Genomic DNA, 112,756 nt, shown 5'->3' on the forward strand with positions numbered 1-112,756 from the left:
ATCTGGACCTGGGTCTGATCGAGGAGGTCCGGCACCAGTGGGCCTTCTACCGCGACCGCCGCCCCGACGCCTACGGACCCCTCGCCGAAGCCTGACCGAGTTCGACCGACGTCCTGACGGGGCAAGCGGAAGGAGTGCTGCAGGTGACTCGAACGGTGATCCGGGGCGGGTTGGTGATCACGGCGGCGGAGGAGGTGGCCGCCGACGTCCTGATCGAGGGGGAGCAGGTGGTGGCCCTGGCGGCCACCGGCAGCTGGGTGGCGGAGGGGTGGTCGGCGGAGCGCGTGATCGACGCGTCCGGGAAGTACGTCATTCCGGGCGGAGTGGACGCGCACACCCACATGGAGCTGCCCTTCGGCGGCACTGCGGCCTCGGACACTTTCGAGACCGGAACCAGGGCGGCGGCCTGGGGCGGCACGACGACCATCGTGGACTTCGCGGTGCAGTCCGTGGGCCGCTCGCTGCGCGAGGGCCTGGACGCCTGGCAGGCCAAGGCCGAGGGCAACTGCGCCATCGACTACGCCTTCCACATGATCATGTCGGATGTGACCGAGAACAGCCTCAAGGAGATGGATCTCCTGGTGGACGAGGGCGTGACCTCGTTCAAGCTGTTCATGGCCTACCCCGGGGTGTTCTACAGCGACGACGGGAAGATCCTCCGGGCGATGCAGCAGGGCGCCGACAACGGCGGGTTGGTGATGATGCACGCCGAGAACGGCATCGCCATCGACGTGCTGGTGGAGCAGGCGCTGGCCGCCGGGCGCACCGACCCGCGCTACCACGGCGAGGTGCGCCACGAGCTGCTGGAGGCGGAGGCGACGCACCGGGCGATCCGGCTGGCGGAGGTCGCGGGGTCGCCGCTGTACGTGGTGCACGTGTCGTCCGAGTCGGCGCTGGCCGAGCTGGCCGCCGCGCGGGACCGGGGGCTCAACGTCTTCGGCGAGACCTGCCCGCAGTACCTCTTCCTCTCCACCGACAACCTCGCCGAGCCGGCCTTCGAGGGCGCCAAGTACGTGTGCTCGACGCCGTTGCGGCCCGAGGAGCACCAGGTGGCGCTGTGGCGGGGGCTGCGGACGAACGACCTTCAGGTCGTGTCGACGGATCACTGCCCGTTCTGCTTCTCCGGGCAGAAGGAACTGGGCCGGGGCGACTTCTCCAAGATCCCGAACGGCCTGCCCGGCGTGGAGAACCGGATGGACCTGCTGCACCAGGCGGTGGTGGAGGGGCGCATCTCGCGGCGCCGGTGGGTGGAGATCGCCGCGGCGACGCCGGCGCGGATGTTCGGGCTGTATCCCCGAAAGGGGACGATCGCGCCGGGTTCGGACGCGGACATCGTGGTGTACGACCCGAACGCGACGCAGACGATGTCGGCGGCCACCCACCACATGAACGTGGACTACTCGGCCTACGAGGGCCTGGTGGTGCGGGGCAAGGCGGCGACGGTGCTGTCCCGGGGCACGGTCGTCGTCGAGGGTGACACCTACCTGGGCCGGGCCGGTCACGGCCGCTACCAGGCCCGCGCCACCTGCCAGTACCTCATCTGACCAGTACCTCATCTGACCACTACCTCATCTGGCCAGTACCTCATCCCAGACTGAACCGTTCTGACGCCCAATCACCCTACCTTTCTCGGACCACCGGAGGTTCCCCGTGGACATCGGCCTCGTACTGCAGACCGACCCGCCCGCTTCGTTGCTGGTCGAGCGGATGAAGCGGGCCGAGGCGGCCGGCTTCAGCCATGGCTGGACCTTCGACTCGGTCGTGCTCTGGCAGGAGCCCTTCGTTGTCTACAGCCGCATCCTGGCGGAGACCGAGCGCATGGTCGTCGGCCCGATGGTCACCAACCCGTCGACCCGTACCTGGGAGGTGACGGCGTCGCTGTTCGCGACGCTGAACGACATGTACGGCAACCGCACGGTGTGCGGGATCGGGCGCGGCGACTCGGCGATGCGCGTGGCCGGGCGCAAACCCGCCACCCTCGCCCGCCTCAGCGAGGCGATGCACGCCGTCAAGGAGCTCGCGGAGGGCAGGGCGACCGTCGTCGACGGGACGGAGATGCGGATCCCGTGGGTGAGGGAGGGCGCGTCACTGCCGGTGTGGATGGGCGCGTACGGGCCCAGGGCACTGGAGCTGACCGGCCGTCAGGCGGACGGCTTCATCCTCCAGCTGGCCGACCCCTACCTGACCGAGTGGATGGTCAAGGCGGTACGGGACGCCGCCGCCGAGGCAGGGCGCGATCCGAGCGAGGTGAAGATCTGCGTGGCCGCGCCGGCCTACGTGACCGAGGACGACTCGCCGGAGGCGCTGGCCCACGCCCGGGAGCAGTGCCGCTGGTTCGGCGGCATGGTCGGCAACCATGTCGCCGACCTGGTCAGCCACTACGGCGAGGGCTCCGACCTCGTCCCGGAGGCCCTGACCGCGTACATCAAGGAACGTCAGGGGTACGACTACCGCCACCACGGCCGCTCCGGGAACCCGGACACCGCGTTCGTACCCGACGAGATCGTGGACCGGTTCTGCGTGATAGGTCCGCCCGAGGCGCAGGTCGCGAAGCTGGAGCAGCTGCGCGAGCTGGGCGTGGACCAGTTCGCGGTCTACGCCATGCACGACGCCGTGGAGTCGACCATCGACGCCTACGGCGCCAGCGTCATCCCCGCAGTGAGCTGAGCCCCAGTGCCAGCCCCGGCGCTGACCCCCACTCAGCCACCGCGGGCTCTCAGCAGCGCTACGTGAGTTCGTCCGGCCGGCCCGACGCCGTGCCCGCCGGCTCCTGTCCCGTTCCCCACGCGAGACCCGCGAACCGAGGTGGCCGTCCATGTCCATAGTCACACCTCCGCCCACGGAGGCACAGATCTCCCATTCCGACGGAAGAGTCGAACTCGCCGAGGGAGTCGATCTCACCGACCCGCGCTTCACCAACGAGGACCTCCTGCCGGTCCCGGTGGAGCGCAGACGCTGGACCACCTACAACTTCCTGGCGCTCTGGGTCGGCATGGCCCACAACATCCCCTCCTGGACCCTTGCCTCGGGCCTGGTCGCGCTCGGCATGGACTGGCGGCAGGCGGTGCTCACCATCGCCCTGGCCAACGTCATCGTGCTGGTCCCGATGCTGCTCACCGGCCACGCCGGTACCAAGTACGGCATCCCCTTCCCGGTCTTCGCCCGTGCCTCCTTCGGCCTGCGCGGCGCCAACCTTCCGGCGCTCGTCCGCGCCGCGGTCGCCTGCGCCTGGTTCGGCATCCAGAGCTGGATCGGCGGCGAGGGAATCTTCCTGCTCGCCGGCAAGCTCTTCGGCCACAGCTGGCAGACCGCCTCGGCGATCGGCGGCTTCCCCTGGACCCAGTGGCTCTCCTTCCTGCTCTTCTGGGTGCTGGAGATCGCCATCATCTACCGCGGCATGGACACCCTGCGCCGCTTCGAGAACTGGGCCGCACCCTTCGTCATCGTGGGCGCACTCGGCCTGCTCGCCTGGATCACCGTCAAGGCCGGCGGATTCGGTCCGCTGCTCAACCAGCCCTCCAAGCTGGGCTGGGGGAGCGGCTTCTGGAAGGTCTTCTTCCCGTCGCTGATGGGCATGATCGGCTTCTGGTCGACGCTGTCGCTCAACATCCCCGACTTCACCCGCTTCGGCGGCAGCCAGAAGGCCCAGATCCGCGGCCAGGCGCTCGGGCTGCCCACCACGATGACACTGTTCGCGCTGCTCTCGGTCCTGGTCACCTCGGGTTCGCAGGCCGTCTACGGCACGCCGATCTGGGACCCGATCGCGCTCGCCGCCAAGATGAACAGCGTCGCAGGCACCCTCTTCGCGCTGCTGGTGGTGCTGATCGCGACCCTCTCGGTGAACATCGCCGCCAACGTCGTCAGCCCCGCGTACGACTTCTCCAACCTGCTGCCGAAGATCATCAGCTTCCGTACCGGCGCCCTGATCGCCTGCGTGGTCGGCATCGTCATCTTCCCGTGGAAGCTGGTCGCCGACCCGCACGTCTACATCTTCACCTGGCTCGGCGTCGTCGGCGGCCTGCTCGGCACCGTGGCCGGCATCCTCATCGCCGACTACTGGATCATCCGCCGCACCCACCTGGAACTGGACCAGCTCTACACCCCCGGCGGCCGCTACTGGTACGCCGCGGGTTGGAACTGGCGGGCGGTGGTGGCCTTCGTCGTCGGCGGACTGCTGGCCGTCGGCGGCTCCTACGGCGGGCCGTTCCCGACCGGCGGTGTGATCCCCTTCCTCCAGCCGCTCGCCGACTACGGCTGGGCCGTCGGCGTGGCCTCCTCGCTGGTGCTCTACGTCGGTTTGACCCGGCTCGCCCCGCCGGGCGCGCCGGCCGAACCGGCACCCGTGGAGCCCGCCCCCGCCGCTGCCTGAGGCCCGTCACGGCGGCCCGCCACAGCCCCCAGGCCGCCCGGTCGTCACCGGGCGGCCTCGGGGCCCGCGGCCTGCTGCGCCTCGTGCGCGAGCAGCGCGACGTACAGCGAGGTCAGCTGCTCCCAGTCGTCCAGGTCGACGTCCAGCAGCGCCTCGATACTCTCCAGCCGCCGGTACAGCGCGGGCCGGCTGACGTGGTGCATCTGGGCGGCGAGTGACTTGTTGCGGCCGGTCTCCAGGTAGGTCCGCAGTACGTCGAGCAGCGGCGCGTTCTCCAGCAGCGGCCCGAGCTCCCGCTCGATGAACGCCTGCAGTTCCGGCTCGTCCCGCAGCAGCCGCACCAGCCCGCGCAGCCGTACGTCGCGCAGCCGCGCGACTGGCGCCGCCGGGGGACCGGCCACCGCCGCGTCCGCGACGTGCACCGCCTCGACGAAGGACCGGCGCACCTCGTCGAGCACCGCGCACCCGAAGCCCGCGCCGACCACGGCCCTGCGGCCGCGGGTCGCCAGCCGTTCGTGGGTCTGCACCGCGACGCGCCGGACGGCGGCGTCGGCGTCCTGGTCGTGCGGGATGCTGAGCAGCACGGCGGTGCCGTCCGCGCCGATCCGCCCGACCAGGCCCGCCACCGACTCCTCGGCGAGGATCCGGTCGAGCAGCTGCGGCAGGCCCTCCTGGTCGGCCGCAGCGCGGGTGAGCTCCCGGACCACCACGGGCACAAAAGTGCGCCGGTTCACCGGCAGCCCTGCGGCCCGGACCCGGGTGAGCAACTGCTCCGGTCGGGCCGCGCCCGAGGCCAGGTCGGTGAGCAGCGACTCCGCGGCATGGTCCTCCCAGCCCCGGTCCCGGTCGCCGAGCAGGCGGTGCATGGCCAGTGCCTCGGCGGCGCGCTGCCCCAGCACCTGGCCGAACTCCTCGGAGCCCGGGTAGCCGAACAGCACCAGCCGCCCCCACTGGCGGCCCCGGGCCTCCAGCGCTGCGACGATCCAGCCGTCCGGGCCGACGGTCACCGGGTCGTTCCGAACCAGCTCGGCGACCTGCCGGGAGACCCGGTCCCAGTCGCGCAGCAGCTCGCTCAGCGAGTTCTTGTCCCCGGCGGTGGCCAGCACCCGGTGCGCCAGGTTGACCAGGACTGCCGGGCAGCCGCTGAACGAGGCGATCTCGTCGAGCAGTTGCTGCAGCGGGGCGCCGGAGAGGTTGAGCGTGGTCAGCGAGGAGCGGATGCGGTCGGAGAGGTTGAGCGCGGCGAACCTGCCGTGCACCAGGCGGGCGTGCACCTCCTCGGTGAGCTGCGCGAAGGGCGCCGGACGGTGCAGCACGATCAGCGGCACCCCGCAGCGCTCCGCGGCCCGGCGCATTGCCGGCGGGGTGGTCCGGAAGGCCCGGCCGAGACCCAGCAGGACGGCCGCGACGTCGGCGCGCTGCATCGACTCGATGTACGCGGTCTGGGCCTGCTCGTCCCCGGCCAGCAGCAGGCCCGTGGTGAGCACGATCTCACCGCCAGTCAGCATCACCCCGACGTCGGCCGCCTCGGCCACGTGCAGCCAGCGCACCCTCCGGTCCAGATGCGCGGCCCCGGCTACCACCTCGGGACCCCAGGTGGCCATCAGGTCCAGCTCCAGCACGTCGCGCACGGTGAGCCGTCCGGCCGGGTCCCGGTTGTGTGTCTCGTCGTCGCTCACGGGCACCGACCTCGCTGAGTCCGCTGGAGCCGAGGCCGGAACCCGGTCCGGCTTCCGGCGCTGCCGATTCCGCGGAGTGTACGCCTAGGAGGGTACTGAAGATCTAGGCCGGGCTCGCGGCGTCCTGCGCTCGCGACGACAGCGGCTCCGCCGCGCGCGCTTGCCGCGTTGTCGTCGGTCTCCAACCAACCACGGTTGGCTCCCTCCTCCGCCTTGCAATCGAAGCCACAGGACGCCGCTCCCTGATCCGGCCTAGATCTGCAGCACCCTCCTAGGAGCGTGCCCGCAGATGTCGTCGGCGCACTTCGTGGCCCCGGCGGCGGTCAGCCCACCCGGCCCGTACTCGCGCCCGGTGCCACGATCGCGGCCGGCTGCCGGCGCAGTCGCCGTGCCAACGCGGTGGCGCGGGAGGTGCTGCCCCGGCGGCCGCGGAGCACCGTGACCGAGTCGCGCCGCGCGTCCCGGCCGCACTCGTCCCGCCAGCGGCGCGCCAGATCGGCCACGACCTGGACGGCTTCCCGGTCCGCGGGCAGCGACGGCAGGTGCACCCGGCCGCGTGCCGCCTGCTCCGCCAGTGCCTCGGACAGCCGGGCGGGGTCGCGCGGCCACGGGGCCAGACCTGCTGCGGCCAGGGTGGCCGCGTTCGCGCGTCCGTGGCCGGAGAGCACCTCGTAGCTCACCGCAGGCAGCCCGGCGACCATCGCCTCGGTCAGCGAGAGCCCTCCGGCGTTGTGCACCAGTACGTCGGCGGCGGCCATCAGCGCGGGCACGTCCGTACGCCAGCCCAGCGCGACCACGCCCGGCAGCGTGGCGATCCGTCGCCGCAGCCGCTCGTTCCTGCCGCAGAGCACGACGGGCACGGTGTTGTCCGCCACCTGCAGCGCCCGGGCGCTGGCCATCACGTCACCCAGTCCCATCGAGCCGGTCATCAGCAGTGCCATCCGCCGGCCCACGGGGATGCCGAGCTCGGCGCGCAGGGCCGACCGCTCTCCGGCGTCGGCCGGTTCGGCGAAGGCGGAGGGGGCGAGGGGCCCGGCCGCCGCCATCGGCACGCCGTAGCGGTCGCTGCCCTCGGTGGCGGTGGCCTGAGTGACGGTCAGGTGCACGTCGATGCTCGGGTGCACCCAGAGCCGGTGCGGCGCGGGGTCGGTGAGATAGCAGACGGTCGGCGCGGTCAGCCGGCCGTCCTCCTTCAGCATGCCGAGGCTCTGCGCGGCGAACGGGAAGGTGGTGACCACGACGTCGTAACCCTCGCCGACCCACTCCGCCATGTCCCGGCCGGCCAGCCGGCACAGGTACATCGTGAGCGAGTGCACCACCGAGTCGCGCTCCTCGCAGCGGAACAGCCAGTCGAACACCCGCGGCGTGCGCCCGGCGCTGAACTCGTAACCGTCCTGCAGCAGTCGCTGGTACGGGCGGGGGAGTGCGTCGAGGAAGTCGCGGTAGGTGGTCTCGACGCCGCGCGCCTCAAGCCGCCGTACGAGCTCGGAGGCGGCCCCGTTGTGGCCGGCGCCGACACTGCCCGTGATCACGAGCGCGCGCAGCGGCCGCTCCAGCGCGTCAGCGGCGCGCTCGGCGTTGCGTTCGGAAGTGTGCTCGACGGAGCGCTCGACGGCGCGGTGCGGGGCGTCTGAGCTCATGGAGACCGTGGGGACCGTGCTCATGCCCCGTACGGTAGGAGGCCCGAACGGGTGGGCGGCCTCACTCGCGTGAGCGGCAGACGGCGCGTCGGTGAACTTCCGACCTGGGGAGCGATAGGGCTCGGGCGCCCACCGCCCGGCACCTCCGCTTGCCGCGTTGCCGCTCTGACATCAGCGGCTGGCGCCGCGGGGCCCAAGTAGCTCCGCTACAAGGGCGTCCCGGCGCCTTGCAATCGAAGGCACCAGGCGGCGTGCGCTGACCCGAGCCCTATCGCTCCCCAGGTCGGTACGAGCCTTCCATCGCGCGGCTACTCACGGGTAGGGTGCGACGACCCCTTACCGTACGGCTTGACCTGCAAGCACTGAGACCACGTGGTGATCGCTTGAACGTCTGGACTCGTCCCGCGCTGTGGTGGCGCGCGGCCGTCGTCGTCTTCGCCGGGCTCGGACTGACCACCGGGACGGGCTCGCTGGTGTACTTCACCGTCCTGAGCAATGTGATCGTCTTCGGCTACTTCGTCGGCGCCGTCTACTGGATGGTCAATCGCCGTACGGTCGACGCCCCGGCGCCACGGCTTCGCGGCGCCGCCACCCTGTACATCCTGATCACCGCGCTGGTCGCGCACTTCGTGCTGAACCACGGCGCCAACCCGCTGCCCGGCCTCGGCCCGGGCCCGGACCGGCTCACCAACTGGTCCGCCTTCTTCCTCCACTACGTGACGCCCGCGCTGGTGGTGCTCGACTGGCTGTTCCTCAAACCGCGCAACGCCTCGCGCTGGCGCGACCTGCCCGTGTGGCTCTCCTTCCCGCTCTCCTACGCCGGCTTCACCCTGCTGCGCGCGGCGCTCCTGCCCGGCTTCCCGAACCGGTACCCCTACTTCTTCCTCGATCCGACGTCCCAGGGGTACGGCTGGGTCGGCCTGCAGATCGTGCAGCTCACCGTCGAGTTCGTCGCGCTCGCGGCGCTCGTCATCGGCCTGGACCGGCTGGGCACGCTCGCGGCGGTCCGGATCAAGGGCGCTCCGGCGCCGGCTGCGGCTCTGGAGAGCGGGAACTGAGAGCGCCCGCGGCAGTTGCCGGCGACATGGCGAGCAGCGTCACCACGACGCTGGACCAGCGCACACCCTGACGGTTCATCATCCCCCCGGCCCAGCGTGCCGCACCGCGTCGCGATGCGACACACCGCAGTCAGCCCCCCAGTTGAGCGGCGGCGTTTCGTGAGGGCCGCTCATATTCTGGCAATCATCACAAATCAGACACGGTATTCCGAAAGTACCCGAATGCATGCTATGAAAGTCCTAAGCCCATTTGTGGTGTAGACCACTTTGCCGGTGATGTTGGCACATCCCGGCTGCGCGAGGGGGGTTGTGGCCTGCAGCGGGCTGCCTGTCGACATCGACCCCGACAAGGAGCGTTATGGGATTCGCCCGAGGCGATCGCGTCGTCGACCTGCGCTGGTCGGTGGAGATCCCCACCCTTTCGGCGCGGGGCGCCAGCGGGGCGCAGACGTTCATCGTCCGCGCCGCCACCTGCGCCGAGGCCATAGACGCAGCGTGGGAGGAAGCGCAGAGCCCCGAGGCCACCCGGCGCCGCAACGGCGCCGCCCTCGGTGTGCAGCGCAGCGATCTGTACGCCTCCGTGATCCGGGGATGTCTCTGCTGAAGCGGGTCGTCCTCGTTTGAAAGATCGCAATTCAGTACATCGTGACTTGACATGCCCGCGTCCTGAGGTCAGGATTCACACACGTCTTTTAGGAAAGCTTCCTAACTAGAGGCGCGTTGCTCCCCACCCCCAGGAGATCCGCTCATGACGCAGTCCACCCACAGGCGCCCGCTCCGCCGCACCCGCCTCGGGCGCAGCACGCTCCTCGCGGCGACGACGCTCGCCGCCGCCGGAGCGCTGACCTTCGCCGGTGTCCAGGCCATGGCTTCGACCACCGGGACCACCACGGGCAGCGCCACGGCGGGGAAGCCGGTGGCCGCGAGTTCGGTGAACCTCACCGACCCGCACAAGAAGGAGATCGCGATGGAGCTGGTCTCCAGCGCCGAGAACTCCTCGTTGGACTGGAAGGCCCAGTACACGTACATCGAGGACATCGGCGACGGCCGCGGCTACACCGCCGGGATCATCGGCTTCTGCTCGGGCACCGGCGACATGCTGGAACTGGTCCAGGCCTACTCCGCCACCGAGCCGGGCAACCCGCTGGCGAAGTACCTGCCCGCGCTGGAGAAGGTCAACGGCAGCGCCTCGCACGCGGGTCTGGGCAGTGCCTTCGTCGCCGCCTGGAAGACCGCCGCCAAGGACCCGGTGTTCCAGTCCGCGCAGAACGGCGAGCGCGACCGGGTGTACTTCGACCCCGCCGTCCAGCAGGCCGAGGCCGACGGGCTGCACGCGCTGGGCCAGTTCATCTACTACGACGCGATCGTGATGCACGGTCCCGGCGAGGACCCGACCAGCTTCGGTGGCATCCGCAAGACAGCCATGAAGAAGGCCAGGACCCCTGCTCAGGGCGGCAACGAGACCACGTATCTCAACGCGTACCTGGACGCCCGCAAGGCCGCGATGCTCACCGAGGCCGCGCACGACGACACCAGCCGCGTCGACACCGAGCAGCGCGTCTTCCTCAGGAACGGCAACCTGGACCTCAACCCGCCGCTGACCTGGAAGACATACGGCGACAGCTACACCATCAAGAGCTGACCTCCGCCAGCACGGTGACCCCCGCCGCCTCATCCGCCCAATGCGCGGACGGCCGCCGTGACCACCACGGCGGTCGCCACGACCAGGAGGAAGGGGGCACGCAGGAGTAGCGCGAGCGCTGCCGCCGCGAGCCCCGCGCCCCTGGCGTCGACCGCCAGATGGTGCCCCTGGCTGAAGGTCTGCTGGGCGGTGAGCGCGGCCAGCAACGCCACCGGCAGCATTGCGGCCAGGCGCTGGACCAGCGGGCGTTGCAGAATGTGGGCGGGCACCAGCAGGCCGAGCAGCTTGGCGAGGTAGCAGCCTACGGCCGTCGCCGCGATCGCGATCCAGGCGCTCAACGTCCGTCCTCCTTCGGGTCGTTCGCAGTGGCATCCTGAGCGGCCGCATCGTTCGCGGCGACACCGTTCACCGCTGCGTCGTTCGCGCCCTCCGGCGCGCGGCGGCGGCCGTGCAGGTACAGGCCGACGGGTGCGGCGAGAGCGGCGACGAGCACGGGCGCTCCGGAGGGCAGCACCGGCAGCGCGCCGAGTTCCAGCACGACGGCCAACGCCGCCACCGTCCGCTGCGTGGTCGTGCGCAGCATGGGCGCGAGCAGGGCGAGGAAGACGGCGGGTCCTGCGGCGTCCAGCCCCCACCTCCGGGTGTCGCCGATGGACTGCGCGCCGAGCGCGCCGAGCGCCGTGGTGAGGTTCCACAACAGGTACAGGCTCAGTCCGGTGACGGCGAAGCCGATGCGGGCACTGCGGCGGGTGGGCTGTGCGAGCGTGACGGCCGTGGTCTCGTCGATGACCCAGTGGGCGGCGAAGAGGCGCACCGCGCGGGGGAGCGAGAGCAGCTGCGACAGCCGCAGCCCGTAGAAGGCGTTGCGTGTGCCGAGGAAGAAGGCGCCCGCGGCGGCCGTCAGCGGGTTGCCGCCGGCGGCGAGCGCGCCGACGAGCGCGAACTGCGAGGCCCCGGTGAAGACCAGCAGGCTGAGCGCACAGGTCTGGAGCAGTGAGAGACCGGAACCTGCCGAGGTCACGCCGAAGGCGAAGCCGGAGAGCCCCACGGCGACTCCGACGCCGAGGGCGTCTCTGACGACGGCCGAGTCGGCCTTGGGCTCGGTCTCGGTGTCCGGCGCGGCGCGCGGGTCCGCGGGGGTGCTCGGGGCGGCGGTCTGTTCTGGCACGTCCCGGACGCTACGCGGGCGGATGGCCCCCAGTCTTGTACGTTCTTGCGCTGCCGCCGCCGAGCCGCTCCCTGCGGTACGCGCCCGGGGGCACGCCGATGATCCGGGCGAAGTGGCGGTTCAAATGGGCCTGGTCGGTGAACCCGACGGCTGCGGCCACCTGCGCGGGCGCCGCGCCCGCGTCCAGGAGCTGCCGCGCCGTGCGCACCCGCGCGTCGGTGAGCCAGGAGTGCGGCGGCATCCCGAACGTCGTGCGGAACGCACGTAGCAGCGCGAAGGGGCTGGTGCCGAGCTCCACGGCGAGACGCTCCAGGGACGGCGGCTCGGCCATCCGCTCCTCCAGCAGGGCACGCGCGCGCACCGCGAGCCGAGCACCCGCGCTGCGCACCGGGCGCTCCGGCAGCGGGCCGCCGGAGTGGTGCAGCAGCCGGGTCACGGCGAGGCGCAGCAGAGTGTCCGCGGCGAGCGCGTTGCCCTCCTCGGCCGCCCTGAGTACCTGGTGCACGAGCCGTGCGGCGTACGGATCGTCGACTACGGGCGTGGTGAAACCGGGGGCGCCGCGCAGCGTCGTGGTCTCAGCGGCGATCGCTGCCACCAGGCCGGGATCCGGGTAGAGGGCCCCGTACCGCCAGCCCTCGGGCACGCCGGCCCTGCCCGTGTGCGGGGATCCGGGGTTCACCAACACGACCGCGCCCGGGCTCGCGTACTGGACCTCGCCGTCGAGGTCGAAGACCTCGACGCCCTGTGCTATCCCGGCGATCACGAACGCTTCGTGGGTGTGCCGGGCGAAGGTCTTGCTGATGTAGCGGGCGCGCAGCAGATCGACACCGGGCAGCCCGTCGTACTGCCAGTGCCGCGCCTGCTCGCCGGTGGCCATGGCCCCATTCTCCGCCGCCGGGGGGGCGGTCACGGTCGAGCATGCGGGTCGGGATACTACCGGCGCCGCACAAGGCGCCTCACCCGTCGCCCCGGCCGGGCTAGAACCGGCGCGTCCCGCCGGACTCTCCGTGCCAACGCGGTTACGGTCGGTGTGCGCCGGGTGGATGCCGTCGGCGCCGCGCGGCGCTTGCGCGCTCCTGGGCGGTTGGGCGGTGAGGATGCATGGCGGTCGGCGACGCGGACGCGGGGGGTAGCGGGCAGGCGGCGCGGCAGGTCGAGGCCGCCGTGGTCGCCCTCGACCGCCGATTGCCGCTGCTGGACGCCGGCAAGGGCGCGCTGCGCAAGGTCTTCCCGGACCACTGGTCCTTCCTGCTCGGTGAACTGGCCCTGTACAGCCTGGTCGTGCTGCTGCTGACCGGGGTCTATCTCACCCTCTTCTTCAACCCCGGTATGACCGAGAGCGTCTACACCGGCTCCTACCTTCCGCTGCGCGGGGTCAGGATGACCGACGCCTACGCCTCGACCCTGCACATCAGCTTCGACATCCGCGGCGGCCTCCTGGTCCGTCAGATCCACCACTGGGCGGCGCTGCTGTTCGTCTCCGCGATCGGCGTGCACATGCTGCGGATCTTCTTCACCGGAGCGTTCCGCCGACCGCGCGAGCTGAACTGGGTATTCGGTATGACCCTGTTCGTGCTCGCCATGCTGGAGGGCTTCTGCGGCTACTCGCTGCCGGACGACCTGCTCTCCGGGACGGGCCTGCGGATCGCCGAGGGGGTCATGCTGTCGATCCCGCTGGTGGGAACGTACGTGACGTTCTTCGCGTTCGGCGGCGAGTTCCCCGGCCACGAGATCATCCCCAGGCTGTATGTGCTGCACATTCTGCTGGTGCCCGGACTGCTGCTGGCCCTGGTCGGGGCCCATCTGACACTGGTGGTCTACCTCAAGCACACCCACTGGGCCGGGCCGGGCAAGTCCAACCGCAACGTGGTGGGCATGCCCGCCTTCCCGCAGTTCGCGGCCCGCACCACCGGCCTGCTGTTCATGCTGACCGGTGTGCTGGCGCTCGCCAGTGCTCTGGGCCAGATCAACCCCATCTGGGCGTTCGGTCCCTACCGCCCCGACGCGGGATCCCAGGGGGCCCAGCCGGACTGGTACATCGGCTGGCTGGAGGGAGCCCTGCGGCTGATGCCAGGGGTCGAGACCCGGGTCCTGGGGCACACGATCTCCTGGAGCGCGCTGGTTCCGGCCCTGGTGGTGCCGGGGGTGCTCTTCGGGACCCTATTTGTCTATCCCTTCCTGGAGCAGTGGGTCACCGCCGACCGGGGTGAGCACCACCTGTGCGACCGGCCGCGCAACCAGCCCACCCGGACCGGGCTCGGGGTGGCCGGGATCGCGTTCTACGCGGTGCTGCTGCTCGCGGGCGCCAACGACCTGCTCGCGCTGACCTTCGACCTCTCCGTGCAGGGGCTGACCTGGGTCCTGCGGGTGGCCCTGTTCGTGCTCCCTCCGGTCTGCTTCGTCCTGGCCAAACGGATCTGTCTGGGACTGCAGGCGCACGACCGGGACCGGCTGCTGGAGGGCGACGAGAGCGACGAGGTTCGGCAGTCGGTCGACGGGGGATTCAGCGCGTCGCACCAACCGCTGTCGGACCGGCAGCGGTACCTCCTGCTCGCACGGGAGGTCCCCGAGCCACCGCCGCCCCCGGGCCCGGTGCCACCGGACGGGGGACGGCGGGAGGTTGCCCTGCGGCGCGTGCAGGACCTGCGGGTGGCGGTGGGCACCTGGTTCTGCCGGGACCGGGTGGAGCTTCCCACCGCGCGGCCCGAGCAGCGCCGGATCGGGGCCGCCGCCTCGTCGGCCGTCCACGAGCAGGAACCCCACGCGCCGGAACCCCACGAGCAGGAACCCCACGCGCCGGAACCCCACGCGCAGAAACCCCACGCGCCGGAACCCCACGCGCAGAAACCCCACGCGCCGGAACCCCACGCGCAGGAACCGCAGTGACCGCTGAGGAGTGCCGATGACCGTCGTAGCAGAGGCGTCTGCCGCCGAAACGGCGCCGGTCCGGCGCGGGCGCAGGGTCCTGCGCTGGGTGACCTCGACCGACCACAAGGTCATCGGAAACCTCTATCTGGTGACCTCGTTCGGGTTCTTCCTGCTCGGCGGCGCGATGGCGATGCTGATGCGCGCCGAACTCGCGCGCCCCGGGCTGCAGTTCGTCACCACCGCGCAGTACAACGAGCTGTTCACCATGCACGGCACCGTCATGCTGCTGCTCTTCGCGACCCCCACCTTCGTCGGCTTCGCCAACGCGATCATGCCGCTGCAGATCGGCGCACCGGACGTCGCCTTCCCCCGGCTGAACGCCTTCACCTACTGGGTCTTCCTCTTCGGCGGGCTGATGGTGGTCAGCGGCTTCCTCACGCCGCAGGGCGCGGCCGCCTTCGGCTGGTTCGCGTACGCGCCGCTCAACGGACCGGTCTTCTCGCCCGGCACCGGCGGAGACCTGTGGATCATGGGCCTGGTGGTGGCCGGTGTGGGCACGATCCTGGGCGCGGTCAACTTCATCACCACCATCACCTGCCTGCGGGCCCCCGGGATGACCATGTTCCGGATGCCGATCTTCACCTGGAACGTGCTGTTCACCTCGATCCTGGTACTGATGGCGTTCCCGGTCCTGGCCGCGGCCCTGCTCGCGTTGGAGGCGGACCGGAAGTTCGGCGCGCATGTCTTCGACGCCGCGAACGGCGGCGCGCTGCTGTGGCAGCACCTGTTCTGGTTTTTTGGCCACCCCGAGGTCTACATCGTGGCGCTGCCGTTCTTCGGCATCATCAGCGAGATCCTTCCCGTCTTCAGCCGCAAACCGGTCTTCGGCTACTACGGCCTGATCGCCGCGACCATCGCGATCACCGGGTTGTCCGTGACGGTCTGGGCGCACCACATGTTCGCCACGGGGCAGGTGCTGCTGCCGTTCTTCTCGCTGCTGTCCTTCCTGATCGCGGTCCCGACCGGGGTGAAGTTCTGCAACTGGGTCGGCACCCTCTGGTACGGGTCGCTGTCCTTCGAGACCCCCATGCTCTGGTCCATCGGCTTCCTGGTCACCTTCCTGTTCGGGGGGCTGACCGGGGTGCTGCTGGCCTCGCCGCCCATCGACTTCCATGTCACCGACAGCTACTTCGTTGTCGCGCACATGCACTATGTCCTCTTCGGCACCGTTGCCTTCGCCACTTTCGCCGGCTTCTACTTCTGGTGGCCCAAGATGACGGGGCGGATGCTGGACGAGCGCCTGGGGAAGATCCACTTCTGGATGCTGTTCGTCGGCTTCCACACCACCTTCCTGGTCCAGCACTGGCTCGGCGCGGAGGGGATGCCCCGCCGGTACGCCGACTACCTTCCGGCGGACGGCTTCACCACGCTGAACAGCATCTCCTCGGCGGGCGCGTTCCTGCTGGGCGCCTCGACCCTGCCGTTCCTCTACAACGTCTGGCGGACCAGCCGCTACGGGGAGCCGGTCACCGAGGAGGACCCCTGGGGGTTCGGAAGGTCTCTGGAGTGGGCCACCTCCTGCCCGCCGCCCAGGCACAACTTCCACTCCCTACCCCGGATCCGCTCCGAGTCCCCGGCATTCGACCTGCACCACCCCGGCTTCGGGGCGTCGGAGCCGGGGGAGGAGGCGCTGTGAAGGCCGAGGGGTGGCTGTTCGCCGGGATGTGCCTGTACTTCGTCGCCACCGCGTCGGTCTACTGGGCGTTCTCGACGGAACCCGCCGGTACCGCGGCGCTGGCAGTCGCGGCGGTGATGTCGGCTCTCGTCGCCCTCTTCTTCTTCGTGCAGTACGTCAAGCGCGGCCCCCGCCCCCAGGACCGGGGCGACGCGGAGATCGCCGAGACCGCAGGGCCGCTGGGCTTCTTCCCCGGGCGAAGCGCCTGGCCGGCCGCGCTCGCGACGGGACTCGCCTTGGCGGCCCTGGGCGTCGTCTATGCTCTGTGGATCTTCCTCCTCGGTTGCGGCCTGCTGTTCGGCGCCGCCGTCGGCTTCGTCTTCCAATACGTCACCGGCGACTCCGGAGCTCCCGGCTGATCCCGCGCTTCACCGGGGCGCCGTCAGCTCACCCGGCGTCCTCAGCTGGTCACTCATCGGCCTCGTAGGGCTCGCCCTCGGCCCGGGACTCGTCCTGGGCGTGGAGGTTCTGCTCGGACGGCTGGCCCTCCTCCGGGACCTCGTCCTCGTCGACGACGCGCTCGTCGGCCCCGTTCGGGGTCTCCACCGTCGGCATGGGTTCCTCCTTCACGGTGAGAGGGGCCGGGCCTGGCCGGAACGGCCACCCGCCACGGCGGTCTCCGGACGGGCCGCTGTCCCCTCCAGCGTCCTCCTCCCCGGGGCCGAAGGCCATCCGGCTCCTCGCCCGTCAGCAGCCCGACCAGGGATCGGCCCGGTGCAGGAACGCCGGGCGCAGCGTCTCGTCGACCGGGTCGTAGGTGCGGTGGAACACCGGGGTGGCTGAGCCGGAAAGCGGCGGCACGATCCAGCTCCAGTCCGTGGGGACAGGACGCCCGTGCCGCTGCTCGCGCTCGATGTGGGTGAGGAACCGGGCCGACTCGGTGTGGTGGTCGGCCATGGTCACCCCCGCCTCCTCGAAGGAGTGCAGTACCGCGAGGTTCAGCTCCACCAGGGCACGGTCCCGCCAGAGGCTGCGGTCGCTGCTGGTGTCCAGCGCGAAGAGCGCCGCGACGGTCGGGAGCAGGTCGTAGCGGTCGGTGTCGCCGAGGTTGCGGGAGCCGATCTCGGTGCCCATGTACCAGCCGTTGAACGGTGCCGCCGGGTAGCTGATGCCGCCGATCTCCAGAGTCATGTCCGAGACGGCGGGAACGGCGTACCAGCGCAGCCCCAGCCTGGCGAAGCCGGGGTGGTGCGGGTGAGTCAGCGGCACCTGCAGCACGGCGTCCTCGGGCAGCTCGTAGTACTCCGGAGAGCGCTCGGGCGCGGCCTGCACCAGCAGCGGCAGCACGTCGAAGTCCTCCTTGCCACCCTTCCAGCCCAACTCGCGTGCCAGCGCCAGCCGCTGCGCGCTGCGCGGGTCGTCGGCATAGCGCACGAGCTGCTCGCCGAGCAGCCGCGCGGCCGGGCGCCCGGGGCGGTCCGGGGCGAAGACGCTGATGACGGGGCGGATCCGCCCGCCGTTGCCGGCCAGGCGGAGGTGCTCGACCGACTGCTCGGCGATGTCGTCCGGGTGCCGCAGATGCCGTAGGTCACGCACCATCAGGCTGCGCCAGTACAGCCGGCCGATGCAGCGGGCGGCGTTGCGCCAAGCCACCCGGGCCCCGAAGGCCAGCTCCTCGGGCGTGTGCTCGTAGGTCCCGTGCGCCTCGACGGCGGCACGGACCTCGCGCAGCCGGCGCTCGGGGTCACCCGACTCCGGGTTCTCGCCGGTGAACTGACGGATGAACGTGTCCGCGGCGTCCAGCCTGGTGGCGAGCGCGGATGCACGATGGCGGCCGGAGACCGCGCGTTGGCGTTGGAACAGCAAGGGTGGAGCTCTCCCGGTTCGTGGGTGACCGCACGCGTGCGAGCAGCGCGCCCCGATCGAGGCGGTGCGGGGCTGCGCGGGATCCCGGAGGACGCGTCTGGCCCGCACTCAGGCGGTGGACATCGCGGGGGCGTCGAGCGGATCGTGGTGGATACGGACGGGCGGGACCCCGTGCTGGGTCAGCACCCGGGCGGCGGTGGTGACCATGGACGGGGGTCCGCTGAGGTACGCCTCGTACCGGTGCCAGGGGCCGTACTTCGCCAGCACCTGCGGCAGCGAGCCGGTGGCGCCGGGAATGTCCTCGTGGGAGACCGCGGCGCGCACGCTGAGCCAGTGGTTGCGCTGCGCCATGCGCATCATGTCGTCGAGTCCGTAGAGCTCGTCCGCGGTCCGCGCTCCGATCAGCAGCGACATCCGGCGCTCCCAGCCGCTCTGGACGGCCTGTTCGACCATCGCGCGGATGGGAGCGAGCCCGGTCCCACCGGCCACGCAGAGGACGTCCCTGCCGTTCTGCGGGTCGAGCGTCATGTCGCCGAGCGGCGGTCCGAGCCGGACGACGTCCCCGACGGCGGCGCGCCGCACCAGGGCGTTGCTGACCCACCCGCCGGGTACGGCGCGGACGTGGAAGGTCAGGGTCGAGTCGGGCCGCGGGGCGTTGGCGGGCGAGTAGTAGCGCCATGCCTTGGGCCACCACGGCGTCTCCATGCTGACGTACTGCCCGGCGGTGTAGTGGTAGGGCGTGTCCGGCCTGACCGTGATCTCGGCGAGCCCGTAACCGTGTTGGACGTGTTCGACGATGCGGGCGGCCCAGGCGGCGGGACGGGTGCGGGCGTCGTCCTCGGCGGCCTGGGACATCACCTGCGCGGCCGCGGTGTAGGCCCGGGTCCAGGCGGTCGCCACCTCGGCGTTCCAGGCGGGGCCGGCGAAGCGCTCCAAAGCGGCCAGAAGGCACTCGCCGACCGGGGCATAGTGCGCAGTCTGCGCGCCGAACTTGCGGTGGTCGCGCCCGAGATGGGAGCAGAAGCGGACCAGGGTGTCCGGGTCGTCGACCAGGTCGACGATGCGCAGCAGCGCGTGCAGCAGTCGCCCGCGCTGCACGTCCATGCCGGGCGGGAACATGTCGCGGACCTGCGGATAGCGGGTGAAGAGGATCGCGTAGAAGTAGACGGCCATGTCGGCGGCCTGCGGCTCGACCACGGCCAGGCTGGTCCGCACCAGGGCGATGTCGCGGTCCGACAGGACGCCGCCGGTGCCGGTGACGGGCCCGGCGGTGGTCCGCGGAGGCTGGGGTGGCTGTGCGGCGTCGGTCGCCGCCGAGGGCGGCGCACTGGGAGCGGTGGGCTGGCGGGAGCGGAACCGCACGGTGAAGGTCTCCTGTCGAGGGCGTTCCCGGCGGCTGGAACCGAGGGGTCAGAATCCGAACGGCCGATCAAACAGCCATGATTCTGCCCACACAACCAAATAGCCCGACAACCAAGGATTTGTGAAAGTTCGGTAGCGGAGCGCGTCAGTCCGCCGTCGCCGATGTGGCGTCCCGCTGCTTCGGTACCGCGGCCTGGAGGCGCCCCGGCGTGTCGCGTTGGTCGGCCAGGGCCTCCTCGATCGAGTCGTGGACCTCGAAGAGCTTCTCGATGCCGAAGGTGGAGAGGACCTTGCGAACATGCGCGTGACGCTCCGGTAGCACCAGGCGCAGTTGCCCACCCCGGGCGACCAGGAGGCGACGGGTGGCCACCAGCACGGCGAAGCCGGTGGAGTCGCAGAACGCGAGCCTGCTGATGTCCATGACGAGCCGGTCGCAGCCCTCGGCGATCAGCTGCTGCAGCCGATCACGCAGGGCCGCGACCCCGGTGATATCCACCTCCCCGGTGACCTGGACCACGGTCCAGCCGTAACGCTCCCCGTAACTCAGGTTCATTGCCACGCTGCTGTCCTCCTCTCAGACCCAGCCCGTCAGGGGGGTGATGCTCCGCACTGTCGTCTCGACGCAGGCGAGAGGGCGCTCCCAGGGGCGCCCGGCGGAACGACCCTATGACCCTCGGAGAGGCGGGGTTCTCGGGAGCGGACGGCAGGAGGGGCGTCCGCCGGCTGGCTGGCGGGCGTGCTTTCCCCATCCGTCGCCGGTAAATCCCCGGCGGTGTGACGATTCTGCGAAGTCTGCGTACAAATCGAGTGAAGAGGAAGGTTTTCACTGCGTTGACCGCATGGATTCGGTGCGATGTTCCGAAGAACTGCCTACATCATCCCCGGCAGACCTTCGCAGTATCCACACGACCCGCTGCGCGCCGGCGCCGCCGGCCAGGGGGAGGCGCGTCAGATGTCCAGGCTGGTCTCCACCTGGTGCAGTTGACGCCTGGCCAGGGCCAGGTTGGCCCGCCTGCGGTCGAGCGCCAGGTAGAGGAACAGTCCCGCACCGCTCTGGGAGGTCAGCGTGCGGACGAGGTGGTACTGGGTGGTGAGCGTGGTCAGGATGTCCTCGATGGTGCCGGCCAGGCCCAGCATCTCCATGGTGCGGAGCTTGGCGCGGACCAGGTCGGTGTTGCCGGCGGCGGCGACGGCCAGGTCGAACTCTCGGTCGCCGCCCAAGGTCCCCAGCGCCATACCGCTGTTGACGTCCACGAGGGCGACGCCGATGGCGCCCTCGATCATCATTGCTTCCTTCAACGCGATGTCTACGTTCGCCATGATGGTGACGCTACGCACTCGATCAACTACGACGCTGATGAATTGCGAAACATTGCAACTCACGCGCCGGCCGGGTGTATGTTGCCCACCGCCTCGCGGTCCGCCTCCCGGTCTGCCTCGCGCAGCTCCGCCAGCAGGTCCTGCTGACCGGAGATCAGCTCGGTCAGGATCCGGCGCGCGGCCCGCATCAGCTCGGCGACGTCCCCGCCGGCCAGGGCGTAGACCACGGTGTCGCCGTCGCGCGTCGCGGTCACGATGCCCGAGCGGCGCAGCACGGCGAGCTGCTGTGACAGATTGGAGCGCTCCACCTCGATCTGCGACAACAGGTCCCGCACCGGCATCGGCCCCTCCTGCAGCAGCTCCAGCACCCGGATCCGCACCGGGTGTCCAAGCATCCGGAAGAACTCCGCCTTGGCCTGGTACAGCGGCACCTGCACCGCCATCAACCCCTCTCCTGCTCTGTTCCGCGTTCCGCGTCAGACCGACCGGCATATGGGGGGGCGACGTCGCCCCCCCATATGCCGGTCGGCCCTACTCCGCTCCGGCCGGGGGAACGTCCACACCGTTCTCGCGCGCCAGGCGCAGCGCTTCCTCCAGCTCGTCGACCGCGCGCGAGATCGCGAACCCGTCGTGCTCGGCCACCGCTTCCTCGATGCCGGCCCGGGCCGCGCGGACGCGTGCGATCAGCGTCTCGATGAACTCGTCCATCCCGGTACCTCCCGTGCCAGGTATCCAGAATGTGCCGAATTGAAGAATGTTTCAACTCTGGTCGCCGTCCCCCATCTGCCGGTCGGTCCAAGGTCAGCCGAGCCGGGCCAGTTCGTCCTGGGAGAGCCGCAGCGCGCCCGCGGCCACGTTGGCGACCAGGTGGTCCGGGTTGCCGGTTCCCGGGATGGCCAGCACATGCGGCCCCTGGTGCAGCGTCCAGGCCAGAAGGATCTGTGCGGCCGTCGCGCCGTGGGCGCGCGCGACGTCGAGTACCTTGTCGTTGTCGGTCGCGCTCGCGCCGGCCTCGCGCCCTTCGCCGGCGATCGCGAAGAACGGCACGAACGCGATGCCCTGCTCGCCGCAGGCCCGCAGCAGGTCGTCATCGTCCGCGCTCCGCGCACCGAGGCCGTACCGGTTCTGCACGCAGACCACCGGCGCGATCGCCTGGGCCTCGGCGAGGAGGCCGGGCGTGACATTGGAGACGCCCAGGTGGCGGATCAGCCCGGCGTCGCGCAGGTCGGCCAGCGCACCGAAGTGTTGCGCGAGCGAGGTGGTCTCCGGGTCTCCCTGGACGCGGTAGTTCACCACGTCGAGGTGGTCCCGGCCGAGTTGCCGCAGGTTCTCCTCGACCTGACCGCGCAACTGCTCCGGCGTGGCTTTGAACCACGCACCCGAGGGATCCCGGCCCGGACCGACCTTGGTGGTGATCACCAGATCCTCCGGGTAGGGGGCCAGTGCCCGGTCGATCAGCTCGTTGGCGGACCGCAACGACGAGAAGTAGAACGCTGCGGTGTCGATGTGGTTCACGCCGAGCTCGACCGCGCGGCGCAGCACGCCGATCACCCGGTCGCGGTCGCTGGGGGTGCCGTGGTCGAAGGCGCCGCTGCCCGTCAGGCGCATGGCGCCGAAACCGATTCGATTGACCGTCAGGTCGCCGAGCGTCCAGGTGCCTGCGGCCGACGCGGTGATCGCCTCTGAAGTCATCGTCGGAGTCTGCCACACGGTCCTCGGCGGCCCCAGAGGGTCGCGCCGATGTCAGCCATCCGCCGTGCCCGCGGTCTCGGCCAGCCGAAGGCGCAGATAGTCGCGCTCGGCTTCGGTGCCCGCGAGCTGCAGCGCCTGCCGGTAGGCCGCGGCCGCCTCGACTCGGCGGTCCAGCCGACGGAGGAGGTCGGCGCGGGTGGCGGGCAGCAGGTGGTAGTCGGGCAGCGCGCCGGTCGCCTCCAGACGGTCGACCAGCCGCAGACCGGCGGCCGGGCCTTCGGCCATGGCCACGGCCACCGCCCGGTTCAGCTCGATCACCGGGAAGGGCAGCATCTCTGCCAGCCGCCCGTACAGCAGCGCGATCTCGGCCCAGTCGGTGTCCGCTGCTCTGGCCGCGGTGGCATGGCAGGCGGCGATGGCGGCCTGGACCTGGTAGGGACCCGGTCTGCCCTGTCGCAGCGCGTCGTCGAGCAGGGCGCACCCCTCGGCGATTCCCGCGCCGTCCCACAGGCTCCGGTCCTGCTCCTCCAGAGGCACGAAGTTCCCGGCGCCGTCCATCCGTCCGCTCCGGCGGGCGTCGTGCAGCAGCATCAGGGCCAGCAGTCCCAGGGCTTCGGGTTCGTCGGGCATCAGCTCGGCCAGCACCCGGGCCAGCCGGACCGCCTCCGTGCACAGATCGCGCCGGACGAGTTCGCTGCCGCCGGTGGCGCTGTAGCCCTCGTTGAACAGCAGGTAGAGAACCCCCAGCACGGCCACGGTGCGCTCGGGCAGGAGATGGCCCGGCGGCACCCGGTAGGGGATCCGGGCGTTTCGGATCTTGTTCTTCGCACGGACGAGCCGCTTGGCCATGGTCTCGTCCGAGACGAGAAAAGCCCGGGCGATCTCGATGGTGGTCAGTCCGGCCAGCGTCCGCAGGGTCAGGGCGACCTGTGCGTCGAGGGACAATGCGGGGTGGCAGCAGGTGAAGATCAGCCGCAGCCGGTCGTCGGCGATGCCGCTCTCGTCGTACTCCTGCGGTTCCTCCGCGAGCGACGCCACCGCGAGCTCCTCGTACTTGGCCGTCTGGGTCCTGGCGCGGCGCAGTCGGTCGAGCGCCCGGTTCCGGGCCGTGACGGTGAGCCACGCGCCGGGGTTGGTGGGGACCCCGTCGCGGGGCCATCGTTCGAGCGCGCGTGCGAAGGCGTCCTGGGCGCACTCCTCGGCCAGGTCCCAGTCGCCGGTGATCCGGATCAGGGTCGCAACCACCCGCCCCCACTCCTGCTGGAAGGCGCGGGCGGCCGCGGCCCCGACGTCGGCCTCTACATGTCCCAGATCGGTCGCACCTCGATCGTTCCAAGGCGAGCGCCGGGGATCTTCGACGCCACCTCGATGGCCTCGTCGAGATCCTTGCACTCCGCGAGGTAGTAGCCGCCGATCTGCTCCTTGGTCTCGGCGAAGGGGCCGTCGGCGGTGAGCACCTTCCCGTCGCGTACCTGCACTGTCGTCGCGTCGGTCGTCGGGTGCAGGCGCTCTCCCCCGAGCAGTACGCCGCGCCGTCCCATCTCCTCGCCGAACCTGCCGTACTCGGCCAGCATCGCCGCCCCCTCCTCGGGGCTCAGCGAACCGACGGCGCTCTCGTCGGTGCAGATCATCAGTAGGTATCGCATGGGCTCTCCTCCATCTCGTTCTCTTACTCGTCCCTACGACGAACGGGAAGGGTCCGGATGGACACCCGGCTCCGGCTCGATCTCCTCGTCCGCCTCGGCGCCCGGGAGCGGCAGGTCCTCGGAAGCCAGTCTCGGGCGGAGCCTCGCGGCGAGCAATGCCACGTCGTCCTCCGCGGCCTGCGGCACCAGCCTGCGGAGGACGGTGTCGAGCAGGGCGTCGAGGTCGCCGGTCACCGGCAGTCTCAACTCCGCGAGCCGGGCCAGCGACACGTCGATGTCCTCGCCCCGCCGCTCCACCAATCCGTCCGTGTAGAGGAGCAGGACCTGGCCGGGCCGGAAGTCGGCGGAGACGGACTCGTATCCGCCGACGCCGGTGCCGAGCGGTGGCCCGGTCGGGACCTCGAGCAGCTCGGTGGCGCTGTCCGCGGCGAACAGCGCGGGTGGCAGGTGCCCGGCACTGGAAAACGTGCAGCGGCCGCGAGCGGGGTCGGCCAGCGCCAGCATGCAGGTGGCGGGGCGGCCCGAGTCGCTCTGCGAGATGAGCGCGTCGAGCTGCCGGAGGATCCGGTGCGGCGGCAGGTCGGTGCTCGCCACATAGCGCAGCATCGAGCGGTAGTTGCTCATGTCCACGGCCGCTTCGACACCGTGGCCCATCACGTCGCCCATGACCAGGAGCGTCCGTCCGTAGGCCAGCCGGACCGTCTCGTACCAGTCGCCGCCGACCACCGCGCTGGTGCCGGAGGGCAGGTATCGCGAGGCGAGTTCGATGTTGGGGTGCGGATTGCCAGGCTCGGCCAGCAGCGCCCGCTGGAGTTCCAGAGCGACGCCCTGCGAGCGGGCGTAGCGGCGGGCGTTGTCGATGCTGATCGCGGCGCGGCCGGCCAGCTCGTGGGCGATGGTGGCCTCGTCGCCGGTGAACCGCGGCGCGTCCCGCGCCCGTGCCAGGGACACCACGCCGATGACCTGTCCCCGCGCGGCCAGCGGCACGACCAGGGTCGAGTGGATCCCCATCGCGCGCAGCGCGGCGTCCTGCACGCTGTCCGGCGCGGACGGGTCCGCCTCGTCGCCGGCCGGCAGCTGCCGCAGGATCGGCTCGCGCGTCTCCAGGCAGCGCGCGACGGTCGACCCCGGCTGGTACCGCACGTACTCGCCGGCCGGTTCCAGCGCCCCCAGACGGCTCCGCAGCTCGGGAACGCAGGCCAGTGCGGTCCGGTGCAGCCGCAGCGGTCCGGCCTTCGTGATCGCCTCCGCCTCGTCGATCGGCAGGACCTCGACGGTCGCCAGATCGCCCAGCGGCGGGACGACGAAGTTCGCCAGTTCGGCGCAGGTGCGCTCGATGTCCAGGGTGGTGCCGATGCGTGAGGCGGCGTCGGCGAGCAGGGCGAGGCGTGCTCGGGCGTGCTCCAGGTCGTGCTGCTGCTGCCGGGAGTCGGTGACCTCCAGCACGATGCCGACGATGCCGACCGCCCTGCCGTCGATCTCCAACCGGTGGTAGGTGCCGTGCCACCAGCGGCGTTCGTCCGGTGCGTCGGCCCGGGTGCGGCCGCTGGTGGTCGCCTCGCGGGGCTTTCCGTCGCGCAGCACCTGGCGGAGCACGTCCGGGCGGTTCTCGATGTCGGGCAGGACCTCGGCGGTGGTGCGGCCCAGGAGGTCGGCGGCCGGCATGTCGATCATCCGGGCGAGAGCGGGATTGACGTACCGGTAGCGCAGTTGCGGGTCCAGGATGGCGACGCCGGCGGCGGTGTCGCCCACCAGGCGTCGCAGCATCAGGCCGGTGTCCGCCGACGCGAGGGCGGCGGCCGCCGCGTCGAAGAGGGCATCGGCGCCGTCCTGGTTCGCCATAGTCAGATCGTGGGCCCGCGCCTGGTGATCCGCACCCCGGCCGCTCAACCGGTCATGTCGTCCTCGCGCAGCACGTCGAGGTTGCGGAAGACCGGCGGTCCGTCGCACAGCTCGGCGAGCCGCTTCGCGAACTCCGCGGTCTCCGGGCGGTCGGAGTTCTGCATCGCCTGCTCGTAGGAGGGGAATTCGACGATGTGCACGTAGACGTCGGCGGCGTCCCGGTCACGCGTCTGCAGCGCCCTGGTCGGGGTGCGATGGCCCTCGGACTTCACCAGCCAGTCGTCGAGGGTGGCGTTGAACTCATCGATGCGACTCGTCCTGAACTCGATGATCTGCACGAATCTCATGGGTCCACTTCCTCAGACGCTCAGCGGGACCGGGTGGATCTCGTCGGCCGGGTGCCCCGTCCGGCTGTGAACCCGCCAGACCGCGTCCGCCGAGGGGGCCTCGGACAGGCAGTACACGGTGCCCGAGGCCGGGTCGGCCCAGGCCTGTTCGAAGTGAACGCCCTCCTCGCCCTCGATCGCGAGGTCCGCCTTGTGCGCCTCCATGAGCTGGTCTGCCGTGATGCCGACCATGCCGTGATGGACGTCCATGAACTTGGTCATCGCCCACACCTCCTGCGGTCGTCCTGGGCTCCGGCACCCGGACGGTGCACGCCAGGGTCTACGACGCGGCGCCGACGGAACCCTCTTCCATGACCATGGTGCGCCTGGCTGAGGACGATGGCGAGGTGGGTGTGTCCCGGTCGCCGGGTGCCCCCTCTGGCCCGCCCGGGAGGTGGACCGGGCGGCTGTCGGGTACGTATGACGTAGACCCTGCCTGCCACCGGAGAAGGACGGCGTTGATGGACATGCGAACGACTCGGAGCGCGAGCGCCGCCGCCGGCGCACTGCTCGTGCTGGGCGCCCTGGCCGGGTGCTCCAGCAGCGGCGGCGGTACCGCGAGCAGTACCGCAGGCAGTGCTGCGAGCAGCGCCCCGAGCAGCGCGGCGAGCAGCGGTGCCTCCGCCACCGCGGCCGGCGGGGGCCAGGCCTCCGGCACGGTCGTGACCGTGAGCGAGACGGAGTTCGCCCTGCACCTCTCGCAGACCTCCTTCTCGCCGGGCACGTACACCTTCATGGCCGACGACCACGGGCAGGTCGCGCACGCGCTGGCCATCTCAGGGCCGGGGGTGCAGACCACGCAGACCAAGGTCCTCTCCCCGGGGGACACCGCGCAGCTGACCGTCACCCTGCAGGCCGGAAGCTACGAACTGTGGTGTCCGGTGGACGGCCACAAGGGCCTGGGCATGGACACCCACATCCAGGTCGGATGAGAGGGCCTCGCCCATGCCGACCCATTCCGCGGGAACAGCAACCCGGTCCGCCGTGCTCTGGCTGCTGCGACTGCTCACCGCCGCGGCACTGGCCATCGACGCCTACATCCACGCGGATCTCGCCCCCGGCTACGACCTGATCAGCGCGCGGATCAGCCAGGGCGACCTCTTTCGGATCGAGGCCGGTGCCGCCTCGCTGGCCGCTCTGCTGATCGTGGTGACGGCGGTCTGGCCGGTGTGGGCCTTCGCCGGTCTGGTCCTCGCCAGTGCTCTGGGGGCTCTGCTGCTGTACCGGTACGTCGACGTGGGCCAGCTCGGCCCGCTGCCGAACATGTACGAGCCCGTGTGGTTCCCCGAGAAGACCGCCGCCGCCTTCGCCGAGGCCGCAGGCGTGGTCACGGCGCTGGTCGGACTCCTGGTGGTGCTCCGCTCCAGGAGCCACCGCCGCCGGAAGCCACTGGTGTGACGCCGGCTCACTGCGCCGAGTAGCTCTCCGGGGTGGTGGATTCCCCTGCCAGCAAGTGCAGTTGGCTGCGGTGCTTGGACAGTGCCCAGCGACCGGTGGGTCCCGTTGCGATGCCGAGTGCCTCCGTTCCGGAGCCGTCCCCGTCCGACGGCTCAACCGGGTCGGGCTCGCCGGGGCCAGGCCGGCCCGGATCAGGAGCGCGCTGGGCGTCCTCGCGCCCGATCGCCGCGCGGCGTTCGTCCTGGGGCCAGACGCCGAGTGCCGCGCACATCGTCGGCAGCAGCGCCATCGCGGCCGTCTGGTAGCCGCGTGCCGAGGGGTGGTAGCGGTCCGAGGCGAACATCTCCCGCTTGTGCACGAACTCCGGTCCGAGCAGGTCGCCCAGGGCGACGCTGTGTCCGCCCGCCCGGACCACGGCGGTGGCCTGCGCAGCGGCGAGGCGGCGACTGGCCTGGCGGGCCAGCGCGCGCAGCGGTGGCCGCACGGGCTCGACGACGCCGAGGTCGGGGCAGGTGCCGACGACGACCTCGGCGCCGACGGCGCGCAGTCGGCGTACGGCGTCGCCGAGCATCCTCGCCGAGTCGGTCTGCCTGATCCGCTTGGCGATGTCGTTGACGCCGACCATGATCAGCGCGATGTCCGGAGTCGGCTCCGCCCGGAGCACCAGGTCGAGTTGCCGCTCCATGTCGTCGGAGGCGGCCCCGTTCGCCGCCGCGACCACGAGCCGGACCGGGCGTTCCGCGATCGAGGCGATGCCCGCGGCGAGCAGGGCCCCGGGCGTCTCGCGGCCCCGGTCCACGCCGAATCCGGCGGCGGTGGAGTCCCCGACGACCACCAGCGCCAGTGGTGGGGCGTCACCGTTGGCAAAGGCCATGCCGTAGAGGCCGTCCGCGCGCGGCGGTTCGCCCTTGAGGGCGTCGAGCTGGATCTCGGCGATCTTCGCCTCGGTGAGCAGCAGACCGGCGAGGCCCACGACGAGAAGACCTATCGCGCTTCCACCGTAGGCCGCGGCCGCGGCGATGCGTCGTGCTGTCGATTCACCTGACATAGCGTGCCTCCGAGTCTGCGTGTACAGCTCCTGGTGCCGACAACACTCTTCTTGTCTTTGACTTCTAGGGCGCTGGGACGATCTTCTCGACCGGCTCCGGGGCGGGCGCGGCACCGGAGCGCAGCGGCACCTCCCGGATCAGCCAGGTGAACAGGAAGGCCACGAACGCGAGGATGGCGCCGCCGAGCAGGACTCCGTGCAGGCCGTCGGTCACGGCGACCTGGAAGGCGTGGCGCACCCCGGCCGGCAGTTGCTTCACCACGGAGGGCGGCAGGTGCGCTCCGCCCGAGGCGAGAGCACGTCCGGAGGTGCCCAGGCTCGCCGTGAGGGAGCCTTCGAGTCGCTGGGTGTAGATGGAGCCGAGCAGGGCGATGCCCAGGGAGCCGCCGACGGTGCGGAACAGGGTGACCGAGCCGCTGGCGGCTCCCATGTTGCGCAGCGGGACGCTGTTCTGGGTGATCAGCATGGTGTTCTGCATCAGGAAGCCCATGCCCAGGCCGAGCACGGTGGTGAGCAGTGAGGCCATGGCGGTGCTGGTGTCGACGCTCAGCGTGAGCAGGACCAGCATGCCCGCCGTCATCACGGCACCTCCGACGATCATGAGGGTGCGGTAGTGGCCGGTGCGCGAGACGGCCTGGCCGGTGCCGATCATCACGCCGAGCATTCCGAACATCAGCGGGAGCAGCAGCAGCCCGCTGCTGGTCGGGGAGGCGCCCTGGACGTACTGCATGTACTGGGGAAGGAAGTTGATGGCACCGAACATGGCGGCGCCGAGCAGGAAGCTGAGCACCTGGGAGGTGGTGAAGTTGCGGTCCCGGAACATCGAGGGCGGCAGGATGGGCTCGGCGACCCGGCCCTGCGAGTAGACGAAGGCGACCAGGGCCACGGCGCCGCCTACCGCCAGCGAGATGATCACCGGCGAGGACCAGGGGTACTGCGTCCCGCCCCAGGCCGCGACCAGGGTCGCCGCCACCACGCCCGCGCCGAGCAGAGCGGCGCCGAGGTAGTCGATCCTGGCCTCGATCCGGCGGCGCGGCAGGCGCATCCACAGACCGGTCACCAGCAGCGCGGCGATGCCCAGCGGGATGTTGATGTAGAACGCCCAGCGCCAGCTGAGGTGTTCGGTGAGCAGTCCGCCGATCAGCGGGCCACCGACGAAGGCGACCGGCATCATCCCGCCGATCATCGCCTGGAACCGGCCGCGCTCACGCGGCGGCACCAGGTCGCCCAGGGTGGCCATCGCGCCGACCATGAGCCCACCGGCGCCCAGTCCTTGGAGCGCGCGGAAGGCGATGAGCTGGTCCATGTTCCGGGAGAGCCCGGTGAGCGCGGAGCCGATCAGGAAGACCACGATGGCGATCATGAACATCGCCTTGCGGCCGTGGAGGTCGCCGAGCTTGCCCCAGATCGGCGTGGTGACGGCCGCGCCCAGCGCGTAGGCGGTGATGACCCAGGAGAGGTGGGCGAGCCCGCCCAGGTCGCCGACGATGGTGGGCAGAGCGGTGCTCACGATCAGATTGTCGAGCATCGCCAGGAGCATGCCGAGCATCAGCCCGATCACGGCCACGTAGACCGATCGGCCGAGGACGGGTGCGTCCTCCGTCGCCTGCGGGGGTAGAGAATCAGTGTCGGCCATCGGCCTCTCCCATCTTACCTGCCGCCCGGCTAGTATAGATCCAGATCAGATGTTAGGCCCGCCCGCGATCGACCGTCCAGAACGCATCGACCAGGCGTCGGCCAGGAGGCCGAGGCCGATGCCGAACATCCAGACGTCCTTGCTGATGGCGACGCCCTGCGGGGTCGGCCAGACGCTTCCGGGTTTGCGGAGTTGGGGTGTACGGGCGTACATGCCCAGCAGCGCGCCGGAGAAGCCGGCCAGCGCGGCGCCGGCGACCGCGGTGGGAACGACGGGCGTGAGCAGCGCACTGCCGACGGCGATCTCACCGGCGGCCAGCAGGCGGAGGAAGTGGCGAGAGGACAGCCTGCCGAGCACCGGGTAGGCGCCGACGGCCAGGGCGTGGATCGCGTCGGCGGTGCCTTCGTCGCCGTGCCACTTGTCGAGCCCGGAGTGCAGGACGAACGCGCCGGTGGCGGCGCGTGGCGGGAGTTCGCGCAGGTTCATGCCGGGTCGCCCAGCGGGTTGCGGAGGGAGGGCATCTCCAGGGTCGTCATCCGGCGCCATCCGCCGAGCCGCTCGTAGAGGTACACCGCGTGGATGCCGAGGGCCAGAACCGCGGCCTTCGGTCTGGGCCAGCGCAGGAGGTGGCCCATGTGCGCCATGACGGCGAGGCTGACGTCGCGATAGGTCCGGATCTCCGCCCGGGCCGTTCGTCGCAGGACGGCGAGGATCTCCGGGCCGTGGCCGAGTGCCGCCAGGCGCAGCAGCTCCTCGTGGCAGTAGGCCAGGTGGTTGTCCTCGTCGGCGGAGATCATCCGGACCGCGCGGCCGACCTCGGGGTGGTCGCCGAAGGTCCTGGTCAGCAGCCGCATCTGCTCGGCCGCGCGCTGCTCGGTGACCCGGCTGTGGGCGAGGTAGACGATCACGTCGTAGGGCGTCAGCGGTTCGTTCCGGCGCAGCCGGCTGTGGGCGAGGCCGATGCCCTGCTGCTCCAGCAGCATGGTGTAGTCGGTCTCGTCCGGTACGTCGACGGGTTCCAGTCCGCGCTTGTGCAGCAGCGCTGTGAAGATGCGGCCGTGCTTGTCCTCGTCGGCGCCGTGCCGGGCGATCTTCGGGGCGAGTTCCCGGTCCGCCACCAAGCCGGCGATACGACCGTTCTCCCAGCCGCCCTGACCCTCGCCTTTCGCGGCGATGCTGCAGAAGAGGCGGAACGAGTCGTCGTTGTCGTGAATCTCCTGGAACAGGCTCCGGGCGGAAAGCACCGAGCACCGCCTCTCCTGGTCGCCGAGTGGTGACGATGTCGAAAATCCAGTCAAGTGCCGCTTGCTGACGTGCTGCAACCGGAGGAGTCCCATCCCTCCCCGTACGGACGAATGCGATGCCGGCCGCCGGGCGGTTTTGTGGGATATCGTGCGGATCCGTCGGCAGTGGAGGTGGGGCGGGGCCCTGCGCCGTTCGCACCGTTTGGCCCGGATCTGCGTTCGATGACCTGCGCCGGTGCCCGGGTCCCACAGGAAACGGGCGCACTTGGGCCGTTTGCGGGCACCTGTCTCGGCCCGGATGCCCGGACGAGTGTCCCAGGGCGGCTCACCGTCCGGATTCGATCCGGGCGAATTCGGGCGAACCATTGCCCGGAACGGGGCGACGTGGGGCCTCACCGCAGCGGTATAAATCTCTCGCGGGCACATTCGGGCCCCAGATGTCCGAACGGGCGCGGATGAACGAGCGCGGAACAGCGGGAGCGGCAGATGCGGGCAGAAGAGCGGCAGCACCGGATCCTCGCTCTGGCGCGCCATGAGGGGCGCGTGGAGGTCGCCATCGCTGCCGCCGACTTCGGGGTCGCGCCGGAGACCGTCCGGCGGGACCTGAGTGAACTGGAGCGCAGGGGGCTGGTCCGCCGTACCCACGGTGGGGCCTATCCCGTCGAGAGCGCGGGCTTCGAGACCAATCTGGCCCAGCGCGTCACGCTCCACGTCGAGAACAAGCGTCGGATCGCGGCGGAGGCGGTCAAGCTCCTCGGCGGGGCGGAAACCGTGTTCGTGGACGAGGGCTACACCCCGCAGCTCCTCGCCGCGCTGCTGCCGACCGACCGGCCGCTGACGATCGTGACGGCCTCGCTGTCGACGGCCGCGGCGATCGCCGACTCGGCCAACACCACCGTCCTGCTCCTCGGCGGCCGGGTCCGCGCGCGGACCCTGGCGACCGTGGGCTCCTGGGCTTGCGCGATGCTCGCGGGCTTCGTCATCGACCTGGCGTTCCTGGGATCCAACGGGATCTCCCGGGAGTTCGGCCTCACCACGCCCGACCCGGTCGTGGCCGACGTCAAGGCCAAGGCACTCGAGGTCTCCCGCCGACGGATCTTCATGGGGGACCACAGCAAGTTCGGGGCGAGCAGCTTCTGCCGGTTCGCGGAGGTCTCCGACTTCGAGGCGATCGTGACCGACATCGGACTCTCCAGCTCGGAAGCGCACCGCTACACACTGTTGGGCCCTCAGGTCATCCGGGTCTGACCTGACCGCGCATCAAGATCACGACGATGGAGGGCTCCTGGCCAGAGATATCTCTGGCATGAGCATGATTAGCACTCCCGTCCGGTCCCACTCGACCGGATCACCCACGAAGGGATCCACCATGACGACAAGATCGAGCATCCTGCGTCGCACCGTTCCTATGGGAGCCGTGGTCCTCTGCGGCGCGCTGCTCGCGGCCTGCGCGGGGGCCGGCGGGGCGGGCGGGGCCGGCGGCGCCCAGGCCCACTCCATCAACGTGCTGATGGTCAACAACCCGCAGATGGCGGATCTGCAGAAGCTCACCGCGGACAACTTCACCAAGTCCACCGGCATCAAGGTCAACTTCACCGTCCTGCCCGAGAACGACGTCCGGGACAAGATCAGCCAGGACTTCTCCAGCCAGGCCGGCCAGTACGACGTGGCCACCATCAGCAACTACGAGACGCCGATCTTCGCGAAGAACGGCTGGCTGTCCTCGCTGAGCTCGGACGCGCAGTCGGACACCTCCTTCGGCCAGAGCGACATCCTGCCCTCCATCCAGCAGTCGCTGACCTACAACAACCAGATCTACGCCGAGCCCTTCTACGGCGAGTCGTCCTTCCTGATGTACCGCAAGGACGTCTTCGCGGCCAAGAACCTGACCATGCCCGCCAACCCGACCTGGACCCAGGTCGCCGACCTCGCGGCCAAGGCCGACGGCGCCCAGCCCGGCATGAAGGGCATCTGCCTGCGCGGACAGCCGGGTTGGGGCGAGGTGATAGCCCCGCTGACCACGGTGGTGAACACCATGGGCGGCACCTGGTTCGACAAGAACTGGACCGCCCAGGTCGACAGCCCGGCGTTCACCAAGGCGACCAACTTCTACGTCAACCTGGTGCGCGCGCACGGCGAGGCCGGAGCACCGCAGGCCGGCTTCACCGAGTGCCTCAACAACATGGAGCAGGGCAAGGTCGCCATGTGGTACGACGCCACCTCCGCCGCCGGATCGCTGGACGGCACCGGATCGCCCGTCGCCGGCAAGATCGGCTACGTGCCCGCCCCCGTCGACCAGACCAAGAGCTCGGGCTGGCTCTACACCTGGGCCTGGGGCCTGCAGAAGGCCAGCAAGCACCAGTCCGACGCCTGGAAGTTCATCTCCTGGGCGTCCAGCGCACAGTACGAGAACCTGGTCGGCAGCACGCTGGGCTGGTCCAAGGTCCCGGCCGGCAAGCGCACCTCGACCTACGCCAACCCGCAGTACCTCGCCGGAGCCTCGGCCTTCGCCGCGGCCACCAAGACCGCGATCACCGACGCCGACCCGCTCAACCCCGGCGTGCAGCCCAGGCCCGCCCCCGGGATCCAGTTCGTCGGCATCCCCGAGTTCGAGGACCTCGGCACCCAGGTCTCGCAGCAGATAAGCTCCGCCATCGCCGGCCAGACCAGCGTCGCAGACGCCCTGAAGAGCAGTCAGGCCCTCGCCGCGACGGTCGCTGCCAAGCACGCGGGCCAGTGACCTCACCCCTCCATCCGCCGCCCCACTCCCGACCCGCTCCGCCGGGTCGGGAGGCCACCCGCGCGAAGCGGAGAGACACCATGACCGTCCCCTTGACCGCACGACGACCACGACTGCTGCGACAGGGCCTGCGGGAGACCTCCCGCTCGGCCGGCAAGCCGCGCGGAGCCTGGGCCCGGCGGGCCCCGCTGCTGCCGGCTCTGGTCTTCCTGATCGTGGTCACCCAGCTGCCCTTCGTCGGCACCCTGGCCATCTCGTTCATGCGCTGGAACGCGCTCGACCCGGGCCACCGCGGCTTCGGCGGCCTGGCCAACTACCGGGCCGCGATCAGCGATCCGACCCTGCGCTCGTCCATCCTGACCACCGTCGTGCTGACCGTCGCGGTGGTGCTGGTGAGCCTGCTGTTCGGACTTGGCCTGGCCCTGCTGCTGGACCGGCGGTTCCGCGGCCGCGGGATCGTCCGCACCATGCTGATCACTCCGTTCCTGGTCGTGCCGGTGGCCTCCGCGCTGCTGTGGAAGCACGCCCTGTACAACGCCTCCTACGGGCTCATCGACGGCACGCTGACCTGGGTCTGGAGCCTGTTCGGCAGCGCCCACGCGCCCCAGCCCGACTGGCTGTCCACGCTTCCGCTGATGTCGGTCGAGGCGTCGCTGGTCTGGCAGTGGACGCCGTTCATGATGCTGATCCTGCTCGCGGGACTGCAGAGCCGACCGTTGGACGTGGTCGAGGCCGCGCGGGTGGACGGGGCGAGCACCTGGCAGGTGTTCCGCTACCTCACCTTCCCGCACCTGCGCCGCTACCTGGAGTTGGCGGCCCTGCTCGGCAGCATCTACGTGGTGCAGAACTTCGACGCGGTCTTCACCCTGACCTCCGGCGGCCTGGGCACGGCCAACCTCCCCTACACCGTCTACGAGACCTTCTACCAGGCCCACGACTACGGCCAGGCCTCCGCCGAGGGCGTCATCGTGGTCATCTGCTCCATCCTCATCGCCACCTTCGCGCTGCGAACCGTGTCGTCCCTGTTCCGAGAGGAGGCGCTGTGACGATCACGGCAACCACCGCCCCGTCCCCGCCCGAGCACACCCGCCGCCGACCGGGCGTGGTGCGGCACAAGGGCAGCATCTGGGGCCTGCTGGCTTGGATCTGCGGCCTGGTCTTCTTCCTCCCGTTCGCGTGGATGCTGCTCACTTCGCTGCACAGCGAGTCGGCCGCGGCGACCAACCCGCCGAGCATCGGCGCCGGGCTGACGCTCCAGGGCTACCGGGACTTCTTCGGCGCGGACACCGGCGTCAGCCCCTGGCCGCCGCTGATCAACTCGCTGACCGCGAGCGTCGCCTCCACGCTGCTGGTACTGGCCCTGGCTATCCCCGCCGCCTACGCCCTGTCCATCAAGCCGGTGCGCAAGTGGACCGACGTGATGTTCTTCTTCCTGTCCACCAAGATGCTGCCGGCCGTGGCCGGGCTGCTGCCCGTCTACCTGATCGCCCAGTACGCCGGCATGCTCGACAGCATCTGGCTGCTGGTCATCCTCTACACCTCGATGAACCTGCCGATCGCGGTGTGGATGATGCGGTCGTTCCTCGCCGAGGTCCCCAAGGAGATCCTGGAAGCGGCCTCCATCGACGGCGCGGGACTGCTGACCACGCTCTACCGGATCGTGGCCCCGGTGGCCGCTCCCGGAATCGCGGCCACCGCGCTGATCTCCTTCATCTTCAGCTGGAACGAACTCCTCTTCGCCCGGGTGCTGACCGGCGTCGTGGCCGGCACCGCGCCGGTCTTCCTCACCGGTTTCGTCACCAGCCAGGGCCTGTTCCTGGCCAAGGTGTGCGCCGCCGCAGTCTGTGTCTCGCTCCCGGTCCTCATCGCCGGATTCGCCGCCCAGGACAAGCTCGTCCAGGGTCTCTCCCTTGGAGCAGTCAAGTGAAAGCAGCCGTCATCAGCGCTCCCGGAGTCGTGGGGATCGAGACCGTCGACGACCCGACGCCCGGCCCGCGGGACGTGGTGGTCCAGGTTTCCGCCTGCGGCCTGTGCGGCACCGATCTGCACATCCTGCAGGGCGAGTTCGCGCCCACCCTGCCGATCGTGCCGGGCCACGAGTTCGCCGGCGAGGTCGTCGCGGTGGGCGCGCAGGTGCGCGAGCTGTCGCCGGGCGACCGGGTGGCGGTCGACCCCTCGCTGTACTGCCACGAGTGCCACTACTGCCGTCTGGGTCGGGGCAACCTCTGCGAACGCTGGGCGGCGATCGGGGTCACCGTCCCCGGTGGGGCGGCCGAGTTCGCCGTAGCGCCGGCCGCCAACTGCGTCAAACTGCCCGACCACGTCCGCACCGAGGACGCGGCCCTGATCGAACCCCTCTCCTGCGCGGTGCGCGGCTACGACGTCCTACGCAGCCAACTCGCCACCAGCGTCCTGATCTACGGCTCCGGCACCATGGGCCTGATGATGATGGAGCTCGCCAAGCGCACCGGGGCGGCCACCGTCGACATCGTCGACATCAACCCCGACCGGCTGGCGACAGCACGCTCGCTGGGCTGCAGCAACGCCGCCACCTCCGCCGACGAGATCGAGCAGGCACGCGGCTGGGACGTCGTCATCGACGCCACCGGCAACGAGAAGGCGATTCAGGACGCCATCGGCCGGGTGGGCAAGGGCGGGACGTACCTGCAGTTCGGCGTGGCGGACTACGCGGCGCGGGCGACCATCGAGCCCTACCGGATCTACAACCAGGAGATCACCATCACCGGCTCGATGGCGGTCCTGCACAGCTACGAGCGCGCGGCGCAGCTCTTCGCCGGGGGCGTCCTCGACCCGCAGGTCTTCATCAGCGACCGGCTGCCGCTGGTCGACTACGCTGCGGCGCTGCAGCAGTTCCAGCAGGGCAAGGGCCGAAAGATCCTCGTCGTCCCCTGACCGGCCCTTTCCTCTGACGGAGTCACACCTCTCCCGGAGTCACACCACATGCCGACACCTGAAGCCCCGACGCTCGTCATCGGCGAGGCACTCACCGACATCCTGGCCGGCCCGTCCGGGCCCCGCCGCTGTCGTCCCGGCGGGAGCCCGGCGAACGTGGCTCTGGGCTTGGCCCGGCTCGACCATCCGGTGCAACTGGCGACCCGGGTCGGCCGCGACGGCTTGGGCCAGGAGCTGCAGTCCCACCTCCGCGGCAGCGGCGTGCTGCTGACGGAAGGGTCGGTGGTCGACGCCCCGACGTCCAGCGCCACCGCCTGTCTGGACCGCCGCGGCGTGGCGACGTACGACTTCGACATCTCCTGGGACCTGCCGCCCGCTGTGGTGGAGGTGGCCCGCAGCGGTGCGACCGGCCACCTCCACACCGGGTCGATCGCGGCGACCCTCGCTCCCGGCGCCGACCAGGTGCTCGCGGCCGTCGACGCCGCACGCGGCAGGTCGACGGTCTCCTACGACCCGAACCTTCGCCCCGCGCTGCTCGGATCCCCCGACGAGGAGCGTCCCCGCATCGAGCATCTCGTCTCCGCCAGCGATGTGGTGAAGGCCAGTCAGGAGGACCTCGAGTGGCTCTACCCCGACCGGGACATCCGCAGGATGGCCTTCCGCTGGGCCCGGAGCGGACCCTCGCTGGTGGTGCTCACCCTCGGCGCCGGCGGTGCGCAGGCGTGGTGGCGGCAGGGCCGGTACGACCTGCCGGCGATGCCCGTCGAGGTCAACGACACCGTGGGAGCCGGTGACGCCTTCATGGCGGGACTGATCAGCGGGCTGCTCCGGGCCGGGATGCTGGGCGGGGGCGCCCGGAGGTCGGACGGGCCCCGCGCGCGAACGAGACTGCGGGCCGCGACTGCCACGGCCAACCCGCGCCCGGAACTCGTCCGGGCGTTGTTCCTCGCCAGCCACGCCGCCGCCCTCACCTGCACCCGCGAGGGCGCCGACCCACCGACCCGGAGCGAGGTCTCGGACTGGGTCGCCGGTCAGTCCTCGGCGCCGGCCCTGTGACGGGAACGGACCACGTCAGGTCGTGGGCCGGCCGGCCCAGCCGGCGGCCGCGCCTGATTGCTGTGCGCCTGAGGACGCCGTCTCAGTTGTCAGGCTTGGCGGGCGCAGGTCGCGAGGCGGTCCGCGAGCGCGATGACGAGGTCGCGCAGCTCGTCGGGGCGCTCGATGACGAACGGCCGGTCGAGGGAGGCGAGCAGCGGAGGCAGCCAGTCGAGCCGTTCCGCCCGTAGTTCGACGAGCAGCCAGCGCTCGGTCGCGGGATCCGCGCCTGCCGCAGTCGCGGGCTCCTGCACGCTCGCGACGCTGGCGGGAAAACGGGCGCGGATCTGCTCGACCGTCCCGTGGATCCGCAAGGTCACCTCGTGCCGGTACGCCGCCGTGGCGAACCCTTCCAGGACACGCTGCGCCGGGTCCAGTCCGGCGAGTGCCTCGAACGACCCGGGCAGGGTCCTCGCGTCTGTGATGCGGTCGAGTCGGAAGGTCCGGTCCTCGCTGATCTCGGGGTCCGTGCCGGTGACGTACCACCGGCCCGAATGGGCGACAACCCCGTACGGGTGCAGCGTGCGTTGGCTGCGCCGACCGTCTCGGTCGGTGTACCTGATCGAGACCGGTCGGCGGTGACGTACCGCATCGGCGATGGTGAGCAGGACCCCGGCGTCAGGGGTGGCGAACTCGCCCGGCGGTTCCGTGAAGGCGAGGGATTCCAGGACCGTGGCGAGCCGGCGGGCGAGGCGCTCGGGCAGCACCCGCCGGATTTTGGCCGCTGCCGTCTCGCTCGCGGTGGCTGTCGTCGTCATCAACCCCGCTCGGCGGCCGGCGACCAGGCCGAGCAGCACGGCGAGTGCCTCGTCGTCGCTGAACATGAGTGGAGGCATGCGGTAGCCGGGGGCGAGGCGGTAGCCGCCGTAGCGGCCGCGGACCGCCTCGACGGGCACGTCGAGGTCGATCAGCTGGTCCACATACCGCCGCACGGTGCGTCCGTCGACGCCGAGCCGGTCGGCGAGTTCGGCCATCGTCCGGGTGCCGCCCGACTGCAGCAGCTCCAGGAGGGTGAGCACACGGCCGGTGGGTCGAGACATGTTCCGAGCCTAACGCGAATACTGGACCGATTCTGTCCACTATCTGTTCTAGCGTGCGAAGGGCAACGACTCCACGAATCTAGGGAGAACACCATGGACTTCGTCTCGATCCGGGTCATCACCGGCGACGTCGCACGACTCGTCGAGTTCTACGAGAAGGCCACCGGGGTGCCAGCGACCTGGTCCACCGAGGACTTCGCCGAACTCAAGACCCCCAGCGCCACCCTCGCCATCGCCAGCACCCGCACCGTCCCGCTGTTCGCGCCGGGCTCCTCCCACCCGGCCGACAACCACAGCGTGATCATTGAGTTCGTCGTCGACGACGTGGACCGCGTGCACGAGAACCTGACCGGCTTCGTCACTGACTTCGTCAAAGAGCCCACCACAATGCCCTGGGGCAACCGGTCGCTGCTGTTCCGCGACCCAGACGGCAACCTCGTCAACTTCTTCACCCCGGTCACCCCGGCGGCGATCGAGAAGTTCGCCCGTTGATACCAGGCGCAGTCGCCGGCACGGGAGCTCTGGGATCCCAGGGCTCCCCATGAATGCGTCTACCGGGGGCCCTGGCTGTCAAACATGCGTCAAGGAGTGCCGTTGCGGCGTACCCGCTGCGTCAATGATCGCTTCCAGGGGTCCCGGCAGGGGATCCAATCAGGGGGAGAACCCCCGGATCCGAGCGGTCGGCTGGAGCCTGACCAGTGGAAGGAAGCGAACTGCCATGATCGACGGCGCCAGAGTCATCGTCGGAGTCGACGGGTCGTACAGCAGCCTCGCGGTCGTGCACCGCGCGGTGCAGGAGGCCCGCAAGCGCGACGCACTGCTCGTCCCTGTGATCGCCTGGATGGCGTCGGACGGCGACAGCCTGCGCCCGCTCTCGGAGTTGGAGTACGCCGCACGTCAGCGCCTGGACACCGCCTTCGAGCTGACCTTCGACGGCTACCCGGAGGGCGTCCGGATCCAGCCGAGGGTGCTGCGGGCCGAGCCGGGGCGCGCTCTGGTGACCACGGCAGACCAACCGGACGACCTGCTGATCGTCGGCAGCGGCCGTCACGCGAGGCTGCAGCACGTCGTGCACGGGACGGTCGCCAGGTACTGCTGGGCCCATGCCGCGTGCGAGGTGCTCATCGTGCCGCCCGCCGAACTTCCGGAGCGCCCGCAGCCCATCGGCGCCGGCGGGCACTGCCACGCCGGGATCGGCTATCTGAACTGACCCGCTTACGGAGATGCCCGGACCGGAGGTTCTCCGGTCCGGGCATCTCGCGCCTGTCGTCGATCGTCAGTCAGGCACCGGGGCGCCCGCCGTGGTTGCCGTTCTTCTTGCGGCGGTCGTGCTTCTTCCGGGCGCGCTTGGACATGGATTCCTCTTCGTGATGTGGCGGTGGAAGGCGGTGTGACGCACAGTCAGGCCGTCTGGGGCACACGCTGGACGAGCCGCTCGCTGAGCTTGAGCAGGCGGTCGACCGAGCGCTTCTCGGCGACCTGGGCGCCGGGGGCGCTCGGGGTCAGCTGGTCGTAGTACGCGCCGTTGACCACCCGGGTCGCGGGCGAGCACAGCGTGACGACGGTCTCGGCGATCTCCGCCGCGGGGCGTCCGGAGGTCCCGTACAGGGGGCGGATCGCGGTCTCGGCAACGCCTGGGTGCACGGTGATCGCGGTGTGCCCTTCCGGGAGCCAGCGGGCGAGCTCGGTGATGAACGTGGTCAGCGCCAGCTTGGACTGCCCGTAGGCGGAGATGCGGGAGTAGCGCTTGGCGCGGGTGAGGTCGGTCCAGTCGATGTTGGCGGTCCGGTGCAGGCTGGAGCTCAGGGCCACGATGCGGCTGTCGGCGCTACGGGCGAGGGGCCGCTCCAGCAGCCGGGTCAGCAGGTACGGGGCGAGGTAGTTGACCTGGAAGCAGAGCTCGTTGCCCTCGCCGGTCAGGGTGCGGCGCTCGGGTGCGATGACGCCGGCGTTGAGCACCAGCAGGTCCAGCTTCTCGTGCTGATTGGCGAGCCGCTCGGCCAACTCGCGTACCTGGTCCAGGTGCGCGAAGTCGGCCACGGCCAGCTCCAGGCCCACGGCCGGCGCTCCGGCCGCGACCAGGCGTTCGACCGCCTTGGCGGAGCTCTCCATGCTGGGGCCGTGCACGATCACTCGGGCGCCGCCCATGGCCAGGCGCAGCGCGGTCTGGTAGCCGATTCCCTCGGTGGCACCGGTGACCAGTGCGGTGCGGTTGGCGAAGGGCAGGTCGTCGGAAGTCACGATGAGTCCATTCGGTACAGGGATCCGGGCACGTCGGTGCATGGCCGGATCCGGAGGTGGAAACCAGGAGGGCACGCCCGGCAACCGCATCAGCGGCGTCGGACGTGCGGTGAAGGGGCGCGGGTCAGCGCATGGTTGCGGGGAGGCGAGGACGAGCGGACCTCGGATGAGGCGGCTGGTCCTCGTGGCGCAGGCCGGAGTGCTCCGGCGGGGCCGGGCAGCACGGCGCCGTCACGGCGCGCTCGGTGCTGCTGACGTCAAGGCCCATGAGAGCCATCCCAGCGCCTGGCGCCGTCCGGAGGCAAGACCGACGCGCGCTTCCTGGCGCGGCCCATACGCCTGCGGCCCGATCCTTGGCGCGTCCTTAGCCAGCCGTTCGAAGACGGCGACGTTCAGGCCCCGGCGACGAAAAGGGTCAGCGCGGTCAGCACCACGCAGGCTCCGAGGCCGAGGAAGGCGTACTCGATGCCGCGTCGTTCGCGGCCGTGGACCAGCACACACCGGGGATCGGCGGGGTCGTAGGTCACCTGCACGTGCTGCTCGTCGACCAGCGGACCGGAGCGGGTGGAGCGGACCGGCGAGAAGACCTCCATCACCAGGCCCTGCTCCGTGGCGAACTGCAGCAGCGGCGCGGAGCGGCCGGTCTGGTCCCCAGGCTGAACCGGGCGCTGCTTGACCAGGGCCCAGGTCTCGATCCCGACCTGGCGCAGGCGGCGGGTCTCGGCCAGCCCGGCAGCCCCGGCCAGGTAGGCGACAGCGCCGCCGACGGCCAGGAACAGGACAGGCACCGCGACTGCGACGAGGCCCATCTCATTCTCTCCCTTCGGCTTCCCGGCGAAGGGGTTGCCTGCATCCAGTGTGCGCGGCAGCAGCGGTGTCGCGCGAGGCTCCGGACTCGTCGTGGCACTTTGGCCGTCTCCAGCCCGCCAAGGATGCGTCAAGATCCACCCCCGCCGCGTCAGGACGGCGTCAGGGCCCATTCTGGGGCGCGGACCCGTCCTGCAGAGTGTCCGTCGGGGGGCCGCACGGGCCACCTGGGATGCGCAGTGGTGGGCAGGCGGTGGGGTACTGCAGCCCACCACACGGCATGACCGTCGGCGTAGCACTGCTTCCCGATCGCAGTTCCGGTTCGTGGGGGACCGGACGGCACGGGCCCATCCGTGACAGGACGGCCCGCGGAAAGGGCAGTGCGGGAAGATGTCGACGGTCGGCGAGCGTAGACCAGGTGTGGCCGGGGCGGATCTCCTGGACCCGGAGGAGGGGCCAGGAGGGTCACGTCCGCGCGGCGGGCAGGGCAGTGGGGGACCTTCTTCTGGGGGAGGTGCCCGGCGCCCGCCGCGCGGCTCCGGCCGACTCGGCTTCGCTGCGGATCGGCTGCCTCGATGGCTGCGACCCAGGGACGTCCCCTCGCGGTTGAGGCTCTTCACCGTCGGGTGCCTGCTGGTCACGACGGTCCTGGGGGCTGTTGTCCTCAACACCGCTCTGCAGGCAAGGAGCACCTGGTCCACGGTGACCGCCCAGCAGGCACCGCAGGTCGTCGACGCCACCGGCCTCTACCAGTCGCTGACCGACCTGGACGCGCAGACCGCCAACCTGCTGATGTTCGGCGACAACCCGCAACTGACCGGCCAGCGTTCCACTGCCCTGTCCCAGTACGCCGCCGACCGCACCAGCGCGGACCGCGACCTGCAGCACGCCACCCTGGCTGCCGCAGGCGATGTGACGGTGCAGCAGGCCCTTGCTGCCGTGCTGGACGGCATGGGCAGCTACCAGGACCTGGCCGCGCGGGCCATGGAACTCAACGACCGGTCCCACGCGGGTGCCGGGCACCCTGATCCGACCGCGCTGGCGCTGTACCGGCAGGCCACCGACCTGATGCGGACCACGCTGCTGCCCGCCGCGGACCGCCTGGTGCAGGCCAACAACGACGCCTTCAACCGCACCTACGCCGGCGAGCGCTCCGCCCTGGGCACGGCCGAGTGGTGGGCGGCTCTGCTCGGCGCGGCCCTGCTGCTGTCCCTGCTAGGCCTGCAGCTCTGGCTGGCGCGCCGGTTCCGCAGGATCATCAACCCTCCGCTGGCGGCGGCGACGCTGCTCGCAATCGTCCTGGTGGCGATGGCCGGAACGCTCATGCCGGACGAACGCGAGCACTTGCGGGTGGCGCGACGCGACGCCTTCGACTCGGTGGTCGCCCTCACCCGCGCCCGGGCCGTGGCCTACGACGCCAACGCGGACGAGAGCCGCTACCTGCTCGACCACGACCGCGCCCCGCAGTACCAGGACGCCTTCGAGGCCGCCTCGGTGCGCATCGCCTCCCTGCCCGGGGTCACCATCAGTACCTACGACGCCGAGCTGGCCTCCGCCGTGACGGCCTACCAGGCCGACCACAAGGACGTGCGCTTCGGCGGCTTCTACGGCGACGAGTTCCGCAACATCACCTTCACCGGTGAACGGGCCGCAGCCGAGCAGACCCTGACGGCGTACCAGGCCTACCAGCGCGACGACCGCAGCATCCGCGCCCTGGTCGAGCAGGGACGGTTGCAGGACGCCATCGCCTACGGCACCAGCCTGGCCCCGGGCGGCTCCAACGCCGACTTCGCCGCCCACGACGCAGCCCTGCAGAAGCTCATCACCATCAACTCCGACGCCTACACCGCCGCCGCCCACGACGGCACCACCGAACTCGACCTCCGCACCCCGGCAATGGCCGGCTGCGCCGCGCTCGTCCTGCTCCTCTGCCTGCTCGGCGTCCGCCCCCGACTCACCGAGTTCCGCCGCTGATCGACCCGGCGACGAGCCCGCACCCGCACCTACCCCCGATCCGCTTGGTTCCGGCGCCGAGTCCTCAACTGCTCGGACCCGGCGCCGGAACAGCATGTGGTGCCGTCAGTGCAGACCGTCGGCCAGCGGGCCGAGGGAGAGAGCGGGCAGGAAGTTGAGCAGGGCCAGAACCAGCGCGGCGCCGCTGGCCAGGGCGACGAAGTTCACGCCGTAGGGGCGCAGCGTGCCCACCGTGACCGCGCCCGGCCGTTGCCTGGCGAGTTGTCCGGCCAGGGCCAGGACGAAGGCCATTGGCAGGTAGCGGCCGATGAACATCGCGGCGGCCATGGTGAGGTTGTAGAACGGGTGTTGCCGCTCAGGCCGCCCATGGAACTGCCGTTGCTCTGCACGTTGCTGGTGAAGGCGTAGATGATCTCGGTGAGGCCGTGTGCGCCCGGGTTGCCCATCGCGGAGCGGCCCTGCGGCAGTGCGATCGCCAGCGCGCTGAACACCAGGATCAGCGTCGGGGCCACCAGCGCGTAGCAGACCACGTAGCGCATCTCGGTGAAGCCGATGCGCTTGCGGAGGTACTCCGGGGTGCGGCCGACCATGAGCCCGCCGACGAAGACCGCCAGCAGCACAGCGATCAGCAGCCCGTAGAGCCCACTGCCGGTGCCGCCGGGGCTGACCTCGCCGAGCATCATCGCGGCCAGCAGTACCCCGCCGCCCATGCTGGAGAAGCTGTCGTACGAGGCCGCGCCCGCGCCGTCGGCGGAGCCGGTGGCGGAGACGCCGAACAGGGTGCTGCCGTTGATGCCGATGCGGGTGTCGGTGCCTTCGTACTGGCCGCCGACGGCGGCGGTGACGGTGCCGGTGTGGGCGCTCTGCGCGATCGTGCCCGCCGCGAGCAGCAGGCCGAAGAGGATGCCGACGACGGTGAGCAGGGTCCAGCTCTGCTTGAGGCTGCCGACCATGCGGCCGAAGGTGCGGATGAAGGCTGTGGGCACCAGCAGCATCAGCAGGATCTCCAGGGCGGTGCTCCACGTCGAGGGGTTCTCGAACGGATGCGCGCTGCTGGCGTTGAAGAAGCCGCCGCCGTCGCCGGAGAGCAGTTTGATGGGCTCCCAGGAGCCGACCGGGCCGCCGATGAGGGTCTGCTTGGTACCGGTCACGGTGGTGAGGGTCTGCGCGCCGTGCAGGCTCTGCTCGACGCCCAGGCCGATGAGCACGATGCCGGAGACGACGGCCAGCGGCAGCAGTACCCGCAGAATGCAGCGGAACAGGTCGACCCAGAAGTTGCCCAGGTCGCCGGTGCTGCGCCGGACCAGGCCGCGGATCAGGGCGAGGCCGACGCACATGCCGACCGCCGCCGAGGCGAAGGCCTGCACGCCGAGTCCTGCCATCACCGCGAGGTGGCCGGTGGTGGTCTCGCCGGCGTAGTTCTGCCAGCTTGTGTTGGTGGTGAAACTGACGGCGGTGTTCAGGGCCAGCTGCCAGGGCATGCCGCCGTGGCCGAGCGACCAGGGCAACCACTGCTGGCAGGTGAACAGGCCGAACAGGGCGAGGATGCTCATCAGGCTGAAGGCGATGAGCGCGGTGAAGTAGTGCTTCCAGTCCTGCTCGCGGTCGGCGTCGATGCCGCAGAGGCGGTAGAGCAGGCGTTCGGCTCTCCAGTGGGAGCCGCCGTCCAGGGTCCTCGCCATGTAGTCGCCGAGCGGTACGTGCACGACGACCAGGACGGTGAGGACGAGCAGGGCTTGCAGCCATCCGGACATGGTCACGCCTCCTTGGCGGGGTAGGGGTGGCTGCGGTCCAGCGCGAGATTGAGTTCCAGGACGTTGACGCCGGGTTCGCCGAGCACGCCAAGGGCGCGGCCGGTGGTGTACTGGCTGACCAGTTTCAGTACGTCGGCGACGCGCATGCCGCGTGCGTTGGCGACGCGGGCTGCCTGGAGCCGGGCGTAGGCGGGGCCGATCTGTGGGTCGAGGCCGCTGGCGCTGGCGGTGACCGCGTCCGGGGGGACGACCGGGTTGGCCGGGGCGTTGCCGCGGACCGGGACGGTCAGCGCGGCGCTGTAGTCCTCGGTCGGCTTGGCGCACTGGACGGCCACGCCCTGATAGCTGGTCAGGAACGGTTTGGTGGGACAGGCCTGGTTGAGGCTGACCACCCGGGTGACGGCCCCGGTGAGCCCGCCGGAGCGGTAGACGCCGAGTACGGCGCCGACCCCGTCCGGGGTGCAGTAGGGGCGTGACCCGTCGACGTGCTCCAGTTGGCCCACGGCGAGGCTGCGGGCGCAGACCTGGGTGAGCAGGCTGGGCTTGCCCGAGTTCGGTTGCCCGGCGGTCGGGAGCTGGTCGACCACGCTCTCGGGGCCGAGGTTGCTCGCCCCGCTGGCGGTGGGGTCGTACCCGTTGCCGGCGGCCGAGGGGCGCGGCTGGAAGTACTGGATCAGCGGATTGCCCTTGGCGTCGGTGAAGTTCTGGCCGATGAGGCTGCTGCCGACGGCCCTGCCCTGCGCAGTGACCAGCGAGCCGTGCGCCTGGTGCCGGAAGTCGGGCAGTTGGGCGAACGCGGTCATGGCGAGCGGGTAGAGCAGGCCCACCACGACGGTGAGTACCAGGACGACGCGAACAGCGGCGAGGTGCTGGGCGGCCCAGTGCGGAGTGCGACGCATGATCAGATCCCCGGGATGAACTGGACGATGGCGAAGTCGATGAACTTGATCGCCAGGAACGGTGCGACGACGCCGCCGAGGCCGTAGACCCACAGGTTGCGTGTCAGCAGGGCGGATGCGCTGCTGGGCCGGTAGCGCACGCCGCGCAGGGCGAGCGGGATCAGTGCCACGATGACCACGGCGTTGAAGATCACGGCCGAGAGGATCGCGGACAGCGGCGAGTGCAGGTGCATCATGTTCAGCCGGCCCAGCGCTGGGTAGACCCCTGCGAACATCGCGGGGAGGATCGCGAAGTACTTGGCGATGTCGTTGGTGATCGAGAAGGCTGTCAGTGCGCCGCGGGTGATCAGCAGTTGTTTGCCGATCTCCACGATCTCGATGATTTTGGTGGGGTTGGAGTCCAGGTCCACCATGTTCCCGGCCTCCTTGGCGGCCGAGGTACCGGTGTTCATGGCCACACCGACGTCCGCCTGCGCCAGCGCGGGGGCGTCGTTGGTGCCGTCGCCGGTCATCGCGACCAGCTTGCCGCCCTCCTGCTCCTCCTTGATCAGTGCGAGCTTCTGCTCCGGAGTCGCCTCGGCGAGGAAGTCGTCGACTCCCGCCTCCTCGGCGATGGCGGCGGCTGTCGCCGGGTTGTCGCCCGTGATCATGACGGTCTTGATACCCATGGCACGCAGCTGGTCGAAGCGCTCGCGAAGGCCGGGCTTGACGACGTCCTTGAGGTGGATGACGCCCAGTACCCGGGCGCGTCCGTCCATCGCCTCGGCCACGGCCAACGGTGTGCCGCCCGAGGTGGAGACCGAGTCGACGACCGCGTCGAGACCGTTCGGGACGGTGCCGCCGTGCTCGCGCACCCAGGCGGCGACTGCCGCAGCCGCGCCCTTACGCAGGCTGCGGCCCATGGGGTGGATGAGGTCGACGCCCGACATTCGGGTGGTGGCGGAGAAGGGCACCCACTGCGCGCCCTGCTGGACCTCGGAGGTGAGTCCGTAGTGCTCGCGGGCGTACTCGACCACTGAGCGGCCCTCGGGTGTCTCGTCGGCGAGGCTGGACAGCAGAGCTGCGGAGGCGAGCGCCTCCTCGACTGTGCCGCCGACCGGAAGGAATCCGGCGGCCTGCCGGTTGCCGAAGGTGATGGTGCCGGTCTTGTCGAGCAGCAGGGTGTGCACGTCGCCGGCCGCCTCGACCGCGCGTCCCGACATCGCCAGGACGTTGCGTTGCACCATCCGGTCCATGCCGGCGATTCCGATCGCCGAGAGCAACGCCCCGATGGTGGTGGGGATCAGACACACCAGCAGGGAGACGAGGACGATCCCGGTGACGCCGTTGCCGCTGATCGCGGGGGTGTCCGGGGCGGCGGCCATCACCTGCTTGGAGAAGATCGCCATCGGTTGGAGGGTGACCGTCGCCATCAGGAAGATGAAGGTCAGCGCGACCAGCAGCAGGTTGAGTGCCAGCTCGTTGGGGGTCTTCTGCCGCTTCGCGCCCTCGACCAGGGAAATCATGCGGTCCAGGAAGCTCATCCCGGGCTGCTGGGTGATCCGTACGATGATCCGGTCGGACAGGACCCGGGTGCCGCCGGTCACCGCGCATCGGTCGCCGCCGGACTCGCGGATCACCGGTGCCGACTCCCCGGTAATCGCCGACTCGTCGACGCTGGCAACACCCTGGACGACGTCGCCGTCCCCGGGGATCACCCCGCCGGCCTCCACCACCACGAAGTCTCCGCGTTGCAGTTCGGCGGCGGACACCTCCTCCTCGCTCTGCGGAAGGTCCGTGCGGCTCTCCGACCAGCCGGCCAGCCTGCGGGCGTTGGTCTGCTGTCGGGTCCGGCGCAGCGAGTCGGCCTGGGCCCTTCCCCGGCTCTCGGCTACCGCCTCGGCGAGATTGGCGAACACAACGGTCAACCAGAGCCAGGCGGTGATCAGCCAGCCGAAGAGGGTGGGCGTGGCGATCGTGAGGCCGGTGGTCAGTGCCGCGCCGACTTCGGTGACGAACATGACCGGATTGCGCACCAGCGACACCGGGTTGAGCTTGCGCAGCGCCTCGGGCAGCGCCCGCCACAACTGTCCCGGCCTCAGCGCGCCCGCGCCGACCCGGTAGGCGCGGCCCTTTGCAGGGGAGTTGGTATCAGGGGGTTGGGTGCGCTTGGGTCCCGACCCGCCGGAGGACGCCCGAACCGGCGCCTGCGCGGTCATCAGAACTTCTCCGGAAAGCGGATGGCCAGCACCAGGTAACCGACCAGGCCGCCCGCGACGGGCAGCCCGACCAGATTGTCCACACTCATAGGAGCCCTCTCAGATGTCCGGGCGGCGTCCTACCGCCGCCCGGGACATATGAAAGCGCTGGTCCCCGACCTGAACAGCCCCTCCTGACGCGCTCCCAACACGTAGGCGCCCAATCTTGCCGCCGTATTGACGCGGCATGGGCCGCGTCGTGTCCAGAGTCCGAGGAGAAACCGTGCGGGTGGCTCGCTCAGCCGGGCGCGGGCTGCTCCAGCGCGGCGTCGGCCGCCAGCATCGCGCCGACCAGGTCGGCCAGGACCACGGCGGCCTTTCGTGCCGCAAGGGACGGCGCTGTGCCGGGGGTCGGCAGCAGCATGAAGCGGCCGAACGTCTCCCCCCGGCAGCGGGTGGGCAGTTCGATTTCGTCGGCGGCCAGCCCCAGGTTCTCCACGTCCCAACGTGCCGCGCCCCAGAGCACGCTGCCGTCCGGCCGCAGCAGGGGTGGGAACCCCTCCCGGTGGCCGCTGTGGAAGCGGCAGCCGCGCAGCGCCAGCAGTTCAGTGAGCTGGACGGCGACCTGGTCGATCACCGCACTCTCGCCGGCCCCGGAGGCGACCAGTTCCGCGGTCGTGCGCACCCCGGCCGCGTGCTCGTTCCCGCTGTGTACGATCCGGCGCAACTTCCTTCCGCGCACCGCGAGTTCGGTCACCGCGAGGCCGACGACCAGTAGCAGGACGGTGGTTCGGATGTCGGCACTGCTGGTGATCGTGAAGTGTTCGTAGGGTCGGGTCAGGAAGAAGTCGAACCAGACGCCGGCCGACAGCGAGGCCAGTACCCCGGCCAGCCGGTCCCCGTTCGCCGCCACCGCGACCACCACCACGACCAGGATCAGTGCCGCGTCCGCGCCCGGCAGGGTGCTGCGGAAGGGGATGAGCAGCGCAGCTGCGGCGGGTGGCGCCAGCAGTGCTCCGGCCAGGGCCAGCCGGTCCCGGTTCCATCGTGCAGCCATCACCTATCACCTGTCCTTGTTCAGGCGCCGAGCCCGGACGTGCTCGACCGTGGGGCGTCGAAAACGTCCGGATCCAGGTCCAGCACCGGCGAGAGGGCGTGCACCGCGGCCAGGCAGCAACTGACCAGCGCGGCACTCGACGTGAAGCCGTCGCGCCGGGTCACCACGAGCAGGTCGCCCTCGACCCGCCAGTCGAAGGGCTCGGCGGCGGTCAGCAGTACCCGTGCGAAGACCGGGCCGATCAGGCGGTCGGCCAGCGCGTCATCCGGAGTCGAGGTCCGGTAGGCGGCGTCGAACTCCTCCATCTCCGTCGGCCGCTGCGGGTAGGCGGGGACGTAGTACACCGCGGTCGAGGCGAACACCTGATCGTGGTGTACCTCCAGCGGCGGCAGCTGCCGGGGCAGGTGCACGACTGCGACGCCGTACCAGTGGGCGGTGCCGTTCTCCCGGCAGGTGTAGCCGAAGACCTCGGCGGTCAGCCCGGCGAAGGCTCCGCGTACCGCGTCGAGTACCTGTACCCGCCGTCCGTAGTGGAAGGGTGGAGCAGACCAGGGGACCAGCTCCGGCCCCGCCTGCGGGTCGGCGGTGAAGCCGTAGGTCTCCAGCAGACCCGAAGCGGTCTCCTTGCAGCGGCGGCGGGCCTTCCACGGACCGGCCCGTGGGACCAGGACGAAGGCGCCGACCAGGCAGATGTACAGCAGAACTGGGATGACCACGCTCATGGCGCACTCCCTCGTGCCGACCGGTGCGACGGTGCACGGTCCGGCCAAAAAAGCGTAGGCCCCACTCCAACCCGGTTCAATAGCCGTCGACAGGCCCATGACCTGCCTTAACGCGATATTGGCGAGGAGACGCACCGGGCACGTCCGGCAGCTCAGTAACCCACCCGGCGCACTCGCCGAAGCCGCGCCGTCTGCCCGGTCCGACGATTGGCCCCGCCGCTGGTGGCGCAGCTGGGCGGCAGCGGCGCGTAGTTGGCATACGAAGACCGTGTCCGGCCCGTGACCTCTCGTAAAGACCGTGTCAAGGTTCCCGCACCGGCCGCCAGAGGGGCGTTAACAGACATCGTCCGAAGGGCTGACGTGCGGTTCTCTAGGCGTTGCCGGTTCTCCCGGTGCCGTTCGGGAGTCCCCCCGGGCGGATCGGAACCACTCGACCCCTGGGGTGCAACCTCATGCTCGACGTGCTCTTCGTCGGGGTGACGATCCTTGTGTTCGCCGTCCTCGCCCTGATCGTCAAGGGGGTGGAGAAGCTGTGACTGCCTCCCAGCTCTCCACCCTGACGCCCGCCCTCCCGTCGAACCCGGGGGTGTCGCGATGAGCGTTGACAACATCGTGGGCCTGATCGTCTCGATCGCCCTCGTTGCCTACCTGATCGTGGCTCTGATCCTCCCGGAGAAGTTCTGACATGAACGCTACTCTTGCGGGCTTCCTGCAGGCCCTGGCTCTGGTCGGCGCGCTCGCGCTGTCCTACCGACCACTGGGTGACTTCATCGCCCACACGCTCACCTCCAGAAAACACCTCCGGGTCGAGCGCGGCATCTACAAGCTGATCGGAGTCGACGGCGACGCCGAGCAGACCTGGTCCTCGTACCTGCGCAGTGTTCTGGCCTTCTCCTTCATCTCGGTCCTCTTCCTCTACGGATTCCAGCGGCTGCAGGAGCACCTGTGGCTCTCGCTGGGCTTCCCCGCCGTCACCCCGGCGATGGCGTGGAACACCGCGGCGTCGTTCGTGACGAACACCAACTGGCAGTCGTACTCCGGTGAGTCGACGATGGGCCACCTCGTGCAGATGGCCGGCCTGGCGGTGCAGAACTTCGCCTCGGCCGCGGTGGGCATCGCCGTGGTGGCTGCCCTGATCCGGGGTTTCACTCGCAACAAGACCGACCGGCTGGGCAACTTCTGGGTCGACCTGACCCGCATCGTGCTGCGCGTGCTGCTGCCGATCTCGATCGTCTTCGCGCTGGTCTTCGTGGCCGGCGGCATGGTGGAAAACCTGCACGTCGCGCACCTGTACACCACGCTCAGCGGCGGCTCGCAGAGCATCCCGGGCGGTCCGGTGGCCTCTCAGGAGGCGATCAAGGAACTCGGTACAAACGGCGGTGGCTTCTACAACGCCAACTCCGCGCACCCCTTCGAGAACCCGAACCCGTTCACCAACCTGATGGAGATCTACCTCCTGCTGGTGATCTCGTTCGCGCTGTGCCGCACCTTCGGGAAGATGGTCGGCAGCAACAAGCAGGGCTACACCATCCTCTCGGTGATGGGCCTGTACTGGGTGGCGTCGGCCTCGCTGATCACGTTCTTCGAGCACCAGAACTCCGGCATCGCCTCCCACATCGCCGGTGCGGCGATGGAGGGCAAGGAAGTCCGCTTCGGAATCCCAGGCTCCTCGCTGTTCGCCGCGTCGACCACGTTGACGTCCACGGGCGCGGTCAACTCGATGCACGACTCGTTCACGCCACTGGGTGGCGGTACCGCGATCCTCAACATGATGTTCGGTGAGATCGCGCCGGGCGGCACCGGCTCGGGCCTCTACGGGATCCTGATCCTGGCCATCGTCACGGTCTTCGTGGCCGGTCTGATGGTCGGCCGCACCCCCGAGTACCTGGGCAAGAAGCTGGGCGCGCGGGAGATGAAGTTCGCCTCCCTCTACATCCTGACCACCCCGGCGATCGTGCTCTGCGGTACCGGGTTGGCGATGTCGCTGAAGGCGGGTCACGGCGGCGGGATGGCCAACACCGGGCCGCACGGATTCTCCGAGGTTCTCTACACCTTCACCTCGGCGGCGAACAACAACGGCTCCGCGTTCGCCGGCATCACGGTGACCAGCCCGCACTGGCAGACCGCGATCGGCCTGGCCATGCTGTTCGGCCGGTTCCTACCGATGGTGTTCGTGCTGGCCCTGGCCGGCTCCCTGGCTCGGCAGACTCCGATCCCGGAATCCACCGGAACGCTCAAAACCACCAGCCCGCTGTTCGTGGGCATGCTCTCCGGCGTGATCCTCATCGTCGTCGGGCTCACCTACTTCCCGGCCCTGGCACTCGGGCCGCTCGCGGAGGGTCTCCACTGATGTCCACCCCCATCCTCAAGACTCCGGCGGCCCCGCCGGAGACCCCGCAGCAGGCGGGTGAGATCGAGCACCGGCTCTCCGCGGGCCTGCTCGACCCCAAGCAGCTGCTCACCTCCTTCCCCGACGCGGTCAAGAAGCTCGACCCGCGGGTCATGATCAAGAGCCCGGTCATGTTCGTGGTCGAGATCGGCTCCGTGCTGACGACGATCTCGGCGATCGAGAAGCCCAGCGTGTTCGCCTGGGTGATCACTGTGTGGCTGTGGCTGACCGTGGTGTTCGCCAACCTGGCCGAGGCCGTCGCCGAGGGCCGCGGCAAGGCGCAGGCCGACACCTTGCGCCGCACCAAGACCGACACCGTCGCCAGGCGCGTCGTCGGCTCCTGGACCTACGGCAGCACGAACCCGGCCGAGGAGGAGATCCCGGCAGCGGAGCTGAAGCTCGGCGACTTCGTGATCGTGGAGGCCGGCCAGGTGATCCCCGGTGACGGGGATGTGGTCGAGGGTGTCGCGAGCGTGGACGAGTCGGCGATCACCGGCGAGTCCGCGCCGGTGATCCGCGAGTCCGGCGGTGACCGCTCGGCGGTGACCGGCGGCACCAAGGTGCTGTCGGACCGCATCGTCGTGAAGATCACCTCGGAGCCCGGCAAGACCTTCATCGACCGCATGATCGCCCTGGTCGAGGGCGCAGCGCGGCAGAAGACGCCCAACGAGATCGCGCTGAACATCCTGCTGGCCTCGCTGACCATCGTCTTCCTGCTCGCGGTCGTCACCCTGCAGCCGATGGCCAAGTACGCCGGAGCCGAGCAGACCATCATCGTGCTGGTCTCGCTGCTGGTGGCGCTGATCCCGACCACGATCGGTGCGCTGCTGTCCGCGATCGGCATCGCGGGCATGGACCGGCTGGTGCAGCGCAACGTGCTGGCCATGTCGGGGCGCGCGGTCGAGGCGGCCGGCGACGTGTCCACGCTGCTGCTGGACAAGACCGGCACGATCACCTTCGGCAACCGCCAGGCCGCCGAGTTCCTGCCCGTCGGCGACGTGGACCCCGATGCACTGGCTGACGCCGCCCAGCTCTCCTCGCTGGCGGACGAGACGCCCGAGGGGCGTTCCATCGTCGTGCTGGCGAAGGAGAAGTACGGGCTGCGGGCCCGGCACCAGGGCGAGTTGTCGCACGCGACGTGGATCGAGTTCACCGCCCAGACCCGCATGTCGGGTGTCGACCTCGACGAGGCCGCAGGCGTGCACGCTGTCCGCAAGGGCGCGGCGGGTTCGGTGGCCGCGTGGGTGCGTGACAACGGCGGTGAGACCGGCACCGAGCTGGACCTGGCCGTGGAGCGCATCTCCAACCTCGGCGGCACCCCGCTGGTGGTCGCCGAGCAGCGCGGATCGGCCTCGGCCCAGGTGCTGGGTGTGATCTACCTCAAGGACGTCGTCAAGCCCGGCATCAAGCAGCGCTTCGAGGACCTGCGGGCGATGGGCATCAAGACCGTCATGATCACGGGTGACAACCCGTTGACGGCGGCGGCCATCGCCGAGGAGGCGGGGGTCGACGACTTCCTGGCCGAGGCGACGCCCGAGGACAAGATGGCCCTGATCCGCAAGGAGCAGGAGGGCGGGAAGCTGGTCGCGATGACCGGCGACGGCACCAACGACGCCCCCGCGCTGGCGCAGGCGGACGTGGGCGTGGCCATGAACACAGGTACCTCGGCCGCCAAGGAGGCCGGGAACATGGTGGACCTGGACTCCAACCCCACCAAGCTGATCGAGATCGTCGAGATCGGCAAGCAACTGCTGATCACCCGCGGCGCACTGACGACCTTCTCCATCGCCAACGACGTCGCGAAGTACTTCGCGATCATCCCGGCGATGTTCGCGAGCGTCTACCCGGGCCTGAACCAGCTCAACATCATGGCGCTGCACAGCCCCAAGTCGGCGATCACCTCGGCGATCATCTTCAACGCCCTGATCATCATCGGCCTGATCCCGCTCGCGCTGCGGGGCGTGCGCTACAAGCCCTCATCGGCCCAGCAGTTGCTGCGGCGCAACCTGGGGATCTACGGCATCGGCGGCCTGATCCTGCCCTTCATCGGGATCAAGGCGATCGACCTGATCGTCCAGTTCATCCCCGGTCTGCACTGAAAGAAGTGGTGTGACTCATCATGGCTAAACCCCTTCCCACCTCGGTGCGGAACCACCTGACGGGCCTGCGGCTGCTGCTGCTGTTCACCGTCCTCACCGGGTTGGCGTACCCGCTGGCGATCACCGGCATCTCCCAGGTCGCCTTCTCCCAGCAGGCCAACGGCTCGCTGGTGAAGGCGAACGGAAAGGTCGTCGGCTCGTCCCTGATCGGACAGAACTTCACGGTCACCTCGGCCGACGGCAAGACCGTCAGCCCCGACCCGAAGCTGTTCCAGTCCCGTCCCTCGGCCGCCGGCGCCAACGGCTACGACCCGACCGCGTCGGCAGGCACCAACAAGGGCACCAACGACGCCGGCCTGGCCACGACCTACACCCAGCTCAAGAGCGACATCGCCAAGTTCGACGGTGTGTCGCAGAGCCAGGTCCCGCCGGACGCGCTCACCTCCTCGGGCTCCGGGCTGGACCCGGACATCAGCCCGGCCTACGCCGCCATCCAGGTCAACCGCGTCGCCAAGGCACGCGGCCTGACCGTGGACCAGGTGCAGGCGCTGGTAAAGAAGTACACCCAGGACCGCACCCTCGGCTTCCTCGGGGAGCCCCGGGTCGATGTCCTGCAGCTCAACATCGCGCTCACCCAGCTCGGCTGACGCGATGTAGAGAGCCCCGCCCAACAGCTCGACAGCTCGGCCGCACGGGGCAACCAGTCCCGTGCGGCCGAGCCGCAACCGCTCCCACGGCCAATCGACCTGCCAGGCAGGAAAGGATCTTCCGTTGGTACGCCAGCACGAGCAGCCGCCCCCGTATCCGCGCGGCAACGGGGGAAGAGGCAGGCTGAAGGTCTTCCTCGGTGCGGCCCCCGGAGTGGGGAAGACCTACCGCATGCTGGACGAGGCCCGGCGCCGCGCCGACCGAGGCACCGACGTGGTGGTGGCCTTCGTGGAGTGCCACGGGCGCAGGAGCACCGAGGAGCGGCTCGAACGGCTCGAAGTCATGCCCCGCCTCACCCGCAGCTACCGCGGGACGGAGTTCACCGAGCTGGACACGGACGCGGTGGTGGCCCGGCGCCCCGAGGTGGCCCTGGTGGACGAGTTGGCCCACACCAACATCCCGGGCGGCAGGTATGCCAAGCGCTGGCAGGACGTGCTGGAGCTGCTGGACGCGGGTATCGACGTGATCACGACCGTCAATGTGCAGCACCTGGAGTCGCTCAACGACGTGGTCGAGAAGATCACCGGTGTGCCGCAGCGGGAGACCGTGCCGGACGAGGTCGTGCGGCGCGCCGACCAGATCGAGCTGGTCGACATGGCGCCGGAGGGTCTGCGCCGGCGGATGGCGCACGGCAACGTCTACGCGGCCGAGAAGGTCGACGCGGCGCTGTCGCACTACTTCCGGGTCGGCAATCTGACCGCGCTGCGCGAGCTCGCCCTGTTCTGGCTGGCCGGACGGGTCGACGAGGGCCTGCAGCGCTATCGCGCCGAGCACGGCATAGGGAGCGTCTGGGAGACCCGCGAGCGCGTGGTCGTCGCGCTCACCGGCGGAAACGAAGGAGAGACCCTGATCCGCCGTGCCGCCCGCATCGCCGACCGGGCGACGGGTGGTGAAGTCCTCGCCGTCCACGTCGCTCGCAGCGACGGCCTCGCCGACGCCTCACCGGCCGCGCTCGCGGCCCAGCGCCGCCTGGTGGAGAGCCTGGGCGGCAGCTACCACTCCGTCGTGGGCGACAATGTCCCGCGCGCCCTGCTCGACTTCGCCCGCGCCGAGAACGCCACCCAGCTGGTCCTGGGCACCAGCAGGCGCAGCGCACTACTGCGCTCGCTCACCGGGCGCGGCATCGGCGAGACCACGGTCGAACTCTCCGGCGACATCGACGTGCACATGGTCACCCACGAGCAGTCCGGACGCGGACGCCGCCTGCCCGTACCCGGCAGGCTGCACTCGCGCGGACGCCGCATCGCCGGACCGCTGGCCGGACTGGTCACGCCCTTCGTGCTGACCGCCCTGCTCAGCCAGACCCGGGGCACGGTGAATCTCACCAGCGACATCCTGCTCTTCCTGGTCGCCGTCGTCGGCGTGGCCCTGCTCGGCGGCGTAACCTCCGCGCTGGTGGCCTCGTTGATCGCCTCAGTGCTGCTCAACTACTACTTCATCCCGCCCATCCACCAGTTCACCATCTCCTCGCCGAACAACGTGCTCGCGCTGGTCGTCTTCGCCACCGTCGCGATGGTCGTGGCTGCCGTCGTGGACCGGGCCGCCCGACTGTCGCGACGCGCGGCCCGCGCCACCGCCGAAGCCGAAACCCTGTCCGCGCTCACGGGCAGCATCCTCGGCGGCCAGAGCGCGGTCGAGGCACTGCTGGCCCGGCTGCGTGAGACGTTCGGGATGGAATCGGTCACCCTGCTCCACCAGCAGCCAGTAGACAGCGCGTCGCTCGTGTACGCGATGGATAGAGAGGCGGTCGCACACGTGGGACCACGCGGCACTTCGGGTCCCGAGGATCCTCCGGGACAGGCGAGTCCAGAGGCGTCGGAAGGCCAGTCCGTCGAAGAGGTCCCGGTCGGCGAGGACGCCGTCCTGGTGCTGCGCGGACGCCCGCTGCCCGCCGCCGACCGCAAGGTTCTGGCCGCTTTCGCCGCCCATGTCGCGGTGGCCCTCGACCGCGCCCGCCTGGCCGAGGCCGCCGCCGAGGTGGAGCCCGTCAAGGCGGCCGACCGGATGCGCACCGCCCTGCTGGCCGCGGTCAGCCACGACCTGCGCACCCCCCTCGCCGTCGCCCTCGCCTCGGTCAGCTCACTGCGCAGCCAGGACGTCCAGTTCTCGCCCGAGGACCAGGCCGAACTGCTGCTCACCGCCGAGGAGTCGCTCGGCAAACTCACCCGGCTGGTCGACAACCTGCTGGACATGAGCCGGCTGCAGGCGGGCGCGCTCTCGCTGGAGCTGCAGCCCACCGCGCTGGAGGACGTCCTGTCCGCGGCCGTTGACTCGCTGACCGAAACCGTCCCGCTGGCGGTCCGCACCCAGGGCCTGGAACAGGCCCCGCCCGTACTCGCAGACCCGCCACTGCTCGAACGGGTCATCGCCAACCTGGTCGCCAACGCCTTGCGGCACAACGGCACTGATCCGGTGCTGGTCACCGCCAGCACCTTGGACTCCAGCGTGGAGATCCGTGTCATCGACCGCGGACCCGGCCTGCCGTCGGCCGACTGGGACCGGGTCTTCCTGCCCTTCCAGCGGCTCGGCGACACCGACAACGACACGGGGGTCGGCCTCGGCCTGGCCCTGTCCAGGGGACTGGCCGAGGCCATGGGAGGCACCCTCACCCCGGAGAACACCCCGGGCGGGGGACTCACCATGGTCCTCTCGCTCCCCGCCGAAACCACTCACCACGAAGAAGCACAGCCATGACCCGAGTCCTGATCGTGGACGACGAGCCGCAGATGCTCCGCGCCCTGCAGATCAACCTCGAAGCCCGCCACTACACCGTCGCCACCGCGCCCGACGGAGACGGAGCGCTGGACGAAGCCGCCCGCACCCCGCCGGACGCGATCATCCTCGACCTCGGCCTGCCGGGGCTGGACGGCCTCGATGTCATCCGCGCCCTGCGCGTATGGAGCACGGTTCCGGTCATCGTCCTGTCTGGTCGCTCCGGCGCGACCGACAAGATCTCCTCGCTGGACGCGGGCGCCGACGACTATGTCACCAAGCCCTTCTCGATGAACGAACTCCTGGCCCGGCTGCGCGCCGTGCTGCGCCGGCCGGTGCTCGATGAGCCGACCGGCGGCAGCGCCGTCATCGGCGACTACACCGTCGACCTGGACAGCTGCACGGTCCGGCTGACCCAGGACAGCGGGTTCGCGCAGGACGCCACGACGATCAGGCTCACACCCACGGAGTGGCGCATCCTGACCGTACTGATCCGGCACCCTGGGCGGCTGGTGACGGGCCGCCACCTCCTGATGGACGTGTGGGGTCCCGGGCACGAGCGCAAGACCAACTACCTGCGCGTCTACCTCGCCGGGCTGCGCCGGAAGCTGGAGCGCGACCCGGCCCACCCCCGCCACCTGATCACCGAGCCGGGCATGGGCTACCGCTTCGAACCCTGAGCGGTGTCCCGCCGGCGTCGGTTACGCTCGCGCAGCAGGCAAGGTGAGCCGGGAAGTCTGGTCGGCAGCGCGCGCAGCCCGCGGGGGCACGCGCGCTTGTTTTCGGTGTGTTCGACCTGCCCGCAGGAGGCTCCGATGCCCGGCATTCTTCTTCCACGCCTGCAAAGCGGCGGACACCACCTGGCCGACTGGCGACGCGAGGCGCTGCGGACCAACCTGTGGGTGGTGCCGGCCCTGGAGGCGCTGGTGGCGGTGGCGCTGTGTGCCGGCACCGTCTGGCTGGACCGGTTGGCGTACGACGGTCGACTGACCCTGCCGACGTGGGTGCTCAGCGGCAGCGCGGACGGGGCACGGCAAGTGCTCACCACCATCGCCGCCGCCGTGATCACCGTCGTCGGGCTGGTCTTCTCCATCACCATCGTGGCCCTCACCTTGGCCTCGACCCAGTTCGGGCCACGGATGCTGCGCAACTTCATCCGCGACCGCGGCACCCAACTGACCCTGGGCACCTTCGTGGCGACCTTCCTCTACACCGTCCTGGTCCTGGTCGCGGTCAGCCCGGGACCGCACGGCGACTTCGTCCCGCACCTGTCGATCACCGTGTCGCTGGCGCTGACCGTGGTCGACCTGGCGATGCTGATCTACTTCATCAACCACATCGCCAGGACCATCCAGCTTCCGCAGGTGATCGCCGCCGTCGCGGCCGATCTGGCGCATGCGATCGAGGCACAGGGCGGTGCCGATGCCTGCGCGGCGGACGGCCGCGAACGCGGGCTGTCCAGTGCCGAGTTGCTGTCGCGGATGGAGACGACCGGCGCGGTGGTGCGCACGCCGGCCAGCGGCTACCTGCAGTACCTGCGTCACGACCGGTTGATCGGCATCGCCCGCGAGGCCGATGCGGTGATCCACATTCCCTACCGGCCCGGCCACTTCCTGGTGCAGGGGCATCCGCTGGCTGTGGTGTGGCCCGCCGAGGCTGCGCCGCACGTGGCCGCGAACCTGGGCAGGGGTCAAGTCACCGGCCCGTACCGGACCCTGACCCAGGACGTCTCGTTCGGGATCGACCAGCTGGTGGAGATCGCGATCCGGGCCCTGTCCCCGGCGGTCAACGACACCTTCACGGCGCTCACCTGCATCGACTGGCTGAGCGACTGCCTGTGCCGGATCACCACCGGGTGGCATCCGCGGCGGATCCACCGCGACCGGGACGGCTACGTGCGGGTCGTCGCCTACCAGGCGGACTACGACCGGCTGGTGCAGCGTGCGTTCGAGAAGATCCGCCAGGCCGGGGTCGGGATGCCTGCCGTGATGATTCGTCAGCTCGAGGCCCTGGAGAAGGTCATGGAGCGAACCGCGAGCCTGGAGCGGCGGAAGATCCTGCTGGAGCAGGCGGAGTTGATCGTCAATTCCTGCGTGGCGTCGGTGCCGGAGAAGGCGGACCAGGAGGACGTTCAGCGCCGGTTCCGCGCTCTGCAGGCCATGCACGACGGTCTGCCGCACCCGAGGGGCGCGGCAGACCGTATGTGACCCGGATCGGCGGGCTTCCGGACAAGGTCCGCGCGGACAGGGCGTACGGCTCCCGCGCGAAGCGGGCCCACCTCATTCAACGCAGCGGCAAACCAACCTAGACAACACAGAATTCGTTGCCTTCGGGGTCCTGTAGCAGAACGGCGTAGTGCTCCACGCCCGGTTCATCCGTGATCCGCACGATAGTGGCACCGGCCTTGGCCAGGCGTTCCACCATGGTGGCAACTCGCTGCTTGCGCACGGTCAACGTGACGTCGCGCCCGCCACCCACCTTCAGATCGAGGTGTAGCCGGTTCTTGACGACCTTGGGTTCCGGAACCTGCTGGAACCACACTCGCGGCCCCTGCCCGGTCGGATCAACGATCGACTCTGGCCTGTCCCCGGCACCGACGGGCAGTTCCTCATCAGGCACCCCCGTGGTAGTCCCGCCACGTGACATGGCCTCCCGGTGGAGGTTCGGGGACGTATCCGAGAGCCTCACTCCAGAACGCCACCAGTCTTTGCGGGTCGGCGCAGTCGATGGTCAGTTGCAGCGTCATCTCCATGCGTGGGGCTTGCCAGACAAGGCTGACAGGCACCTTCACCGCTCATGTCCCGGCCGATTCTCGGCCAGAAAGCAAAAGGCGCTAGTCCCGGGGTTGCGGAGAGGCGTCCGTCGGGCGGACGGGCCGGGTGGCAGGTGTTCCCGGCCCCACCAACCTTGCGGGCGTGGGCATCGGCGGAGAGGGGATGCGGTGCCGCTGTCGGCGCGGGAGCTCGGCCAGCAGCGGGGGCGGGGGAACCGCCAGTACCCGGCATCCCGCGTGGGCGACGCAGTAGCGGCTGACGGAGCCGTGGCCGAACCGGGCGAACCGGCCGCGCGCGCCCGCTCCGACCACCAGCAGATCGTCGGGGCGGTCGGCCATCTCCACCAGGGCCCGGCCGGTCTCGCCGCGCACCACCATGGGCCGCACGCGCAGTCCGGTGGGGAAGCCGCCGAAGGCCTCCTCGAAGCTGTTGCGAAGTTGCGCGCAGGCCAGCAGCTCCCACTGCTTGAGCAACTCCGGGCACGGCGACCGCCGATATCCGGCCTCGCCGCCCACCGGGGTCCAGGCGAGCACCGCCACCAGCTCCGACTCCCGCTGCCGCGCTTCGCTCACCGCCACCCGCAGCGCTTCCAGGCTGCTCAGCGATCCGCTGACCCCCACCACCACTGACATGCCGGTTCGGTCCTTTCTGGCCCCGTGGGGATATGCGTCAGGCGGCGTTGGACGTGAGGGTGGCGGCCAGGGGCAGGGGCGCGCCCTCGCTGACCGCACGCTCCAGCGTCTGCAGAAGTTCGGACGGAGGCACGGCCACCACGGTGCAGGTGGCGTGCGCCAGGCAGTAGCGGCTGACCGAGCCGTGGAACATCCGCTGCAGGCGGCCCTGCCGACCGGTGCTGACCACCAGTCGGTCGCCGGGACGGTCGGCGATCGCCACCAGGGCGCGGCCGGGCAGGTCGTCACGCACGACCATCGGCTGGATCCGCATCCCGGCCGGGTACCCGCCGAAGGCCTGCTCGAAGGCGGTGTCCAGGCGCTTGCGCGCGGTTTGCTCCCACACCTTGAGCAGGGGCGGGCACGGGTGGGCGCGGTACGCCGCCTCCCCGCCCACCGCGTGCCAGGCCAGGACGGGCACCAGCTCGGCGTCCAGGCGCCGGGCCTCCCCGACCGCCCGGTGCAGAGCAGCCAGGCTGCTCAGGGATCCGCTGACGCCTACGATGACGCGGACGTTCTCGGCCATGGTGTTTCGCTTCCCTACGTCGTCCAGCAGCTTCCGCTGGTCGGTTTTCGTTTCCTTGGCAGAATCCCGTCGATGGTGGATGGATGCTCCGCCGGTCGCTGGGATTTCCCTTGCATTCAGTGCACACCCGGGGGAAGTGCCATGGAACATGCATTGACGATTCCCTGATGCGCAGGGCCCGCTCCTTGACGGTCCCCTGATCGCCACCGACGCGGTGCGGTGCGGGGCGTAGCTGCAGGACGCGCCGTGACTACAGGACACGCCGTGACTACAGGACGCCGACCGCCTCCGGTGCCAGTTCGAGTCGGCCCTCGCCCTTGTCGTACTCGAAGAGCTCCCCGTAGCGGCCCCAGTCGATGGCGGTGTCCAGCTGGCGGCGGGCGTCCTCGTCGGAGAAGCCGCGGTGCAGCAGGTCCAGGAACAGGCCTTCGCGCAGCACGTGGTCGCCGGTCCGGGTCAGGGCCTGGACGATGGCGCGCACCAGGGGTGCGTGGGCGACGGCGTGGCGGGCGAAGAGCTGCTTGCTGGTGAGGATGTCGGCGTTTGCGAACTCGTTGCCCGCCTGGGTCAGGGCGATGCGCGGTCCTGCGGTGCGGGCGAGGTCGAGCAGGACGGCGGCGTCGACCAGCGGCAGCAGGTCGTCGACCTCGAAGTTGAGTTCGTCGGCGAGTTCGGGCATACCGTCCTCGCCTCCGCGTGCCGCGAGGATCTCCAGTAGGCCGGACAGTCCGCCGGGGCTGACCTGGGGGAGCGGGGCGCTGATGGGCGTGGCGAGAGGCCTGGCCGCGCCTCCGGTCGGGGTGCCGGTGAGCGCGTCGGCGTGGTCCTGCTCGCGGCCCGTCAGGATGCCGTAGACGGTGTCGACCAGGGCCTCGAACACCGGGGCGCGCCGGTCTCGCGGTCGGGGCAGGTCCACGGTGAGTTCGGCTTTGATCCGGCCGGGGTTGGAGGAGAGGACCAGGATGCGGTCGGCGAGCAGGACCGCTTCTTCGATGTTGTGGGTGACGATGAGCACGGACTTCACCGGGGCCTCGTTGCCCTCCCACAGTCCGACCAGTTCGTTGCGCAGGTTCTCCGCGGTCAGCACGTCCAGCGCGGAGAAGGGTTCGTCCATGAACAGCGCGTCCGGCTCGACCACCAGCGCGCGGGCGAAGCCGACGCGCTGGCGCATGCCGCCGGACAGCTCTTTGGGGTAGGCGCCTTCGAAGCCGTCGAGTCCGATCAGGTCGATGGCCTTCAGGGCGCGGCTTCGGCGATCGGCCTCGGCGACACCTTGCGCCTGCAGTCCGAGCTCGACGTTTTGCTGCACCGTCAGCCAGGGCAGTAGGGCGAAGCTCTGGAAGACCATGGAGACACCGGGGTTGGCCCCGTTGAGTGGCGTGCCCCGGTAGCTGACGCTGCCGCTGGAGGGGGCGATGAGTCCTGCGGCGCAGCGCAGCAGGGTGGACTTGCCGGATCCGGACTTGCCGAGCAGGGCGACTATCTCGCCCTCGTGCAGAGTGAAGCTGACCGAGTCGAGCACGGGCAGGACGTTGCCGTCGGGCGAGGTGAAGGACTTGGTGACGTGGGTGGCCGAGATGATGGGGTCGCCGTTTCCGGGGCGGTCCGGGGTGGTGGTCATGGGCTCCTGCCTCGGTGTCAGAGGGCGTAGCGGGTCTGGGCGACGCGGTAGAGGCGGCGCCAGACGAGGCGGTTGAGGGCGACCACGTAGACGATCATCACGATGACGCCGACGAGGATCTGCGGATGCGCCCCGACGCGGGTCGCCTGGGCGATGTAAGCCCCCAGCCCGTAGGCGGTCAGGTGCTGGTGCCCGTAGTCGACGACCTCGGCGACGATGGAGGCGTTCCAGGCTCCGCCGGCGGCGGTGATGCCGCCGGTCACGTAGTAGGGGAAGATCGCGGGCAGGATGAGGGTCCGCCAGCGCAGCCAACCCCTGACATTCAGGCTGTCCATGGCTTCGCGCAGGTCGCTGGGTATCGCCGTGGCACCGGCGATGACGTTGAACAGGATGTACCACTGGGCGCCGAGCGCCATCAGCAGAATGCTGCCCCAGTTGAGCGGGAGCCCGAGCGCGACGAACGCGGCGATGGCGAAGGGGAACAGGAAGTTCGCGGGGAAGCTGGCCAGTACCTGGACGACGGGCTGGGCGTAGCGGGTGATCCTGGGGTTCATCCCGATCCACACGCCGATCGGCACCCACACCGCAGTGGCCACGCACAGCAGCAGCAGAACGCGTCCGAAGGTGGCCGCACCCAGCTCGAAGGCATGGGTGAACTCGCCGAAGCCGACCGTGGCCTGGATGTAGGCGAAGGACTGCCAGCCCCCGTAGAGCACGGCGGTGGCCACGGCCAGGGTGAACAGAACGTCGCCGGTGCGCCGGCGGACGGCGGGGCGTTCCAGCGGATGCTCGGCGAGGCCGAAGGGGCGTGCCGCCGCGTCCAGAGCCCGCGCGGCCGGGCGCAGCGCGCGGCCCAGCAGCTCGGGTATCGAGGAGCGGCGCAGCGTGTCCAGGACCAAGCTGCGGGGCTTCTCGGCGGCCTCCGAGTCCTCGACCCGGAAGCGCTCGGCCCAGGCTGTCATCGGGCGCCAGAAGAGGAAGTTGACGCCGATGACCATGACCACCATGACGGCGGTGGCGATGCCTATCTCACCCAGATCACCCTTGGCGGCTGCGGCGGCGGCGTAGGAGCCGATGCCCGGCAGTGCGTACTGCTGGTTCAGCACGCTGATGCTCTCCGAGGCGGCAAGGAAGAACCAGGCGCCGCCGAAACTCATCATGCCGTTCCACACCAGCGGGATCATGCCGCTGGGCACGTCGACCTTCCAGAACCGCTGCCACTTGGTCAGGCGCATGATCCGCGAGGCCTCGTCCAGGTCCCGGGGCTGGCTGACCAGGGAGTAGTAGAAGGCGAAGGTCATGTTCCAGGCCATCGCGGTGAAGATGGCGAACACTGCCGCGCACTCAAGGCCCAGTTCGGAGCCGGGGAACAGGGCGATGAAGGCGGTGACGGTGATGGAGAGGAATGCCAGTACCGGAACCGACTGGAGGATGTCCAGGATCGGTAGCAGCACCTTTTCGGCGCGGCGCAGCCGGGCGGCGGCACTGGCGTAGACGAAGGTGAACAGCACCGAGGCGATCAGGGCCGTGAACATCCGCAGCAGCGAGCGCACGGCGTAGAACGGAAGGTTCGCCGGGTCGGTGGAGACCTGCGCCGGGGCGGTGCCGGGCAGGAACGGCGCGCCCAGCGAGGGGGCGAGCCGCAGCAGCCCGTACAGCAGGCCCACGAGCGCGAGCCCCACCACGATGTCGACCGGGCGCAGCCCGGGCCGCCGCAGGACGCCCCGGGTGGGGACCCGGTCCTCTGCTGCCACTGCTCGCCTCCGCGGCCGGGCCGTGGCAACGCCAGGCGACGCGGCTACGGCAAGGGGGTCTGACCATCAGGCGCTGGCGCCACGCAGACCCTACTTGCGGTCGGGCCGGGAAAACTCCTCCAGCTGGCGCTGAAGAGGCAAATTAACGGCTTCCGTACGGAGAACACCCGGGTTCGCTGCTCAGCGGGTTCAGGAATCGAAGAAGTCGCCGCCGTCCGAGGAGTCGGAGCCGAGGAGTCCTGCTGTCCCTCGCACTCGGGGCCGTCGTCGTCGCTGAGCATCCCGCCCCGGTCTGGTTCGAGAGGACCCAGGTGCAAGGGGAGCGTCAAGAACCTGGGTTCCGGCGTTGGGAAAGCGTCAATGGGATTGCCCTGAGCCTGGAGGCCCGGGTGCAGTGGTGTCGCACCGGTGCCGTCCTTTGGGACAGAAGCCGGCCTCCCAGCGACCCGCCGCCCCGCCCACTGATCCCCTGCTGGGCCTGAAAGGACGCCCGATGGGGTTCGTCGAACTCTTCCTGCTCCCCGCCATCATGTCCCTGCTGATCCTGGGGACCGGGACCGGGGCCGGCCTGGCCCTGGCGCCGCAGCGGATGGCGCGGACGATCGGCAACGGCTTCGGCTTCGACATCGACTTCAAGGCCCGAAGGACCGCCAAGGCGCTGTGCGTCAGGGGTGCCGGGGCACTGCTGGCGGCCTACGGCCTGTACCTGCTGCTCCACACCACGACGCTGTGGCACGCACTTCTGCACATGCACCCGTGAGGCCGCAGGGCAGGCACCATGAGCATGCGCTGGTGCCCTACGACCCCGCCGATCCGCGGCAGGTCCGGGCGTGCGGCCGTGAACGCCGCGCCCTTGGCCCCTGAGGTCAACGAAGACAACGCGAAGCCCGGCTGACGGGAGGTGAGCATGACGGACGGGGGGAGAGGCGCCGCACCTGGCCTTCTATGCGCAAGATCCAACTCCTCCTGGGGCAGTAGTGACGCGCGCCATGACCGCTTGCGGAACGTCCCGTGGGTTTGCGGAGGCCCGCTCCGACGGCGCAGCCCTGATCTTCCGTGCGTGTGGGCCCCGTGCGATGACCCGCTCGACTTCGACTGCCGGGAACCTCCGGATCCCCTGCACGGGCACCCGGCGCGAAATTCGGTCTGTGCCGTTTCGCCAGGGCCGAGATGGCGTGCACGGATCTGAGGCACGATCCGCGCATCCAGCTCCCCGTCGGAACGTCGCCCAGAGCACAAGGCAGCGCCGGTCGGCCGCGCCGACGTAGCCAGCCGCGTCGACGGACGCCCGGTGCCCGACACCGAGCGTTTCGGACCCGGGAAGACGATCCCGCAACGACTACGATGGAGACGCTATGACGGTGCGTTACCCCAGGACCTCCGTGATCGGTCACGCTCGGTTCGTCCCGGTGGCCAGTCATGACCGTCAAGGGGACCCCTTGGCCGTGCGGAGTCCCGCGCAGGTGCGCGACGGTCTCTCCATAGATCGAGACCAGTGGACCGCCCGGGTAGGTGATCGACGGCTTGACCTCACCTATCGGGAGTTCGAACTGCTCGACCACTTCATGGCGCATCCGTTTCAGGTGCTTTCGCGTCGTCAACTCCTCGACGCGGTCTGGGGGCAGTCGGACATCCTGAGCGCTCGCACGGTGGATGTCCACGTCGCGCGACTTCGCCGCAAGCTGGGCCCTGATCTCAGGAGCACGATCACTACCGTTCGCCAGGTCGGGTACGTCTTCAAGCCGTCCGCCGGGGTGCTCTAGCAGACCACCGAACCGCACGTGACCCTGAGGGTAGGGAGTACTGATGCCGAGGTCCCACCCTGCCGTCACGGATCTGCGCGGCGTGTGGCGGCGCACACTGGCCCGCGAAGCAGACGGCTCGACGGACCGCGTCACCACCGCCACGTGGGTCCAGGGGCCCTCACTGTTCGCGGATCTGCGCCAGCCTGCGGGCATTGACGACCTGGTCCGAGGGGTTTGCCTGCAGGACCTGGACCGCCCGCAGTTGCTGGCGCTGTGTGCGCAGAAGGCGTTCGCCGGGACCTTGGAGGCGGGCGCGGACGCGTTCAGCTGGGTCCGGCGGATCGATCTGCACCCATCGGCACCGCTTCCCGACGTGGGCACCCTGCACTGGGAGGGTGGCGTGCTGGTCGAGGAGGGCGTTCACGAGGCCTATCTGGAGCACTGGGAACGCGTCGAGCGATCACCGGGCGGCCCGGCGGGCGCTCTGCTGGAAGACCGGCAGGAGGGGTGCGCGGGCGTTCTGGTCCGCGCGGGCTCCTGGTTCGGCTACGCCCGGGACCGGTCCGTGCCACTGCCGACCCTCCTGGTCCCGCTCATCGAGCAGGTCCGCGGTTGCGGTCGCCGCGCGGAGGCGGCAGCGCTGCTGGACTGCGAGGTGTCGATCGGACGGGTGAGTGCGGACCGGTGGGAAATCGTCCGCTCCACGCTGCCGCACCGCGTCGGGGCACGGCTGCAGCCCGAGTTGAGCCCCGCCGGGGACGGGCTGCGTATCCGCGACGCCGATCCGCAGGGCCGGGCCCGCCCGCGCGATTGGACGCTCGCGCAGGTCGAGGGCCCGGCGCGGCTGCTGGCCGCCGCGGCTGCCCGGGGGTGAACGGCGCCCCTGCCTTGGACATGGTCGCCGCCAGGGTCAGGGCGGCAGCGCACTGAGGCCGGAGTGGTGCGACCGGCGCGAGAGCAGGACCAGCAGAGTGCCGCAGAGCGTCAGCAGATAGCAGGAGAAGCCTGCGGCGGTGAACGTCCAGGCGGGCAGCGTGATGAGGGTCAGCGCCGCACTGAAGGCCATGAGGGCGTAGACGGTGCGGTCTTCGGTCTCGGGGCGGCGGTAGCTCTTGACGATTGTGGGGAGGGCCGCGCAGCCGTCGGCCAGGATGCTCAGGGCGAGCGCGGTGTTGGGGTCCGCGGTGATCCACCAGCCGATGAGCGCGGCCAGGGCCATCGCCCCACAGCACAGTTCGGCGCAGGTCGGCCGTGTGCTGCGGAACCCGGGGCGGCTTAGGGCGCATAGGAAGACCAGGAGTGGGCCGAGTCCCACGCTGAGGGTGGTCAGGGCGGGTAGGCCGACGTGGCGGGCGGCTTGGGCGACGAAGGCCACGCCTGGTGCAAGGGCCCAGAGCAGCCAGGTGACCGGGTTGGGCCGGACCGAACCGCGCAGGGTTCGCAGCGCGTAGACGCCGCTGCCGCACAGGTTGAGAAGCGCCCCGGCCGGCACCACGAAGGAGCCGAGCGGCATCCGCTCACCGCCCGGCTCCGCCGCAGGGCCAGGGAGCGGGGTGGGGGGAGAAGTTGGGGCGTGTCCGGGTGGGCTCGTAGCGGCGTTGCCAGACCGGGGTGGTCGAGCCGCTGGTGGCCGGCACGATGGCGGACCAGTCGGCCGGGCAGCTGCGACCGCTCTTGTGCTCGCGCTCCTCGTGCCGTACGAACTGCTTGGTGGCGAAGTGGTGGTCGATGATGGACACCCCGGCCTGGTCGTAGGAGTGCAGCACGGCCGCAGTGAGTTCCAGTAGTGCGCGGTCGCGCCACAGGGTGCGGTCTCGGCCGGTGTCCAGGCCCATTCCATGGGCGACCTGGGGGAGTTTGTTGTAGCGGTTGGTATCGGACAGGTTGCGGGCGCCGATCTCGGTGCAGGTGTACCAGGCGCTGAACGGGGCCAGGGTGTAGGACAGGCCACCCAGTTCCAGGATTTGGTTGGAGATGGTGGGGAAGGCGTGCCAGCGAAGACCGAGCCGTTCGAACCACGGGTACTCGGGGTGGCTGATGCGCACTTCGGGGACCGCGTCCGCCGGCAGGTCGAACACCCTGGGCTCGCGTCCCGGCCACTGGATGACCAGCGGCAGGACGTCGTACTCGGTGCCCTGGCCGCGCCAGCCGAGCCGCTGGATAGCCTCGGTGAGATCCGCGGTCTCGGGGTCGCCGAGCACCGACCCGTCGTGCTGCCGGTAGCCGGCGTAGCGGATGAGCTGGCCGTTCCAGACCCGGGGTCCGGGCCGATCAGGCCGGCTCGGGGCGAAGACGCTCAGGAGCAGGCGTACCTTGCCGCCGTTCCAGGCCAGCCGCAGATGGTCGACGAGGGCTTCGAACAGGGCGCTCTCGTCACCGTCGCCGGCCCCGGCCTCGCGGCAGTCCCGGGTCTCCAGTCCCCTCCAGTAGAACTTGCCGACGCACTGGGGGTTGTTCCTCCAGGCGATCCGCGAGCCGAGGAGAAGTTCCTGCATGCTCTGCCGGTAGGTGCCGGTCGCGGCCAGTTCACTCGCGATCTGCCTGACCCGCTGTTCTGCTGCGTCGGCCGAGAGGTGTCCCTCGGCTGCGAGTTGGCGCACCAGGGCCTGGGCCTCGGCGGACACCGGCCGGGCGAGCGGCGAGGTGGGAGTGGACTGTGGCACGCACGGATGTGACGTCGTCACGATGAGCCCCCTGTCAGTGGCGTGGAACCGCACCCAATTAACTTGTACGAAACATGCCAACGGGTGGGACGCTACGCCAAAAGAGTCACCGCGCGAAGCTGGATATCGTGCCTTTGACGCAACCCATGCGCCCGCTGATCGGCTCCGCTACGGCGGTGCCGGTGGGCCGGGCGGTGGTGTGCGTGCATCTTCGGGCAGGCGGGGACGACGCCTGCCCGAAGATGGCTTTTGCGCCGAACAGCCTGACGGCTATCTGTGCCAGGCGTGTCCCTAGAGGCCCACGTCGCGGTTGCGGATGTCGGCGAGGGACTCGCGTCGGACCAGCAGCCGGGCCCGGCCGTCCAGGACGGCGACCACGGGCGGGCGGCCGACCAGGTTGTAGCCGGAGGCCATGGACAGGTGGTACGCGCCCGCGACGGGGACCGCGATCAGGTCACCGGGGCGGGTGTCGCCGGGCAGTTGGACATCGGCGGCGATGACGTCGCCGGCCTCGCAGTGCCGGCCGACGACCGTCGCGGTGAGAGTCGTCGTGGTGGCGGGTCGGCCGATCAGGCGGGGCGCGTAGCGGACCCCGTACAGGGCGGGGCGGGGGTTGTCGCTCATCCCGCCGTCCACGGCGACGAAGGTGTGCCGTCCGGTGTGCTTGACCGCGAGCACGCGGTACAGCGCCACCCCGGCCGGGCCGACGATCGCCCGTCCGGGCTCGATGGCCAGGCGGGGTTCCGGCAGGCTGGCGGTGAGGCAGCTCGCGGCGAGTTCGGCACGGATCCGCGCGCCGAGGGCGGCGATGTCCGGGGCGTCCTCGCCGGGGCGGTAGGCGACCGCGTGCCCGCCGCCGAGGTCCAGTTGGGGCAGGGTCACCCCGTGCTGGTCCCGGATCCGGGCCATCAGTCCGACCATGCGGCGCACGGCCAGCAGGTAGGGCTTGACGGTGGTGATCTGCGAGCCCAGGTGGCAGTGCAGGCCCACGAGTTCGAGCCGGGGCTGCTCCAGTATCCGGGCCACGGCGTGCTGGGCCGAGCCGTCGGTGATCGACAGGCCGAACTTCTGGTCCTCGGTGCCGGTGCGCAGGGCTGCGTGGCTGCCGGCGGCCAGGCCCGGGACCACCCGCACCATGACCTGCTGCCGGGCGCCCGCCGGGACGTTCGCGGCGAGCCGGGCGATCTCCCCGGCGCTGTCGACGACGATGCGCCCGACTCCCAGGCGCAGCGCGGCGGCAAGGTCCTGCGGGCTCTTGGCGTTTCCGTGCAGCACGATCCGCTCGGGCGGGAAGCCGGCGATGACGGCGAGCTCCAACTCGCCCGCGGAGCAGACGTCCAGGCCGAGGCACTCCTCCTCGACCCAGCTTGCCATCGCTCGGCACAGGAAGGCCTTGGCGGCGTAGAGCACGTCGGCGTCCGGGAAGGCCCGGCGGTACTCCTGGCAGCGTCGGCGCACTTCGCCCTCGTCCAGGACATAGGCGGGGGTGCCGAAGCGTTCGGCGATCTCGGTCAGCGCGACTCCGGCGACGGTGAGGTCGCCGTGCGGGGCCGGTCGAGTGGACACGGGCCACACGGACAGCCAGTCGACGTCGTCCTGGTCGTCCTGCGGCTCGGTGCGGGCGTGGGTGATCGACAGAGTCATGATCGCCGCCCGCTCAGGCGGCCTGCGCGCTGAGCGCGCCGGCATCTCGGGTGTTCTGGGCCGGCCGCCGGGTGAGCAGGGGGACCGGGGTCACCGCGGGCGCGGCCAACTGCGGGTCCACGGTGATCGCGGCGACGCCCAGCGGCTCGGCGAGGGCGCGCAGCGCGGGTTCGGACAACGGGATCCAGGCCTGGTCCGGGCCCAGTGTCGCCGCCAGCCGGGCCGCAGTGGTGAAGCCGACGGCCGTTCGGCCGCCCAGGGGCGTGCGGAACATGCGCGCCGCGTACCCGGCGGGACCCGACCGGACCGGGACGAGCAGCAGCCCGGTCAGGTTGGGTTCGGAAGGCTCCGAGTCGTCTCCGTACAGGTGCGCCACCATGGCGATCTCCTTGCTGAGGCAGGATCGAGGCCCCGATCCGGACCGTTCCGCCGGGGCACAGCAGTGACGCTATCCCCATGATCCAGCGCGTCGGACCCCTCCCTGACGCGACGTTGACAGTGATCGGGGCGGCATTGACGCAACGCTGGCGGAGTCAGCGCACCAGGCGCACCGTGGGGCGCATTTTCGGCCCGAGGTCGGACGACAGCAGCCGTTCGACCGGCGGCACGATCAACGGGCCCAGTGCGGCGACGGCGATGGCGGTGGCGACGCCTGCCCAGGCCACCGGGCCCAGCGGTGTGCAGCCGAAGAAGTGGCTGACTACGGGCGTCTGGATGAGCCCCACGAGTACCGCGGCGGAGCCGAGCACGGTGACCAGCACCAGGGGGCTGCGGTGCCGTCCCACGACCGTCTGGGTGAGCTGGGCTCCGACCACCCCGCACAGGGCCATGGTGCTGGTGCGCCGCCTGGTCCCTGGCGTGAGGGTGCCGATCAGCCAGGCTGTGCCCGCGCCGACCCCGGTGACCAGGCCGCGCTGGCGGATCTGACGGGTCAGCGGCTCGCCGAGTGCCGCGATGCCCACCGGTGTGGTCCCCACCGGTGCGGTGCCGATGGTTGTGGTGTTCAGGGGCGTGGCGTCGCCGGAATCGGATTCTCCGGCTCGTTCCCCGTCCCGGGGGGTGACCGCCACGGCCATCGCCGGGAACATGTCGGTCAGCAGGTTGACCAGCAGCAGCTGACGCGTGGACAGCGGTGACGATCCGGACAGCAGCGTGCCGAGTACGGAGAAGCCGATCTCCCCGGCGTTGCCGCCGATCAGGATGCTGGTCGCGTCCGCGACGCTGCGCCACAGCGCCCGGCCTTCGGCGACGGCGTCGAGCAGCACGGTCAGTTCGTCCGTGGTGATCACCAGGTCGGAGGCGTTGCGGGCGGCCGCCGAGCCTCGGGCGGCGATGCCGACTCCGATGTCGGCGGCGCGGATGGCGGCGGCGTCGTTCGAGCCGTCGCCGACCATGGCGACGACCTGTCCTGCTTCCTTGAGTGATTCGACGACCTGCAGTTTCTGCTCCGGTGCGACGCGGGCCACGACGCCGCACTCGCGGAGCAGGCGGGCCCGTCCGGCCCGGTCCTCGGCGGCGAGTTGGTCGCCGGTGACCACGGTGACGTCCGCGGGCCAGCCCAGTGCGGTCGCCACCGCGCGGGCTGTCTGCGGGTGGTCGCCGGTGAGCATCACGGGGCGGACGCCGGCTTGGCGCAGTGCGGCCACCAGTGGGGCGGAGCTGGCGCGCGGAGTGTCGGCCAGCGCCACGAACCCGGCGAGTTCCAGCGACTCCAGCGGCTTGCCGAGGGCCTCGGCCGCATGGTCGGGTTCCAGTCGGCGCACGGCGACGGCCAGCACCCGCAGTCCTCGCCCGGCGAGGGCATGCGCCGTGGCGGCGGCGTCGGCCCCGGCGTCAGGACAGCTGGGCAGGACGACTTCCGGCGCGCCCTTCACGACCAGCAGGTGTGCGCCGTCGGAGTCGGTACCGGTGGCGCATGCGTATCCTCGGCTGGCTGCGAAGGGCAGTGTGTCGGCCGGTGTCCACTGCGGTTCGTGCCCGGCTGCGGTGAGGATGGCCTCATCGGTGGCGTGGGCGTGGATCCCGGTCTCGTCCGCGATGGGTGGGCAGGCTCGGGCCGCGACCTGGAGGACCGCGGCCGCCTCGGGGGCATCGGTGCGGTGGGTGGTGCCCTGCGGGGTGACGATGCGGACCACCCGCAGGTGGTTCTCGGTCAGGGTGCCGGTCTTGTCGAAGCAGATGGTGGTCATCCGGCCCAGAGCCTCCAGGGTGCGCGGTGTGCGCACCAGGATGCCGCGCCGGCTGAGGCGGCGTGCCGCTGCCAGTTGCGCGACCGTCGCCACCAGCGGGAGCCCCTCGGGCACGGCGGCCACGGCGACCGCCAGTCCGCCCCGGACGGCTTCGCGCACCGGTCGGCCGCGCAGCAGCGACAGGCCGGTCACAGCGGCACCGCCGGCGAGGGTGAACGGCAGCATGCGGTTGGTCAGCTCGCGCAGCCGAGCCTGCACGCCGGCTCCCGTGGCAGCGTGCGAGGCCAGGTGCGCGGCCCGTCCTGCTTCGGTCTCGTCCCCCGTGCCTACGACAACGGCCCGGGCCTGTCCCGCGACCACGGTGGTGCCCTCGAACACCATGCAGTGGCGGTCGGGCACGGCTGCCCGCGGCGTGGCGTCCAAGTGCTTGCCGGCCGGCAGCGACTCTCCGGTGAGCGAGGACTCGTCCACCTCCAGGCCGTCGACCTCCAGCAGACGGGCGTCGGCCGGCACCACGTCGCCGGTGTGAAGCTCGATCACCTCGCCGGGTGTCAGATGTCCGGCTTCGACGGTGGTCGTCCGTCCGGTACCGGCGCCGGCGACCCGCCGTGCCGTCTGACGCTGGCCCACCACCAAGGCGGACAGGGCTCGTTCGGCACGCAACCGCTGCACCCCGCCCACCACCGCGTTCACCCCGAGCGCGCCGGTGACCAGCAACGCGTCCACGGTGGACCCGAGCAGGGCGGAGGCGACCGCGCCGACCACGAGTACCGGCGTCAGCGGATCGTCGAGTTCGGCGCGCACGGCACCGAGCAGGCGGATGGTCAGGCGGGGCGGTGCGAAGACCGGCAGTAGCGCGGCCTTGCCCGCCGTCCGGGCGACAGCCTCCCGTACGGTCGTCGACGCGGAGGGGGCCGCGCGGCGCGCAGCGCCCAGCCGGAGCAGCACTTCCCGTGGCTGAAGGGCATGCCAGGGCACACGCGGAGTGGGATGGGGCGTGCTGCGGCTGGTGACGCGCAGAGCGCCGTACCAGCCCAGGACGAGGGTGGCGGCAGCGGCGGCGTTGACCGGGCTGAGCCGGATTTCGACGGGGAAGGGGGTGTGGTTGGGCCGGGAGCCCCTGGTGACGACCAGCAGCCCGGACAGTGCGGCGCCCGCCTCGGCGAGAGTCTTGGAGTGCCGGCCGACGGTCCGCGCTGCCGGCACGGCTGCCAGCAACCGCCACGCCCCCGCCAGCCCGCCCAGCAGTAGCACGTCCGCGCCCCACACCACCGCGCTCGTGTCGTCGGTGAGGGAGACGGCGACGTCGCTGCGCAGCAGCCCTGCGAGCACCTCACGGGCCTTCGCGCTCATGCGCCGGCCCGCTTCCGGGCGGTCGCCGGGGACGTGCGCCACCGTGAGCACCACACGCCCGTCGTTCTGCAGGGCGCGGACCACATCGGCCAACGGCCGGTCGGCTTGGACGCGTTCGTCCGCCAGCGCTGCGAAGTCACCGAGCGAGCCGTCGTCCAGCACCACGACGTACAGACCGGCCCGGCGTGCCGCGTCCAGCGCGGCCTCGGCGAGCGGGTCGACCTCCCATCCGACGAGCACGGTGCCGATGTCCTGGCTGATGCCCTGGCCGCGCAGCGACGCGATCATCAGTCCGGTCTCGGACGCTCCCTCGTCCGGCACCGGGCGCAGGCACACTGACGGCTCGTCGGACCATTCCGCAGTGTCCTCGGGCGGGAGAAGCCCGGCAGCCGCGGCGTGCCACAACCGGTCGTGGTCCCAGTCGGCCGTGCTGGGGTTCACACCCAGCACCGTTCGCCGGGTGCTGCGCAGTGCCTCGGGGTGCAGCACCACAGTGTCGACGACTTCGAGTTGGCGCAGGCGCTCGGTGTCGCGCACCAGCACGCCCTCACGGGCCAGCGCGGTGCCCAGGGCGGCCGTGAACGCCGCCGGGCCGTAGCGGGCGGCCTTGGGGGAGCCGGCCAGCACCGCTTCGGCCGCCTCGTTGACGTCGCGGGTGAACAACAGGGTCGCGGCGGCGCCGACCAGGCTCGTGGTCACCGCCTGATCCGCGTACTCATCGCCCGGGCGCGCGCGAAACGGCGGGCGGGCGACCCGGCTCCCGGCCAGGCTCAGCCGCCCCGCCGCGCAGAGGGTGTCGTGTGCGGCGTCGAACGCGGCGGCGCGGGCGAACGCCTCCGCCAGTTGACCGGCCCGCAGCGCGGCGTCCAGCACCAGCGCGGTGGGCGACTGCCCGATGCCATGGGCAACGGCGTTGGCCGCGGCCAGCACCAGATCGGCGCCGGAGGCTCCCAGGCGGCGCTGCAGAGCGGACCGTACCCGAGAGTCCTCACGCACCAGCGTCACCACGGCGGTGACCAGCCGCGGTGAGCTCTTCAGGCGGACCGAGCGCGCGGTGACCGCGGCGGCGATGCCCGCGGTGTCGCAGGCCAGGGCGATCGCGCCGGTGCGCACGCCGCCAGGGTGTCCCGGATGTACGCGCTCCAGGATCTGCTCGTCAGCGCGCACCAGCCCCTGCCCGGCGGCAAGCTCGGAGGCCTTCTGCACCACCACGTCGGTGACCGCGTCTTCGGCCATCTGGACGACCAGCCGCGCCAGGCCGCCGTCCCAGTAGGCGGCCACCACGTCCGGATGCTGCGCCAGCTCGACTGCCACACGCTTCGCCGCGGCCTCGCACCGGCGCGCGTCAAGCGCTGCAGTGTCCGGATGCGGCCGCAGCGCAAGGTGCAACCGGGAATCCGAGCGCCAGTACCCCAGGCCGGGTGTGATCGCGTTCTGGGCGACCCTGCCCATCCGCGCCGCGGCGGCTGACAGTGCTGCGGCGCCGTGCGCCGTGGAGCGCACGCCGGTGCCCGCGATGTCAGCCGCCGTACGGGCGGCGGTGCCCACCGGTGGGACGACCCGGCGAGTGACTTCGAACGGCACTGCCGCTGCCAGGTCGAGCCCTGCCGCAGGCAGGCGCGTCAGCAGGCGCAGAAGCATGTCCCACCTTCACGGGCGGCACTCCCGCGGGGGACCGGGAGCACCGAGTCCGCGGTGGCTCCCTCGGCCGCAGCCAGGTCTGACGTCACGTCAGGACTCTTGCCCGGAAGACGTCGATTCGGCCGGGCGCGGGCTTGTCGCGCGACGACCGGTCGCGGGTGCCGTCGAGCGGGTGCCCGAAGACTTGACTGCCGGCGCCTTGGCTGCCGGCGCCTTGGCTGTGGACCGCTTGGCTGTGGACCGTTTGGCCGTCGACGGCTTGGCCGCCGGTTTCGTCTTCGGCCGGTCCGCAGCCGCCGCGACGGCGGCCGGCTTCCGGGCGGCAGCCGGTTGGCCTGCGCCGCTGCCGGCACTCCTGCCTCGCGGCTGTGTCAGCCACACGACTGCTGCGCCTGCCGCCGCCACCGGCCATTCGACCACGCCCGCCACGCCCAGCAGGCCGACGCCCGCGTAGGCCGCGACACGCCGTGCGTGCGGCGACACGACCCCGACCGTGTCCAGCACGCCGTCGAAGACCTCCTTGACCGTGGACGCCCCAGGAGCCTGGCGTACCGCCGACGTCACCGCCTCGACCGGACGCAGCAGTATCGACGCGCCCTCCGAGGTCGAGGACGCAGACGAGGTACGGGCACTGCCGCTCATGACTTCTCCGATCGCCGCTCCGGGAGAGGGACGCGCCGCTCGCCGGGAGTCGGCCCGAGCGCACAGTGTTCACCTCGTGTTATCCAAATCTCATTGACAACTTAGCCCAACCCACACAATTCTCGACATATATGGGCATCTCATCGGGTGAGGCGTCGGCGTGGATCCGGCTGGCCGGCCTCGATCGGGAAATGTGTGCGACGACGGCAGCACGCGCAGCCGCACGCGATCGGCCCGACCGGAAGAGATCCGGCGCAGCGGAAAGGGCTGCCCGGCCCACGGCCGGACAGCCCTTCGATGAGATTGTCAGCAGCCTTTGAGCGTCGGCGTGTTGACAGCAAAACCTTGGCGGGTGATGTGCGGCCGGTGGTGTCGGGCGTCACCCGCCGGGAACGAGTCAGTGCTTGTTGACCGCCGAGGCCCAGTCGAAGTTCACGCCCATGTCGGAGTACATCTTCGAGTACCCGACGTAGCAGTTGAACTGCTCGACCTTGCCATTGTGCAGGTACCAGAAGTCGGCAGTCGGCGCGTCGACCTTCGCGCCGGTCGGCTTGATGGTGCCCGCCGGCGACTGCAGCGGCCCCTCGAACGTGCCCTGGATGGACAGCTCGATGCTGATCACGTCGCCGTTAACGGTGATGCGCTTGAGATCACGGTGAACATCGGGGAAGAGGTTGGCCATGTAGGGCACAACGTTGCCGAGTGCCTTTCCTCGGTAGGCCTGGCCGGCGACCATGTCGTTGAAGACGCCGTCCTTGGCGAAGCTGTTGACGAACGCGTTGACGTTCAGGCTGTGGCCTTCCGCCACGTGGTACGCGTTCAGGACGACTGCGAGATTGGCTATCTCATGCGCGGTCAGGTGGCGGTTCGTGAGCGGCAGTGCCGACAGTTGGCGAGGGCTCAGGGCCGCGTGGGCCTCCGAGCTGCTGGCGGTGTGGACCTGCGCGCTGCGGGCGACGGGGCTTGCAGCCTGTGACGGTGCAGCGGCAAAGGCGAGACCGCTCAGGCTCGCGACGGCGGTCGTGGTGACGATCGTCTTCCATCCGAGCGACTTCATGTCGTGTTCCTCCAGGTTGGTTCTCGGGATCTGAGGATCCGTCGAAACGGTTGCGCGCAGCCGTGTGTGGCGTCTGCGCGCTTTCAAATCAAACGCTTGCTTGACTTTATGAGCGGCGGCGCAGGGATGTCAACCGAATGATTGATTTATATGTCGCGGAGCGTCGCGCCTCGGGGTGCTGGCCTGATGGGTCGGCTGACGGGTGATCAGCAGGCGGCCGCGTACCTTCGATTGGAGGCGGCACTCAGCTCGTGTTTGGGTCCGGCTCCGGCCTTGCGGCGGCGGGCGCTGGCCCGTCGTTCGTGCGGCGCGGCTTACGGCCGGGCCTGCCACGGCGCGACCAAGTCCTCGATCACTCGTCCGCCATGTCGTGGCCTGGCATGCTCAAACGCCCGCTGAGTGCGGCTTCGGCGGGTTGTGAGGGTTCTGCGATGGCGGTCCACCTACCACGCGATCGGCTCCTTGACAGCAAAATCAATCAGCTGTTTGAATACTGTCCATGGCGACAGAGCGAACAGATCAACGCCGCGAGGCCGGCCAGCGGACGCGGGACGGCCTGCTGGCCGCCGCGGTGGATTTGCTCGCGCAACGCGGCCAGGAGGGTGTGACCCTCCGTGAGATCACAGACCACGCCGGAGCCAACGTCTCCGCGGTGAGCTACCACTTCGGGTCGCTGAAGACGCTGTGCGATTCGGCGATCGAGCACGCGCTGGAGCAGTATCTGGACGCGCAGATCAACGCGGTCGCTTCGCTCGACGCCACGTCGAGCATCGAGGATCTGGCCGCGGCGTTCACCAGGCCGATGATGCGCGCACTGGCGGCCGGCGGACAGGATCTGGCGGTCATACGGACGGTAGCGCGAGTCGGGATCGACCCCCCCGAGGGCTGGGATCGGCTGGCGGCGAAGTTCCAGCAGTCCCGGCGGGACGTTGTCCGGCAGCTCTCGGCGAACCTTCCCGGAGTCGGCGAACAGGAGTTGGACTTCCGCATCCGGTGCGCGGCCGGCCTGCTGAACTGGCTCGCGTTGGCGCCCATCGGCGCCGAACTGGCAGCCGAGCCCCCTGAGCAGATCGAGCGGTGGCTGGTCCCCGTGTTGGCCGGGGCGTTCCGCGGCTCCCCGAACATCGGCTGACCTGGGCCGATACCGCCAGCACGTCCTCGGCCACCTCGTGCTGCGCCACATCGAGGACGACGCCTGCCGGCGCGGGATCCGGGGATTCTCCTGGAGGCCGGCCGAGACAACACCGCCGCGCTGCGCGCCTCATGGGTCGTTGGTAGACGTCGGCGTCTCCGGGCAACGGTCCGCCCGTCGGCGCCCCGCCCTCTCAGGTGTCAAGGGTGCCGGGGACAACGAGTCCTGATTCGTATGCGGTGACGACGGCCTGGGTCCGGTCGCGCAGGCCGAGTTTGGTCAGGGTGCGGCTCACGTGGGTTTTGACGGTCTCTTCCGTAACGGTCAGTCGCGCGGCGATCTCCGGGTTCGACAGGCCCTGCGCCACGAGGCGAAGGACCTGTGTCTCACGCGGCGTCAGCGTGTCGAGGGCCGGCGGCGGGGTCTCTGGTGCCCGCCGCGTGCGTGCGAACTCGCTGATGAGTCTTCGCGTCACCGAAGGCGCGAGCAGGGCTTCGCCCGCCGCGACGACTCGGACCGCGTCGAACAGCCGCTCCGCGGTGACGTCCTTGAGCAGGAAGCCGCTGGCTCCTGCGCGCAGCGCGTCGTAGACGTACTCGTCGAGATCGAATGTCGTCAGTATCAGGATCCGCGGTCCGTCCGACGCGAGCCCGTCGGACGGACCGCTCAGCCGGCGTGTCGCCTCGATGCCGTCCATCTGCGGCATTCGGATATCCATGAGCACTACGTTGGGCGCGAGTTCGCGGCAGGCCTGGACGGCGGCGATCCCGTCGCGCGCCGTCCCGACGACACTGAAGTCCGGCTGGGTGTCGAGCAGTGCCGCGAAGCCCGCGCGTACCACTTCGTGATCGTCGGCGATGACGATGCGTACCGTGTCGGTGAGTTTTGCGCCGGTCATCGGCCTGCTTCCGTTTTCGTGGGTAGATGTGCCTCGACCAGGAATCCGGTGCCCGGCGCTGCGCCGGTCCGCAGCGCGCCACCGACGGCGGTGGCCCGTTCGCGCATGCCGAGCAGGCCGTGGCCGGTGGGAGCGTCCGCGGTGCCGGTGCCGGGGCCGTTGTCGCGGACCCGCAGGTGCAGCGCGTCGTCGGTGAAGTGGATCTCGACGTCGACGGCGGAGCCGGGTGCGTGGCGTCGGGTGTTGGTCAGCGCTTCCTGGACGATCCGGTATGCCGCGAGCTCGACGCCGGGATCGAGGGGGGCGGGTGTCCCGCGGAAGATGAGTCGGGTCTCGGCACCCGAGGCCTCGCGCGATTCGTCGAGCAGGTCGATGAGCTGGGCGAGGCCTGGTTGGGGTCGCAGGTCCGCGGCGGCCGGGCCGGTGTCCTCGCGCAGTACGCCGAGCAGGCGGCGCATCTCGGTCAGGGCGTCGCGGGCGGTGTCGCCGATCGCGGAGAGGCGTTGGGCTCCGGCGGCAGGCAGTCCAGGAGTGGTCAGCCGCGCCGTCTCGGCTTGGACTGCGACCATGGAGATGTGGTGTGCGACGACGTCGTGGAGTTCGCGCGCGATGCGGGCGCGTTCTCCGCGCGCGGTGTGTTCGATCAACGTTCCGGCGACGGCTTCGCGGGCGGCGATGTGCAGGCGAGCCTCGTTCTGGGCCCGGCGTGCCGCACCGGTCAGCGCTGCGGCCGGGGCCAGGGCCGCAAGCGACGCTGTCAGGAATGCGGCCTCGCTGGAGCTGGGACGCGGTCCGGCCAGCGCGAGCACGACGTATGGCGCGCACAGGACCAGGGCCAGCCGCAAGGAGCGCCCCAGCTGATACAGGGTCAGTGACACAGCGCAGGCGCCCGCGATGGTCAGGGTGTGGAACAGGGACAGCGACAGCACGGCCGCCGCGTTCGTGGCGACTGCGGCCGCGGTGGGGCGCAGCAGCGCAAGCGGCAGGGCCGTCGCCAACGCGAGCAGACCGTACACCGTTGTCTGCTGTGCGGACGCGTCGCTGGTAGCGCCGCGCGTGATCGCCTCACCCATGGCGAGCGCGGCGAGCACGGCGCCGGCGATGGCAGGCGTCCGCGGGTCGTTGACAATACTGCTCCGGGTCACGCCCGTCATTGTTCCGCGAAGGCCGCAGCTCGTGCGTCCCTACAGGTCGGGATCCGCGCGTCCCTCGTGCGGGGGACGCGCGGCCGGCCTCCGTCCCTGACGCGAGCTACGGCGAAGATGGCTGCACGGCGTGATGTCACGCGCCCGCCGCGTCTTTAGCCTTCTGAGGCATGGAAGCAACCATCGAAATCGACGGGCTGCGCAAGCGCTTCGGACAGGTCCAAGCACTGGACGGGATGACGTTCACCGTCACGCCGGGCACCGTCACCGGGTTCGTCGGCCCCAACGGGGCGGGAAAAAGTACCACGATGCGGGCCGTGCTCGGCCTCGACGCTCTCGACGAGGGACAGGCTCTGGTCGGCGGAAAGCCGTACGCGAGCCTGCGTCGTCCGCTCCACCACATCGGTGCGCTGCTGGACGCCGCCGCGCTGCACCCGACCCGCAGCGCCCGCCACCACCTGCTGTGGCTGGCGCATTCCCAAGGTCTCAGTGCCAAACGCGTCGATGAGGTCGTGGCCGCCTCCGGCCTCGAGTCGGCGATTCGGCGCAAGGCCGGCGGATATTCGCTGGGGATGCGCCAGCGGCTCGGCATCGCGGCGGCGCTGCTCGGAGATCCGCCGATCCTGATGCTCGACGAGCCCTTCAACGGCCTGGACCCCGAGGGGATCGTCTGGATCCGCGGGTTCCTGCGGTCGCTGGCCGACGAGGGTCGGGCGGTGCTGGTCTCAAGCCATTTGATGAGCGAGCTTCAGGACACGGCCGGGCACCTGGTCGTCGTCGGCAGGGGACGCGTCGTCGCGGACGCGAGCGTCGCGGAGCTCATCGCGGCGGCGTCCGGAGGGCGGGTCGAACTGCACACGGCAGCGAGATCGGAGGCGATGACCGCGCTCACCGGCGCCGGAGCCACGGTCGCGATCACCGGTACCGACACCCTGACGGTCACCGGGCTCGCTCCCGAGCAGGTGATCGGCGTTCTCAACCAGTGGAGCGTGCCGTTCTCGCAGGTCGCTTCGCACCGCGCGAGTCTGGAAGAGGCCTACATGGAACTGACGCGGGACTCCGTGGAATACCGCGCCGCCGCCGTCGACGCCTCCCCGGCCCTTCCCGCCCAGGAGACGACGCGATGACGACGAAGACCTCGACGCCCACGCCGTATCGGTCGAAGGTGGAGCCGGGCCGCGACGGCTTCGGCCGGCTCGTCCGCTCGGAATGGACCAAGCTGCGTACGGTGCGCGGCTGGATGATCGGGATGGCCCTGGCGGCACTGATCACCGTGCTGATCGGCATACTGGGGCCGCTCGGAAGCAACTCGCAGTGCTCATCGAGCAGTACCCACGCCTGCGGAAGCGCACAGACTCCGACGCTGGGTCCGGACGGCGAGCCGGTGACCGACGACCTCTCCTTCGTGCACCAAGGCGTGACCGGGGACGGGACCGTCACCGCGCGGCTGTCCTCGATGGCCGGGTACTACCTGCCGTTGAACGCGAACGGCCCGGTCGATTCCCTGGCCGGGCTGTCGAAGGGCCTCGAGCCGTGGGCACGTGCCGGGATCATCGTCAAGGCGAGCACCACACCCGGCGCGCCCTACGTGGCGGTCGTGGCGACCGGCGCCAACGGCGTGCGGATGGAGTCGAACTTCACCTCCTCCGACCGCGCGCCCGGCGGCGCCGCGGCGGGAAGTGCCATCTCATCCGCGGCCCCGCAGTGGCTGCGCCTGAGCCGGGCGGGTGACTCGTTCACCGGCTACGAGTCGGGCGACGGAGTGCACTGGAGCCGGATCGGCAGCGAGACCGTCGCCGGGATTCGGTCGAACGCCCAGGCCGGAATGCTCGTCTCCACGCCCGACCACGGTACGACCACCTACCAGTTCGGCGGGAGCAGCACCGACAGCGGCCCGAGCCTGGCCGTCGCGACCTTCGACGACGTCGCATTCAGCGGCGCCTGGAGCGGTGGCGGCTTTGCCGCGCCGCCCGCCGTCCAGCAGGACAACGGCCCGGCTCCGGGCGCGGCGCTCTATCAGAACACCTACGCGCAGACCGGTGGTGTGTTCACCGTCCGCGGCTCGGGCGACATCGCGCCGAAGATCGCAGCTGGGGCAGGCGACACGAAGTCGATCGAGGACGGCCTGATCGGCGTCTTTGCCGGCCTGATCGCACTGATCGTCGTCGCCGCGATGTTCATCACCTCGGAGTACCGGCGCGGTCTGATCCGCACGACCCTGAGCGCCACGCCGAGGCGCGGCGCGGTGCTCGCGGCGAAGTCCGTGGTGATCGGCGCGGTGACCTTCGTGGTCGGGCTGGTTGCGGCTGGGGTCGCGGTCCCGCTGGTCAGGTCGATGGAAACCGGCAACCGCACGTACGTGCTGCCGACTTCGACGGCGACCGAGATACGGGTGGTCGTGGGTACAGCGGCATTGCTGGCACTGGTGGCGGTGTTCGCGATGGCGGTCGGGGCGCTGCTGCGGCGTGGCGCCGGGGCGGTCGCGCTGGTGATCGCCGTGGTCGTGCTGCCCTATGTGTTGGCGGTCGCCTCGGTGCTGCCGACGGGGCCGTCGCAGTGGTTGCTTCGACTGACCCCGGCGGCCGGATTCGCGGTGGAACAGAGCCTGCGAGAGTTCCCGGGCTACGCTCAGGTGACCTCCGGGTACACGCCCGAGGCGGGCTTCTACCCACTCTCCCCCTGGGCCGGACTCGCGGTGACAGCCGCCTACACGGCCGTCGCGCTGGGCCTGGCCACGTACGTGCTGCGGCGGAGGGACGTGTGAGCACCCCCCTCGACACCGGCGCGGTCGTGGCCTCCGGCAAGACCCCGACCAGTACCGCGAGAACCCTCGCCGGCAGACGGCTGACTCTGTGCGACGCTATCCACGCCGAGTGGACCAAGTTCCGCACGGTGGCCGGGATGCTCTGGCTCGTCGCGGCCGCAGCCCTCCTCACCATCGGCCTCGGCGTTGCCGTGGATTCCTCAGTCACCTGCCCCACGACCGGCTGCGACGTGGATACGGTCAAGACCAGCTTCACCGGGATCATGCTCGGACAGGCGATCGTTGCGATGCTGGCCGTACTGGCCATCGGCACCGAATACAGCAGTGGCGTGATCCGCACGTCGCTCACGGCGACGCCGCAGCGCCTGACCGGGTACATCGCCAAAATCATCGTCGTCGGCGCAGTCACGCTAGCGGTCGCCATCGTGTCCGTCACGGGAAGCCTGATCGCCGGACGGCTTATCCTCCCAACCAAGGGTTTCACCGCGGCCAACGGGAGCGCGCTGCCATCCCTCACTGACGGCACCGTACTCCGCGCCACACTCTGCGCCGTCCTCTACCTCTTCCTCATCGCCCTGCTGAGCCTCGGAATCGCGTACGTCGCCAGAGAGTCCACGGCGGCGATCGGCATCGTCCTCGGCCTGCTCTACCTCTTCCCGATCGTCGCCCAGGTGATCAGCAACGAGACCTGGCACAAGCGCCTGGAACGGCTCGGCCCGATGACCGCAGGTCTGGCAGCCCAGACGACCAAGAACATCGCCGCTCAGCCGATCACACCGTGGCACGGCATCGGCGTAGTTGCGCTCTGGGCACTAGGAGCGTTGCTCGCCGGCGGGACAGTACTCCGAATGAAGGATGCATAGAACGATCCTGAAATGCCCGTTTCGCCCCCGTCGCATCAGCGGCGGGGGCGAAACCGGTGTCTATGCAGGGGTTGTGAAGGCAGCGGGCGGGACGGCAGTAGTGGGGCCAGGAGCCTCGGTGCAGGCAGCGGCGCGACGGTTGAAGTGGTCAGACCGCTCAGTGGTTCATAGCGAATCGCAGCAGGGCCTGAATGCTGCCCTGCTCGACATTGCCCCGGGTATTGACAACCTCCAGAGTCCAAGAGGTGCCCGCGCGCACAGCCTTGGCGACCGCGATGGCGTTCCCCGTGCCCAGCAGACTCGGCCAGATATCGGCCACGACGTCCATCGTGCCGCCGGTGCCGTCGTACACCTTGCAGCTCACTTTGGCGGCTTTCTCGAAGGAGGTGCCCTTCTTGAAGGCTGCGATGGTTATCAGAACAGCCGAGATGTGGGCCGGGATTCGGTTCAGCTCCATCCGAATGAACTCGTCGTCGCCGTCGCCCTTGCCGGTTTGGTTGTCGCCGGTACTGGTGACGCTGCCGTCATCCATGGCGTCGGTGACGTCCAGGCCGACGTAGCGCACCGGCTGGCCGTCCTGGTCGAGCAGGATGCCGAAGGCGTCCAGGTCCACGCCCCGGCGGCGCTTGGCGTAGCCCAGGAGGCCGCCGGAGCTGCCGCCGGTGGTGTCCCACGAGAGACCCATTCCCAGGATGGTGATCCCGGACAGGTCGTTCGCTCCGTCGCCCTTGGTGAGCGTAGTCATCGGGGTCTTCCTTCTCTCTGGTGGATGGAACAGGCGACGGCTGTCGTCCTCTGGTCGTGCTTCTTGGTGCGGTGCGGACATCATGCTCTATCAGTTGTCAGTGCCAGGGCGCGGGGCCGACCTGCGAGGCCCACCCGGCAAGGGCGTGCTCGACATCTTCGCCGCCACCGGCCCCCGGCACCCGGATGGTGGAGTTGTCGCCTGCCCGGACACCACCTCCGCGGACTCCAGCCGCGCCACCGCGTCGTCGATTTCGGCGAGCTCCCTGCGCAGCCGCTCGGCGCGATCGGCCAGCACCACCCGACGCTGCGTCACCCGCAGCAGCACATCCGCCATGTGCAGCCCCTTCCGTGTCCCTCTCCACGGAGGGCACGGAGGCGGCTCTGGCCCGGCAGGGCGATTGCCTCAATCCCGATGCTCGTCGGCCGGTGCGTTCAGCAGCCGCTCCAGCTCGTCCCCGGCCTCGTCGTACCCGGCGTCTGAGATCCGTTGCAGCTCGCGCAGGTCGCCGGCCGCGACGGCGCGTCGCGTGAGCAGGAATCCGGCGTGCATGGATCCCTCGTCCAGAAGTTCGCCCAGCTCCCCGAGGTCGCCGTCTGCGTCGGCAAGGTCGGCCAGCCGGTCCAAGGCGGTCTCGTTGCCCTCGTCAGCCAGCTCGCGCAGGGTCACCCGATCGACATTCCTGTTCACCATGCCGCCATACTGCAACCCTGCCCCAGGGGAAAGGTCAAATGGGACGATGGCTGGGTGATCACTATCGGGCAGCTGGCCGGGTACGTCGGAGTGTCGACCAAGACCATCCGCGTCTATCACGACAAGGGACTACTTCCGGAGCCCGAGCGTGACGCGTCCGGCTACCGACGGTACGGCGCGCGCGACGCCATCGACCTGATCAAGATCAGGACCCTCGCCGAAGCCGGCGTTCCCCTGGCCCGCATCCGGGACCTGAAATCAGCGACCGACGACGAGTTCCAGCAGGCGCTGCGCGAGATCGACGACGGGCTCACCGCTCGCATACGTGGCCTGCGGGCGACGCAGCAGCGCCTGCGCCAGCTCGCCGCCGGGCGTCTGGCACCGCTCCCCACCGAGGTCAGCAACCATCTGGAGCACCTGACCCGCTTGGGATTCACCCCTCGATGGGTGGACCTGCAACGCGATCTGTGGATCCTTGTGTTCGCCACCCACCCGGACCTCGCAACCACTCTGTTCCACGACCAGGCCGAGGCCCTGGCCGACCCGGCGCTACGGCAGCTCTTCCTCGACTACGACCACGCGCACGACCTCGACGCCGACGATCCCCGCATCGACGACCTCGCCCACAGGATCGCCGAGGCGACCCGGGAACGCTACGGCCCCGACAACCTGCCCGGGCAGGACGCGGACTCCGAGATCCCGGCCCTGGTCCAGGGCACGGTCAATGCCTCGTCCCCGGCATGGCAGCGACTCGACTCCTTGATTCGCGAACGACTGGACGTTTGACAGGCCGCCGGACTGGCGGTTGCCGCCTGTGGAGACGGTGTAAGACCTCGACGGAGCACTTCGGGCGGGCAGTCGTCGATGAAGCAGGAAACGTCCCAGCCGCCGCGCACACGCGCAGCGGCTCGGCCGCGAGGCTGCGCGGATTCCTTCGTTCACGCGGGGGGAAGTCACGATGTGATCGTCGCTCGTGCCTGCGCGGCCCTCACCGCCGTGGTGAGCGTGTCGATGTCGTAGGCGCCGTGGTGGCGTCTGCCGTTGATGAAGAAGCTGGGGGTGCCGGACACGCCGCTCAGATCCGCAGAGTCAATATCCTCTGCGATTCGCGCGGCAGCGGTATGACAGCGCAGGTCCTTGGAGAACCACTCGATATCCAGGCCGAGATCGGCCGCGTAGCCGATCAGATCTTGCAGCGCGAGCGCGTCCTGGTGTTCCAACAACAGGTCGTGCATCGGCCAGAACGCACCCTGCCTAGCCGCCACTTCGGCGGCCTCGGCCGCGAGTTGGGCATGGGGATGCACGTCGGTCAGCGGCAGGTGCCGCCACACGTAGCGCACCTCGCCCGAGTCGGCGAGCAGTTCCCGCACCACCGGCTCGGCCTGCCCGCAGTAGGGGCACTGGAAGTCGCCGTACTCGACGATCGTGACCGGTGCGTCGGCCGGGCCGCGCACATGGTCCCGGTGGGGGTCCACGGGAACCGCCAGATCGACGATGAGGTCCGCGGTGCCCAGCAGCAGCCGGTGGCGCAGCTTGTCGGGCAGCAGCGCAGTCACCTGGAACACTGTCCACGCCACAGCCGACGCCCCCACCGCGGCTGACAGCACACCGAGCTTGGCCTGCTCGAGCTCGGTGCCCTGGAACGCGAGCGAGGCGATCAGCAGAGACACGGTGAAGCCGATCCCGGCGGCCGCGCCCGAACCGACGGCACCCGCCCAGCCCACCGGGGGACGCACCCGCCCTCGGCTCAGCCGGACGAGCAGCCATGCGGCGCCCACCGTGCCCACCGGCTTGCCCACCACGTACGCGATCAGGATCCCCAAGGTGATCCGCGAGGTGTAAGCGCTGGCCAGGAAGCTCCCGCTGACCGTGATGCCGGCGTTGGCCAGGGCGAACAGCGGCACGATCACATAGCTGGTCCACGGGTGGAGCACCTGCTGGAGTCGGTCGTTGGGAGAGATCGCCGCCTTCACGCCCTCGCGCGCGGTCCGGGCCAGCTCGGCCGTCGGCTGCTCACGGAAGAGCCGGAACAGGTCGGTCGCCTGTTCCAGGTCGTCGCGCGCGGCCGGGTAGGCGTAGGTGAGCAGCCCGATCGCCAGGCCTACCGACACCGGGTCGACGCCGGACTTCAGCACCGCGACCCAGGCCCCGAGCCCGAACACGAGGTACGCCGGGCCGTAGCGGACACGACGCCGGCGCAACAGCAGGATCAGGGCCAGGAAGCCCAGCCCGGCCAGCAGTGCCGTCACCTGGATTCGGCCGCTGTAGGCGAACGCGATGACAATGATTCCGACGAGGTCGTCAACGACGGACAGGGTCAGCAGATAGGTGCGCACCCGGTCGGGCAGACCCCGGCCGACCAGAGCGAGGGCGCCGAGCGCGAACGCGGTGTCCGTGGTCATCGCCGTACCCCAACCGCGCGCCGACGACTGGCCCGCGTTGACAGTCAGGTAGATCCCGACTGGCACCAGCGTTCCGCCGACCCCGGCCAGCAGCGGTAGCAGCAGCCTGGCGCGCTCGCGCAACTCGCCCATGTCGAATTCCCGGCGTGCCTCCAGACCGACGACCAGGAAGAAGAACGTCATCAGCCCGGAGTTCACCCAGCCGCGCAGATCCAGCGACACCCCGGCATGCCCGACACTGACCGACACGGGGGTGGTCCACACCGTGGCATACCCGGACGGGCTGATGTTGGCCCAGGCCAGCGCTGTGATCGTGGCCGCGAGCAGTACCGCCGCGCTGCCGGTCTCGGTGCGCAGGAACTCGCGCAAAGGGGTACGCAGACCCCGCACTGGAGTCGTCGCCCGCGACACCGCCGGCACTGGCACCTGCGATTCGGCCATATCCGGATTCTCCCCGCCCCGAACGTCAGACGAGCACACGCCATCCCGGCTGCGTGTGGTTGGGAGACAGCACAGGAGAGATCGTGTCCGTAGCCGCCCAGTATGCCCTGGTGGGAGGTGCCGATGCTGCTATTGGTACTGATGGTGTTCAGGTGCCCGCGCTGGTATCGATCTTGCTGGCACGTTCGTGGGCTGCGGGCAGGACACGGCGCAGACAAAAGTGGGAGCGCTCCCGATGGTCGAGCGAATCCGGCAACCCGTCAAGGGTTTTGACAGTGGTCAGTAAGTCGAGTTGGCGGCGGGAGTCCATCCAGCCGCTCGCGCGCAGCGGCTGACGTTCGTTCGACAAGTGAAGGATGCGAGACCCCTTGACGCTCCTCGGGTCTCCTGACTTCATTTGACATGGCGTCATGAAGGCGGCCTCGCTGCGGGAGTTGAACAAACGGATCCCCGCTGAACCGGCGCCGCCACCCCCCTTTTCGTCCACTCCATGAAGGGTCTTCTTCCGTATGATGATGGGAGCGCTCCCAAATCGGGCAAGGCGGACGGCACTGCGGATCGGGTTGGCCTCGGCTGGGACCGCGATGGCTGCTGCGTGTCTCGCCGGGTGCGCGGCGGCGCACCCGGTGCCTCCGCCGCCGAGCGACGCGGCGGGCCTGTTGGCCGACGCCGCCGGGCATCTGGACGCAGTGACGACCTTCCGACTCACCCTGGACACCAGTGTGCCGACTGCGCAGCCCACCGCGACGCCAGGCCCGACGACGGCGCCAGGACCGGGTGCGACGTCGAAATCGCCGTACAGAATCAGCCTGAGCGGTATGTGGGATGTGGCGGCACACGATGCCCGCATGCAGGGAACCCTCAACGGCACCGCCTCGACGATCCTTGCTGCGGACGGTGTCGAATACATCTCGTTGGTGGCGGGCAGCGGGGCGCCGGCCGGGAAAGCGTGGCTGAAAGTGGACGGGGGCGACGGAACCTTCGGGGCGTTCTCCGATCCGCATCTGGTGGCGCAGCTACTCCGCTCCTATCACGGCCTCAAGCTCAGTACGGCGGGTCACGTCGAGGGGACGATCCTGACCGCCGAGGCCGACCAGCACATCGCGGACCCCAATCTGATCGCGTCGCTGGCCGGCTATCCCGACACCATCACCTTCGAGGTGGCCACCGACGCCTCCGGCGCACCCACGCGAATCGTCTTCCGCCTCGCAGGGGACTCGGCCAAGACATCAGGGTCCGTCCAACTGCTCGACTTCGGGGCCGCCGCGCCGACGGTCCAGGTGCCGACAGCCGACCAGGTCGTCGAGGCGCCGTCCCATGGGTGAGCGCCCGTCCAGCACACCGATCGGCGGCTAGCACAGGTCGGCGGCCGGTCGAGGAGTTGGGCATCGCGATGACGCGCTCCCTGATGCAACGGACCGGCGGCGTCTTCGCCGTGTGGAACCACACCGAACCTGACACCGAACCGGTGGTCCGCGACTGCGGTTGACCACCGGCCCCCGATGTCCGCGCCGCGTGCGGCGTGGCTGTGCCGCGTGCTCAGCGCGGCCATGCCGACGTGTCCTCAGGCCCTGCGGACCGGCGGCTCACCACCCAGGGCCACTCGTGAACAGGGAACAGGAACAGAAGGGATCAGGAAGACCGTGAGAAGAAGCAGAATCAAGATCGGCCGATGGCGTTCGTTGGCTGTCGGGCTGTGTTTGGCGCTCGGACTGGGCGTGGTCGCCTCCGTGCCACAGGCGGCGCAGGCGGCTGCCGTCCAGTGCCAGGTGACCTACAGCACGTCGTGGGACTCGGGCACAGGCTTCGGCGCGAACGTGGTCATCAAGAACCTGGGTGCCGCTTGGACCAGTTGGACGCTGGGCTACTCCTATGCCGGGAACCAGACGCTGCAGAGCGGGTGGAACGGCACCTGGACGCAGTCGGGCCAGAACGTCACCGTGAACAGTCTCTCCTGGAACGGCAACGTGGCCACGAACGGCACGGTGGCTCCGGGTGCCAACTTCACCTACAACGGAACCAACACCGCACCGACGGTGTTCACCGTCAACGGCACGGTGTGCAATGGTGCCCACACGCCGCCGGCGGTCGCGCTGACCAGCCCGACCGCGGGCGGGGCATACACCGCGCCGGCCACCATCCCGATGGCGGCGACCGCGTCCGCCAGCGACGGCGCGACGATCACCAAGGTCGAGTTCTACAGCGGAACCACGCTCGCGTGCTCGGCAACCGCCGCCCCGTACGCGTGCAACTGGTCCGGGGTGGCAGCGGGCAGCTACTCGATCACCGCCAAGGCCTACGACAGTCAGGGCTCGACCTCGGTCTCCGCACCCGCGGGCGTGACGGTCTCGGCGACCCCGAGCGTCATGGTCAACCCCACCACGATCAGCGTGCCGCAGGGTTCGAGCGGCACGATCGCGGTGAGCCTGTCCTCGGCGCCGACCGCCGGCGTCACCGTGACCACGACCAGAACCGCAGGCAACACAGGTCTGTCGGTCACCGCGGGCGGATCGCTCACCTTCACCACGGCCAACTGGTCGACTCCCCAGAACGTCACCGTCACCGCGGACGCGAGCGGTACCGGTGCCGCGACGTTCACCTCGACCGCCACCGGCTACACCGCCAGTTCGGCCCAGGTCACCGAACTCGCTGCCCAGGGCGTCTACGAGCAGCGGTTCATGACGCTCTACAACAAGATGATGAACCCGGCCAACGGCTACTTCAGCCCGCTGGGCATCCCGTACCACTCGGTCGAGACGCTGATCATCGAGGCGCCGGACTACGGCCACGAGACAACGTCCGAGGCGTGGAGCTACTACATCTGGCTCACCGCCACCTACGGAAACCTCAGCCGGGACTGGTCCAAGTTCAACAACGCGTGGGCGCTCATGGAGCAGTACATGATCCCGCAGCACGCGGACCAGCCGACCAACAGCTTCTACAGTCCGGCCAAGGCAGCCACCTACGCGCCTGAGCACCCCCTCCCCAACCAGTACCCGTCGCAGATCGACACCTCCGTGCCCACCGGATCCGACCCGATCGCCGCCGAGCTGCAGGCGGCCTACGGGACCCAGGACATCTACGGCATGCACTGGCTGGAGGACGTCGACAACAAGTACGGGTACGGCGACACCCCGGGCGGCGGCTGCGAACTGGGCCCCAACACCGGCAAGCCGTCCTACATCAACAGCTACCAGCGCGGACCCCAGGAGGGCGTCTTCGAGACCATCCCGCAGCCGACCTGCGACAACTTCGTCTACGGCGGCCCGAACGGCTACCTGGACCTCTTCATCAAGGACTCCAGCTACGCCAAGCAGTGGAAGTACACCGACGCCCCCGACGCCGACGCTCGCGCCATCCAGGCGGCTTACTGGGCCGACACCTGGGCCAAGGCGCAAGGCCAGGGCGCAGCCGTGGCGACCACGGTGGCCAAGGCCGGGAAGATGGGCGACTACCTGCGGTACTCGATGTTCGACAAGTACTTCAAGCAGATCGGCAACTGCACCTCGCCGACCGCGTGCCCGGCCGTGACCTCGGGCCGTGGCGCCGAGCACTACCTGCTGTCCTGGTACTACGCGTGGGGCGGCTCATCGGCGACCTCGGGAGGCTGGGCCTGGCGGATCGGCGACTCCGCCGCACACCAGGGCTACCAGAACCCGATGGCTGCCTACGCGCTGGTCAACGACGCTGCCATGAAGCCGCTGTCGACGACCGGAGTCAGCGACTGGACGACCAGTCTGGGTCGGCAGCTGGAGTTCTACCAGTGGCTGCAGTCCAGTGACGGTGCCATCGCCGGCGGAGCAACCAACAGCTGGGACGGCGCCTACGCCGCCCCGCCGGCCGGTGACTCGACCTTCTACGGAATGTTCTACGACCCGGCCCCGGTGTTCCACGACCCCAACTCCAACCAGTGGTTCGGCTTCCAGGCCTGGTCGCTGGAGCGGGTCGCCGAGTACTACTACACCACCGGCGACGCCCGGGCGAAGAAGGTCCTCGACAAGTGGGTCACCTGGGCCCTGTCGCAGACCACGCTCAACACCAACGGCACCTATCAGTTCCCCTCGACGCTGACCTGGACCGGCCAGCCCGACACCTGGAACCCGGCCACGCCGGGCGCCAACGCGAATCTGCACGTCACCGTCGTCGACTACACCAACGACGTCGGAGTCGCCGCCGCATACGCCAAGACCCTCTCGTACTACGCGGCCAAGTCCGGGAACACCCAGGCCAAGACCACGGCCCAGGCCATCCTCGACGACATGTGGAACAACAACCAGGACTCGCTCGGCATCTCGACCTCGGAGACCCGCAAGGACTACAACCGGGTCACCCAGGTCTACCCGACCGGCGCCAACAGTGACGGCGTTTTCGTGCCGTCCGGCTGGAGCGGAAAAATGCCCAACGGCGACGTGATCGCACCCGGCGCGACATTCCTGTCGATCCGCTCCTGGTACACCAGCGACCCGCAGTGGTCGAAGGTGCAGACCTACCTCAACGGCGGCGCCGCGCCGGTCTTCAACTACCACCGATTCTGGGCCCAGTCCGACATCGCCATGGCCCAAGCCGTCTACGGCCAGCTCTTCGGAGTCTGACCAACCGCCCGGGCCGGAGCTCCTCCGGCCCGGGCCCACTTCCGGAACCACAGCTCTCAGCCATTTGCAGCACCGCCATGGTTGAGAGAAATCACACCCCCCATCAGCTGTGGCCGTCCTGGGCGCAACTACCCTGGAATACTTGAGCTGCGGGCACGAACCACGAGTAAGGCGGGGGCATGACTGAGGTTTTGATCGAAGAGAACTTCGTGCACATCGACGGCACCGACATGAACGTCATCCTCAACCTCCTTGACCGGCTGGGACTCGAAGCCGAGCCCACCGCCCCCCGTCACGTCAGCGAACGGCACAGCTGGGTCCTCGCCCTGCACTGGCTGAGGGAGGGCCAGATATCGGAGGCGGTGGAGGCGGCCCTGCCGGGCGTGTTCGCGGAGATCAGGCAGCACTTCGTGGCAGGTGGCAAGGTACCTCCGGCACAGATCGCCGTGTACGGCCTGGACGGGCTGCTGCTGCGGAGCTTCGAGGCGGACATCGCCGCATAGACGCTCGGCAGCTCCACCGCAGAGCCTGCGGCTGAGCTGATGCGGGCAGGTGCGGCGGCCCGGTGGGCCGCCGCACCTGGGGGTTTCCGGACGCTGTTGTTTCAGCCCCTGCTGCAGGTGGAGCCGTTGAGCGTGAAGGAGCCTGGTGCCGAGGCGTTGCCGGTCTGGTTCGCCTGGAAGCCGATGGTGATGGCGGCGCCGGGTGCGAGGGTGCCGTTGTAGCTGAGGTTGGTGGACGTGACCGGCCCGGTGGCGGGGGTGATCGTGGTGTTCCAGGCGGATGTGACGGTCTGTCCGGTGGGCAGCGTGAACCGGAGCGACCAGCCGTTGATGGTGCTGCTGCCGGTGTTGGTGATGGTGATGTTCTCGGTCATCCCGGTGTTCCAGGCGCTGACGGAGTCCGCGACCTTGCACGGCCCTGCGGCGCCCGTCGCGCTCGGGGAGGGAGAGGCGGACGGGGATGCGGAGGCCGAGGGTGTCGGCGTGGGGGAGGAGGTCGACGTCGAACCGCCCAGGGCGGCCACGACGGCGTTGTAGGCAGGCTTGGGCTGGTAGTTGCCGTCGTACATGGTGGCCGCGCCGTAGCCGGAGAAGGCGCCGGGGATCCAGGAGTCGGCGTCGCCGACGCCCCACTGGGAGACGCCCACGCAGCCGCTGACCGTGAGGCAGTCGTTGACCACGGTGGCGAAGTCGCTGGCCTGCTGGGCCAGGTTGGCGCTGGAGGCCGGAAGCTGGATGCGGTCGTCCAGTTCGGTGACGGCGACGTTCACGCCGAGCGCGGCGAAGCGCTGCATGTTGGCCGCCATCGTGGTGGGGACCTGCCCGAGGATGAAGTGGCTCTCGAAGCCCACTCCGTCGATCGGGACGCCCTGGCTCTTGAGCGATTGCACCAGGCTGTACATGGCGTTGCTCTTCGCGTTCTCGCCCTCGATGTTGTAGTCGTTCAGGTAGAGCTTGGCGTTCGGATCGGCGGCGTGCGCGGTCCTGAGTGCGTCGGCGATGTAGCCGCTGCCCATCGCGGTGTAGAAGACGTCCTGGCGCAGGGTGCCGTCGTCGTTGAAGGGCTCGTTGACCACGTCCCAGGAGTAGACCTTGCCCTTGTAGTGGGTCGCCTCGGTGGTGATGTGGCTCTCCATGGCCGCCTGCACCTGGTTGGCCGGCAGGCTGCTCACCCAGGAGGGGAGCTGGCTGTGCCAGACCAGGTTGTGGCCGCGTACACGCATGCCGCTGGACTGCGCGTAGGTGACGATCTGGTCGCCGGGTGCGAAGTTGTAGCTGCCGTTGGAGGGTTCGGTGGTGTCCCACTTCATCTCGTTGCCCGGGGTGACCATGTCGAACTGACTGCTCGCCACTGAGGTGAGCGTGGAGTTGCTGAGGTTGCTCTGGGTCAGGGCGGTACCGAAGTAGACGCCCTTCGCCTCGGCCGCCGACTTGAGGCTGGTGTTGGCGGCTCCGGCCTGGCCGGCCAGCAGCAGTGTGGCAAGTGTCACCGCGCTGGCGGTGGCGGCGGCGGTCGCGAAGAGGGCGCGCTGCGCGCGCCTGGGCTGGGGGAGGCGTCGTGTCCTGACTGACACCGGCGTGGTCCTTTCCTTGACGGGTGGCAAAGAGGTGGACGTGCGGGGCGCGGGAAGCCGGGCAGCAGGGAACAGCGATACGACGCGGGCATGACATATACCCCAGCAGTCGGATCCCTCGAAAGGCCTGGGTGAAACTTTCGGAAATGCTGCCGAATTCCAGCGGTGACCCTAGGGCCGGGCTGGCGACCCGTCAACAGTCAGGGCAGGAAAAGGATTCACGGCCGCGCTGCGGCCGGGGGCGGAGCGGTGCTGCTGCGCACCACCAGGCTGGTGGCCAGGTCCACGCGCAGCGTGCTGGGCTGGTTGCCGTGGGCGAGGTCGATCACCATGCGCGCGGCAACCTCGGCCATCTCGGTGAGCGGCTGGCGGACGGTGGTCAGCGGGGGTCCGACCCAGCGGGCCACGGGCAGGTCGTCGAAGCCCACGACGCTCAGGTCCTCCGGTATCCGCAGCCCCAACTCCCTTGCCGCCTCGTAGAGTCCGAGCGCCTGCAGGTCGTTGCCGGTGAAGACCGCGGTGGGCCGGTCCGGGAGGCGCAGCAGTTCGAGACCCACCTGGTGACCTGTCTCGTGGTGGAAGTCGCCTTCGCGGACCAGGCCGGGATCGAAGGCGATGCCGGCCATGTCCAGGGCCGCCCGGTACCCGTCGATCCGGGCCCGGCTGCACATCATCCGGCGCGGGCCGGCGACCATGCCGATCCGCCGGTGGCCGAGGTCGAGCAGGTGCCGGGTGGCGGCGAGGCCGCCGTGCCAGTTGGTCGTACCCACCGCCGGCACTTCCTGGCCGGGGTCTCCGGCCGGGTCCATCACCACGAAAGGGATGTCGCGACTGGTCAACTGGGTCTGCTGGGCCCGGTCCAGCCCGGAGAGCACCAGGACCACGCCGGTGGGACGCCGCGCGAGCACCCCGTCCATCCAGGACTGCCCGAGGCTCAGCCGTCCGGAGGACTCCGACAGCACCACGCTGAGACCCTCCTCGCGCACCACGTTCTCCACGCCCCGGATGACCTCCATCGCCCAGGCGCTCTCCAGCTCGTGGAAGACCAGTTCGAGCAGCGGGCTCGACTGCGTGCTGCTGCGCCGCCGCTGATAGCCGTACTGGCGCAGCAACTCCTCCACCCGTTCGCGAGTGGCCGATGCGACATCCGCTCGTCCGTTGAGGACCTTCGAAACAGTCGGGGTCGAAACCCCTGCCTCGCGCGCGATTTCGGCGAGTGTCGCAGCTCTAGTCACGAGCCCCTCCTGCGCTGCCCTGGTAGGCGAAGTTCGCCGTAGACGATGACTGTACGGCACGGATGCCAGCTGGTCCGCGGCTTGCCGATCACCTGAGATCGATACCGTCCGGCCTCTTGACGGTCGGCGGTGAGACGCCTAAGTTTCCCACGACATTCGGCAATCTTCTCGAAACAATCGACGGATTGGCAGGCCATGGAGTCTCCTCTGACCTCTGTTCGCACTGGTGCGTCCCGCAACAGATTCGCCGCGATCGCTGCAACCACTGCGCTCGTTCTCGGGCTGACTGCGGCCTGCGGGTCCAGCGGTGGGGGCTCGTCCTCCAGTGCCGACTCGGGGACGATCCACGTGCTCGTCTACGGCGACGCCGGCAACACGGTCGAGAAGCAGATCGTCGACACCTTCAACAAGAGCTCCAAGGTCAAGGCGGTGCTGGACACCATCCCCGGCGCCGACTACCAGGCCAAGCTCAATACGATCATCAACACCCCGCAGGCCCCGGACATCTTCTTCAACTGGGGCGGCGGCAGCATCCAGCCGTACGTCAAGGACGGCCTGCTGCTTCCGCTGGACGACATGATCGCCAAGGATCCGGGGCTGAAGTCCAACTTCCTGCCGTCGGTGTTCAACACGGCGGTGGTCGACGGCAAGTCCTACGGCGTCCCGATGCGTGGCACTCAGCCGGTGCTGCTGTTCGACAACAAGAAGGTCCTCGCGGCCGCCGGCCTGAGCGTCCCGCAGACCTGGGACGACCTGGTCAACGACGTGAAGGTGCTCAAGGCCAAGGGCCTCACCCCGATCGCGCTGGGCGGCGGCGACCAGTGGCCCACGCTGATGTGGTTCGAATACATGTATGACCGGATCGCCGGGCCCGAGCTGTTCCAGAAGGCCCTGAGCGGTGACAAGACCGCTTGGGCGAGCCCCGACAGCCAGAAGGCCCTCGGCATGCTCAAGCAGCTGATCGACGCCGGAGCGTTCGGCAGCAACTTCGACTCCGTGAAGTTCACCGACGGCGGCTCCCCGGCGCTGCTGGCCAAGGGCAAGGCGGCCTTCGAGCTGATGGGCTCCTGGGAGTACTCGACCCAGCAGACGGCCAACCCGGACTTCACCAGGACGGATCTCGGCTACAGCGCCTTCCCGACCGTCAGCGGCGGCAAGGGCGACCCGACGAACGTCGTCGGGAACACCAACAACTTCTACTCGGTGCTGAAGAAGACCCAGCACCCCGACGCGGTCGCGGCCTTCCTCAAGCTCATGTACTCCGACGCCTTCGTGAAGGCGCAGTTGGCCATCGGGAACCTGCCGACCACCACCAACACGGCCAACTTCCTGGCCACCTCGGCCAACCCGGACTACTCGCAGTTCCAGTTCAACCTGGTCAAGGCGGCGCCCTCGTTCCAGCTGTCGTGGGATCAGGCGTACCCGCCGGCCGCGACCACACCGATCCACACGGCCGTTCAGGAGTTCTTCGACGGCAAGACCGACGCCAACGGCTTCATCCAGGCGATGCAGTCGCTGTCCAACTCGTGAGCACGGGACCCATGAGCCCTCTTTCCTTCGCAGCCGTGTCCGGCCGCCTCAAGGCGCGCCGGGCCGGCGTCGGGGTGACCCGCCCGGGATTCGCCTGGGCGGTACCCGCGACCGTGTTCTTCCTGCTGTTCGCGATCCTCCCGCTGGTGCTGGTCGCCGTGCTGTCCTTCACGAGCTGGGACGGCATCGCCGCGCCGCGCTTCAACGGGCTGGCGAACTGGACCAAGCTCATCCACGACCCCGTGATGATCCAGAGTCTGTGGCTCACCCTGCTGCTGACCGCGCTCGGCGTGCTGACCCAGACGCCGATCAGCATCCTGCTGGGCGTCTGGGCGGCGGGGCACCAGCGCAACCGGGCCGTACTCTCCGCGGTATTCTTCGTCCCGCTGCTGCTGTCGGCGACCGCCGTCTCCGTGGTGTGGCGGGCCATCCTCGACCCCAACTTCGGCGTTCCCTCACAGCTGACCTGGCTGTTCGGCAACGGCAACCTGCTCGGCAACCAGAGCGGCTCGATCGCGGTGCTGACCTTCGTCGGCCTCTGGCAGTTCACCCCCCTGCACGCGCTGATCTACCAGGGCGGGGCCCGCGCCGTCCCGCAGGTGCTCTACCAGGCCGCGGCGATCGACGGAGCCGGCACGGTACGGCAGTTCTTCCACATCACCCTGCCCCAGCTGCGCAACACCATGATCACATCGATGATCCTGATGGTGGTCGGCGGACTGACCACCTTCGACACGGTGCTGATCCTCACCCAAGGCGGACCCGGCACCGATACCACGGTCAGCGCCTACTACATGTACCGCAAAGCCTTCCTGAGCTTCGACTTCGGCGCCGGCTCGGCCATCGCCCTGGTCCTGGTCCTGGTCGCCACCCTGATCTCGCTGGCCGTGGTCCGACTCTCCGGCTACGACAAGATGCGCAGCACCGCGGAGGGAATCTGATGCGCCGGCGCCCCAACTACCCCGCCGGACTCGGATCCCTGGTCTGGCTCTTCCTGGTCGGTCTGCCGCTGTACGTCCTGCTGATCTCGACCTTCCGCACCACCTCCAACTACTCCAGCCAGGGACCGCTCACCTTCCCCTCGCAGCTGACCCTGCAGAACTATCTGAACGACTTCTCCAACGGCTTCGGACAGGACTTCCTCAACACCCTGATCGTCACCGTCAGCGTCGTCGCCATCGTGCTGCTCGTGGTCCCGCCCCTGGCCTACGCCATCGTGCGGGCCCGGGGCCGGAGGATCACCATCGTGTTCCGGGTGTTCCTGCTCGGCCTGGCCATCCCCGCCCAAGCGGTGATCGTGCCCATGTTCTACGTCATCAGCCAGGCAGGGCTCTACGACCACCTGATCGGCATCATCCTGCCGACCGCCGCCTTCTGCCTGCCCGTGTGCACGTTGGTACTGACCGGTTCGATGCGTGACATCACCCCCGACCTCTACGAGGCGATGGCGATGGACGGGGCCTCCCCGTGGCGGGTCTTCCTGCAGCTGGTCCTGCCGCTGTCCAGGGGCGGACTGTCCTCCGTCGTCGTCTTCGCGGCACTGCAGGCATGGAACGGCTTCCTCTTCCCGCTGATCCTCACCCAGTCCGACTCCACCAAGGTCATCACCCTCGGCCTGTACAACTTCCAGACCGAACACGGCGTCGACGTCCCCGGACTCCTCAGCGCCGTGGTGCTCTCCATGCTCCCCATCTTCATCGTCTACCTGTTCGCCCGCCGCGCCCTGGTCCAAGGGCTCATGGGGGTCGGAGGAAAGTGACCGGCAACATGAACCCCGCCGTGGGGACCGAACTCGCCGTCCCCGCCTGGCAGGACACCACCCTCGACCCCCGGGCCCGGGCCGACGCCCTGATCGCAGCGATGACCCTGCGCGAGAAGAGCGCCCAACTGGTCGGCGTGTGGGTGGGCGCCTCGGACGAGGGAGGCGAAGTCGCACCGCACCAGCACGAGATGGAGCAGCCGCCGGACCTCGACACGCTGCTGCCGCACGGCCTGGGCCAGCTGACCCGTCCGTTCGGCAGCACACCCGTCGACCCCGCGATCGGGGCACTGTCGCTGCTGCGCTCCCAACGCCGCATCGTCGCAGCCAACCGCTTCGGCATCCCCGCGCTCGCTCATGAGGAGTGCCTGGCCGGCTTCGCCGCCTGGGGCGCCACCGCCTACCCCGTCCCACTGTCCTGGGGCGCCACCTTCAACCCCGACCTGGTGCGCACCATGGCACGAGCGATCGGCCGGGACATGCGCTCCGTCGGCGTCCATCAGGGCCTGGCCCCTGTCCTCGACGTCGTGCGCGACGCCCGCTGGGGCCGCGTCGAGGAGACCATCGGCGAAGACCCCTACCTGGTCGGCACCATCGCCACCGCCTACGTACAGGGCCTGGAGTCCACCGGCATCGTCGCCACCCTCAAGCACTTCGCCGGCTACTCCGCCTCCCGCGCCGGCCGCAACCTGGCCCCCGTCGCCATGGGCACCCGCGAACGCGCCGACGTCATCCTGACCCCCTTCGAGATGGCCGTACGCGAAGGCCGTCCGCGCTCGGTCATGCACGCCTACACCGACACCGACGGCATACCTTCCGCCGCGGACGAGTCCCTGCTCACCGGACTGCTCCGGGACACCTGGGGCTTCGACGGCACCGTGGTCGCCGACTACTTCGGCATCGCGTTCCTCAAACTGCTGCACGGAGTGGCCGGAACCTGGGGCGAGGCAGCCGGACTGGCGCTCGCCAGCGGCGTCGACGTCGAACTGCCCACCGTCAAGACCTTCGGTCAACCTCTGCTCGACGCTGTCGCCTCCGGCGCCGTCTCCGAGCACCTGATCGACCGCGCCCTGCGTCGCGTGCTCGTGCAGAAGGTCCAACTCGGCCTGTTGGACCCGGACTGGGACCCCGTTCCGCCGGTACTCGCCAACGCCGATCTGAGCACCCCGCAGGCCCTGCGCGGCAGCGTCGACCTGGACCGCCCCGCCAACCGCGCCCTCGCGCGGGAACTGGCCGAGCAAGCCGTCGTCCTGCTCACCAACGACGGTACGCTGCCGCTGAACGACCGCACCCGGATCGCCCTGATCGGCCCGAACGCCGATACGCCAACGGCCGTCCTGGGCTGCTACGCCTTCCCCGTCCACGTCGGCGGCCAGCACCCCCAGGTCCCCCTCGGCATCGAACTCCCCACCCTGCGCAAGGCTTTGACAGCGGAGTTCCCGAACGCCGACATCGTCAGCGCGCCGGGAGCGACGGTCGACGGAGACAGCACCGAAGGCTTCGCCGAAGCCATCGCGGCCGCCCGCGACGCCGATGTCGTCGTCCTGGCCCTGGGCGACCGGGCCGGCCTGTTCGGGCGCGGCACCAGCGGCGAGGGCTGTGACGCCGAGTCACTCCAACTCCCCGGCGTGCAGGAGCAACTGCTCGACGCGCTACTGGAGGTCGGCACGCCGCTGGTGCTGGTCATGCTGGCGGGCCGACCGTACGCCCTCGGCCACGCGGAGAGCCGGGCCGCCGCGATCGTGCAGTCCTTCTTCCCCGGTGAGGCCGGCACCGAGGCCATCGCCGGCATCCTCAGCGGACGCGTCAACCCTTCGGGCCGCCTGCCCGTGAGCGTTCCCCGCCTCAAAGGCGCGCAGCCCTCCACCTACCTGGCGGCGCGACTGGCCCAGGGCAGCGATGTCTCCAGCACCGACCCCAGCCCCGCCTACGGATTCGGACACGGCATCAGCTACACCACCTTCGCCTGGTCCGCGCTGGACGTCATGGTGGACCAGACCCGCACCGACGGAGAATTCCGGATCGCCTTCGAGGTGGGCAACACCGGCGATCGCGCGGGCTGCGAGGTCGTGCAGTTCTACCTGCATGATCCGGTGGCCTCCGTCGTGCAGCCGGTCCAGCACCTCATCGGCTACCAGCGCATTCCACTGGAGGTGGGCGAGCGCTGCCGGGTCATCCTCGACCTGCCCGCCGACCTGGCCTCCTTCACCGGCCGCGAGGGCCGGCGCATCGTCGAACCGGGCGAGTTGGAGCTGCGGATCTCCGCCAGCAGCACCGAACACCGGATGATCGTCCCGCTGCGCCTCACCGGCTCCGTGCGGGAAGTCGACCACACCCGCCGCCTGCACCCGGCCGTCACTGTCGAGCAGCTGACTGTCGAGCAGCTGTAGGAGAAACACGTGCACACCGACCTGACCGAAGCGTCGCCGAACCGTTCATGACGGGGGGTTTGATGTCTCCGTCCCAGCCGCCTGAGCTGGTGCCGACGCTGCATCTGGGCCGTCAGGCTTCCTGGCCGCGCGGTCCATCAGGCGGAGGGCCGGGATGCAGAGCAGCCACCAGTACTTGGCCAGGCTGGGGGAAGCGAGGGTGATCGGGATCGAGGTGCCGAAGACCGCCATGATCAGACTTGAGCGCAGGACCGGTCTCCTGATCCGGTCGGGTGGCACGTGGGCCTTGCGCAGGGCCGGCTTCTGACGCAGCCGCAGCGCCAATGCGGTGGTGCAGGCCGAGGCGAGGACGATCGATCCGGCGTAGATGGCGGTGGCCGCGGCCGTCGACCCGTACTCGCTCAACAGGCGTGCGGGGAACGGGAGGGCCGCGATCGTCGCCAGGAAGACGAAGTCGATCCGGATCAACCAGGTGTCCAGACGCTCCGCGTTGCGCAGGACGGAGTGGTGTGCCAGCCACTGGACGCCGATGACCCCGAACGACAGGGCGTACGCCCCCAGGCTCGGGATCAGATCCCGCAGGGAATGGTTGAGTTGACGGCCCGTCAGTCCGGAGGGGACGGTGATGTCGAGAGAGAGCAGGGTGATCGCGATGGCGAAGACGGCATCGCCGAACAACAGCAGTCGCTCGACTCCTACGACCGGCTCACGGTTCGCCACCAGACAGCCCTGCCCCTCGTCCCGGATCTTCGGTGGCCATACTCTAGCGGTGGCTCACGGTGCGACGACGAAGGTGTCCTGGGAGCGAACATCCGGCCGTCGGCGGCTCTGACGCCGACGGAGCGACGTCTGCGGGCGGCTGGCGGTGGATCGTGACGAAGCGGAGCTGCCGAATCGGTCACGCTGCCAGGAGATGCCGTCCGCCCCAGCGCACGCCTTTCTCGCTGCGGATCTGGACCCGTTCCCGGCGTTGGGCGGCAAGGACGTCGGGTGAACTCCAGGGCTGACCAGGCAGCCACCGGTCAAGCGCGCCTCATATCGTCACGCAGCCCCGCTGACCTGCGAGGTTCCCAGGAGGGGAACGGTATACCGGAGTGTTGGCTGGCGCCAACAGGAATGTCAGCTCCAGCCAGCATTGCGGGTCCTCGCAAGAGTTCGTGAAGAGGTGACCGTGAGTCACTGGGGTGACTACTGGTTTATGACCGGTAGTTGGTCTGGGGAGCAGCCCGATCGGATGGCTCCTGGAGGGCCGCAGAGGCAAGCGCGTGGTCATGGCGGCCCCGCGGTGCCTGCGCCTTTGGGTCCCTGCTGCTGGGTCCTCTCGCCGTTGTCCATGACTGGCGCGGCTAGGGTGGGCCTGGTCTTGTTTGATCACGATCGCGGAGGGGGCTGACCGGTGACAAGCCGTGTCGCTGTTTTCAGTACGGGGTCCTGGGGGACTGCGTTCGCCATGGTCCTTGCCGACGCCGGCTGTGAGGTCTCTCTGTGGGGGCGTCGTTCCGAACTGGTCGACGCCATCAACACGACGGGCACCAACCCGGACTACTTCCCCGGCGTTGAACTCCCGCCCGGGATCAAGGCGACGACGGATGCGGCTGGGGCGGCGCGGGGGGCCGAATTCGTGGTGCTGGCGACGCCCTCGCAAGTACTGCGGGCCAATCTCGGCGCATGGGCCCCGTTCATCGGCCCGGAAGCGGTGCTGGTCAGCTTGATGAAGGGTGTCGAGCTAGGCACTGCCAAGCTGATGAGCCAGGTCATCGCCGAAGTCACAGGCGCGGGGCCCGAGCATATCGCCGTCGTATCCGGTCCCAACCTGGCCCCCGAGATCGTCTGTCGCCAGCCCGCCGCGAGCGTCGTAGCTTGCACGGACGAGTCTGTCGCGAAGAGGCTGCAGGCCGTATGCCATACGGGCTATTTCCGGCCGTATACCAGCACTGATGTGGTTGGTTGCGAGCTCGGGGGCGCGGTTAAGAACGTGATCGGGCTGGCCGTCGGCATCGCCGACGGCATGGGTCTCGGGGACAACACCAAGGCGTCCCTGATCACCCGGGGACTCGCTGAGACCACGCGCCTCGGCGCGGCGATGGGCGCCGACCCACTCACCTTCGCGGGACTGGCGGGCATGGGCGACCTCGTGGCCACTGGTTCATCGTCGCTGTCGCGCACGCACAGTTTCGGCAGCAACCTCGGGCGGGGCATGACGTTGCAGGAGGCAGTCGCCGCGGCGAAGCAGACCACGGAGGGAGTCACGTCCTGCCAGTCGGTGCTCGATCTCGCGCGGCGTCACGGCGTCGACATGCCGATCACCGAGACGGTCGTGGAGATTGTCCACCGCGGGAAAGCCCCGCAGGCGGCCGTGAAGGAACTGATGTCGCGTTCGGCGAAGCCGGAACGGCACTGATTCCCTGTTCAGGTCATCGCTCCGCTGCTCGGCCCCGAGCTCTCGCAAGATCTCCACGAAGGGACGGAGCGCGCGTTGACGATCAGGCCAGTAGCACACGTTGGCGGAGGGCGAAGCGATCAGAACCTTCATGGTGTTCCCCTCGATCTACTTGCCGACTCCCGCCGGGCATCGCCGCAGGGAGCCTACTGGTGCAGTAGCGGAGCCCAAGCGCCCGTAGTCGCATATTCGAATCGAACGCAACCAGTATCTCGGGATCGCAAACAGGCACTTACCTTGTCGTTTATCGTCTGGAATCGAACATAGCGTCGTGGTGGGGTTGGCGTTGGCACCCGAGCATCGGCGCGGCCATGGCGGGCTGTACGCGGGACTGAACCAGGGGCGTCTTGATGTCGGCCGGCTGCGGCGCACGCTGGCCGGACTGCCGCTGCCGCGTGCCGCCGACAACCGGCTGGTGCTGGCCGTGGGGGAGCGAAACGGCCCCACTGCCCGACGAACGGGGCGGATTTCGTGAACTACCCCTCCACCTCGCCCGGATCGACCAGGTCTCCTGGGTCGCCCCGGTCAGCTGGCTCGACGGCAGGGGCCGTGGGATCGCCCACTGTGTCCTGGCTCGGCAGGGGACTCGCTGGCAGCAGAGCGTAGGAGAACCAGGTCGACTCGAGTGCTACGAGCGGTCGCCAACGGCGGGCGAGGAGCGCGGTGATCTCGCTCTCGTCGATCCCGCGGGGTCCGATACCGCGGCGTCGGCGCGGCGCGGCGCGCACCAGGAGGACGGCCCCTGGTGCGGCAAGGGTGCTGACCGTGGTGGCCCAACCCGTCCTGCGTCCCACCGGGACCCCGTGCAGGCAGCCGTTGTCGAGCAGGAGTGAGGTGGCACCGGCGAGTCGGCCGTCGGGGTCGACCGCACGGGGCTCGGTCACGTCCGCGACACGCCAGACGACGTGGCCCTGCGAATGGCTGCGGCGGGCAGTGGCGATGGCCTCGGGTACGTAGTCGACGGCCGTGACCGACCAGCCGTGCGCGGCGAGGTAGTGAGCCTGGCGGCCGGTACCGCAGCCGAGGTCGAGGGCCTGGGCGGGTGGCAGCGCTGTCGGGCCCTCGACGATGTCGACGAGAGGCCCCGGCGCCCCTGGCTGGTCCCAGGGAACGATGCCCAGCCGGTAGAGCGTGCGGTAGGTGCGGCGCATGGGGGACTCCTCGGCTGTGGTCGGCGGTCAGCGGTTGGCCGGCAGTCGGCGCGGGTGGAACCACAGGAGCGCGCCGATGAAGAGCGCCGGCGCGAACGCGGCGGTGCTGACCTGGCTCAGGCTCAGGTCTCCGCCGGCCAGGTAGGCGAGCGTGGCGATCCAGTCGATGGCCTGGATGACGATCATCGTGTCGATCCAGCCGACGCGCAGGCGCGGTGCCCGCGCCGCGGTGAACATGCCGTAGGCATAGCCGAGGAAGCGGCCGGCCATCATCGCGAACAGCCAGTTCGCCCACGAGGGTGCTGCCGGGCGCAGGCCCAGCGTCTCGGCGCCTGCCACGGGTGCCAGCAGGAACAGTGCCCCCAGGACCAGCTGGAAGACTCCGACGGTGACAAGGGTGATGCGTAGTGCTCGCACGGGTGATGCTCCGTTCAGCAGGTGGACGATGCCGTGACGGTAGGCGAGCACCAGGGTCGATTGTCAAAGAGTGAACTAGTATCCGTAATTGAACTATTGGGTCCGAGCAGGGAGATGTCATGGATGAGGAATGCGCCGACGACGGCTGCCCGGTGGCCCGGGCCGTGCAGATCCTCGACGGCAGGTGGACGATGCTCGTGATTCGTGACCTGCTCGGCGGCACCAAGCGCTTCACAGAGCTGCGGACCTCGCTCGTCGGCATCAGCCCCAAGACCCTCACCGACCGGTTGCGCTCCCTAGAGGAGCACGGGCTGGTCCTGCGCGTCATCCACGCGGAGGTCCCCCCACGCGTGGAGTACACACTGACCGACACAGGCCTCAGCCTCGAGCCCGCGATTCGCGCGCTGGGCGCCTGGGGCGCAACGATGACTCCAGCACCGGCAGGAACACCCGAAGCCGGCGTCAGCCAGCCGCTCGGACTGCCCTCCCCCGCTGGTCGCCGTGGCCGATCTGCCATGGAACCGTCAGCAGAACCAGCTGCCTGATCGAACGCCACCCGATCCACACGGCCGACTGCGCCGGACCGATAGGTGCTGCCTCCACCCCGCTCAGCTTGTCGTTTATGGTCCAGCGACCATCCGGACCATAAACGACAAGCTCACGCCTACGTGCGCTGGCGCAACGCCAACGCCCGCCACCGCGACATCCTGGCCGCCGAGCGCCGTGAACGCGCCCGCATCCGGAGCGAGAAGGGCATCCGCTGGGGCGGACGCCCGGTTGCCATGGTTGCGTGACCAAGCGCCCCGGTGATCTACCTAACTGTTCGCCAGGTCCTTGGCCATGATCTGTTCTCTACCCGTGCCGTCGGGCAGGAGGTCACCCGGCACACCCGTGTCCGTGAACCCGTGGCGCTTGTAGAGAGCGGCAGCCCTAATATTGTCCGGCATCACGGACAAGCGCAAAGACTTGGCACCTCGCTCTGCAGCCCACCGCTCAACCTCCCGAATCAGGGAGTCGCCTACCCCTCTGCCTCGGGCCACGGGACTGACCCACATCGAGATCAGCTCAACGCTGTCTTCTCCATGCTCAACTGGAACGCCGCTGACCATCCCCGCAGGCCGACCGTCGACTACCGCAATGACATTGTGTGCGCCGGGAATCTCCAGACGGGCACGCCAGCGGTCCTCGCGATCACCGGCTCCCTGCCACTCCGCAAGCGTCGACCCGAACGCATAGGGTGCCTCCGCCAGGGCTGCCTGCCGCAGTTCCCTCCAGATCGACCAGTCGTCTGTTTCCAAAGTGCGCAGTTCAAGCATGACGCAGACCCTGCCGTGCTCACGGAGCAGCAGCAATGGGATTACGCTCGATCTTCGAGCCAACCCGGTGAACCTATGCGGTCACAGCACTTGGGGCGCCGGCCCCCGTCGAGGCATACCCGGCTGGCCGCCCAGCCCACTCGACCTATCCCGGCGAACGGTGTCGCTCGGGCAGTCGGCGTCTGACGGGCTCGGGCCTCCTGGGAGCGCGCTCAGCGAGCAACCGGGCGAGGGCCTCCAGGTTCCAGCTACGGATGGTGAAGGGCATGCTATCGATGCCAGACGGGCCCGCAGGCTCAGCACTTCACGTGGGGTGTCAGCGGTCGCCGAGGCCGGCCTCCTCCAGGTCGAGGTCGTGCTGGAGGCGTCGGCGGGTGGTGTCGCTGACTTGGTGCTCGTCGTACAGGCGGCGAAGTTGGGCGCCTTGGATGGCGATGACCTCGCGGCGCAGGTCACGGTAGGCCCGCAGGAAGGTGTCGGCTCCGACGGCGGAGTCCTCGTCGGGGTCGGAGGGTTGGTCCAGCCGGGCACCCAGGCTGCGGCGGAGACGCTCGACGGCGGCGTCGGGGACGGTTTCCAGGCCGGTGAGTTGGTCGAGGTGGGTCAGCCCGGCACGGGCGAGGGTGTCGCGGGCGGCGGCCTCCTCGCGGGCGGTGTGCTCGGGTTCCAGGGCCAGTCCGGAGCGGCCCACGACCCGGGCCAGGGTCAGGCCCTGGACCACGAGGGTGAAGACCACGACGGCAGTGGTCAGGGTCAGGATGAGCGGGCGTCCGGGCAGCGGGGCGCCGTTGGCGGTGACCAGGGGAATGGACAGTGCGGCGGCCAGCGGCATCACCCCGCGGGTGCCGGCCCAGGTCGCCACTGCCGCAACGCGCCATGAGGATCGGCCGCCGACGGGTTTGACGGCGGTGGACAGCGGCAGCATCCAGGCCACGCGCAGAGCGATCAGGGCGGCGGCGATGGCCAGGGCGGGCAGTGGCCACGGTCCGCTGCCGGCGGGCAGTTCGCGTACCAGGGTGGGCAGCTCCAGGCCGACGATGCTGAACACGACGCTTTCCAGCAGGAAGACCACCACCGCGTAGACGGCCTGCAGTTGCAGCCGGATGCGCGCGTCGGTGAGGCGATGCCCGGAGCGGCCCAGCAGCACCCCGGCGACCACCACGGCGGTTACCCCCGAAGTGTGGGCGGACTCGGCCAGCACGTACGCCGCATAGGGGGTGACCAGCGCGATGACGGTCTCCAGGACCGGGTCGGTGGTACGGCGGCGGATGAGTGCCACGACGCCCGCCACCGCCGCGCCGATCACGCTGCCGCCGCCCGCGAGCAGGACGAACTCGCCGCCGGCGCTCTGCCAGCTCACGGTGCCCGAGGTGACCGCGATCGCGACGGCGACTTTGAAGAGCACGAGTGAGGTGGCGTCGTTGAACAGACTCTCGGCCTGCACCAGCACCTGCACGCGGCCGGGCAGGGCCAGGCGGCGGCCCAGCGCGGTGACCGCGACCGGGTCGGTGCTGGCCAGCACGGTGCCCAGGACGAAGGCCATGGAGGCCGACAGCGGGGTGAGCAATCCGGCCAGGACGCCGACTGCGGCGGCGGACGCCAGGACCAGGCCGATGGCAAGCACGGTCACCGGCTTCCACACCGTGCGCAGGTCCCGCAGCGACAGCTCCTCCGCTGAGGCGTAGAGCAGCGGGGGCAGTACGACCAGGCCGATGGTCTGCGGGGCGATGTGCAGGGGCGGGGTGCCCGGGATCAGGGCGACAGCGAGGCCGACCAGGACCAGCAGGGAGGGGGCGGGTATGCGCCAGCGGCGGGCCCCGGTGGCGACCACCGTGGCCAGTACGACGAGGAACAGGACGGTGCCAACCGTTCGCATCTGCGCAGACCTCTGGTCCATGAGTCGGGGGCGCCGCTGCGGATCGCAGCAGACCATCCTCCGAGCCGACCAGACTTCCCGGCACACCGTCCGGGCATCTTATCAACCCTTTAACCGCCCTGAACAGGGACTTTCGGAACCCAGCGGTGGCCGCCGACTGGGCGGGGACCTGGACCAGCAGGGGATGCCTCGCCGGAACCCTCCGCGCGGCGGGCGCCGAGCCTCTCGACCAGCCAGGAGGAGCGCCCAGACCACCAGCCCGCCGCGCGGGGTCCGCCCTCCTGGCCCTTCCGGGTTCAGGAGGAGTCTTCCTTCACATACGATCCGTGCTCGCCGACCGTGGCCGTTCTCGGGCGGCTCTCTCCGCGAGTTGTCCCCCCGCCCATCCACCCGTACGGCGGTCAGCGACTCTCGTAGCACTCACTGTGCGGGCTTCCCGGGCAAGGCACTCCGTTCCTGATGCCACCCTGACGCAGACGGGGCGAATCTTGACGGCACTTTGGCGGCGGGCGCGACCAGCTCGGCTGAGTGCCGGGACCGAGGCGGCGACACGTCAGCGGGGGACGTCGATGCGGAACCGGAGGCGGCAGATGACGGCGTCGGTGTAGCGGCGCAGGGCGCGGTCGAGGACCGCTCCGCGCTGGTTCTGCAGCAGCCGCTGCCAGGGGCGGGGCAGGTGCATCTCGGGGATCAGCACCACCAGGCGGTCGTGGTCGGCCTCGGCTTCCAGCGCGCGGAGGTGGTCCACGATCGGGCGGGTCAGCGACCGGCTCGGGCTGGTCAGCACGGTCAGCGGGACGTGCGGCTGCCACGCGTTCCACGCGTCGTGGATCCGTTGGGCGCTCTCGGGGTCCTGGTCGTCCGGGTGGACCACGGTGACCGCACGCACCTCGTCGCCGAGCGAGAGCGCGGCCCCGATCGCTTCCTGGGTGAGCAGGTTGACCGCGCCGACCGGGACGATGACCAGCGAGTGCTGTGGCTGAGGCGGGCCGGGCACCTCGCCCAGATGCAGTCCGAGGCCGATCTGCCGGTAGGTGCGGTGGATCACCTCGAACAGCCCGACCAGAATCGCGACCACCAGGAACACCAGCCACGCGCCCTCGGTGAACTTCGCCACCAGTTCGATGACCAGTGCCACGGCTGTCAGCAGCGCGCCCAGTCCGTTGAGCGCCGCGCGGCCCTGCCACCCCGCGCCGCGTTCGACGCGCCAGTGCCGGACCATGCCGATCTGGGAGATCGTGAAACCGATGAAGACCCCGATGGCGAAGAACGGCACCAGCGCCTGGGTGTCGCCCCGGGAACCGATCAGCAGCACCAGGGCCGCGCCCGCCAGGACCACGACACCGTGCCGGTACACCTGCCGATCCGCGCGCAGGGCGAAGACATGCGGCAGGTTGTTGTCGCGGGCCAGCAGTGAGGTGAGTACCGGCATCCCGCCGAATGAGGTGTTCGCCGCCAGGGCCAGCAGCACCATCGTGGCGATCTGGACCACGAAGAAGCCGATGTTGTGGCCGAACGCGGCGTCAGTGAGCTGGGCCAGCACGGTCTTGGAGTTGCTCGGGGCAACGTGGAACTTGTCGATCAGCAGCGACAGGCCCAGCAGCATGGAGCCCAGCAGCGCCCCCAGCGCGACCTCGGTGCGCTGCGCCCGCTGCACTCGTGGGCTGCGGAAGGTCGGCACGGCGTTCGCGATCGCCTCGACCCCGGTCAGCGCCGAGCAACCGGACGCGAAGGCGCGCAGGAG

Annotated in this window: 101 protein-coding genes and 6 pseudogenes (1 of these 107 cut by a window edge); 48 read left to right on the top strand and 59 right to left on the bottom strand. The window is 69.9% G+C overall.

Annotation, left to right across the window (positions count from 1 at the left end; genetic code table 11):
• The 4 genes and pseudogenes from ABIA33_RS29000 to ABIA33_RS29015 form a co-directional block, all read left to right on the top strand.
• Positions 1-95: pseudogene (locus ABIA33_RS29000) on the top strand (acyltransferase); the annotation flags it as partial.
• Positions 96-143: 48 nt separating this feature from the next.
• Positions 144-1,544, top strand: coding sequence for a dihydropyrimidinase (gene hydA, locus ABIA33_RS29005; RefSeq protein WP_370085625.1), 1,401 nt, complete (start codon positions 144-146; stop codon positions 1,542-1,544).
• A gap of 106 nt (positions 1,545-1,650) precedes the next feature.
• On the top strand, positions 1,651-2,667 hold the full coding sequence (locus ABIA33_RS29010; protein ID WP_370085626.1) for a TIGR03842 family LLM class F420-dependent oxidoreductase: 1,017 nt from the start codon (positions 1,651-1,653) through the stop codon (positions 2,665-2,667).
• A 148-nt stretch (positions 2,668-2,815) separates the two neighbouring features.
• The gene (locus tag ABIA33_RS29015; RefSeq protein WP_370085627.1) at positions 2,816-4,369 is read left to right on the top strand and encodes an NCS1 family nucleobase:cation symporter-1; all 1,554 of its coding nucleotides are present in this window, start codon (positions 2,816-2,818) and stop codon (positions 4,367-4,369) included.
• Between the two features lie 44 nt (positions 4,370-4,413).
• Here ABIA33_RS29015 and ABIA33_RS29020 read toward each other — a convergent pair whose 3' ends face one another.
• The gene (locus ABIA33_RS29020) at positions 4,414-6,054 is read right to left on the bottom strand and encodes a PucR family transcriptional regulator (RefSeq protein WP_370085628.1); all 1,641 of its coding nucleotides are present in this window, start codon (positions 6,052-6,054) and stop codon (positions 4,414-4,416) included.
• A gap of 317 nt (positions 6,055-6,371) precedes the next feature.
• Positions 6,372-7,712, bottom strand: coding sequence for a glycosyltransferase (locus ABIA33_RS29025; RefSeq protein WP_370085629.1), 1,341 nt, complete (start codon positions 7,710-7,712; stop codon positions 6,372-6,374).
• A 359-nt stretch (positions 7,713-8,071) separates the two neighbouring features.
• Between ABIA33_RS29025 and ABIA33_RS29030 the strand changes: the two genes are divergently transcribed.
• The 3 genes from ABIA33_RS29030 to ABIA33_RS29040 all read left to right on the top strand — a co-directional run bounded on the left by ABIA33_RS29030 (position 8,072) and on the right by ABIA33_RS29040 (position 10,388).
• Positions 8,072-8,746 (top strand): Pr6Pr family membrane protein, encoded by a 675-nt coding sequence (locus ABIA33_RS29030; protein ID WP_370085630.1) that lies wholly within the window; start codon positions 8,072-8,074, stop codon positions 8,744-8,746.
• 358 nt (positions 8,747-9,104) lie between these two features.
• Positions 9,105-9,350 carry a hypothetical protein gene (locus ABIA33_RS29035; protein WP_370085631.1) on the top strand — a complete coding sequence of 82 codons (246 nt, stop codon included), beginning with the start codon at positions 9,105-9,107 and terminating at the stop codon, positions 9,348-9,350.
• A gap of 144 nt (positions 9,351-9,494) precedes the next feature.
• Positions 9,495-10,388 carry a chitosanase gene (locus ABIA33_RS29040; RefSeq protein ID WP_370085632.1) on the top strand — a complete coding sequence of 298 codons (894 nt, stop codon included), beginning with the start codon at positions 9,495-9,497 and terminating at the stop codon, positions 10,386-10,388.
• 29 nt (positions 10,389-10,417) lie between these two features.
• Here the strand turns inward: ABIA33_RS29040 and ABIA33_RS29045 are convergent, their stop codons facing one another.
• Genes ABIA33_RS29045 through ABIA33_RS29055 form a run of 3 tightly spaced genes read right to left on the bottom strand, consistent with a single transcriptional unit; the run spans position 10,418 to position 12,433 of the window.
• Complete coding sequence (locus ABIA33_RS29045) at positions 10,418-10,726, bottom strand: AzlD domain-containing protein (protein WP_370085633.1); 309 nt, start codon at positions 10,724-10,726, stop codon at positions 10,418-10,420.
• Positions 10,723-11,556 (bottom strand): AzlC family ABC transporter permease, encoded by an 834-nt coding sequence (locus tag ABIA33_RS29050; RefSeq protein ID WP_370085634.1) that lies wholly within the window; start codon positions 11,554-11,556, stop codon positions 10,723-10,725. Before ABIA33_RS29050 ends, ABIA33_RS29045 begins: the two co-directional genes overlap by 4 nt.
• A 10-nt stretch (positions 11,557-11,566) precedes the next feature.
• Positions 11,567-12,433, bottom strand: a complete 867-nt coding sequence (locus ABIA33_RS29055; protein ID WP_370085635.1) for an AraC family ligand binding domain-containing protein — start codon at positions 12,431-12,433, stop codon at positions 11,567-11,569.
• Between the two features lie 224 nt (positions 12,434-12,657).
• Here ABIA33_RS29055 and ABIA33_RS29060 point away from each other — a divergent pair, with 224 nt between their 5' ends.
• The 3 genes from ABIA33_RS29060 to ABIA33_RS29070 are packed head-to-tail and all read left to right on the top strand — an operon-like array spanning position 12,658 to position 16,518.
• Positions 12,658-14,442, top strand: coding sequence for a cytochrome b N-terminal domain-containing protein (locus tag ABIA33_RS29060; RefSeq protein WP_370085636.1), 1,785 nt, complete (start codon positions 12,658-12,660; stop codon positions 14,440-14,442).
• A 16-nt stretch (positions 14,443-14,458) separates the two neighbouring features.
• Positions 14,459-16,120 (top strand): cytochrome c oxidase subunit I, encoded by a 1,662-nt coding sequence (ctaD, locus tag ABIA33_RS29065; RefSeq protein ID WP_370085637.1) that lies wholly within the window; start codon positions 14,459-14,461, stop codon positions 16,118-16,120.
• On the top strand, positions 16,117-16,518 hold the full coding sequence (locus ABIA33_RS29070) for a cytochrome c oxidase subunit 4 (RefSeq protein ID WP_370085638.1): 402 nt from the start codon (positions 16,117-16,119) through the stop codon (positions 16,516-16,518). The genes ctaD and ABIA33_RS29070 overlap by 4 nt, the downstream gene beginning before the upstream one ends.
• 49 nt (positions 16,519-16,567) lie before the next feature.
• On the opposite strand, the gene ABIA33_RS29075 is transcribed toward ABIA33_RS29070, so the two are convergent.
• The 13 genes from ABIA33_RS29075 to ABIA33_RS29135 all read right to left on the bottom strand — a co-directional run bounded on the left by ABIA33_RS29075 (position 16,568) and on the right by ABIA33_RS29135 (position 26,435).
• Entirely contained in the window at positions 16,568-16,714 is a 147-nt protein-coding gene (locus ABIA33_RS29075; RefSeq protein ID WP_370085639.1) for a hypothetical protein, read from the bottom strand.
• Positions 16,715-16,846: 132 nt separating this feature from the next.
• Positions 16,847-17,965 (bottom strand): nitric oxide synthase oxygenase, encoded by a 1,119-nt coding sequence (locus ABIA33_RS29080; protein WP_370085640.1) that lies wholly within the window; start codon positions 17,963-17,965, stop codon positions 16,847-16,849.
• 108 nt (positions 17,966-18,073) lie between these two features.
• Positions 18,074-19,327, bottom strand: coding sequence for a globin domain-containing protein (locus ABIA33_RS29085; RefSeq protein ID WP_370085641.1), 1,254 nt, complete (start codon positions 19,325-19,327; stop codon positions 18,074-18,076).
• Between the two features lie 145 nt (positions 19,328-19,472).
• Positions 19,473-19,880: an STAS domain-containing protein gene (locus ABIA33_RS29090; protein ID WP_370085729.1), complete on the bottom strand. Its 408-nt coding sequence runs from the start codon at positions 19,878-19,880 to the stop codon at positions 19,473-19,475.
• 395 nt (positions 19,881-20,275) lie between these two features.
• Entirely contained in the window at positions 20,276-20,647 is a 372-nt protein-coding gene (locus ABIA33_RS29095) for a hypothetical protein (protein ID WP_370085642.1), read from the bottom strand.
• A 59-nt stretch (positions 20,648-20,706) separates the two neighbouring features.
• On the bottom strand, positions 20,707-21,084 hold the full coding sequence (locus ABIA33_RS29100) for an ArsR/SmtB family transcription factor (RefSeq protein ID WP_370085730.1): 378 nt from the start codon (positions 21,082-21,084) through the stop codon (positions 20,707-20,709).
• 94 nt (positions 21,085-21,178) lie between these two features.
• Positions 21,179-21,355, bottom strand: coding sequence for a hypothetical protein (locus ABIA33_RS29105; protein WP_370085643.1), 177 nt, complete (start codon positions 21,353-21,355; stop codon positions 21,179-21,181).
• A gap of 93 nt (positions 21,356-21,448) precedes the next feature.
• Positions 21,449-22,339, bottom strand: a complete 891-nt coding sequence (locus ABIA33_RS29110; protein WP_370085644.1) for an oxidoreductase — start codon at positions 22,337-22,339, stop codon at positions 21,449-21,451.
• Positions 22,340-22,390: 51 nt separating this feature from the next.
• Complete coding sequence (locus ABIA33_RS29115; RefSeq protein ID WP_370085731.1) at positions 22,391-23,650, bottom strand: RNA polymerase sigma factor; 1,260 nt, start codon at positions 23,648-23,650, stop codon at positions 22,391-22,393.
• Positions 23,638-23,985 carry a YciI family protein gene (locus tag ABIA33_RS29120; protein ID WP_370085645.1) on the bottom strand — a complete coding sequence of 116 codons (348 nt, stop codon included), beginning with the start codon at positions 23,983-23,985 and terminating at the stop codon, positions 23,638-23,640. Before ABIA33_RS29120 ends, ABIA33_RS29115 begins: the two co-directional genes overlap by 13 nt.
• Positions 23,986-24,018: 33 nt before the next feature.
• The gene (locus tag ABIA33_RS29125) at positions 24,019-25,827 is read right to left on the bottom strand and encodes a SpoIIE family protein phosphatase (RefSeq protein ID WP_370085646.1); all 1,809 of its coding nucleotides are present in this window, start codon (positions 25,825-25,827) and stop codon (positions 24,019-24,021) included.
• A 44-nt stretch (positions 25,828-25,871) separates the two neighbouring features.
• A complete protein-coding gene (locus ABIA33_RS29130; protein ID WP_370085647.1) occupies positions 25,872-26,174 on the bottom strand; it encodes a hypothetical protein in 303 nt (100 codons plus the stop codon).
• A 12-nt stretch (positions 26,175-26,186) separates the two neighbouring features.
• On the bottom strand, positions 26,187-26,435 hold the full coding sequence (locus ABIA33_RS29135; protein WP_370085648.1) for an SCO4226 family nickel-binding protein: 249 nt from the start codon (positions 26,433-26,435) through the stop codon (positions 26,187-26,189).
• Between the two features lie 239 nt (positions 26,436-26,674).
• On the opposite strand from ABIA33_RS29135, the gene ABIA33_RS29140 reads away from it, so the two are divergent.
• Both ABIA33_RS29140 and ABIA33_RS29145 read left to right on the top strand, forming a co-directional pair.
• On the top strand, positions 26,675-27,145 hold the full coding sequence (locus ABIA33_RS29140; protein WP_370085649.1) for a plastocyanin/azurin family copper-binding protein: 471 nt from the start codon (positions 26,675-26,677) through the stop codon (positions 27,143-27,145).
• Between the two features lie 13 nt (positions 27,146-27,158).
• Positions 27,159-27,611, top strand: coding sequence for a hypothetical protein (locus ABIA33_RS29145; RefSeq protein WP_370085650.1), 453 nt, complete (start codon positions 27,159-27,161; stop codon positions 27,609-27,611).
• 7 nt (positions 27,612-27,618) lie between these two features.
• Here the strand turns inward: ABIA33_RS29145 and ABIA33_RS29150 are convergent, their stop codons facing one another.
• The 4 genes from ABIA33_RS29150 to ABIA33_RS29165 form a co-directional block, all read right to left on the bottom strand.
• Positions 27,619-28,659 carry an SGNH/GDSL hydrolase family protein gene (locus tag ABIA33_RS29150; protein WP_370085651.1) on the bottom strand — a complete coding sequence of 347 codons (1,041 nt, stop codon included), beginning with the start codon at positions 28,657-28,659 and terminating at the stop codon, positions 27,619-27,621.
• 64 nt (positions 28,660-28,723) lie between these two features.
• A complete protein-coding gene (locus ABIA33_RS29155) occupies positions 28,724-30,295 on the bottom strand; it encodes an MDR family MFS transporter (RefSeq protein WP_370085652.1) in 1,572 nt (523 codons plus the stop codon).
• Between the two features lie 45 nt (positions 30,296-30,340).
• The gene (locus ABIA33_RS29160; RefSeq protein WP_370085653.1) at positions 30,341-30,781 is read right to left on the bottom strand and encodes a hypothetical protein; all 441 of its coding nucleotides are present in this window, start codon (positions 30,779-30,781) and stop codon (positions 30,341-30,343) included.
• Positions 30,778-31,539, bottom strand: coding sequence for a ferritin-like domain-containing protein (locus ABIA33_RS29165; RefSeq protein WP_370085654.1), 762 nt, complete (start codon positions 31,537-31,539; stop codon positions 30,778-30,780). Before ABIA33_RS29165 ends, ABIA33_RS29160 begins: the two co-directional genes overlap by 4 nt.
• Positions 31,540-32,025: 486 nt before the next feature.
• Here ABIA33_RS29165 and ABIA33_RS29170 point away from each other — a divergent pair, with 486 nt between their 5' ends.
• The 6 genes from ABIA33_RS29170 (at position 32,026) to ABIA33_RS29195 (ending at position 38,248) form a co-directional block, all read left to right on the top strand.
• Positions 32,026-32,787 carry a DeoR/GlpR family DNA-binding transcription regulator gene (locus ABIA33_RS29170; RefSeq protein WP_370085655.1) on the top strand — a complete coding sequence of 254 codons (762 nt, stop codon included), beginning with the start codon at positions 32,026-32,028 and terminating at the stop codon, positions 32,785-32,787.
• 121 nt (positions 32,788-32,908) lie between these two features.
• Positions 32,909-34,279: a sugar ABC transporter substrate-binding protein gene (locus tag ABIA33_RS29175; RefSeq protein ID WP_370085656.1), complete on the top strand. Its 1,371-nt coding sequence runs from the start codon at positions 32,909-32,911 to the stop codon at positions 34,277-34,279.
• Between the two features lie 80 nt (positions 34,280-34,359).
• Positions 34,360-35,325 carry a carbohydrate ABC transporter permease gene (locus tag ABIA33_RS29180; protein WP_370085657.1) on the top strand — a complete coding sequence of 322 codons (966 nt, stop codon included), beginning with the start codon at positions 34,360-34,362 and terminating at the stop codon, positions 35,323-35,325.
• A gap of 2 nt (positions 35,326-35,327) precedes the next feature.
• Entirely contained in the window at positions 35,328-36,206 is an 879-nt protein-coding gene (locus ABIA33_RS29185) for a carbohydrate ABC transporter permease (RefSeq protein WP_370085732.1), read from the top strand.
• Positions 36,203-37,192, top strand: a complete 990-nt coding sequence (locus tag ABIA33_RS29190; protein WP_370085658.1) for a zinc-dependent alcohol dehydrogenase family protein — start codon at positions 36,203-36,205, stop codon at positions 37,190-37,192. The genes ABIA33_RS29185 and ABIA33_RS29190 overlap by 4 nt, the downstream gene beginning before the upstream one ends.
• A gap of 48 nt (positions 37,193-37,240) precedes the next feature.
• Positions 37,241-38,248: a carbohydrate kinase gene (locus ABIA33_RS29195; protein WP_370085659.1), complete on the top strand. Its 1,008-nt coding sequence runs from the start codon at positions 37,241-37,243 to the stop codon at positions 38,246-38,248.
• A gap of 89 nt (positions 38,249-38,337) precedes the next feature.
• Here the strand turns inward: ABIA33_RS29195 and ABIA33_RS29200 are convergent, their stop codons facing one another.
• Positions 38,338-39,327 carry a helix-turn-helix transcriptional regulator gene (locus ABIA33_RS29200; RefSeq protein ID WP_370085660.1) on the bottom strand — a complete coding sequence of 330 codons (990 nt, stop codon included), beginning with the start codon at positions 39,325-39,327 and terminating at the stop codon, positions 38,338-38,340.
• A gap of 93 nt (positions 39,328-39,420) precedes the next feature.
• Here ABIA33_RS29200 and ABIA33_RS29205 point away from each other — a divergent pair, with 93 nt between their 5' ends.
• Entirely contained in the window at positions 39,421-39,819 is a 399-nt protein-coding gene (locus ABIA33_RS29205) for a VOC family protein (protein WP_370085661.1), read from the top strand.
• A 226-nt stretch (positions 39,820-40,045) separates the two neighbouring features.
• Positions 40,046-40,537: a universal stress protein gene (locus tag ABIA33_RS29210; RefSeq protein WP_370085662.1), complete on the top strand. Its 492-nt coding sequence runs from the start codon at positions 40,046-40,048 to the stop codon at positions 40,535-40,537.
• Positions 40,538-40,728: 191 nt separating this feature from the next.
• Here the strand turns inward: ABIA33_RS29210 and ABIA33_RS29215 are convergent, their stop codons facing one another.
• Together ABIA33_RS29215 and ABIA33_RS29220 are read right to left on the bottom strand one after the other, a co-directional pair.
• A complete protein-coding gene (locus ABIA33_RS29215) occupies positions 40,729-41,568 on the bottom strand; it encodes an SDR family NAD(P)-dependent oxidoreductase (RefSeq protein WP_370085663.1) in 840 nt (279 codons plus the stop codon).
• A 392-nt stretch (positions 41,569-41,960) separates the two neighbouring features.
• Positions 41,961-42,377 (bottom strand): DUF3592 domain-containing protein, encoded by a 417-nt coding sequence (locus tag ABIA33_RS29220; protein ID WP_370085664.1) that lies wholly within the window; start codon positions 42,375-42,377, stop codon positions 41,961-41,963.
• Positions 42,378-42,981: 604 nt separating this feature from the next.
• On the opposite strand from ABIA33_RS29220, the gene ABIA33_RS29225 reads away from it, so the two are divergent.
• Positions 42,982-44,349, top strand: a complete 1,368-nt coding sequence (locus tag ABIA33_RS29225) for a hypothetical protein (protein ID WP_370085665.1) — start codon at positions 42,982-42,984, stop codon at positions 44,347-44,349.
• A 105-nt stretch (positions 44,350-44,454) separates the two neighbouring features.
• Here the strand turns inward: ABIA33_RS29225 and kdpA (ABIA33_RS29230) are convergent.
• The 6 genes and pseudogenes from kdpA (ABIA33_RS29230) to ABIA33_RS29255 all read right to left on the bottom strand — a co-directional run bounded on the left by kdpA (ABIA33_RS29230) (position 44,455) and on the right by ABIA33_RS29255 (position 50,958).
• Positions 44,455-46,103 (bottom strand): annotated as a pseudogene (gene kdpA, locus ABIA33_RS29230) (potassium-transporting ATPase subunit KdpA).
• A 2-nt stretch (positions 46,104-46,105) separates the two neighbouring features.
• Positions 46,106-47,002: a potassium-transporting ATPase subunit C gene (locus ABIA33_RS29235; RefSeq protein WP_370085666.1), complete on the bottom strand. Its 897-nt coding sequence runs from the start codon at positions 47,000-47,002 to the stop codon at positions 46,106-46,108.
• Between the two features lie 2 nt (positions 47,003-47,004).
• A complete protein-coding gene (kdpB, locus tag ABIA33_RS29240) occupies positions 47,005-49,200 on the bottom strand; it encodes a potassium-transporting ATPase subunit KdpB (protein WP_370085667.1) in 2,196 nt (731 codons plus the stop codon).
• Positions 49,200-49,289: a K(+)-transporting ATPase subunit F gene (locus ABIA33_RS29245; protein ID WP_370085668.1), complete on the bottom strand. Its 90-nt coding sequence runs from the start codon at positions 49,287-49,289 to the stop codon at positions 49,200-49,202. The genes kdpB (ABIA33_RS29240) and ABIA33_RS29245 overlap by 1 nt, the downstream gene beginning before the upstream one ends.
• Before the next feature lie 188 nt (positions 49,290-49,477).
• Positions 49,478-50,236, bottom strand: a complete 759-nt coding sequence (locus ABIA33_RS29250; protein WP_370085669.1) for a DUF4118 domain-containing protein — start codon at positions 50,234-50,236, stop codon at positions 49,478-49,480.
• Positions 50,237-50,256: 20 nt separating this feature from the next.
• Positions 50,257-50,958 carry a hypothetical protein gene (locus tag ABIA33_RS29255; protein ID WP_370085670.1) on the bottom strand — a complete coding sequence of 234 codons (702 nt, stop codon included), beginning with the start codon at positions 50,956-50,958 and terminating at the stop codon, positions 50,257-50,259.
• 392 nt (positions 50,959-51,350) lie between these two features.
• Here ABIA33_RS29255 and ABIA33_RS29260 point away from each other — a divergent pair, with 392 nt between their 5' ends.
• The 8 genes from ABIA33_RS29260 (at position 51,351) to ABIA33_RS29295 (ending at position 61,073) form a co-directional block, all read left to right on the top strand.
• A complete protein-coding gene (locus tag ABIA33_RS29260; protein ID WP_370085671.1) occupies positions 51,351-51,494 on the top strand; it encodes a hypothetical protein in 144 nt (47 codons plus the stop codon).
• A 58-nt stretch (positions 51,495-51,552) separates the two neighbouring features.
• Complete coding sequence (gene kdpF, locus ABIA33_RS29265) at positions 51,553-51,642, top strand: K(+)-transporting ATPase subunit F (protein WP_370085672.1); 90 nt, start codon at positions 51,553-51,555, stop codon at positions 51,640-51,642.
• Between the two features lies 1 nt (position 51,643).
• Positions 51,644-53,308, top strand: coding sequence for a potassium-transporting ATPase subunit KdpA (gene kdpA, locus ABIA33_RS29270; RefSeq protein WP_370085673.1), 1,665 nt, complete (start codon positions 51,644-51,646; stop codon positions 53,306-53,308).
• Positions 53,308-55,446 (top strand): potassium-transporting ATPase subunit KdpB, encoded by a 2,139-nt coding sequence (gene kdpB / locus ABIA33_RS29275; protein WP_370085674.1) that lies wholly within the window; start codon positions 53,308-53,310, stop codon positions 55,444-55,446. Before kdpA (ABIA33_RS29270) ends, kdpB (ABIA33_RS29275) begins: the two co-directional genes overlap by 1 nt.
• A 20-nt stretch (positions 55,447-55,466) precedes the next feature.
• A complete protein-coding gene (kdpC, locus tag ABIA33_RS29280; protein WP_370085675.1) occupies positions 55,467-56,093 on the top strand; it encodes a potassium-transporting ATPase subunit KdpC in 627 nt (208 codons plus the stop codon).
• Positions 56,094-56,217: 124 nt separating this feature from the next.
• Entirely contained in the window at positions 56,218-58,848 is a 2,631-nt protein-coding gene (locus ABIA33_RS29285) for an ATP-binding protein (RefSeq protein ID WP_370085676.1), read from the top strand.
• The gene (locus ABIA33_RS29290) at positions 58,845-59,546 is read left to right on the top strand and encodes a response regulator (protein WP_370085677.1); all 702 of its coding nucleotides are present in this window, start codon (positions 58,845-58,847) and stop codon (positions 59,544-59,546) included. The genes ABIA33_RS29285 and ABIA33_RS29290 overlap by 4 nt, the downstream gene beginning before the upstream one ends.
• Before the next feature lie 135 nt (positions 59,547-59,681).
• Entirely contained in the window at positions 59,682-61,073 is a 1,392-nt protein-coding gene (locus tag ABIA33_RS29295) for a DUF2254 domain-containing protein (protein WP_370085678.1), read from the top strand.
• Positions 61,074-61,170: 97 nt separating this feature from the next.
• Here ABIA33_RS29295 and ABIA33_RS29300 read toward each other — a convergent pair.
• The 5 genes and pseudogenes from ABIA33_RS29300 to ABIA33_RS29320 all read right to left on the bottom strand — a co-directional run bounded on the left by ABIA33_RS29300 (position 61,171) and on the right by ABIA33_RS29320 (position 66,212).
• Positions 61,171-61,618, bottom strand: a pseudogene (locus tag ABIA33_RS29300) (VOC family protein).
• 81 nt (positions 61,619-61,699) lie between these two features.
• Positions 61,700-62,272, bottom strand: a complete 573-nt coding sequence (locus ABIA33_RS29305) for a universal stress protein (RefSeq protein WP_370085679.1) — start codon at positions 62,270-62,272, stop codon at positions 61,700-61,702.
• 37 nt (positions 62,273-62,309) lie between these two features.
• Positions 62,310-62,837 (bottom strand): universal stress protein, encoded by a 528-nt coding sequence (locus tag ABIA33_RS29310; RefSeq protein WP_370085680.1) that lies wholly within the window; start codon positions 62,835-62,837, stop codon positions 62,310-62,312.
• 268 nt (positions 62,838-63,105) lie between these two features.
• Entirely contained in the window at positions 63,106-64,458 is a 1,353-nt protein-coding gene (locus tag ABIA33_RS29315) for a nitrate/sulfonate/bicarbonate ABC transporter ATP-binding protein (protein WP_370085681.1), read from the bottom strand.
• A gap of 17 nt (positions 64,459-64,475) precedes the next feature.
• The gene (locus tag ABIA33_RS29320) at positions 64,476-66,212 is read right to left on the bottom strand and encodes an ABC transporter permease (RefSeq protein ID WP_370085682.1); all 1,737 of its coding nucleotides are present in this window, start codon (positions 66,210-66,212) and stop codon (positions 64,476-64,478) included.
• Between the two features lie 493 nt (positions 66,213-66,705).
• Here ABIA33_RS29320 and ABIA33_RS29325 point away from each other — a divergent pair, with 493 nt between their 5' ends.
• From ABIA33_RS29325 to ABIA33_RS29335, 3 genes are all read left to right on the top strand, one after another.
• A complete protein-coding gene (locus ABIA33_RS29325) occupies positions 66,706-66,972 on the top strand; it encodes a hypothetical protein (protein ID WP_370085683.1) in 267 nt (88 codons plus the stop codon).
• A gap of 703 nt (positions 66,973-67,675) precedes the next feature.
• Entirely contained in the window at positions 67,676-67,975 is a 300-nt protein-coding gene (locus ABIA33_RS29330; protein ID WP_370085684.1) for a winged helix-turn-helix domain-containing protein, read from the top strand.
• 43 nt (positions 67,976-68,018) lie between these two features.
• Complete coding sequence (locus ABIA33_RS29335; RefSeq protein ID WP_370085685.1) at positions 68,019-68,831, top strand: hypothetical protein; 813 nt, start codon at positions 68,019-68,021, stop codon at positions 68,829-68,831.
• A gap of 36 nt (positions 68,832-68,867) precedes the next feature.
• Here ABIA33_RS29335 and ABIA33_RS29340 read toward each other — a convergent pair whose 3' ends face one another.
• The 7 genes from ABIA33_RS29340 to ABIA33_RS29370 form a co-directional block, all read right to left on the bottom strand.
• Positions 68,868-69,470, bottom strand: a complete 603-nt coding sequence (locus ABIA33_RS29340) for a hypothetical protein (protein WP_370085686.1) — start codon at positions 69,468-69,470, stop codon at positions 68,868-68,870.
• Positions 69,471-69,474: 4 nt separating this feature from the next.
• Positions 69,475-70,620, bottom strand: a complete 1,146-nt coding sequence (locus tag ABIA33_RS29345; RefSeq protein ID WP_370085687.1) for a nitric oxide synthase oxygenase — start codon at positions 70,618-70,620, stop codon at positions 69,475-69,477.
• Positions 70,621-70,911: 291 nt separating this feature from the next.
• A complete protein-coding gene (lysA, locus tag ABIA33_RS29350) occupies positions 70,912-72,264 on the bottom strand; it encodes a diaminopimelate decarboxylase (protein WP_370085688.1) in 1,353 nt (450 codons plus the stop codon).
• A gap of 13 nt (positions 72,265-72,277) precedes the next feature.
• Positions 72,278-72,643 carry an SAV_915 family protein gene (locus ABIA33_RS29355; protein ID WP_370085689.1) on the bottom strand — a complete coding sequence of 122 codons (366 nt, stop codon included), beginning with the start codon at positions 72,641-72,643 and terminating at the stop codon, positions 72,278-72,280.
• A 154-nt stretch (positions 72,644-72,797) separates the two neighbouring features.
• Positions 72,798-77,447 carry an HAD-IC family P-type ATPase gene (locus ABIA33_RS29360; protein WP_370085690.1) on the bottom strand — a complete coding sequence of 1,550 codons (4,650 nt, stop codon included), beginning with the start codon at positions 77,445-77,447 and terminating at the stop codon, positions 72,798-72,800.
• Positions 77,448-77,537: 90 nt separating this feature from the next.
• A complete protein-coding gene (locus ABIA33_RS29365; protein ID WP_370085691.1) occupies positions 77,538-78,089 on the bottom strand; it encodes a hypothetical protein in 552 nt (183 codons plus the stop codon).
• Between the two features lie 397 nt (positions 78,090-78,486).
• Entirely contained in the window at positions 78,487-79,233 is a 747-nt protein-coding gene (locus ABIA33_RS29370) for a nuclear transport factor 2 family protein (RefSeq protein ID WP_370085692.1), read from the bottom strand.
• Positions 79,234-79,645: 412 nt separating this feature from the next.
• On the opposite strand from ABIA33_RS29370, the gene ABIA33_RS29375 reads away from it, so the two are divergent.
• On the top strand, positions 79,646-80,278 hold the full coding sequence (locus tag ABIA33_RS29375; RefSeq protein WP_370085693.1) for a TetR/AcrR family transcriptional regulator: 633 nt from the start codon (positions 79,646-79,648) through the stop codon (positions 80,276-80,278).
• 193 nt (positions 80,279-80,471) lie between these two features.
• Here the strand turns inward: ABIA33_RS29375 and ABIA33_RS29380 are convergent, their stop codons facing one another.
• Both ABIA33_RS29380 and ABIA33_RS29385 read right to left on the bottom strand, forming a co-directional pair.
• On the bottom strand, positions 80,472-81,176 hold the full coding sequence (locus ABIA33_RS29380; protein WP_370085694.1) for a response regulator: 705 nt from the start codon (positions 81,174-81,176) through the stop codon (positions 80,472-80,474).
• Positions 81,173-82,330, bottom strand: a complete 1,158-nt coding sequence (locus tag ABIA33_RS29385; protein ID WP_370085695.1) for a sensor histidine kinase — start codon at positions 82,328-82,330, stop codon at positions 81,173-81,175. The genes ABIA33_RS29380 and ABIA33_RS29385 overlap by 4 nt, the downstream gene beginning before the upstream one ends.
• 161 nt (positions 82,331-82,491) lie before the next feature.
• Here ABIA33_RS29385 and ABIA33_RS29390 point away from each other — a divergent pair, with 161 nt between their 5' ends.
• The 3 genes from ABIA33_RS29390 to ABIA33_RS29400 are packed head-to-tail and all read left to right on the top strand — an operon-like array spanning position 82,492 to position 85,948.
• Positions 82,492-83,448 carry an ATP-binding cassette domain-containing protein gene (locus ABIA33_RS29390; protein WP_370085696.1) on the top strand — a complete coding sequence of 319 codons (957 nt, stop codon included), beginning with the start codon at positions 82,492-82,494 and terminating at the stop codon, positions 83,446-83,448.
• Positions 83,445-85,085, top strand: coding sequence for an ABC transporter permease subunit (locus ABIA33_RS29395; protein WP_370085697.1), 1,641 nt, complete (start codon positions 83,445-83,447; stop codon positions 85,083-85,085). The genes ABIA33_RS29390 and ABIA33_RS29395 overlap by 4 nt, the downstream gene beginning before the upstream one ends.
• A complete protein-coding gene (locus tag ABIA33_RS29400) occupies positions 85,082-85,948 on the top strand; it encodes an ABC transporter permease (protein ID WP_370085698.1) in 867 nt (288 codons plus the stop codon). Before ABIA33_RS29395 ends, ABIA33_RS29400 begins: the two co-directional genes overlap by 4 nt.
• A gap of 157 nt (positions 85,949-86,105) precedes the next feature.
• Here ABIA33_RS29400 and ABIA33_RS29405 read toward each other — a convergent pair whose 3' ends face one another.
• The 3 genes from ABIA33_RS29405 to ABIA33_RS29415 form a co-directional block, all read right to left on the bottom strand.
• Positions 86,106-86,693, bottom strand: a complete 588-nt coding sequence (locus ABIA33_RS29405) for a TerD family protein (RefSeq protein WP_370085699.1) — start codon at positions 86,691-86,693, stop codon at positions 86,106-86,108.
• Positions 86,694-86,783: 90 nt separating this feature from the next.
• Entirely contained in the window at positions 86,784-87,029 is a 246-nt protein-coding gene (locus ABIA33_RS29410; protein ID WP_370085700.1) for a hypothetical protein, read from the bottom strand.
• 69 nt (positions 87,030-87,098) lie between these two features.
• Positions 87,099-87,386 carry a hypothetical protein gene (locus tag ABIA33_RS29415; RefSeq protein WP_370085701.1) on the bottom strand — a complete coding sequence of 96 codons (288 nt, stop codon included), beginning with the start codon at positions 87,384-87,386 and terminating at the stop codon, positions 87,099-87,101.
• Between the two features lie 54 nt (positions 87,387-87,440).
• Between ABIA33_RS29415 and ABIA33_RS29420 the strand changes: the two genes are divergently transcribed.
• On the top strand, positions 87,441-88,172 hold the full coding sequence (locus tag ABIA33_RS29420; RefSeq protein ID WP_370085702.1) for a MerR family transcriptional regulator: 732 nt from the start codon (positions 87,441-87,443) through the stop codon (positions 88,170-88,172).
• 167 nt (positions 88,173-88,339) lie between these two features.
• On the opposite strand, the gene nhaA is transcribed toward ABIA33_RS29420, so the two are convergent.
• The gene (gene nhaA, locus ABIA33_RS29425; RefSeq protein WP_370085703.1) at positions 88,340-90,229 is read right to left on the bottom strand and encodes a Na+/H+ antiporter NhaA; all 1,890 of its coding nucleotides are present in this window, start codon (positions 90,227-90,229) and stop codon (positions 88,340-88,342) included.
• Between the two features lie 148 nt (positions 90,230-90,377).
• Positions 90,378-90,578: a hypothetical protein gene (locus tag ABIA33_RS29430; protein ID WP_370085704.1), complete on the bottom strand. Its 201-nt coding sequence runs from the start codon at positions 90,576-90,578 to the stop codon at positions 90,378-90,380.
• A 499-nt stretch (positions 90,579-91,077) separates the two neighbouring features.
• Here ABIA33_RS29430 and ABIA33_RS29435 point away from each other — a divergent pair, with 499 nt between their 5' ends.
• The 3 genes from ABIA33_RS29435 to ABIA33_RS29445 all read left to right on the top strand — a co-directional run bounded on the left by ABIA33_RS29435 (position 91,078) and on the right by ABIA33_RS29445 (position 95,324).
• Positions 91,078-91,554: a hypothetical protein gene (locus tag ABIA33_RS29435; RefSeq protein WP_370085705.1), complete on the top strand. Its 477-nt coding sequence runs from the start codon at positions 91,078-91,080 to the stop codon at positions 91,552-91,554.
• Between the two features lie 225 nt (positions 91,555-91,779).
• A complete protein-coding gene (locus tag ABIA33_RS29440) occupies positions 91,780-94,821 on the top strand; it encodes a glycoside hydrolase family 48 protein (protein WP_370085706.1) in 3,042 nt (1,013 codons plus the stop codon).
• A 179-nt stretch (positions 94,822-95,000) separates the two neighbouring features.
• Positions 95,001-95,324, top strand: coding sequence for a hypothetical protein (locus ABIA33_RS29445; protein WP_370085707.1), 324 nt, complete (start codon positions 95,001-95,003; stop codon positions 95,322-95,324).
• Positions 95,325-95,425: 101 nt separating this feature from the next.
• On the opposite strand, the gene ABIA33_RS29450 is transcribed toward ABIA33_RS29445, so the two are convergent.
• Together ABIA33_RS29450 and ABIA33_RS29455 are read right to left on the bottom strand one after the other, a co-directional pair.
• Complete coding sequence (locus tag ABIA33_RS29450; protein ID WP_370085708.1) at positions 95,426-96,898, bottom strand: endo-1,4-beta-xylanase; 1,473 nt, start codon at positions 96,896-96,898, stop codon at positions 95,426-95,428.
• A gap of 218 nt (positions 96,899-97,116) precedes the next feature.
• Entirely contained in the window at positions 97,117-98,133 is a 1,017-nt protein-coding gene (locus tag ABIA33_RS29455; RefSeq protein ID WP_370085709.1) for a LacI family DNA-binding transcriptional regulator, read from the bottom strand.
• A 195-nt stretch (positions 98,134-98,328) separates the two neighbouring features.
• Here ABIA33_RS29455 and ABIA33_RS29460 point away from each other — a divergent pair, with 195 nt between their 5' ends.
• From ABIA33_RS29460 to ABIA33_RS29475, 4 genes are read left to right on the top strand one after another with little or no spacing between them, the layout of a single operon-like run.
• Positions 98,329-99,663 (top strand): ABC transporter substrate-binding protein, encoded by a 1,335-nt coding sequence (locus ABIA33_RS29460; RefSeq protein WP_370085710.1) that lies wholly within the window; start codon positions 98,329-98,331, stop codon positions 99,661-99,663.
• 11 nt (positions 99,664-99,674) lie between these two features.
• Positions 99,675-100,604, top strand: coding sequence for a carbohydrate ABC transporter permease (locus tag ABIA33_RS29465; RefSeq protein ID WP_370085711.1), 930 nt, complete (start codon positions 99,675-99,677; stop codon positions 100,602-100,604).
• Positions 100,604-101,422, top strand: coding sequence for a carbohydrate ABC transporter permease (locus ABIA33_RS29470; RefSeq protein ID WP_370085712.1), 819 nt, complete (start codon positions 100,604-100,606; stop codon positions 101,420-101,422). The genes ABIA33_RS29465 and ABIA33_RS29470 overlap by 1 nt, the downstream gene beginning before the upstream one ends.
• 8 nt (positions 101,423-101,430) lie before the next feature.
• Positions 101,431-103,812, top strand: coding sequence for a beta-glucosidase (locus ABIA33_RS29475; protein ID WP_370085713.1), 2,382 nt, complete (start codon positions 101,431-101,433; stop codon positions 103,810-103,812).
• Positions 103,813-103,857: 45 nt separating this feature from the next.
• Here the strand turns inward: ABIA33_RS29475 and ABIA33_RS29480 are convergent, their stop codons facing one another.
• Positions 103,858-104,532 carry a TMEM175 family protein gene (locus tag ABIA33_RS29480; RefSeq protein WP_370085714.1) on the bottom strand — a complete coding sequence of 225 codons (675 nt, stop codon included), beginning with the start codon at positions 104,530-104,532 and terminating at the stop codon, positions 103,858-103,860.
• Positions 104,533-104,710: 178 nt separating this feature from the next.
• A pseudogene (locus ABIA33_RS29485) lies at positions 104,711-104,803 on the bottom strand (IS630 family transposase); the annotation flags it as partial.
• 405 nt (positions 104,804-105,208) lie between these two features.
• On the opposite strand from ABIA33_RS29485, the gene ABIA33_RS29490 reads away from it, so the two are divergent.
• Together ABIA33_RS29490 and ABIA33_RS29495 are read left to right on the top strand one after the other, a co-directional pair.
• Complete coding sequence (locus ABIA33_RS29490; protein ID WP_370085715.1) at positions 105,209-106,213, top strand: NAD(P)H-dependent glycerol-3-phosphate dehydrogenase; 1,005 nt, start codon at positions 105,209-105,211, stop codon at positions 106,211-106,213.
• Positions 106,214-106,526: 313 nt separating this feature from the next.
• Positions 106,527-106,679, top strand: a pseudogene (locus ABIA33_RS29495) (transposase); the annotation flags it as partial.
• Between the two features lie 49 nt (positions 106,680-106,728).
• On the opposite strand, the gene ABIA33_RS29500 reads toward ABIA33_RS29495, so the two are convergent.
• Complete coding sequence (locus ABIA33_RS29500) at positions 106,729-107,403, bottom strand: class I SAM-dependent methyltransferase (RefSeq protein ID WP_370085716.1); 675 nt, start codon at positions 107,401-107,403, stop codon at positions 106,729-106,731.
• Positions 107,404-107,430: 27 nt separating this feature from the next.
• A complete protein-coding gene (locus ABIA33_RS29505) occupies positions 107,431-107,871 on the bottom strand; it encodes a hypothetical protein (protein WP_370085717.1) in 441 nt (146 codons plus the stop codon).
• Between the two features lie 68 nt (positions 107,872-107,939).
• Here ABIA33_RS29505 and ABIA33_RS29510 point away from each other — a divergent pair, with 68 nt between their 5' ends.
• Both ABIA33_RS29510 and ABIA33_RS29515 read left to right on the top strand, forming a co-directional pair.
• Complete coding sequence (locus ABIA33_RS29510; protein ID WP_370085718.1) at positions 107,940-108,365, top strand: winged helix-turn-helix transcriptional regulator; 426 nt, start codon at positions 107,940-107,942, stop codon at positions 108,363-108,365.
• 105 nt (positions 108,366-108,470) lie between these two features.
• Positions 108,471-108,614, top strand: a pseudogene (locus ABIA33_RS29515) (IS630 family transposase); the annotation flags it as partial.
• Between the two features lie 21 nt (positions 108,615-108,635).
• Here the strand turns inward: ABIA33_RS29515 and ABIA33_RS29520 are convergent.
• The 3 genes from ABIA33_RS29520 to ABIA33_RS29530 form a co-directional block, all read right to left on the bottom strand.
• The gene (locus ABIA33_RS29520; RefSeq protein ID WP_370085719.1) at positions 108,636-109,136 is read right to left on the bottom strand and encodes a GNAT family N-acetyltransferase; all 501 of its coding nucleotides are present in this window, start codon (positions 109,134-109,136) and stop codon (positions 108,636-108,638) included.
• Positions 109,137-109,452: 316 nt separating this feature from the next.
• Complete coding sequence (locus ABIA33_RS29525; RefSeq protein ID WP_370085720.1) at positions 109,453-111,012, bottom strand: Na+/H+ antiporter; 1,560 nt, start codon at positions 111,010-111,012, stop codon at positions 109,453-109,455.
• A 553-nt stretch (positions 111,013-111,565) separates the two neighbouring features.
• A protein-coding gene (locus tag ABIA33_RS29530; RefSeq protein WP_370085721.1) for an APC family permease crosses the window boundary here: on the bottom strand, positions 111,566-112,756 show its 3' portion. It continues 645 nt past the right edge of the window; 1,191 of the gene's 1,836 nt are visible here — the last part of the coding sequence; its start codon lies off the right edge, out of view — the gene reads right to left on this strand; its stop codon occupies positions 111,566-111,568.

The organism is Streptacidiphilus sp. MAP12-16, assembly GCF_041262165.1.
Lineage (GTDB): Bacteria > Actinomycetota > Actinomycetes > Streptomycetales > Streptomycetaceae > Streptacidiphilus.

What these genes read in the sequence shown, in the direction of transcription:
- ABIA33_RS29210 (WP_370085662.1), top strand. Translation starts at nt 40,046, where the DNA reads ATGATCGACGGCGCCAGAGTCATCGTCGGAGTCGACGGGTCGTACAGC.
- ABIA33_RS29245 (WP_370085668.1), bottom strand. Translation starts at nt 49,289, where the DNA reads ATGAGTGTGGACAATCTGGTCGGGCTGCCCGTCGCGGGCGGCCTGGTC.
- kdpB (WP_370085667.1), bottom strand. Translation starts at nt 49,200, where the DNA reads ATGACCGCGCAGGCGCCGGTTCGGGCGTCCTCCGGCGGGTCGGGACCC.
- ABIA33_RS29040 (WP_370085632.1), top strand. Translation starts at nt 9,495, where the DNA reads ATGACGCAGTCCACCCACAGGCGCCCGCTCCGCCGCACCCGCCTCGGG.
- ABIA33_RS29325 (WP_370085683.1), top strand. Translation starts at nt 66,706, where the DNA reads ATGGGGTTCGTCGAACTCTTCCTGCTCCCCGCCATCATGTCCCTGCTG.
- ABIA33_RS29390 (WP_370085696.1), top strand. Translation starts at nt 82,492, where the DNA reads ATGGAAGCAACCATCGAAATCGACGGGCTGCGCAAGCGCTTCGGACAG.
- ABIA33_RS29255 (WP_370085670.1), bottom strand. Translation starts at nt 50,958, where the DNA reads ATGAGCGTGGTCATCCCAGTTCTGCTGTACATCTGCCTGGTCGGCGCC.
- ABIA33_RS29315 (WP_370085681.1), bottom strand. Translation starts at nt 64,458, where the DNA reads ATGACCACCACCCCGGACCGCCCCGGAAACGGCGACCCCATCATCTCG.
- ABIA33_RS29445 (WP_370085707.1), top strand. Translation starts at nt 95,001, where the DNA reads ATGACTGAGGTTTTGATCGAAGAGAACTTCGTGCACATCGACGGCACC.
- ABIA33_RS29460 (WP_370085710.1), top strand. Translation starts at nt 98,329, where the DNA reads ATGGAGTCTCCTCTGACCTCTGTTCGCACTGGTGCGTCCCGCAACAGA.
- kdpC (WP_370085675.1), top strand. Translation starts at nt 55,467, where the DNA reads ATGGCTAAACCCCTTCCCACCTCGGTGCGGAACCACCTGACGGGCCTG.
- ABIA33_RS29175 (WP_370085656.1), top strand. Translation starts at nt 32,909, where the DNA reads ATGACGACAAGATCGAGCATCCTGCGTCGCACCGTTCCTATGGGAGCC.
- ABIA33_RS29525 (WP_370085720.1), bottom strand. Translation starts at nt 111,012, where the DNA reads ATGCGAACGGTTGGCACCGTCCTGTTCCTCGTCGTACTGGCCACGGTG.
- ABIA33_RS29365 (WP_370085691.1), bottom strand. Translation starts at nt 78,089, where the DNA reads ATGAGCGGCAGTGCCCGTACCTCGTCTGCGTCCTCGACCTCGGAGGGC.
- kdpB (WP_370085674.1), top strand. Translation starts at nt 53,308, where the DNA reads ATGTCCACCCCCATCCTCAAGACTCCGGCGGCCCCGCCGGAGACCCCG.
- ABIA33_RS29075 (WP_370085639.1), bottom strand. Translation starts at nt 16,714, where the DNA reads ATGCCGACGGTGGAGACCCCGAACGGGGCCGACGAGCGCGTCGTCGAC.
- ABIA33_RS29150 (WP_370085651.1), bottom strand. Translation starts at nt 28,659, where the DNA reads ATGTCAGGTGAATCGACAGCACGACGCATCGCCGCGGCCGCGGCCTAC.
- ABIA33_RS29160 (WP_370085653.1), bottom strand. Translation starts at nt 30,781, where the DNA reads ATGAACCTGCGCGAACTCCCGCCACGCGCCGCCACCGGCGCGTTCGTC.
- ABIA33_RS29035 (WP_370085631.1), top strand. Translation starts at nt 9,105, where the DNA reads ATGGGATTCGCCCGAGGCGATCGCGTCGTCGACCTGCGCTGGTCGGTG.
- ABIA33_RS29140 (WP_370085649.1), top strand. Translation starts at nt 26,675, where the DNA reads ATGGACATGCGAACGACTCGGAGCGCGAGCGCCGCCGCCGGCGCACTG.
- ABIA33_RS29250 (WP_370085669.1), bottom strand. Translation starts at nt 50,236, where the DNA reads ATGGCTGCACGATGGAACCGGGACCGGCTGGCCCTGGCCGGAGCACTG.
- ABIA33_RS29335 (WP_370085685.1), top strand. Translation starts at nt 68,019, where the DNA reads ATGCCGAGGTCCCACCCTGCCGTCACGGATCTGCGCGGCGTGTGGCGG.
- ABIA33_RS29385 (WP_370085695.1), bottom strand. Translation starts at nt 82,330, where the DNA reads ATGACGGGCGTGACCCGGAGCAGTATTGTCAACGACCCGCGGACGCCT.
- ABIA33_RS29025 (WP_370085629.1), bottom strand. Translation starts at nt 7,712, where the DNA reads ATGAGCACGGTCCCCACGGTCTCCATGAGCTCAGACGCCCCGCACCGC.
- ABIA33_RS29125 (WP_370085646.1), bottom strand. Translation starts at nt 25,827, where the DNA reads ATGGCGAACCAGGACGGCGCCGATGCCCTCTTCGACGCGGCGGCCGCC.
- ABIA33_RS29475 (WP_370085713.1), top strand. Translation starts at nt 101,431, where the DNA reads ATGAACCCCGCCGTGGGGACCGAACTCGCCGTCCCCGCCTGGCAGGAC.
- ABIA33_RS29015 (WP_370085627.1), top strand. Translation starts at nt 2,816, where the DNA reads ATGTCCATAGTCACACCTCCGCCCACGGAGGCACAGATCTCCCATTCC.
- ABIA33_RS29235 (WP_370085666.1), bottom strand. Translation starts at nt 47,002, where the DNA reads ATGCGTCGCACTCCGCACTGGGCCGCCCAGCACCTCGCCGCTGTTCGC.
- ctaD (WP_370085637.1), top strand. Translation starts at nt 14,459, where the DNA reads ATGACCGTCGTAGCAGAGGCGTCTGCCGCCGAAACGGCGCCGGTCCGG.
- ABIA33_RS29135 (WP_370085648.1), bottom strand. Translation starts at nt 26,435, where the DNA reads ATGACCAAGTTCATGGACGTCCATCACGGCATGGTCGGCATCACGGCA.
- nhaA (WP_370085703.1), bottom strand. Translation starts at nt 90,229, where the DNA reads ATGGCCGAATCGCAGGTGCCAGTGCCGGCGGTGTCGCGGGCGACGACT.
- ABIA33_RS29500 (WP_370085716.1), bottom strand. Translation starts at nt 107,403, where the DNA reads ATGCGCCGCACCTACCGCACGCTCTACCGGCTGGGCATCGTTCCCTGG.
- ABIA33_RS29465 (WP_370085711.1), top strand. Translation starts at nt 99,675, where the DNA reads ATGAGCCCTCTTTCCTTCGCAGCCGTGTCCGGCCGCCTCAAGGCGCGC.
- kdpF (WP_370085672.1), top strand. Translation starts at nt 51,553, where the DNA reads ATGAGCGTTGACAACATCGTGGGCCTGATCGTCTCGATCGCCCTCGTT.
- kdpA (WP_370085673.1), top strand. Translation starts at nt 51,644, where the DNA reads ATGAACGCTACTCTTGCGGGCTTCCTGCAGGCCCTGGCTCTGGTCGGC.
- ABIA33_RS29120 (WP_370085645.1), bottom strand. Translation starts at nt 23,985, where the DNA reads ATGCGATACCTACTGATGATCTGCACCGACGAGAGCGCCGTCGGTTCG.
- ABIA33_RS29520 (WP_370085719.1), bottom strand. Translation starts at nt 109,136, where the DNA reads ATGCTTGAACTGCGCACTTTGGAAACAGACGACTGGTCGATCTGGAGG.
- ABIA33_RS29220 (WP_370085664.1), bottom strand. Translation starts at nt 42,377, where the DNA reads ATGGGCCTCGTCGCAGTCGCGGTGCCTGTCCTGTTCCTGGCCGTCGGC.
- ABIA33_RS29355 (WP_370085689.1), bottom strand. Translation starts at nt 72,643, where the DNA reads ATGGTGGCGCACCTGTACGGAGACGACTCGGAGCCTTCCGAACCCAAC.
- ABIA33_RS29205 (WP_370085661.1), top strand. Translation starts at nt 39,421, where the DNA reads ATGGACTTCGTCTCGATCCGGGTCATCACCGGCGACGTCGCACGACTC.
- ABIA33_RS29305 (WP_370085679.1), bottom strand. Translation starts at nt 62,272, where the DNA reads ATGTCAGTGGTGGTGGGGGTCAGCGGATCGCTGAGCAGCCTGGAAGCG.
- ABIA33_RS29130 (WP_370085647.1), bottom strand. Translation starts at nt 26,174, where the DNA reads ATGAGATTCGTGCAGATCATCGAGTTCAGGACGAGTCGCATCGATGAG.
- ABIA33_RS29440 (WP_370085706.1), top strand. Translation starts at nt 91,780, where the DNA reads ATGCCGACGTGTCCTCAGGCCCTGCGGACCGGCGGCTCACCACCCAGG.
- ABIA33_RS29375 (WP_370085693.1), top strand. Translation starts at nt 79,646, where the DNA reads ATGGCGACAGAGCGAACAGATCAACGCCGCGAGGCCGGCCAGCGGACG.
- ABIA33_RS29415 (WP_370085701.1), bottom strand. Translation starts at nt 87,386, where the DNA reads ATGGTGAACAGGAATGTCGATCGGGTGACCCTGCGCGAGCTGGCTGAC.
- ABIA33_RS29470 (WP_370085712.1), top strand. Translation starts at nt 100,604, where the DNA reads ATGCGCCGGCGCCCCAACTACCCCGCCGGACTCGGATCCCTGGTCTGG.
- ABIA33_RS29510 (WP_370085718.1), top strand. Translation starts at nt 107,940, where the DNA reads ATGGATGAGGAATGCGCCGACGACGGCTGCCCGGTGGCCCGGGCCGTG.
- ABIA33_RS29105 (WP_370085643.1), bottom strand. Translation starts at nt 21,355, where the DNA reads ATGGACGAGTTCATCGAGACGCTGATCGCACGCGTCCGCGCGGCCCGG.
- ABIA33_RS29295 (WP_370085678.1), top strand. Translation starts at nt 59,682, where the DNA reads ATGCCCGGCATTCTTCTTCCACGCCTGCAAAGCGGCGGACACCACCTG.
- ABIA33_RS29395 (WP_370085697.1), top strand. Translation starts at nt 83,445, where the DNA reads ATGACGACGAAGACCTCGACGCCCACGCCGTATCGGTCGAAGGTGGAG.
- ABIA33_RS29340 (WP_370085686.1), bottom strand. Translation starts at nt 69,470, where the DNA reads ATGCCGCTCGGCTCCTTCGTGGTGCCGGCCGGGGCGCTTCTCAACCTG.
- ABIA33_RS29435 (WP_370085705.1), top strand. Translation starts at nt 91,078, where the DNA reads ATGCAGGGAACCCTCAACGGCACCGCCTCGACGATCCTTGCTGCGGAC.
- ABIA33_RS29090 (WP_370085729.1), bottom strand. Translation starts at nt 19,880, where the DNA reads ATGAACCTGAGTTACGGGGAGCGTTACGGCTGGACCGTGGTCCAGGTC.
- ABIA33_RS29410 (WP_370085700.1), bottom strand. Translation starts at nt 87,029, where the DNA reads ATGGCGGATGTGCTGCTGCGGGTGACGCAGCGTCGGGTGGTGCTGGCC.
- ABIA33_RS29155 (WP_370085652.1), bottom strand. Translation starts at nt 30,295, where the DNA reads ATGGCCGACACTGATTCTCTACCCCCGCAGGCGACGGAGGACGCACCC.
- ABIA33_RS29310 (WP_370085680.1), bottom strand. Translation starts at nt 62,837, where the DNA reads ATGGCCGAGAACGTCCGCGTCATCGTAGGCGTCAGCGGATCCCTGAGC.
- ABIA33_RS29380 (WP_370085694.1), bottom strand. Translation starts at nt 81,176, where the DNA reads ATGACCGGCGCAAAACTCACCGACACGGTACGCATCGTCATCGCCGAC.
- lysA (WP_370085688.1), bottom strand. Translation starts at nt 72,264, where the DNA reads ATGACTCTGTCGATCACCCACGCCCGCACCGAGCCGCAGGACGACCAG.
- ABIA33_RS29110 (WP_370085644.1), bottom strand. Translation starts at nt 22,339, where the DNA reads ATGACTTCAGAGGCGATCACCGCGTCGGCCGCAGGCACCTGGACGCTC.
- ABIA33_RS29200 (WP_370085660.1), bottom strand. Translation starts at nt 39,327, where the DNA reads ATGTCTCGACCCACCGGCCGTGTGCTCACCCTCCTGGAGCTGCTGCAG.
- ABIA33_RS29060 (WP_370085636.1), top strand. Translation starts at nt 12,658, where the DNA reads ATGGCGGTCGGCGACGCGGACGCGGGGGGTAGCGGGCAGGCGGCGCGG.
- ABIA33_RS29360 (WP_370085690.1), bottom strand. Translation starts at nt 77,447, where the DNA reads ATGCTTCTGCGCCTGCTGACGCGCCTGCCTGCGGCAGGGCTCGACCTG.
- ABIA33_RS29195 (WP_370085659.1), top strand. Translation starts at nt 37,241, where the DNA reads ATGCCGACACCTGAAGCCCCGACGCTCGTCATCGGCGAGGCACTCACC.
- ABIA33_RS29290 (WP_370085677.1), top strand. Translation starts at nt 58,845, where the DNA reads ATGACCCGAGTCCTGATCGTGGACGACGAGCCGCAGATGCTCCGCGCC.
- ABIA33_RS29405 (WP_370085699.1), bottom strand. Translation starts at nt 86,693, where the DNA reads ATGACTACGCTCACCAAGGGCGACGGAGCGAACGACCTGTCCGGGATC.
- ABIA33_RS29095 (WP_370085642.1), bottom strand. Translation starts at nt 20,647, where the DNA reads ATGGCGAACGTAGACATCGCGTTGAAGGAAGCAATGATGATCGAGGGC.
- ABIA33_RS29145 (WP_370085650.1), top strand. Translation starts at nt 27,159, where the DNA reads ATGCCGACCCATTCCGCGGGAACAGCAACCCGGTCCGCCGTGCTCTGG.
- ABIA33_RS29170 (WP_370085655.1), top strand. Translation starts at nt 32,026, where the DNA reads ATGCGGGCAGAAGAGCGGCAGCACCGGATCCTCGCTCTGGCGCGCCAT.
- ABIA33_RS29180 (WP_370085657.1), top strand. Translation starts at nt 34,360, where the DNA reads ATGACCGTCCCCTTGACCGCACGACGACCACGACTGCTGCGACAGGGC.
- ABIA33_RS29055 (WP_370085635.1), bottom strand. Translation starts at nt 12,433, where the DNA reads ATGGCCACCGGCGAGCAGGCGCGGCACTGGCAGTACGACGGGCTGCCC.